Annotated in this window: 102 protein-coding genes, 2 tRNA genes and 1 riboswitch (1 of these 105 only partly in view); of the genes, 58 read left to right on the top strand and 46 right to left on the bottom strand. The window is 68.1% G+C overall.

Features of this window, described 5'->3' with window-relative positions; translation table 11 throughout:
* The 9 genes from ACFX59_RS14040 to ACFX59_RS14000 form a co-directional block, all read left to right on the top strand.
* Positions 1-647: the 3' portion of a MotA/TolQ/ExbB proton channel family protein gene (locus ACFX59_RS14040; RefSeq protein ID WP_309699788.1), read on the top strand. Its footprint begins 61 nt before the window's first position; the window shows 647 of its 708 coding nt (coding positions 62-708); its start codon lies off the left edge, out of view; it ends in the stop codon at positions 645-647.
* A complete protein-coding gene (locus ACFX59_RS14035; RefSeq protein ID WP_307102137.1) occupies positions 644-1,192 on the top strand; it encodes a flagellar motor protein MotB in 549 nt (182 codons plus the stop codon). The genes ACFX59_RS14040 and ACFX59_RS14035 overlap by 4 nt, the downstream gene beginning before the upstream one ends.
* Positions 1,192-1,689, top strand: a complete 498-nt coding sequence (locus ACFX59_RS14030) for a flagella basal body P-ring formation protein FlgA (protein WP_387432909.1) — start codon at positions 1,192-1,194, stop codon at positions 1,687-1,689. The genes ACFX59_RS14035 and ACFX59_RS14030 overlap by 1 nt, the downstream gene beginning before the upstream one ends.
* A 107-nt stretch (positions 1,690-1,796) precedes the next feature.
* Positions 1,797-2,090, top strand: a complete 294-nt coding sequence (gene flgM / locus ACFX59_RS14025) for a flagellar biosynthesis anti-sigma factor FlgM (RefSeq protein WP_307102133.1) — start codon at positions 1,797-1,799, stop codon at positions 2,088-2,090.
* On the top strand, positions 2,087-2,398 hold the full coding sequence (locus ACFX59_RS14020; protein WP_307102131.1) for a flagellar protein FlgN: 312 nt from the start codon (positions 2,087-2,089) through the stop codon (positions 2,396-2,398). Before flgM ends, ACFX59_RS14020 begins: the two co-directional genes overlap by 4 nt.
* A gap of 213 nt (positions 2,399-2,611) precedes the next feature.
* Positions 2,612-3,478, top strand: coding sequence for a lytic transglycosylase domain-containing protein (locus tag ACFX59_RS14015; protein ID WP_354294649.1), 867 nt, complete (start codon positions 2,612-2,614; stop codon positions 3,476-3,478).
* Positions 3,479-3,481: 3 nt separating this feature from the next.
* Positions 3,482-5,548 carry a flagellar biosynthesis protein FlhA gene (gene flhA / locus ACFX59_RS14010; RefSeq protein WP_307102126.1) on the top strand — a complete coding sequence of 689 codons (2,067 nt, stop codon included), beginning with the start codon at positions 3,482-3,484 and terminating at the stop codon, positions 5,546-5,548.
* Positions 5,545-6,354, top strand: coding sequence for an RNA polymerase sigma factor FliA (locus ACFX59_RS14005; RefSeq protein WP_354294647.1), 810 nt, complete (start codon positions 5,545-5,547; stop codon positions 6,352-6,354). The genes flhA and ACFX59_RS14005 overlap by 4 nt, the downstream gene beginning before the upstream one ends.
* Positions 6,355-6,449: 95 nt before the next feature.
* Positions 6,450-7,676 carry an ABC transporter permease gene (locus tag ACFX59_RS14000; protein WP_387432903.1) on the top strand — a complete coding sequence of 409 codons (1,227 nt, stop codon included), beginning with the start codon at positions 6,450-6,452 and terminating at the stop codon, positions 7,674-7,676.
* 137 nt (positions 7,677-7,813) lie between these two features.
* Here ACFX59_RS14000 and ACFX59_RS13995 read toward each other — a convergent pair whose 3' ends face one another.
* Both ACFX59_RS13995 and ACFX59_RS13990 read right to left on the bottom strand, forming a co-directional pair.
* On the bottom strand, positions 7,814-8,668 hold the full coding sequence (locus tag ACFX59_RS13995; protein ID WP_387432901.1) for a flagellin: 855 nt from the start codon (positions 8,666-8,668) through the stop codon (positions 7,814-7,816).
* Between the two features lie 212 nt (positions 8,669-8,880).
* Complete coding sequence (locus ACFX59_RS13990; RefSeq protein ID WP_309699807.1) at positions 8,881-9,741, bottom strand: flagellin; 861 nt, start codon at positions 9,739-9,741, stop codon at positions 8,881-8,883.
* Positions 9,742-10,026: 285 nt separating this feature from the next.
* On the opposite strand from ACFX59_RS13990, the gene ACFX59_RS13985 reads away from it, so the two are divergent.
* From ACFX59_RS13985 to ACFX59_RS13900, 18 genes are all read left to right on the top strand, one after another.
* Positions 10,027-11,310 carry a sigma-54 interaction domain-containing protein gene (locus ACFX59_RS13985; RefSeq protein WP_387432897.1) on the top strand — a complete coding sequence of 428 codons (1,284 nt, stop codon included), beginning with the start codon at positions 10,027-10,029 and terminating at the stop codon, positions 11,308-11,310.
* The gene (fliE, locus tag ACFX59_RS13980; protein ID WP_307102113.1) at positions 11,307-11,681 is read left to right on the top strand and encodes a flagellar hook-basal body complex protein FliE; all 375 of its coding nucleotides are present in this window, start codon (positions 11,307-11,309) and stop codon (positions 11,679-11,681) included. The genes ACFX59_RS13985 and fliE overlap by 4 nt, the downstream gene beginning before the upstream one ends.
* A gap of 1 nt (position 11,682) precedes the next feature.
* The gene (fliF, locus tag ACFX59_RS13975; protein ID WP_387432893.1) at positions 11,683-13,506 is read left to right on the top strand and encodes a flagellar basal-body MS-ring/collar protein FliF; all 1,824 of its coding nucleotides are present in this window, start codon (positions 11,683-11,685) and stop codon (positions 13,504-13,506) included.
* Positions 13,506-14,519, top strand: a complete 1,014-nt coding sequence (gene fliG, locus ACFX59_RS13970) for a flagellar motor switch protein FliG (RefSeq protein WP_309691563.1) — start codon at positions 13,506-13,508, stop codon at positions 14,517-14,519. Before fliF ends, fliG begins: the two co-directional genes overlap by 1 nt.
* A complete protein-coding gene (locus tag ACFX59_RS13965) occupies positions 14,512-15,315 on the top strand; it encodes a FliH/SctL family protein (RefSeq protein ID WP_387432890.1) in 804 nt (267 codons plus the stop codon). Before fliG ends, ACFX59_RS13965 begins: the two co-directional genes overlap by 8 nt.
* A complete protein-coding gene (locus tag ACFX59_RS13960) occupies positions 15,309-16,646 on the top strand; it encodes a FliI/YscN family ATPase (protein ID WP_387432887.1) in 1,338 nt (445 codons plus the stop codon). Before ACFX59_RS13965 ends, ACFX59_RS13960 begins: the two co-directional genes overlap by 7 nt.
* 21 nt (positions 16,647-16,667) lie before the next feature.
* The gene (locus tag ACFX59_RS13955; RefSeq protein ID WP_307102103.1) at positions 16,668-17,105 is read left to right on the top strand and encodes a hypothetical protein; all 438 of its coding nucleotides are present in this window, start codon (positions 16,668-16,670) and stop codon (positions 17,103-17,105) included.
* Position 17,106: 1 nt separating this feature from the next.
* Positions 17,107-18,462 (top strand): flagellar hook-length control protein FliK, encoded by a 1,356-nt coding sequence (locus tag ACFX59_RS13950; protein ID WP_387432884.1) that lies wholly within the window; start codon positions 17,107-17,109, stop codon positions 18,460-18,462.
* 10 nt (positions 18,463-18,472) lie between these two features.
* Positions 18,473-19,156 carry a flagellar basal body-associated FliL family protein gene (gene fliL / locus ACFX59_RS13945; RefSeq protein ID WP_309691556.1) on the top strand — a complete coding sequence of 228 codons (684 nt, stop codon included), beginning with the start codon at positions 18,473-18,475 and terminating at the stop codon, positions 19,154-19,156.
* A gap of 3 nt (positions 19,157-19,159) precedes the next feature.
* Positions 19,160-20,146 carry a flagellar motor switch protein FliM gene (locus ACFX59_RS13940; protein WP_309691554.1) on the top strand — a complete coding sequence of 329 codons (987 nt, stop codon included), beginning with the start codon at positions 19,160-19,162 and terminating at the stop codon, positions 20,144-20,146.
* Complete coding sequence (gene fliN, locus ACFX59_RS13935; protein ID WP_007406148.1) at positions 20,143-20,433, top strand: flagellar motor switch protein FliN; 291 nt, start codon at positions 20,143-20,145, stop codon at positions 20,431-20,433. Before ACFX59_RS13940 ends, fliN begins: the two co-directional genes overlap by 4 nt.
* 8 nt (positions 20,434-20,441) lie before the next feature.
* Positions 20,442-20,798 (top strand): flagellar biosynthetic protein FliO, encoded by a 357-nt coding sequence (locus tag ACFX59_RS13930; protein ID WP_387432881.1) that lies wholly within the window; start codon positions 20,442-20,444, stop codon positions 20,796-20,798.
* Complete coding sequence (gene fliP, locus ACFX59_RS13925) at positions 20,795-21,676, top strand: flagellar type III secretion system pore protein FliP (RefSeq protein ID WP_387432879.1); 882 nt, start codon at positions 20,795-20,797, stop codon at positions 21,674-21,676. The genes ACFX59_RS13930 and fliP overlap by 4 nt, the downstream gene beginning before the upstream one ends.
* Positions 21,677-21,975: 299 nt before the next feature.
* Complete coding sequence (gene fliQ / locus ACFX59_RS13920; protein WP_307102089.1) at positions 21,976-22,245, top strand: flagellar biosynthesis protein FliQ; 270 nt, start codon at positions 21,976-21,978, stop codon at positions 22,243-22,245.
* Between the two features lie 18 nt (positions 22,246-22,263).
* Positions 22,264-23,037 (top strand): flagellar biosynthetic protein FliR, encoded by a 774-nt coding sequence (gene fliR / locus ACFX59_RS13915; RefSeq protein WP_387432877.1) that lies wholly within the window; start codon positions 22,264-22,266, stop codon positions 23,035-23,037.
* Positions 23,037-24,164, top strand: a complete 1,128-nt coding sequence (flhB, locus tag ACFX59_RS13910; RefSeq protein WP_387432875.1) for a flagellar biosynthesis protein FlhB — start codon at positions 23,037-23,039, stop codon at positions 24,162-24,164. The genes fliR and flhB overlap by 1 nt, the downstream gene beginning before the upstream one ends.
* 100 nt (positions 24,165-24,264) lie before the next feature.
* On the top strand, positions 24,265-25,707 hold the full coding sequence (fliD, locus tag ACFX59_RS13905) for a flagellar filament capping protein FliD (RefSeq protein WP_387432873.1): 1,443 nt from the start codon (positions 24,265-24,267) through the stop codon (positions 25,705-25,707).
* Position 25,708: 1 nt separating this feature from the next.
* On the top strand, positions 25,709-26,128 hold the full coding sequence (locus ACFX59_RS13900) for a flagellar protein FliS (RefSeq protein ID WP_307102081.1): 420 nt from the start codon (positions 25,709-25,711) through the stop codon (positions 26,126-26,128).
* 156 nt (positions 26,129-26,284) lie between these two features.
* Here the strand turns inward: ACFX59_RS13900 and ACFX59_RS13895 are convergent, their stop codons facing one another.
* The 5 genes from ACFX59_RS13895 to argH all read right to left on the bottom strand — a co-directional run bounded on the left by ACFX59_RS13895 (position 26,285) and on the right by argH (position 31,015).
* Entirely contained in the window at positions 26,285-27,238 is a 954-nt protein-coding gene (locus ACFX59_RS13895; protein ID WP_387432871.1) for a zinc transporter ZntB, read from the bottom strand.
* Positions 27,235-28,008: a bifunctional precorrin-2 dehydrogenase/sirohydrochlorin ferrochelatase gene (locus ACFX59_RS13890; RefSeq protein ID WP_387432869.1), complete on the bottom strand. Its 774-nt coding sequence runs from the start codon at positions 28,006-28,008 to the stop codon at positions 27,235-27,237. The genes ACFX59_RS13895 and ACFX59_RS13890 overlap by 4 nt, the downstream gene beginning before the upstream one ends.
* Before the next feature lie 144 nt (positions 28,009-28,152).
* A complete protein-coding gene (gene lysA / locus ACFX59_RS13885) occupies positions 28,153-29,415 on the bottom strand; it encodes a diaminopimelate decarboxylase (protein ID WP_387432867.1) in 1,263 nt (420 codons plus the stop codon).
* A complete protein-coding gene (locus tag ACFX59_RS13880; protein WP_307102074.1) occupies positions 29,415-29,651 on the bottom strand; it encodes a hypothetical protein in 237 nt (78 codons plus the stop codon). The genes lysA and ACFX59_RS13880 overlap by 1 nt, the downstream gene beginning before the upstream one ends.
* Positions 29,648-31,015 (bottom strand): argininosuccinate lyase, encoded by a 1,368-nt coding sequence (argH, locus tag ACFX59_RS13875; protein ID WP_387432940.1) that lies wholly within the window; start codon positions 31,013-31,015, stop codon positions 29,648-29,650. Before argH ends, ACFX59_RS13880 begins: the two co-directional genes overlap by 4 nt.
* A 16-nt stretch (positions 31,016-31,031) precedes the next feature.
* Between argH and ACFX59_RS13870 the strand changes: the two genes are divergently transcribed.
* From ACFX59_RS13870 to mdoH, 3 genes are all read left to right on the top strand, one after another.
* A complete protein-coding gene (locus tag ACFX59_RS13870) occupies positions 31,032-31,631 on the top strand; it encodes a TlpA family protein disulfide reductase (RefSeq protein WP_387432866.1) in 600 nt (199 codons plus the stop codon).
* 489 nt (positions 31,632-32,120) lie between these two features.
* Positions 32,121-33,632, top strand: a complete 1,512-nt coding sequence (locus ACFX59_RS13865) for a glucan biosynthesis protein (RefSeq protein ID WP_387432865.1) — start codon at positions 32,121-32,123, stop codon at positions 33,630-33,632.
* A complete protein-coding gene (gene mdoH, locus ACFX59_RS13860; protein ID WP_387432864.1) occupies positions 33,629-35,428 on the top strand; it encodes a glucans biosynthesis glucosyltransferase MdoH in 1,800 nt (599 codons plus the stop codon). Before ACFX59_RS13865 ends, mdoH begins: the two co-directional genes overlap by 4 nt.
* A 97-nt stretch (positions 35,429-35,525) precedes the next feature.
* On the opposite strand, the gene ACFX59_RS13855 is transcribed toward mdoH, so the two are convergent.
* Positions 35,526-36,524 (bottom strand): ligase-associated DNA damage response exonuclease, encoded by a 999-nt coding sequence (locus ACFX59_RS13855; protein WP_387432862.1) that lies wholly within the window; start codon positions 36,522-36,524, stop codon positions 35,526-35,528.
* Here ACFX59_RS13855 and ACFX59_RS13850 point away from each other — a divergent pair.
* The 4 genes from ACFX59_RS13850 (at position 36,523) to ACFX59_RS13835 (ending at position 44,126) form a co-directional block, all read left to right on the top strand.
* On the top strand, positions 36,523-38,955 hold the full coding sequence (locus ACFX59_RS13850; RefSeq protein ID WP_387432861.1) for a ligase-associated DNA damage response DEXH box helicase: 2,433 nt from the start codon (positions 36,523-36,525) through the stop codon (positions 38,953-38,955). The genes ACFX59_RS13855 and ACFX59_RS13850 overlap by 2 nt on opposite strands.
* Positions 38,956-39,184: 229 nt before the next feature.
* Positions 39,185-41,284, top strand: a complete 2,100-nt coding sequence (locus ACFX59_RS13845) for a bifunctional (p)ppGpp synthetase/guanosine-3',5'-bis(diphosphate) 3'-pyrophosphohydrolase (protein WP_309691518.1) — start codon at positions 39,185-39,187, stop codon at positions 41,282-41,284.
* Positions 41,285-41,683: 399 nt separating this feature from the next.
* Entirely contained in the window at positions 41,684-43,099 is a 1,416-nt protein-coding gene (locus ACFX59_RS13840; protein WP_387432859.1) for a M48 family metalloprotease, read from the top strand.
* A gap of 34 nt (positions 43,100-43,133) precedes the next feature.
* A complete protein-coding gene (locus ACFX59_RS13835) occupies positions 43,134-44,126 on the top strand; it encodes a glycosyltransferase family 2 protein (protein WP_387432857.1) in 993 nt (330 codons plus the stop codon).
* A gap of 297 nt (positions 44,127-44,423) precedes the next feature.
* Here the strand turns inward: ACFX59_RS13835 and pnp are convergent, their stop codons facing one another.
* The 4 genes from pnp to ACFX59_RS13815 form a co-directional block, all read right to left on the bottom strand.
* Positions 44,424-46,748, bottom strand: a complete 2,325-nt coding sequence (gene pnp, locus ACFX59_RS13830) for a polyribonucleotide nucleotidyltransferase (protein ID WP_387432856.1) — start codon at positions 46,746-46,748, stop codon at positions 44,424-44,426.
* 250 nt (positions 46,749-46,998) lie between these two features.
* Positions 46,999-47,268: a 30S ribosomal protein S15 gene (rpsO, locus tag ACFX59_RS13825; RefSeq protein WP_261268525.1), complete on the bottom strand. Its 270-nt coding sequence runs from the start codon at positions 47,266-47,268 to the stop codon at positions 46,999-47,001.
* Positions 47,269-47,280: 12 nt separating this feature from the next.
* Positions 47,281-48,282, bottom strand: coding sequence for a tRNA pseudouridine(55) synthase TruB (gene truB, locus ACFX59_RS13820; protein ID WP_387432854.1), 1,002 nt, complete (start codon positions 48,280-48,282; stop codon positions 47,281-47,283).
* 27 nt (positions 48,283-48,309) lie between these two features.
* A complete protein-coding gene (locus ACFX59_RS13815) occupies positions 48,310-48,918 on the bottom strand; it encodes a thymidine kinase (RefSeq protein ID WP_307102050.1) in 609 nt (202 codons plus the stop codon).
* A gap of 70 nt (positions 48,919-48,988) precedes the next feature.
* On the opposite strand from ACFX59_RS13815, the gene ACFX59_RS13810 reads away from it, so the two are divergent.
* Positions 48,989-49,561, top strand: a complete 573-nt coding sequence (locus ACFX59_RS13810) for a YceI family protein (protein ID WP_387432852.1) — start codon at positions 48,989-48,991, stop codon at positions 49,559-49,561.
* A gap of 302 nt (positions 49,562-49,863) precedes the next feature.
* Here the strand turns inward: ACFX59_RS13810 and rbfA are convergent, their stop codons facing one another.
* The 6 genes from rbfA to rimP all read right to left on the bottom strand — a co-directional run bounded on the left by rbfA (position 49,864) and on the right by rimP (position 56,454).
* Positions 49,864-50,265 carry a 30S ribosome-binding factor RbfA gene (rbfA, locus tag ACFX59_RS13805; protein WP_307102046.1) on the bottom strand — a complete coding sequence of 134 codons (402 nt, stop codon included), beginning with the start codon at positions 50,263-50,265 and terminating at the stop codon, positions 49,864-49,866.
* Between the two features lie 101 nt (positions 50,266-50,366).
* Positions 50,367-53,243: a translation initiation factor IF-2 gene (gene infB / locus ACFX59_RS13800; RefSeq protein ID WP_387432850.1), complete on the bottom strand. Its 2,877-nt coding sequence runs from the start codon at positions 53,241-53,243 to the stop codon at positions 50,367-50,369.
* The gene (locus tag ACFX59_RS13795; protein ID WP_387432848.1) at positions 53,240-54,043 is read right to left on the bottom strand and encodes a DUF448 domain-containing protein; all 804 of its coding nucleotides are present in this window, start codon (positions 54,041-54,043) and stop codon (positions 53,240-53,242) included. Before ACFX59_RS13795 ends, infB begins: the two co-directional genes overlap by 4 nt.
* Positions 54,024-54,260, bottom strand: a complete 237-nt coding sequence (locus ACFX59_RS13790; RefSeq protein WP_307102042.1) for a 4-oxalocrotonate tautomerase family protein — start codon at positions 54,258-54,260, stop codon at positions 54,024-54,026. Before ACFX59_RS13790 ends, ACFX59_RS13795 begins: the two co-directional genes overlap by 20 nt.
* On the bottom strand, positions 54,260-55,876 hold the full coding sequence (nusA, locus tag ACFX59_RS13785) for a transcription termination factor NusA (RefSeq protein WP_307102040.1): 1,617 nt from the start codon (positions 55,874-55,876) through the stop codon (positions 54,260-54,262). The genes ACFX59_RS13790 and nusA overlap by 1 nt, the downstream gene beginning before the upstream one ends.
* Positions 55,876-56,454 carry a ribosome maturation protein RimP gene (gene rimP / locus ACFX59_RS13780; protein WP_387432846.1) on the bottom strand — a complete coding sequence of 193 codons (579 nt, stop codon included), beginning with the start codon at positions 56,452-56,454 and terminating at the stop codon, positions 55,876-55,878. The genes nusA and rimP overlap by 1 nt, the downstream gene beginning before the upstream one ends.
* Positions 56,455-56,626: 172 nt before the next feature.
* Between rimP and ACFX59_RS13775 the strand changes: the two genes are divergently transcribed.
* Both ACFX59_RS13775 and ACFX59_RS13770 read left to right on the top strand, forming a co-directional pair.
* Complete coding sequence (locus ACFX59_RS13775; RefSeq protein WP_387432845.1) at positions 56,627-57,832, top strand: PQQ-dependent sugar dehydrogenase; 1,206 nt, start codon at positions 56,627-56,629, stop codon at positions 57,830-57,832.
* Positions 57,833-57,989: 157 nt separating this feature from the next.
* The gene (locus ACFX59_RS13770) at positions 57,990-59,243 is read left to right on the top strand and encodes an ROK family transcriptional regulator (protein ID WP_309691497.1); all 1,254 of its coding nucleotides are present in this window, start codon (positions 57,990-57,992) and stop codon (positions 59,241-59,243) included.
* Between the two features lie 101 nt (positions 59,244-59,344).
* Here ACFX59_RS13770 and ACFX59_RS13765 read toward each other — a convergent pair whose 3' ends face one another.
* Both ACFX59_RS13765 and ACFX59_RS13760 read right to left on the bottom strand, forming a co-directional pair.
* On the bottom strand, positions 59,345-60,748 hold the full coding sequence (locus ACFX59_RS13765) for a sugar porter family MFS transporter (RefSeq protein WP_387432938.1): 1,404 nt from the start codon (positions 60,746-60,748) through the stop codon (positions 59,345-59,347).
* A 203-nt stretch (positions 60,749-60,951) separates the two neighbouring features.
* Positions 60,952-62,019, bottom strand: coding sequence for a LacI family DNA-binding transcriptional regulator (locus ACFX59_RS13760; protein WP_307102032.1), 1,068 nt, complete (start codon positions 62,017-62,019; stop codon positions 60,952-60,954).
* A gap of 114 nt (positions 62,020-62,133) precedes the next feature.
* A riboswitch (SAM-I-IV-variant riboswitch) is annotated at positions 62,134-62,244 on the top strand.
* Between the two features lie 46 nt (positions 62,245-62,290).
* Between ACFX59_RS13760 and ACFX59_RS13755 the strand changes: the two genes are divergently transcribed.
* The gene (locus tag ACFX59_RS13755) at positions 62,291-63,361 is read left to right on the top strand and encodes a threonine aldolase family protein (RefSeq protein WP_387432843.1); all 1,071 of its coding nucleotides are present in this window, start codon (positions 62,291-62,293) and stop codon (positions 63,359-63,361) included.
* Between the two features lie 12 nt (positions 63,362-63,373).
* On the opposite strand, the gene ACFX59_RS13750 is transcribed toward ACFX59_RS13755, so the two are convergent.
* The 8 genes from ACFX59_RS13750 to ACFX59_RS13715 all read right to left on the bottom strand — a co-directional run bounded on the left by ACFX59_RS13750 (position 63,374) and on the right by ACFX59_RS13715 (position 74,327).
* Positions 63,374-63,730: a hypothetical protein gene (locus ACFX59_RS13750; protein WP_309691492.1), complete on the bottom strand. Its 357-nt coding sequence runs from the start codon at positions 63,728-63,730 to the stop codon at positions 63,374-63,376.
* A 67-nt stretch (positions 63,731-63,797) separates the two neighbouring features.
* Positions 63,798-64,325, bottom strand: coding sequence for an OmpA family protein (locus ACFX59_RS13745; RefSeq protein WP_387432842.1), 528 nt, complete (start codon positions 64,323-64,325; stop codon positions 63,798-63,800).
* A gap of 91 nt (positions 64,326-64,416) precedes the next feature.
* On the bottom strand, positions 64,417-65,496 hold the full coding sequence (locus tag ACFX59_RS13740; protein WP_309691490.1) for an AI-2E family transporter: 1,080 nt from the start codon (positions 65,494-65,496) through the stop codon (positions 64,417-64,419).
* Between the two features lie 289 nt (positions 65,497-65,785).
* Complete coding sequence (gltB, locus tag ACFX59_RS13735; RefSeq protein ID WP_373424722.1) at positions 65,786-70,300, bottom strand: glutamate synthase large subunit; 4,515 nt, start codon at positions 70,298-70,300, stop codon at positions 65,786-65,788.
* A complete protein-coding gene (locus ACFX59_RS13730) occupies positions 70,300-70,890 on the bottom strand; it encodes a DUF2059 domain-containing protein (protein WP_387432840.1) in 591 nt (196 codons plus the stop codon). The genes gltB and ACFX59_RS13730 overlap by 1 nt, the downstream gene beginning before the upstream one ends.
* Entirely contained in the window at positions 70,887-72,338 is a 1,452-nt protein-coding gene (locus ACFX59_RS13725; protein WP_387432838.1) for an NAD(P)-dependent oxidoreductase, read from the bottom strand. The genes ACFX59_RS13730 and ACFX59_RS13725 overlap by 4 nt, the downstream gene beginning before the upstream one ends.
* A gap of 153 nt (positions 72,339-72,491) precedes the next feature.
* Positions 72,492-73,301 carry an undecaprenyl-diphosphate phosphatase gene (locus ACFX59_RS13720; RefSeq protein WP_387432837.1) on the bottom strand — a complete coding sequence of 270 codons (810 nt, stop codon included), beginning with the start codon at positions 73,299-73,301 and terminating at the stop codon, positions 72,492-72,494.
* Positions 73,302-73,394: 93 nt separating this feature from the next.
* Complete coding sequence (locus ACFX59_RS13715; protein ID WP_387432836.1) at positions 73,395-74,327, bottom strand: complex I NDUFA9 subunit family protein; 933 nt, start codon at positions 74,325-74,327, stop codon at positions 73,395-73,397.
* 106 nt (positions 74,328-74,433) lie between these two features.
* On the opposite strand from ACFX59_RS13715, the gene ACFX59_RS13710 reads away from it, so the two are divergent.
* Positions 74,434-74,520 (top strand) — tRNA-Leu (locus ACFX59_RS13710).
* A gap of 786 nt (positions 74,521-75,306) precedes the next feature.
* Here the strand turns inward: ACFX59_RS13710 and ACFX59_RS13705 are convergent.
* Positions 75,307-75,380, bottom strand: a tRNA-Gln gene (locus tag ACFX59_RS13705).
* Positions 75,381-75,540: 160 nt separating this feature from the next.
* Between ACFX59_RS13705 and ACFX59_RS13700 the strand changes: the two genes are divergently transcribed.
* The 3 genes from ACFX59_RS13700 to ACFX59_RS13690 all read left to right on the top strand — a co-directional run bounded on the left by ACFX59_RS13700 (position 75,541) and on the right by ACFX59_RS13690 (position 77,712).
* Positions 75,541-76,584 carry a Ppx/GppA phosphatase family protein gene (locus ACFX59_RS13700; protein WP_307101956.1) on the top strand — a complete coding sequence of 348 codons (1,044 nt, stop codon included), beginning with the start codon at positions 75,541-75,543 and terminating at the stop codon, positions 76,582-76,584.
* On the top strand, positions 76,581-77,276 hold the full coding sequence (locus ACFX59_RS13695; protein WP_307101954.1) for an RlmE family RNA methyltransferase: 696 nt from the start codon (positions 76,581-76,583) through the stop codon (positions 77,274-77,276). The genes ACFX59_RS13700 and ACFX59_RS13695 overlap by 4 nt, the downstream gene beginning before the upstream one ends.
* A gap of 88 nt (positions 77,277-77,364) precedes the next feature.
* Positions 77,365-77,712: a hypothetical protein gene (locus ACFX59_RS13690; protein ID WP_387432835.1), complete on the top strand. Its 348-nt coding sequence runs from the start codon at positions 77,365-77,367 to the stop codon at positions 77,710-77,712.
* 165 nt (positions 77,713-77,877) lie between these two features.
* On the opposite strand, the gene ACFX59_RS13685 is transcribed toward ACFX59_RS13690, so the two are convergent.
* Complete coding sequence (locus tag ACFX59_RS13685) at positions 77,878-78,240, bottom strand: response regulator (RefSeq protein WP_307101952.1); 363 nt, start codon at positions 78,238-78,240, stop codon at positions 77,878-77,880.
* 36 nt (positions 78,241-78,276) lie between these two features.
* Between ACFX59_RS13685 and ACFX59_RS13680 the strand changes: the two genes are divergently transcribed.
* The 4 genes from ACFX59_RS13680 (at position 78,277) to ACFX59_RS13665 (ending at position 81,034) form a co-directional block, all read left to right on the top strand.
* A complete protein-coding gene (locus ACFX59_RS13680) occupies positions 78,277-78,564 on the top strand; it encodes a DUF3572 family protein (protein ID WP_387432833.1) in 288 nt (95 codons plus the stop codon).
* Complete coding sequence (locus ACFX59_RS13675; protein ID WP_387432831.1) at positions 78,561-79,187, top strand: HAD family hydrolase; 627 nt, start codon at positions 78,561-78,563, stop codon at positions 79,185-79,187. Before ACFX59_RS13680 ends, ACFX59_RS13675 begins: the two co-directional genes overlap by 4 nt.
* Before the next feature lie 45 nt (positions 79,188-79,232).
* Positions 79,233-79,697 (top strand): RidA family protein, encoded by a 465-nt coding sequence (locus ACFX59_RS13670; RefSeq protein ID WP_309699911.1) that lies wholly within the window; start codon positions 79,233-79,235, stop codon positions 79,695-79,697.
* 206 nt (positions 79,698-79,903) lie between these two features.
* Positions 79,904-81,034 carry a GNAT family N-acetyltransferase gene (locus ACFX59_RS13665; protein WP_387432829.1) on the top strand — a complete coding sequence of 377 codons (1,131 nt, stop codon included), beginning with the start codon at positions 79,904-79,906 and terminating at the stop codon, positions 81,032-81,034.
* Between the two features lie 3 nt (positions 81,035-81,037).
* On the opposite strand, the gene ACFX59_RS13660 is transcribed toward ACFX59_RS13665, so the two are convergent.
* Together ACFX59_RS13660 and ACFX59_RS13655 are read right to left on the bottom strand one after the other, a co-directional pair.
* A complete protein-coding gene (locus ACFX59_RS13660; RefSeq protein WP_387432828.1) occupies positions 81,038-82,702 on the bottom strand; it encodes a hypothetical protein in 1,665 nt (554 codons plus the stop codon).
* Between the two features lie 350 nt (positions 82,703-83,052).
* Positions 83,053-84,273, bottom strand: coding sequence for an argininosuccinate synthase (locus tag ACFX59_RS13655; protein ID WP_387432826.1), 1,221 nt, complete (start codon positions 84,271-84,273; stop codon positions 83,053-83,055).
* Between the two features lie 160 nt (positions 84,274-84,433).
* Between ACFX59_RS13655 and ACFX59_RS13650 the strand changes: the two genes are divergently transcribed.
* The gene (locus ACFX59_RS13650; RefSeq protein WP_309691470.1) at positions 84,434-84,811 is read left to right on the top strand and encodes an EF-hand domain-containing protein; all 378 of its coding nucleotides are present in this window, start codon (positions 84,434-84,436) and stop codon (positions 84,809-84,811) included.
* Positions 84,812-85,089: 278 nt separating this feature from the next.
* Here the strand turns inward: ACFX59_RS13650 and ACFX59_RS13645 are convergent, their stop codons facing one another.
* The 4 genes from ACFX59_RS13645 to ACFX59_RS13630 all read right to left on the bottom strand — a co-directional run bounded on the left by ACFX59_RS13645 (position 85,090) and on the right by ACFX59_RS13630 (position 89,044).
* Entirely contained in the window at positions 85,090-86,457 is a 1,368-nt protein-coding gene (locus ACFX59_RS13645) for an ammonium transporter (RefSeq protein WP_309691468.1), read from the bottom strand.
* Positions 86,458-86,473: 16 nt separating this feature from the next.
* Entirely contained in the window at positions 86,474-86,812 is a 339-nt protein-coding gene (locus ACFX59_RS13640; RefSeq protein ID WP_042488306.1) for a P-II family nitrogen regulator, read from the bottom strand.
* Positions 86,813-87,096: 284 nt separating this feature from the next.
* Complete coding sequence (gene tldD / locus ACFX59_RS13635; protein ID WP_307101932.1) at positions 87,097-88,527, bottom strand: metalloprotease TldD; 1,431 nt, start codon at positions 88,525-88,527, stop codon at positions 87,097-87,099.
* Positions 88,528-88,810: 283 nt separating this feature from the next.
* The gene (locus ACFX59_RS13630) at positions 88,811-89,044 is read right to left on the bottom strand and encodes a zinc-finger domain-containing protein (protein ID WP_307104697.1); all 234 of its coding nucleotides are present in this window, start codon (positions 89,042-89,044) and stop codon (positions 88,811-88,813) included.
* 88 nt (positions 89,045-89,132) lie between these two features.
* On the opposite strand from ACFX59_RS13630, the gene ACFX59_RS13625 reads away from it, so the two are divergent.
* Entirely contained in the window at positions 89,133-90,065 is a 933-nt protein-coding gene (locus tag ACFX59_RS13625; RefSeq protein WP_307101930.1) for an ABC transporter ATP-binding protein, read from the top strand.
* Between the two features lie 257 nt (positions 90,066-90,322).
* Here the strand turns inward: ACFX59_RS13625 and ACFX59_RS13620 are convergent, their stop codons facing one another.
* On the bottom strand, positions 90,323-91,069 hold the full coding sequence (locus ACFX59_RS13620) for an energy transducer TonB (RefSeq protein ID WP_387432935.1): 747 nt from the start codon (positions 91,067-91,069) through the stop codon (positions 90,323-90,325).
* A 118-nt stretch (positions 91,070-91,187) separates the two neighbouring features.
* On the opposite strand from ACFX59_RS13620, the gene nadB reads away from it, so the two are divergent.
* The 4 genes from nadB (at position 91,188) to ACFX59_RS13600 (ending at position 98,897) form a co-directional block, all read left to right on the top strand.
* On the top strand, positions 91,188-92,765 hold the full coding sequence (gene nadB, locus ACFX59_RS13615) for an L-aspartate oxidase (RefSeq protein ID WP_387432823.1): 1,578 nt from the start codon (positions 91,188-91,190) through the stop codon (positions 92,763-92,765).
* A 146-nt stretch (positions 92,766-92,911) separates the two neighbouring features.
* Positions 92,912-94,051, top strand: coding sequence for a serine hydrolase (locus ACFX59_RS13610; protein WP_387432932.1), 1,140 nt, complete (start codon positions 92,912-92,914; stop codon positions 94,049-94,051).
* Between the two features lie 522 nt (positions 94,052-94,573).
* Complete coding sequence (gene polA, locus ACFX59_RS13605) at positions 94,574-97,345, top strand: DNA polymerase I (protein ID WP_387432822.1); 2,772 nt, start codon at positions 94,574-94,576, stop codon at positions 97,343-97,345.
* Positions 97,346-97,382: 37 nt separating this feature from the next.
* Complete coding sequence (locus ACFX59_RS13600; protein WP_387432820.1) at positions 97,383-98,897, top strand: lipopolysaccharide biosynthesis protein; 1,515 nt, start codon at positions 97,383-97,385, stop codon at positions 98,895-98,897.
* Positions 98,898-99,035: 138 nt separating this feature from the next.
* Here ACFX59_RS13600 and purH read toward each other — a convergent pair whose 3' ends face one another.
* The 4 genes from purH to ACFX59_RS13580 form a co-directional block, all read right to left on the bottom strand.
* A complete protein-coding gene (gene purH, locus ACFX59_RS13595) occupies positions 99,036-100,655 on the bottom strand; it encodes a bifunctional phosphoribosylaminoimidazolecarboxamide formyltransferase/IMP cyclohydrolase (RefSeq protein WP_387432819.1) in 1,620 nt (539 codons plus the stop codon).
* Positions 100,656-100,928: 273 nt separating this feature from the next.
* A complete protein-coding gene (locus ACFX59_RS13590; protein ID WP_387432818.1) occupies positions 100,929-102,671 on the bottom strand; it encodes a heparinase II/III family protein in 1,743 nt (580 codons plus the stop codon).
* 5 nt (positions 102,672-102,676) lie between these two features.
* The gene (rpe, locus tag ACFX59_RS13585; protein WP_387432816.1) at positions 102,677-103,333 is read right to left on the bottom strand and encodes a ribulose-phosphate 3-epimerase; all 657 of its coding nucleotides are present in this window, start codon (positions 103,331-103,333) and stop codon (positions 102,677-102,679) included.
* A gap of 33 nt (positions 103,334-103,366) precedes the next feature.
* Complete coding sequence (locus ACFX59_RS13580) at positions 103,367-104,713, bottom strand: RsmB/NOP family class I SAM-dependent RNA methyltransferase (protein ID WP_387432815.1); 1,347 nt, start codon at positions 104,711-104,713, stop codon at positions 103,367-103,369.
* Positions 104,714-104,782: 69 nt separating this feature from the next.
* On the opposite strand from ACFX59_RS13580, the gene ACFX59_RS13575 reads away from it, so the two are divergent.
* Positions 104,783-104,944 carry a DUF1674 domain-containing protein gene (locus tag ACFX59_RS13575; protein WP_307101913.1) on the top strand — a complete coding sequence of 54 codons (162 nt, stop codon included), beginning with the start codon at positions 104,783-104,785 and terminating at the stop codon, positions 104,942-104,944.
* Between the two features lie 273 nt (positions 104,945-105,217).
* Here ACFX59_RS13575 and argB read toward each other — a convergent pair whose 3' ends face one another.
* Both argB and ACFX59_RS13565 read right to left on the bottom strand, forming a co-directional pair.
* Positions 105,218-106,117 (bottom strand): acetylglutamate kinase, encoded by a 900-nt coding sequence (gene argB, locus ACFX59_RS13570; protein ID WP_309691449.1) that lies wholly within the window; start codon positions 106,115-106,117, stop codon positions 105,218-105,220.
* Between the two features lie 49 nt (positions 106,118-106,166).
* Complete coding sequence (locus ACFX59_RS13565) at positions 106,167-106,820, bottom strand: queuosine precursor transporter (RefSeq protein WP_307101909.1); 654 nt, start codon at positions 106,818-106,820, stop codon at positions 106,167-106,169.
* 240 nt (positions 106,821-107,060) lie between these two features.
* On the opposite strand from ACFX59_RS13565, the gene ACFX59_RS13560 reads away from it, so the two are divergent.
* Positions 107,061-108,458: a M20/M25/M40 family metallo-hydrolase gene (locus ACFX59_RS13560; protein ID WP_387432813.1), complete on the top strand. Its 1,398-nt coding sequence runs from the start codon at positions 107,061-107,063 to the stop codon at positions 108,456-108,458.
* 83 nt (positions 108,459-108,541) lie between these two features.
* On the opposite strand, the gene ACFX59_RS13555 is transcribed toward ACFX59_RS13560, so the two are convergent.
* Complete coding sequence (locus ACFX59_RS13555; protein WP_387432812.1) at positions 108,542-109,570, bottom strand: hypothetical protein; 1,029 nt, start codon at positions 109,568-109,570, stop codon at positions 108,542-108,544.
* 135 nt (positions 109,571-109,705) lie between these two features.
* Here ACFX59_RS13555 and ACFX59_RS13550 point away from each other — a divergent pair, with 135 nt between their 5' ends.
* Positions 109,706-110,176 carry a GNAT family N-acetyltransferase gene (locus tag ACFX59_RS13550; RefSeq protein WP_387432810.1) on the top strand — a complete coding sequence of 157 codons (471 nt, stop codon included), beginning with the start codon at positions 109,706-109,708 and terminating at the stop codon, positions 110,174-110,176.
* A gap of 409 nt (positions 110,177-110,585) precedes the next feature.
* Positions 110,586-110,912 (top strand): hypothetical protein, encoded by a 327-nt coding sequence (locus tag ACFX59_RS13545; RefSeq protein WP_387432809.1) that lies wholly within the window; start codon positions 110,586-110,588, stop codon positions 110,910-110,912.
* A 72-nt stretch (positions 110,913-110,984) separates the two neighbouring features.
* Here the strand turns inward: ACFX59_RS13545 and rpoZ are convergent, their stop codons facing one another.
* Complete coding sequence (gene rpoZ, locus ACFX59_RS13540) at positions 110,985-111,329, bottom strand: DNA-directed RNA polymerase subunit omega (protein WP_042486773.1); 345 nt, start codon at positions 111,327-111,329, stop codon at positions 110,985-110,987.
* 92 nt (positions 111,330-111,421) lie between these two features.
* On the opposite strand from rpoZ, the gene ACFX59_RS13535 reads away from it, so the two are divergent.
* The gene (locus ACFX59_RS13535) at positions 111,422-112,666 is read left to right on the top strand and encodes a phosphatidylserine/phosphatidylglycerophosphate/cardiolipin synthase family protein (protein ID WP_387432808.1); all 1,245 of its coding nucleotides are present in this window, start codon (positions 111,422-111,424) and stop codon (positions 112,664-112,666) included.
* Positions 112,667-112,733: 67 nt separating this feature from the next.
* Here ACFX59_RS13535 and ACFX59_RS13530 read toward each other — a convergent pair whose 3' ends face one another.
* The gene (locus tag ACFX59_RS13530) at positions 112,734-113,348 is read right to left on the bottom strand and encodes a class I SAM-dependent methyltransferase (protein ID WP_387432807.1); all 615 of its coding nucleotides are present in this window, start codon (positions 113,346-113,348) and stop codon (positions 112,734-112,736) included.
* Positions 113,349-113,495: 147 nt separating this feature from the next.
* Between ACFX59_RS13530 and ACFX59_RS13525 the strand changes: the two genes are divergently transcribed.
* Positions 113,496-113,813 carry an antibiotic biosynthesis monooxygenase family protein gene (locus ACFX59_RS13525; protein WP_387432805.1) on the top strand — a complete coding sequence of 106 codons (318 nt, stop codon included), beginning with the start codon at positions 113,496-113,498 and terminating at the stop codon, positions 113,811-113,813.
* Positions 113,814-114,093 lie beyond the last annotated feature (280 nt).

Genomic DNA, 114,093 nt, shown 5'->3' with positions numbered 1-114,093 from the left:
GCGGGACGCTGATCGCGACGCTGTTGCGCACGCCATGGCGTGACGGGCGGCGCGCGCTCCGGGCGCTGGCCGTGCTGGCGCGGAAGCCCTTCGCCGCCGAACCGCTGATCGAACAGATCGCGCATCTGTCGCGCGTCGCGCGGCGGCACGGGGTGCTGACGCTCGATCGTTCGGTCGTCACCGACCCCGATCTGGCCGAGGCGATCGCCGCGATCGTCGATGGCGAGGGGCCGGACGCCGTGACCGCGCGGCTCGACCTGGCGCGGCAGGGGCGGATCGAGCGCCATGTCGCGGTCGCCGACATCTGGACCGGCGCGGCCGAGGTGGCACCCGCCATGGGCATGGTCGGCACGCTGATCGGACTGGCGGCAATGTTCGCGACGATGAACGATCCGCAGCGGATCGGCGGCGCGATGGCGATCGCGCTGCTCGCCACCCTCTATGGCGCGCTGTTCGCCAATCTGGTCGCCCAGCCGATCGCGATGCGGCTGCGCCGCGCCGCGCGGATCGAGGCGTTCGAGCGGACCCGCATCGTCGCCCCGCTCGCCGCCCTGGCCGCGCGCGAGGCCCCGCGCCCCTCGCGCGGATCGACGGCGTCGTCCAAGTCGGGCCCGTCCTCGCCGCCCAGCCTGATGAGCGTGGCATGAGCGATCCGGTGTTTCCCGATCCCGTGCCGTCGCGGCCGATCTGGCTGATCACGCTGGCCGACCTTGCCCTGTTGCTGGTCGGCTTCCTCGTTCTCGTCCAGGCGACGGGGGCGGAGCGGCGGCCCGCGCTGCTCAACGGACTGCGCGCGCAGTTCGGCGCCAACACCGATCCCGCGTCGCAGGCGCTCCGCCTGCCCCCCGCCCCGCCGCCCGCCATGCCGGTCGCGACCGCCTCATTGAGCTTCGCCCCCGGTTCGGCCGAGCCGGTCGATCCCGACCCGCTGCTGGGCCCCTGGGCGCGCGAGGCGCTGGCCGATCCGCGTATCCGCCTGTCGATCACCGGAGCCACCGACGGCAGCGCCGCCGATGTCGATCCCGTCACCCATAGCGCGGTCGTGCTGGCCGCCGATCGCGCCCGCGCGGCCGCCGCGCTGATCGGCCCCGCCGCCGCCGACCGCCTGATCCTTTCCACCGCCGCCAAGCCGGGCCCGCGCATCGCGATGGTCACGCTCGTCTTTGCCGGCGATCCGCCACGGAGACCCTGATGATCCTGTCGCTGCTTCTGGCCGGTGCCGCCGGCTTTCAGGATATTGCCGCGCTCGACGCCGCCGTCACCGCCTTTACCGGCCGCCCCGTCGGGGTGGAGGGGGGCGCCCGGTCGCCGGTCGATGCCAGGCTGAAGCTCAGCCAATGCCCCACCGTCGCACTGTCGTGGCGCACCGAGATGCACGACGCGGTGGTCGTCACCTGTTCCAGCCCGCAATGGCGCATCTTCGTGCCGGTGCTGGCCGTGCCGAAGCCCGCCGCCGAGCCGCGCCCGATTCCCGTCGCCGCCGCCCGGGTGGAGCCGGTCATCCGGCGCGGCGACCCGGTGGTGATCGAGGCGGGATCGGACGGCTTTTCGATCACCCGCGAAGGCGTGGCGATGGCCGATGCCGCGCCGGGCGCACATTTCCTGGTCCGCATCGATTCGTCCCGCCAGCCGGTCCAGGCGGTCGCGCTGGCCAGCGGTCGCGCCACCCTGCCCGGCTGGGCCGAATAGCGGAATGCCCATCGGCCGGAAAATCGGGGCGAGAGCGTAAATTCCCCCTAAAGATTCCCCGGATTCGGCCGTTACCCTCCATGTCAGCGGAACCAGAAGGTGCGGACATGGTGGATGTAACAAGGCTGAGTGCCGGGGAAGCGAGGATCGGGCGGATCGCCGCCGTGACGCGTCCCAACGCGCTCGCGGCGAGCACCCAGACCGCTCCGAACCCGGCCAAGGCGGCCAGCGAGACCAGCGGCGTCGGCAATCTGGCGCGCGATCTGGCGGCCCAGCCGCCGGTCGACATGGATCGCGTGGCCCAGATCAAGAAGGCCATCGCCAATGGCGATTTCCCGATCCTGCCGGCGACCATCGCCGACCAGATGATCGCCCTGAAGCTCGACTGGAACGGTAAATGACGCGCCGTGACGCCCTGATCCAGGTCATCGAGGCCCTGCACCGCGAAATCGCGGCGCTGAAGTCGAACGACGTGGTCGCCCTCGAACGCGCCACCTCGGAAAAGCTGGCCGCGATCGAACAGGTCGCCGCGCTGGGCACCGGCCCCGCCGGGCCCGAGCTGCGCGAGCTGGCCGACGAGGCCAATCGCCTGAACGAGACCTGCCGCATCTATGTGAACCTGATGGCGGCCAATGTCCGTCGCAAGCTCCAGACCCTGACCGGGGATGCCGGCATGGGCTATCGCCCCGCGATGCGCGCCTACGCCTGATTGCCGCTTGCCGGGCGGCAAGCCGTTGCCGCTTTGCCGCCACGCCCCCTGCCGACCCTGATGGCCGGTCCTGCCGGTCCCCAGCATGAAAGCCCGCTTTGCCGGGCTTTTTTCGTCTCCCGCGCTGGATTCGCACCGTCCCCCGGCAGAGCCGCGGGGAATTGGCACGCCCTTTGCTGAGTAGAGCCCGAACAAGGGCTTTTACCGAACAGCATGACCGTCCAACCCGTCTCTCAAACCAGGATCCAATCGGCCATCGCGCTGGCGTCCAGCCGCACGGGTGTCGATTTCGGCTATCTGCTGGGGCAGGCCAAGCTCGAGTCCGGGCTGAACGCGAATGCCCGTGCGGGGACCTCCTCGGCCTCGGGTCTGTACCAGTTCGTCGAGCAGAGCTGGCTCGCGGTGGTCAAGAAGCACGGCGCCGAGCATGGCCTGGGCTGGGCGGCGGATTCGATCGGCCAGTCGGGCGGACGCTATCATGTGTCGGGCGAGGCGCGCGCCGCCGTCATGGGGCTGCGCAACGATCCCACCGCCGCCTCGCTGATGGCGGCCGAACATGCCTCGGACAACAAGAGCGCGCTGGAGGCGACGCTGGGTCGCGAGGCGGGCGGCACCGACCTGTATATGGCGCATTTCCTGGGCCTGGGCGGCGCGACCAAGTTCCTGAGCACGATGGCGTCGAGCCCGCAGGCGACCGGCGCCGCGCTGTTCCCCGCCGCCGCGCGCGCCAACCGCTCGGTCTTCTACGCCGCGAACGGCCAGCCGCGCACGCTCTCCGACATCTATAACCGCTTCGCCGACAAGCTGGCGGGCAGCAGCGCCGACAGCGACGCGACCCGCGCCGCCAACCTGCAATTCGCCGCACAGGCGCTCGCGCTGAAGGGCATGGGCGAGGATGCGACCGTCGTCACCGGCAACAACGAAAGCGCCGCCGACGCCATGGCCTGGGCCAACAGCACGATGAACCGGCTGGGCCTGCGCAACGGATCGGCCAGCATCACCGACAGCGACAGCGTGCTGCGCCCCAAGCCCGACCATGCGCGGCTGGCGTACATGATGCTCGCGAGCATGGGGGGTTAAACGATGGGCAAGCTGTTTTCCGGCGGCCGCACCATGGCCCTTCCCGCGGCGATCCTGCTGCTCGTCCTGGTCATGGTCGTGCCGATCCCGCCCGCGCTGCTCGACATCTTCTTCGTCGCCAATATCGCGATCAGCCTGGCCGTCCTGATGGTCGCGCTGAACGCCGAAAAGCCGCTCGACTTCTCGGCCTTTCCGACCGTCCTCCTGTTCGCCACGCTGTTCCGTCTCGGCCTCAACGTCGCCTCGACCCGCATCGTGCTGGTCCATGGCCATGAGGGCGAGAGCGCGGCGGGCCATGTCATCGAGGCGTTCGGCACCTTCCTGATCGGCGGCGACTATGTCGTCGGCCTCTTCGTCTTCGCGATCCTGATGATCATCAACCTGATCGTCGTGACCAAGGGCGCGGGCCGCGTGTCGGAAGTGTCGGCGCGCTTCACCCTGGACGCGCTGCCCGGCAAGCAGATGGCGATCGACGCCGACCTGAACGCCGGTCTCATCACCCCCGACCAGGCCAAGGCGCGCCGCGTCGAGGTGTCGACCGAGGCCGATTTCTACGGCTCGATGGACGGTTCGTCCAAGTTCGTGAAGGGCGACGCGGTCGCCGCGATGCTGATCCTCGCGGCCAATATCATCGGCGGCCTGATCCTGGGCCCGGTCAGCCACGGCATGGGCGTGGCCGATGCGGCCAAGACCTATATCCTGCTGGCCATCGGCGACGCGCTGGTCGCGCAGCTACCCAGCCTGATGCTGTCGATCGCCGCCGCCGCCATCGTGACGCGCGTATCGTCCGACAAGGATCTGGCGGGCCAGATCGGGTCGCAGTTCGGCGCGTCCAAGACCTGGATCCCGGTCGCGGTGATCCTGGGCCTGCTCGGCGCGCTGCCCGGCATGCCGCACCTCGTGCTGCTGCCCGCCGCCGCCATTGCCGGGTTCACCGCGTGGAAGCTGCGCCAGATCGAGAAGCGCCCGGTCCCCGTCCCCCCGCCCCCCGCCGCCGAGCCGGTCGATCCCTCGCGCATCGGCTGGGACGAGGTCATCGACGGGATGCAGGTGCATATCGATATCGGCTATGGCCTGGTGCCGCTGGTCGACGAGCGTCGCGGCGCCCCGCTGATGGCGCGCATCACCGGCGTCCGCCGCCAGCTGTCCAAGGAACTGGGCTTCGTCGTGCCGCAGGCGCGGGTCCGCGACGACATCAATCTCGGGCCGTTCAACTACCGCATCCTCATCAACGGCGTCGTCGCCGCCGAGGATCAGGTGTCGCCCGACGAGATGCTGGCGCTCGACACCGGCCAGGCCTTCGGCACGCTGGACGGCAAGCCGGTCCAGGACCCGACCTTCGGCCTGCCCGCCACCTGGATTCTGAAGGGCGACGCCGATGCCGCCACCGGCATGGGCTATCTGGTCGTCGATCCGGGCACCGTCATGGCGACCCATCTGAACCATATTCTGGGCTCCAACGCCGCCGAGCTGCTCGGCCCCGACGAGGTCCAGTCGCTGCTCGACGGGCTGAAGGAACGCGCGAGCCAGCTCGCCGCCTCGCTCAGCCCCAACCCCCTGCCGCTCACCACCCTGACCCAGGTTCTCAAGGGCCTTCTTTCGGAGAATATCACCTTGAAGGAGTTCCGCCGCATCGCCAGCGCGATCGCCGTGGCGGCCCAGAAGACGCTCGACGCCGAAGAGATTGTCGAGCTGATCCGGCCGCAGCTGGGCGCGCTCATCATCCAGAAACTGTGCGGGATGCGCGAGCCGCTGCGCGTCATGACGCTGGACGGCCAGCTCGAAGGGCTGCTGGGCCAGGCCATGCGCGCCGACACCGCGCGCCGCCATGTGATCGAGCCCGACCTGGGCCGCCGCATCACCGAGGCGCTGACCCATGCCGCCCAGCCGCTGATCGCCGAGGCCAAGCCGTTCGCGCTGGTCGTCCAGCCGGGCGTGCGGCTCGCGATGCGCAAGCTGCTGCGCACCTGCATGCCCGACACGCCGGTCCTGTCCTTCTTCGAGGTGCCCGAGGAGAAGGCGGTCGAGGTCGTCGCCGTGATCGGCGCTCCGCAGGCGCTGGCCGCATGAGCGCGCATCCCCTGAGCGGCGCGTTCGTCAACGCCCAGAGCCTCAACCCGGCGAATTTCGATCCGGCGCTGGCCAACCCCACGGTCGCCGACCGCCCGATCACCTATCGGCCGGTCGTCCGTCGCCCCGGCGGCGACACCGATGCGATCATCCGCCAGCATCTGCCGCTGGTCCGCCGGATCGCGTGGCATGTGCACGGATCCATGTCGAGCCTGATCGAGGTCGAGGATCTGGTCCAGGTCGGGCTGGTCGCGCTGGTCGAGGCCGCCGCCTCGTTCGAGGAGCGCGGGGTCGAGTTCGGTCATTATCTGAAGTCGCGGCTGCGCGGCGCGATGATCGACGAGCTGCGCCGCCAGGCGACGACGACGCGCGGCGCGATGCGCCGCCGCCGCCAGTATAGCGAGGCGGTCACCACCTTGTCCCAGTCCGGCGGCCAGGCCCCGACCGACGAGGCGGTGGCGGAAAAGCTGGGCGTCTCGGTCGAGCGGCTGCGCGCCGACTACAAGACCGCCGAGGCGGTGCGGATGGAGGCGATCGACGATGTCTATGCCGACGACCTGCCCTGGTTCGCCGACGACACCCCCGACGCCTTCGAGCAGCTGGCCGAGAGCGACCTGCGCGACGCGCTGATCGCCGCCATCTCGGCGCTCCCCGAGCGCGAGGCGATGGTGATCCAGCTTTATTATGTCGAGGAACTCAACCTGGAGGAAATCGGCCAGGTGCTGGGCGTCGGCGCCGCGCGCATCTGCCAGATCAAGAGCGCGGCGCATGCCCGCCTGAAAAAGGCGCTCGCCAGCCAGCGATAAGGCGATTCCTCCCCTGCGAGGGGGAGGAATGGGCCCGCGCCATTTCCGATGGCGCCATCTTCCTCTAAGCGCGTCCCCGATGACCGGGGACGCCGATGTTCGCACGCCATGAACGCCGACTGATCGCACGCTATCTGTGGCCGGGCGCGGGTGGGCGGCTGGTCCTGCTGGTTGCCGGGATCGGATGCACCGGCGTCATGATCGGCGTCGCCGCGCTGGTGCTGGTCATCGCGGTCATGAACGGTGCGCAGACCAGGCTGGCCGACAGCGTCGCGCCCGTCGATGGCCATCTCAGCGTCACCGTCCCCGCCCGTGCCGCGATGACCGAGGGCCAGGTCGCCGCCGTCATCGCCCACCTGCCCGGCGTCGCGCGCACCGAGCCGATTCGCGAACTTACCGCCGCGCTGTCGATCGACGGGCGGATCACCCCCATCCAGTTGCAGGGCCGCGACCCGGCGACGCTCGCCCGGCTGGTCCCGACGATGCGGTCGGCGCTGGCCCATAGTCCGGACCCGGCGAACGCGGTCGCGATCGGACAGGATGCCGCGCTGCAACTGGGACTGTTCCCCGGCGATACCATCGCGACCGGCCGGGTCCGGCTCGGCCCCGACCATATGCCGTCGCTCGACCTGTTCGACGCGAGGGTCGCCGCCTTCTATCCCGACGAGGACAAGGGGAGCGACCGGGTGACGGTGTTCGCGCCGCTCGATTCGCTGCCCATCCTGAAGGACGACGACGCCGTCACCCGCCGGATCGCCGTCGTCCTGACCGATCCCGCGCGGGAGGCGGCGGTCGCGGCGGCGATCCGCAGGCGCCTGGGCCCCGGCTATCCGATCACCAGCTGGCGGCAGGCGAATCGCGCGCTGCTCGCCGCGCTCGTCACCGAGAAGATCGGGATGACGATCGCGGTCGGGCTGGTGACCCTGGTCGCGCTGTTCAACATCCTGTCGTCGATGACGCTGCTGGCGCGGGCCAAGCGGCGCGAGATCGCGATCCTGCGGACGATGGGCGTGTCGGTGGCGAGCATCGCGCGGATCTTCACGACGGTCGGCAGCATCATCGCGCTGACCGGCGCGGGCGTCGGCCTGGCGCTGGCCGCCGGATTGCTGACCCAGCGCGCCGCGATCGTCGCGGCGGTCCGCCATCTGTCCCCGGCGCGGCAGGCGGAATGGGACGTCTTCCTGTCGTTGCCGATCGGGATTTCGCGAACCGAGCTGGCCGCGATCGGCCTGAGCGTGGTGGCGGGGGCGGTGCTGGCCAGCCTCTATCCCGCGTGGCGGGCGGGGCGGACCTCGCCCGCGCTGGTGCTGCGCGCCGATTGAGCGCGGACATGAGTAAACCCCGGCGGCACGGCGGCCGCCGGGGTTTGTCCTGCAAACCGGCCTGGCGAGGGACTCGCGGCCGGTCGGCCCCGTCACCCGAGTGGGGGCGCGGTGCCGGGGCGCTCAGGAACCGGGTGTTACTGGCCGAGCAGCTTGAGCACGCCCTGCTGGGACTGGTTGGCCTGGCTCAGCATCGCGGTCGATGCCTGGCTCAGGATCTGGGCCTTGGCGAGCGCGGTGGTTTCGGCCGAGAAATCGGTGTCCTCGATACGGCTGCGCGCATCGGTCAGGTTGGTGACGTTGGAGGTCAGGTTGTTGACCGCCGACTGGAGCCGGTTCTGCGTGGCGCCGAGGCCCGCGCGGATATTGGCGACCTTGCCGATGGCCGAGTCGAACTTCTCGAGCGTTGCCGTATCCTTGACCGAGCTGCTCGTCGGCGGGCTGGCATTCGGGTCGCCCAGGACCATGACGTCGGTCATTTCGGTCGCCGTCGTCAGGTCGCTGAAATTCATGGTGATGGCGTCGCTGGTGTTCGCGCCCGCCTGGATCTGGACCGCGCCCGAATTGCCCGCGGTGCCGTTCAGCAGCTTCTGCCCGTTGAACTGGGTGTTGCGGAGAATCGTCGAAACCTGTGCCGCAAGGGCGTTCTGTTCCGAGGTGATGTTCGCCTTGTCGTTGGTCGAATAGATGCCGTTGGCCTTCTGCACCGCCAGTTCGCGCATCCGCTGGAGCATGTTGCTCACTTCCTGGAGCGCACCTTCGGCGGTCTGCGCCATCGAGATGCCGTCGTTAGAATTGCGGATGGCCTGGTTCATGCCGCGCACCTGCGCCGACATCGAGGCGGCGATGGCGAGGCCGGCGGCGTCGTCCTTCGCGGAATTGATTCGCTTGCCGGTCGACAGGCGCTCCATCGATACGTTCAGCGCTTCCGATGCGGCGCCGTTGGCGCTCGACGCGCGTAACGCCGAAATATTACTGGCGATAACCGTCATGGTCGTTCTCCAAAGCCGGAGCTCTCCGCCGCCCCCAAGGCGAAGGTCGAGCTGCCAAGACGGGTAACGACCGCCTGGGACCGGACTTTAGAGAAAAGAGTCGTTTGGGCGCGTTTTTTCGGGCGGAGCCCCCCGGCACCCTATTATAAGGTACCGGGGGGTCCACCTTCCGCGACCGAGGGGATAACCGCGGTCGGCATTCGCCCAGGGCGTTAGCCGAGGAGCTTCAGCACGCCCTGCTGCGACTGGTTGGCCTGGCTCAGCATCGCGGTGGACGCCTGGCTCAGGATCTGCGCCTTGGCGAGCGCGGTGGTTTCTTCCGAGAAGTCGGTGTCCTGGATGCGGCTGCGCGCTTCGGACAGGTTGGTCATGTTCGACGTCGCGCTGTTGACCGCCGACTGGAGACGGTTCTGGGTGGCACCCAGGCCCGCGCGGATCTTCGACACGTCGGCGATCGCGGCGTCGTAATTATCCAGCGTGTCCGACTTCAGCGAGGTCGAACCCGAAGCCGGGGCGAAATCGACCACCGCGCTCAGCTTCGAACCCGTGTCGGCCGCGCCGCCGGTACCGGCCGCATAGGTTGCGGTCATGTCGCGCAGGTTGATCGAGACCGTATCGCTGCTGGTCGCGCCGGTCTGGATCGAGACCGTGGAGGCCGCATTGAACAGCGCCGTGCCGTTGAACTTGGTGTTCTTCACGACCGAGCTGATCTGATCGGCGAGCGTCGTCTGCTCGTTGGTGATGTTCTTCTTGTCGTCGGCCGAATAGGTGCCGTTCGACGACTGGACCTTCAGCTCGCGCATGCGCTGCAGCATGTTGCTGACCTCGTTCAGTGCGCCTTCGGCCGTCTGCGCCATCGAGATGCCGTCATTGGCGTTGCGGATGCCCTGCGCCATGCCCTTGATCTGCGCGGTCATCGAGTTGCTGATCGCCAGACCGGCGGCGTCGTCCTTTGCCGAGTTGATGCGCTGGCCGGTCGACAGGCGCTCCATCGAGCTGCTGAGGGCCAAGGACGCCGAGGTCGACGCGGCGGTAGCACGCAATGCACTGATATTGCTGGCAATAACGGTCATGTGATGTCTCCAAATCTGCTCGGCGATCCGTCTGTGTCCCCTCTGGATCACCGAGCCGCCGAGTGGAGTAACGGCCGCTTTCCGGCAGGCTTTAGCCGGTGGCATGCAAATTTTTGCCGGTTGCCTTGCCGGTTTTGCCGGAACGGTCGCGCGCGCGCCGGTGCGTCGCGAGCACACATACGGGCGCGCGTCGCGCCCGGAAAAAACTTGCCGTTCGCGTTGCCGCATTAACCACGGTTTTACCAAAGAAGGGGCATTGGAGAGTCACGAAAGGACTCAAGCCCGATGTCGTCGATTTTCCCCTCCGCTGCGCTGGTTAAGCAGAAATACGCGCTGATTTCCGCGCTGCGTGCCCAGGGCCTGGCGATCGCCGAGTCGGGTGCCGTTCCCCAGGCCGGGGACATGTTCCTGTTGGCCGAGGGCGACCCGGTCGAGCATTCGGCACGCTCGGTCGTCGTCATCGACGGCCCGGTCCCCGCCATCGTCCCGGCAAGCGCCGGCCGCCCCGCCACCGTGACCTATTCGGCGGCCGAGGCGGGCGTGGGCAACAGCTTCGTGCGCGCACTGGTCGCCGGGCCGACCGTGCCGACCGCCGCCGATCCGGAGAGCCTGGCGCTGTTCACCCTGGCCGAGCGCGTCGCCCAGTCGGACATCACCGTCCTCATCAACGGCCCGACCGGCACCGGCAAGGAAGTGGTGGCCCGCGCCATCCACGCCCAGTCGGCCCGCGCGGCCAAGCCCTTCGTCGCGATCAACTGCGCCGCCCTGCCCGAGTCGATGCTGGAAGCACTGCTCTTCGGCCACCAGAAGGGCGCGTTCACCGGCGCGGCGCAGGCGGGCGAAGGCTTCTTCCGCGCGGCGGACGGCGGCACGCTGCTCCTCGACGAGATCGCCGAGATGCCGCTCCAGCTCCAGGCCAAGCTGCTCCGCGTGCTGCAGGAGCGCGAGGTGATCCCGCTCGGCGCGTCGATGCCGCAGTCGGTCGATGTCCGCGTCATCGCCTGCGCCAATCGCGACCTCCAGGCCGAAGTGGCGGCGGGCCGGTTCCGCGCCGACCTCTACTACCGCCTGTCGGTCTTCCCGCTGACCACCAAGGCGCTGGGCGAGCGTCGCATGGACATTCCCGCGCTCGCCGCGACGATGATCCTGCGCCACGCCGCGGGCCGCACCGTGATGCCCTGGCCCAGCACCGCCGCGATCGAGAAGCTGGCGATGCACAACTGGCCCGGCAATGTCCGCGAACTGGAGAATGTGATCCAGCGCGCACTGCTCTTCGCGGGCGGTGCGACGATCGAGGCCGAGCATATCGTGTTCGACCGCCCGATGGTCGCAAACGACACCGATGACACGCCGCTGACCGTGACGACCGCGGAAGCCACGCTGGGCAAGGTCGTACAGATGAGCGAATTCGCCGCGATCCGCGAGATGCTGGCGGCCTGTGGCGGCAATCGTTTGGAAACCGCCAAGCGCCTGGGCATTTCCGAGCGCACGCTGCGCTATCGCTTGGCCAAGGCGCGCGAGCAGGGCGAGGAGATCATCCGCCCGTCTAGCCGGGCCATGATGGCATGAGCGTCGGCGGTGTCGGCGGCGCGATGAGCGTCGACCGGGTGATGGCGCTTCGTGCCCAGATCCTGGAACGCAATCAGGCGCTCAAGGCGGCAAGCCAGGCCGGTGCCAACCAGGCGGCACAGGCCGCCCAGACTCAAGCCCCGGCCGCGCCGGCGACCTTCGCCGACACGCTGGAGTCCGCGCTGAAGGGCGTGAACGAGGGCCAGCAACAGGCCGCCCGCCTGTCCGAATCCTATGAACGCGGCGAAACCGTCGACATCGCCAAGGTGATGATGGCCCGCCAGCAGGCGTCGGTCGGGTTCGAGGCGACGCTGCAGGTCCGCAACAAACTCCTGTCCGCCTACAAGGACATCATGAGCATGCCGGTGTAAGATGAGCACTGCCCTCACCCCCGCATCGACCAATCCCGCACCGGCCCTGCCGCCGCTGCCGGAAAAATTCGCCAACCCGCTTCGCCAGATCAAGTCGGTGATGGCGCAGCCCGCCGTCCGCCGCTCCGCGCCGATGGCGCTGCTGATCGGGCTGATCGCGGCCGCCGCGCTCGCCTGGATGGCGCTGTCCAGCCCGACGCAGAAGACGCTGTTCGAGAATCTGTCGGACGCGGACAAGCAGGCGGTGACGACCGCGCTGTCGGCGGCGAACATCAAGAGCAGGATCAACGACGGCACCGGCGCGCTGACCGTCAATGAAGAGGATTATTCCCGGGCGCGGATGCTGCTGGCGGGCCAGGGGCTGCCGAAGCAGGCCCCCGGCGGCTATGCGATCCTCGACCAGTTGCCGATGGGCGTCAGCCGCGCGGTCGAGGGCGAACGGCTTCGCCAGGCGCGCGAGAGCGAACTGGCCCGCTCGATCCAGGAGATCGATGCGGTGGCCGAGGCGCGCGTGCACCTCGCCACGCCGGACGCCTCGCCCTTCATCCGCGACAAGTCCTCGCCCTCGGCCTCGGTGGTGCTCAAGCTCAATGCCGGGCGCTCGCTGTCGGAATCGCAGGTCCAGTCGATCGTCAATCTCGTCGCCTCGTCGGTGCCGGGCATGAAGCCCGAGGATGTGACCGTGGTCGACCAGATGGGCGGCCTCCTGTCCAAGAAGGGCGCCGACGGCGCGACCGGCGACGATCGCCGGATCGATTTCCAGCGCCGCATGGAAGAGAAATACCGTACCCAGCTGATCCAGCTGCTGACCCCGCTCGTCGGCGCGGGCAATTTCACCGCCGAGGTGCAGGCCGACGTCAATCTCGACGAGACCAGCGCCACGAGCGAGCGTTACGACAAGGACGGCGCGCTGCGGGCCGAAACCGGCAACTGGACCGGCAACCAGAAGGACCCGACCACCCCCGGCGGCATCCCCGGCGCGCTGTCCAACACGCCGCCGCCCGCCAGCACGCTGCAACAGCCCCAGCCCGCGAACGGCGCGAGCGGCAACCCGCCCGCCGATGGCAAGCCGGTCGCCGGTGGTCCGGGCCTCAATCCGGAAAAGCAGTCCGACGCCTTCCAGCGCGCCTATGACCTCAACAAGGAGGTTTCGGTGACGCGGGCCACGCCGGGTTCGATCAAGCGGCTGACCGTCGCGGTCCTGCTGCGCGACCCCGCCACCGGCAAGCGCAGCCAGATGGAGATCAGCCAGATCTCCGACCTGGTGAAGTCGGCGGTCGGCTTCGACCAGCAGCGCAACGACAATGTCACCGTCATCAGCCGCAAGTTCGCCAACGCCAGCCTGGACGACAAGCGCGCCTGGTACGACAATAGCTGGCTGCCGATCGTCGCCCGCAACGCCACCGCGCTGGTCATTGCGCTGCTGGTCCTGCTGCTGGGCGTGCGTCCGCTGGTCAAGGCGATGACCCGCAAGAAGGCCGAGGCCGAGGCGGCCAAGGCGCTGCCCATGGGCGCCGCCGACGGCGCGGGCGCGGGCGAGGGTGTCGGCGAAGTGCTGATGGGCGCCGATGGCCAGCCGGTGATCGGCCCCAACGGCGAACCCGTGCGGATCGGTCCCAACGGCCAGCCGGTGTGGGTCGGCGCGGACGGCCAGCCCCTGCCCGGCATGATCGGCACGCAGCCGCCCGCCGTGACGCTCGACGAGATCGAGGACACGAACAATTTCAACGAGCGCATCACCAAGGTGCGCGGCTTCACCCGTGACAACCCGGCGCGCGCCGCGCTGGCCGTCCGCGACATGATCCGTTCGGAGGCGCAGCAATAATGGCCTCTGCCGAAGAAGGGCGCGTCTATTCGGGTGTCGAGCGCGCCGCAGTCCTGATGATGCTGGTGGGCGAGGAAGAAGCCGCCGCGATCCTCCAGAAGCTGGAGCCCGACGAGGTCCGCGAACTGGGCAAGGCGATGTATTCGATCGCCGATGTTAGCGAGCAGGATGTCGGCTTCGTCCTGGACGATTTCGTCGGCTGTGCCCGCGCCCGCGCCTCGATCGCGTTCCAGCCCAAGCCGATCGTCGAGAATCTGATGAACCGCGCGCTCGGACCCGAACGCGCCGGCAGCGTGCTGTCGCGCATCGTGCCCACCGAGGCGCAGTGCGAGATCGAGATGCTCGGCTGGCTCGATCCCGTCGACATCGCCAAGATCGTCGAGAAGGAACATCCCCAGATCGGCGCGGTCCTGATCGCCAATTGCGATCCCGCCGTCGCGGGCAAGGTGCTGGAACTGCTTCCCGAGGCGATGCAGCCCGACATCCTCCACCGCGTCGCGCGGCTGGGCCCGGTGACGCCGCAGGCGATCGACACGCTGAACGAAATCCTCAAGCGCTGGAGCGAGGGCAGCGGCGGCGGCCAGGGCCTGGCGCTGGGCGGCTCGCGCGAGGCGGCCAAGATCCTGTCGAGCGCGCGCAAGGCGACCGAGCAGCGGGTCATGCCCAAGCTGTTCAAGATCGACCGCGACGTCGCCAAGCAGATCGAGGAGGCGTTGTTCATCTTCGAGAACCTGCTCGACATGGACGACAAGAATCTGGGCACGCTCATCCGCAACGTCGACGGCGAAATCCTCACCCGCGCGCTCAAGGGCGCGGAAGAGGCCGCCCGCGAACGCTTCCTGGGCTGCATGTCGGCGCGTGCGGCGGCGGGTATCCGCGACGAGATCGAGTCGCGCGGGCCGATGAAGCTGTCCGAGGTGCTCGAGGCGCAGAAGGCGATGATCACCGTCGCGCGCAATCTCGCCAAGGAAGGCACGATCATGATGGGCGGAGGCGAGGACGACTATGTCTGATTTCGTCGCGGGTTTCTCCGCACGCCAGAATGCCGCCGCGGCCGCGCTGCACCAGGCCTTCGCCCCGCCGGGCGGCTTCGCGCCGTCCAACATGGCGGGACTGGGCATCGACCTGGGTTCGGGGCCGATCTCCTTCCGGCCGCAGGGGCCGGCGGGCACGGGCGCGGGCCAGACCGGCGGTGCGCCCCGGCAGGCCGACGGGCAACCGCGTCACTTCCACCCCGCCAATCGCGACCAGGACCCGACCGAGGGCTGGGACCCGTTCGCGGCGTGCGAGGACGCGGCGGCCCCTGCAATCGATCCGATCACCGCCGCGCACGATGCCGGTCATGCCGAGGGCTATGCCGCCGGGCTGGCCGCCGCCGCCGCGCAGTTCCAGGCGCGGGCCGAGGCCGAGGCGCGCGACGGCCAGATGGTCGATGCGATCGCGCAGGCGCTGTCCTCGCGCGTCGACCGGTCGATGATGGCCGAACAGCTGCGCCAGACCGTCCTCGCCCTGGTCGGCAAGCTGGTGGGCGAGATCGGCGTCGATGCCGACCGGCTGACCGGCCGGATCGAGGCCGCGATCGACCTGCTGGCCGATACGCAGGAGGCCGCGATGCTGCGCGTCCATCCGGACGATGTCGCGCTGCTCGAAGGCCGCCTGCCCCAGACCGTCTTCCCGGTCGGCGACCCCGCCGTGGAGCGCGGCGGCTTCGTCCTCGAAAGCGCGTCCACCATCGTCGAGGACGGCCCCTCGCTGTGGCTCGACCAGCTTTCCGCCGCGATCGACAAGGTGCCCGTTCCCCAATGCTGAACCGTTTCACCGCCGATTATCTCGATACGCTGGCCCAGGCCGACTTCGCGCCGCGTCCCGTGGTGGCGGGGCGGCTGGCCTCCTATGACGGGTTGCTGATGGAGGCGGTCGGCCTCTCGCTGCCGGTCGGTACGGTCTGCGCGATCGGCGAAAAGGGCGGATCGTGTGTCGAGGCCGAGGTGATCGGCTTCCGCAACGGCCGCACGCTGATGATGAATCTCGGCGGCCCCGCCCCCCTGCTCCCGCGCGCGCCGGTGCGCCCGCTCGGCCCTCCGGGCGAAGCGGAAGTGGGCGCGGCGATGCTCGGCCGCGTGGTCGACGGGTCGGGCAAGCCGATCGACGGCCTGGGCCCCATTCGCGGCGCGGGCCGCTGGCCGCTGGCGGGCAAGATGCAGTCGCCGCTCGACCGGGGCCGCGTGCTGGAGCCGATGGATGTCGGCGTGCGCGCGATCAACGGCCTGCTGACCATCGGCCAGGGCCAGCGCGTCGGCATCATGGCGGGCTCGGGCGTCGGCAAGTCGGTGCTGTTGGGCATGATGGTCCGCGCCGCGCGCGCCGACGTCATCGTCATCGGCCTGATCGGCGAGCGCAGCCGCGAGGTCGCCGACTTTCTGGAAACCAAGGTCGCCGGTGAAGCCCGCGCGCGTTCGGTGGTGGTCGCGGTGCCCGCCAACCATTCGCCGGTGCTGCGTATTCGCGGCGCATTGCGGGCGACCGCCATTGCCGAGGCCTTCCGCGCCGAGGGCAAGAAGGTCCTCCTCATCATGGATTCGCTGACCCGCGTCGCGCATGCCGGTCGCGAGATCGGGCTGGCGCTGGGCGAACCCGCCTCGGCGCGCGGCTATCCGCCCTCGGCCATCGCGATGCTGCCCAATCTGATCGAGCGGGCGGGCGCCGACGCGCACGGGCCGGGATCGATCACCGCCATCTACACCGTGCTGGCGGACGGCGACGACGGCAACGACCCGGTGGTCGACTCGGCGCGCTCGATCCTGGACGGGCATATCGTGCTCAACCGCCATCTCGCCGAGCGCGGCGTCTATCCCGCGATCGACATCGGCCCCTCGGTCAGCCGCGTCATGACCGACATCGTCGGCAAGCCCCATGCCCAGGCCGCGCGGACGCTGCGTCGTCATCTGGCGACCTATGAGGAAAACCGCGATCTCGTCCTGATGGGCGCCTATCGCGCCGGCGCCGATCCCGCGATCGACGCCGCCATCGCCTGCCATCCGGCGGTGATGGAATATATCCGGCAGGACGCCGACGAGGTCGTGCCGCTCGACCATGCGGTCGAGGAACTGGTGGGCATTTTCGGCCAGCCGCTCGGCTGAGCCCGGTAAAGGGGGACATAAATGGCATCCCGGCAACAGACGATGCTGAACCGGCTCCACCGGGTCCGCACGCTGCAACTCAACCTGACGATGGCGGAGGAAGCGCGCGCGCAGGAGCGCGTCGCCACCGAACAGCAACTCTCCCAGCGTATCGGCCAGTTGATCGAGGCGGTTTCCCCCGCCCCGACCGCCAGCGCCTCGGCGGGGTCGCTGATGGCCAATGCGCATTTCCGCAACCGGCTGCTCGAATCGGCCGATGCCGCGACCATGCGCATCCAGGTCGCCGAACAGCGCGCCGCCCATGCGGGCGAACAGACCAAGGCCGCCAAGCGCGACCAGACCGCCGTCGAGAAGCTGCTCGACCGCGCGCGCCTCGCCGCGATCCGCGCCGAGATGCGCGCGCTGGAGGACATGCCGTCCAGCGGCGGCAACCGGCGCAATCGGCACGAACCTTGCTGACATGTCTGTCATGATGTCGCCCCTCGCCTCCGTCCCCGCTTCCGGTCCCTCCGCCGTCCGCTCGTCGCTGACGGCGGGCGCGGGCAATGCGATGAGCTCCGCCTTCGCGATGCTGTTCGCGCTGGTGCCCGGCAGGGGCGGGGACGCCACGGCGGAGACGGGCGAGGCCGCGAAACAGGGCAAGGGCAAGACAGGCGGCGATACCGCCGCGAGCGGCAGCGAGACGGACAAGGACGGCAAGCCCTTGCCGAGCGACGCCACCCTCTTGCCGATGGCGGTACCGCCGCTCCCGATCCTTCCGGTCGAGGAGACGACCGTGGCGGCGCCGACCGATGCGGTACGCGCCTCGGCCGCCCCGATCACGACGCTGCTCGCCACCATGCCGGTTTCGCCGGAACAGGCGATGCCCGTGGCCGCCTCCACCGGCGGCGGCGCGGCCCCCGCCGATGCGGTCGCATCGAGCGGCACGACAGGCTTGGCGAAGGCGCCCCGCTTCCCGTCCGAAGCCCTGCCGGTCGCTGCGGACATACCGGCACAGACCACCGCCCCCCTGCCCTCCGGTACGGGGTCCAACCTCCGCTCGACGGGGGAAGCGGCGTTGGCGGCCATGTCGACCGATTCGACCGTGACCCAAGCCACTCGGGAGCAGGGCCCGGCGCTCCGCTCGGACGTGCCGGCGCGCTTTGCCGCCACGGCGCAGGCGGTGCCGCTCGCCGCGCCGCCGACCGCCGAAGCTTCCGCCCAGATTCTGCAGACGGGCCAGACCGCGCCCGCCATCCAGCTGTTCGCCGGTGCCATGCGCGCGGCACAGGACGAACCCGAGGAGCGGTCCGGTCGCCGCAAGGATACGGGGCTGGGCGCCATCGACCCCGCGACGCTGGCCCGCGCCGATTCGCTGACCGCCGCGCCGGTCGCGGCGATGACGGGCGCGGAGCAGGCTCCGCTCGACATGACGCAAGGCCACTGGCCGCAGGGCATGATCGACCGGATCGAGCGGATGCGCGAGGACGCCGCCACCGCCGACACCCGAATCCAGCTGTCCCCCGACGCGCTGGGCGGCATCGCGGTCGCGCTGCGCCATGAGGACGGCGCGACGCATATCCACTTCACCGCCGACCAGGCGCAGACCGCGACGATGCTCGCCGATGCGCAGCCGACGCTCGCCCGGCTTGCCGAGGAAAAGGGGATGCGGCTGGGCCAGACGGCGGTCGATCTGGGCCAGTCGGGCGGCGGCGGCGAGCGCCAGCCGCAGCGCCAGCCCGAACCCGTTCTGCCCACCCGCCCGGCGCTTGCCGGGGGGACGGCCTCCAGCGACGCCGGGGATGCCCCCGCCGACGCCACCACCCGAATCGCCTGAGGATTGAGACATGAGCGACGCCAAGGAAACCGAAGAGAAGGCACCCAAGAAGAAGGGCAAGCTGGGCAAGATCATCGTGATGGTGGTCGGCGTGCTCGTCCTGCTGGGCGGGGGCGTCGGCGCGGGGCTCTATGCCGCCAATTCGGGCCTGATCGGCGGCGGCCATGCCAAGGAAGAGGACCATGGCGAGGCCGAGGCCGAGGCCAACCACCCCGGCCCCAAGCTGGTGCCCAAGTCCGAGCAGAAGCGCGCGGGTGAAGGCGGAGAGGGCGAAGGCGGCGAGGGCGGCGGCCATGGCGGCGGCGAGGGCGGCGAAGGCGGCGAGGCCAAGGAGCATGTCGGCATGGCGACCCCGGTCGGCGACGGCGGCGAACGCTATGCGTCCAACTATTACGAGATGCCCAAGGACTTCACCTCGAACCTGCGCGACTCGGTGCATGTCATCCAGGTCGGGCTGGCAGTGTCGACCCCCTATGACGACACGGTCATCAACAATCTGAAGACCAACGACCTGGCGGTCCGCTCGGCGATCCTGATGGCGCTGGGCGATGCCAATGAGGAACAGGTGTTCAGCAGCGAGGGCAAGCGCCAGCTGCAGCGCAAGCTGGTCGACGCGATCAACGAGATTCTTCGGCAAAAGGAGGGATTCGGAGGTATCGCTAACGTCTACTTTACCAATTTCGTTGTTCAGTGAGGCATGGTTAACGCCCCCGCCCAGGCCGACGAACGCGAGCGTCTTCGTCCCCAAAGCGCCGATCACGGCGTGCTGGGGACGACGAAGCTCAATCCGTTCGGCGACCTGCACACGATGCAGCATCTGTCCGCGCGCCTCGCGCGGTCGCTGCGGGGGCTGTTCGAATCGCTTCTTCGCGAAGAGCTGCGCTGCTGGGCCGAGCCTTTGGTCGTCCAGCGTTTTTCCGACTATCGGGCCGAGCGCGGCGACGGCCTGAGCGCGTGGTTGCCGATGGCGATGGTGTCGGTCGGCGGCCCCGCGATCCAGGACAATGCCCATGCGCTGTGCGTGCTGGAGGGCGGGTTCAGCCTGTCGCTGATCGACCTGCTGTTCGGCGGGAACGGCACCGCGCCCGACACGCTGCCCGGCGAGTTCTCGCCCGCCGCCGACGCGATGATCCGCCGCCTGGGCGGCATGATGGCCGAGCCGCTGCGCCGCGCCTGGGAATCGCTCGCCCGGATCGAGTTCACCGCGGGCCCGCCCGAATCCTCGCCCGCGATGCTGCCGGGCCTGGAGGGCGAGGATGCGATGATCGTCACCCGCTTCGGCATTGCGGGGCATAACCGCCGCCCGACCATGCTCGACATCCTCTATCCGGTCGCCGCCCTGAAGCCGCACGGCTCGGCGCTGACCGGCAAGGTCGTGGACAAGCAGGCCGAGGCCGATCCGACCTGGCGCGGCGACCTGACCCGCGCGGTGATGACGGTGCGTTTCCCGGTCCGCTCGGTGCTGGCCGAACCCGTCGTCTCGCTCAGCCGCCTGATGGAGCTGAAGATCGGCGACGTGATCCCGATCAGCTTCGGCCCCGAAGTGCCGGTGATGGTCGGCGGCGACCTGCTCGGCATGGGCACGGTCGGCACCGCCAATGGTCGCGCCGCCGTCCAGCTCACCTCGCTTGCCCGCTCGGCCGAAGGTCTGGCGCAGAATTTCCACGAAGGACCCGTAGAATGAACGATATGGCCGGGGGATTCCCCGTCGACACGTCGGTCGCCGCCAATTTCCGGCTGCTCCAGGATGTCGATGTCAAGCTGACCGTCGAGATCGGCTCGACCCAGCTGTCGCTCCGCGAGCTGCTGGCGCTGTCCGAATCGAGCGTGATCGAGCTGGACCGCCAGGCCAACGAACTGCTCGACGTGCTGGTCAACGGCACGCTGATCGGGCGTGGCGAGGTGGTGACGGTCGGCGACCGTTTCGGCGTGCGTATGACCGAGCTGGTCAACCCCGACAAGCGCGGCTGACCCCCGCCATGCTCTGGTCCTACATCCTGAAGCTCGCCGTCCTACTGCCGCTGATCTGCGGCCTGATGATCGGGTGCCTGTATCTGTGGCGGCGGCTGGAGAGCCGGATGCCGGGCCGTCCCGCGACGCGGCTGATCCATGTCCGCGAGACGATGATGATCTCGCCCGGCCTGCGGCTGGCGGTCATCGAGTTCGAGGGGCGCAACCTGCTCGTCTCGGTCGGGCGCGGCGGCGTCCAGCTGGTCGACAAGGTGGAGGGCAAGGGCCAGGCCCCGATCACCCCCGCGCCCGTGCCGCCCACGCCCCCGCGCCGCGGCGACTTCGTCTCGCGCTTCGCCCCCAAGCCGACATCGTTCGACCAATGAGCATTTCCGTCACCCGTCGCGGCACCGGCCCCGCGCTGATCCGCGCCCATAGCCAGGACGCGCCGCGCCGCAGCCTGAAGCCGCTGTGGATCCTGCTCGCGCTGCTGCTGGCGCTGGTCATCGCCATGCCCGCCTTCGCCCAGGCGGCACCCGGCGCAGCCCCGGCCGCCGCCCCCGCACCGGGTGTCGGCGACGCGGTCGACCGCGCGCTGGGCCAGCTGGGCGGCGGCGCCGATGGCGGTTCGGGCTCGCTGAGCCTGTCGCTCCAGGTCCTCATCATCATGGGCCTGCTGACGATCCTGCCGGGCATCATCCTGATGATGACCAGTTTCACCCGGATCGTCATCGTGCTCGCCATCCTGCGCCAGGCGCTGGGCCTGCAACAGACCCCGCCCAACCAGGTGCTGATCGGCCTGTCGGTGTTCCTGTCGCTGTTCATCATGGCGCCGACCATCAGCCAGATCAACGCGAACGCGATCCAGCCCTATGCCGAGGGTCGCCTGCCCGGCACCGAGATGATCAAGACCGCCGGCGCGCCGCTCCACGCCTTCATGGCCAAGCAGACGCGGGTGAAGGACGTCACGATGTTCGCCGAAATGGCCAAGTCGGGCCCCTATGCCAGCCCCAACGACATTCCCTATGCCGTGCTGCTGCCCGCCTTCGTCACCTCGGAGTTGAAGACCGCGTTCCAGATCGGCTTTCTCATTTTCCTGCCCTTCATCGTCATCGATCTGGTGGTCGCCACCGTGCTGATGGCGCTGGGCATGATGATGCTGTCGCCCTCGATCATATCCCTGCCGTTCAAGCTGCTGCTGTTCGTGCTGGTCGACGGATGGGCGCTGACCATGGGCAGTCTGGCGAACAGTTTCGCGACTTGAGGGATCAACGGTCAGACGGCCCCCATTCCTCCCCTGTAAGGGGAGGGGGACCATGCGAAGCATGGTGGAGGGGTGTCCCCGGCCGCGGGTTTCGACCTACCTCTCCCGTCGCGACACCCCTCCGTCAGGCCTTCGGCCTGCCACCTCCCCTTGCAGGGGAGGAATTGGAGGAACGCCGATCTGAACGGCGACCGGGAGGGAAGGCCTTCGTTAACCATTTTCGGCCCATAACCCCGTCCAGCCTGAGCGAAGTCGAAGGCCATGGGAAACCCTGACCCACACGGGACAAAGACCGCATCATGGACGCCCAATATTTCCTGACGCTGGCCAACCAGACCATGTGGGTGCTGGCGCTCGCCGCCGCGCCGATCCTGCTGCCCGTGCTCGTCTCCGGTCTGGTGATCGGCATGATCCAGGCCGCGACCTCGATCAACGAGCAGACGCTGTCCTTCGTCCCCAAGCTGATCGTCGTCGCCGTCTCGATCCTGATCTTCGGCAGCCTGATCGTCGGGCTGCTGAGCGATTTCACAGTCAGCATGTTCGAGCGCATCCCGGACTTGGTTAAGTGAAGGTCCGGGTAAAGTAACATGCTGGGCTTCGGCCTCTCGATCGAGCCGCAGGCCTGGGCGATCCTGTTCCTGATGATCCGCATCGGGGCGGCGTTCGTCACCGCGCCCGTGTTCGGCGCGGTGTCGATCCCCCTGCCCGTCCGGATCAGCCTGGCCGGGGCGATCGCCTTCCTCGTCCATTCGGTCCATCCGGTGGTGCCGCCGCCGGTCATCTTCTCGGTCCCTACCATCCTGTCGGTCGCGGCCGAGGCGATCGTGGGGCTGGCGCTCGGCCTGATCCTCCAGGTCGCCTTCACCGCGCCGCTGGTCGCCAGCGAGCTGATCGGCGGGTCGATGGGGATCAACTTCGCCGCGACCATCGATCCGCTCAACGGCCGCTCGACCCAGGCGCTGGGCCAGTTCTTCACCGTCATGCTGACCCTGTTGTTCCTGTCGGTCGACGGGCATCTGGTGCTCGTCGAGACGATCGTGAAAAGCTATGAGGCGCTGCCCCCCGGCCAGGCCTGGATGGCCCCGACGCAGTTCAAGGCGATCGCGCTGTTCGGCGGCTATGCGTTCCTCGCCGGACTGCTGCTGGCGTTGCCGGTCGGGTTCCTGCTGCTCTGCCTGAACCTGGTGGTCGGCATGATGAGCCGCGCCGCGCCTGCGCTCAACCTCTTCTCGGTGGGCCTTCCCGCCGCGCTTGGCGTCGGCGTCATCGCCATCGCCGTCGCCTTCCCCGCCATGGGCGATTACATGCTCGTCATCATCCGCGAGGCGCTGGCCGCCACCGAAACATTGGTGATCGGCTGATGTCGGAGGGCGGCGAGAAAACAGAAGCCCCAACCCAAAAGCGTCGCGACAAAGCGCGCGACGACGGGCAGGTGCTGCGCAGCCGCGACCTGGCGGCCGCCCTGGTGATGATGGCGGGTATCGCCTGGCTGATGTTCGCGGGGCCCACCTTGCTCGGCGCGTGCAAGGCGGTGATGGCGACCAGTTTCCAGTTCACCCATGCCGATGTCGAGGATTTCGAGCCGTTCCGCCCGCTGATGGAGGCGGGGTGGAAGCTGCTGCCCTCGCTCGCCTCGCTGTTCGCGGTGACCATCGTCGCGACCATCGCGTCGCAGGCGGGGCTGGGCTCGCTCCATTTCAACGCCAAGGCGCTGACGCCCAAGCCGTCCAAGCTCAACCCTGCCTCGGGGCTGAAGCGCATCTTCGGGATGCAGGGCTGGACCGAGCTGGGCAAGTCGCTGCTCAAGGTCGTCCTGCTCGGCGCGATCGGCGGCGTCCTGTTGTGGCGCTCGTCGCGCACCACCATGGGGCTGGCCCAGTCCGACCTGAACAGCGCGATCGGCTCGCTCGGCGGCACCTTCACCACCATCCTGCTGGTGATGGGCATGGGGCTGGTCCTGATCGCGGGCTTCGACGTGCCGATCCAGATCTTCCAGCTGATGTCCAAGCTCAAGATGACCAAGCAGGAAGTGAAGGACGAGCATAAGGAAAGCGAGGGCAACCCCGAGGCCAAGGCGCATATCCGCGGCAAGCAGCGCGAGATGTCGCGCCGGGCGGTGCGCGCGGCGGTGCAGGAGGCGCATGTCATCCTGACCAACCCGACCCATTTCGCGGTCGCGCTGCGCTACGAGCGGGGCCAAGACGAGGTGCCGGTCGTCGTCGCCAAGGGTCGCGGCGCCACCGCGCTGGCGATCCGCGAGCTTGCCGCCGAGCTCGATACGCCGGTGCTGGAATATCCGCAGCTCGCCCGCGCGGTCTATTATACCAGCCGCGAGGGGCAGGAAGTGCGCGCCGACCTGTATCAGGCGATCGCGGTCGTCCTGGCCTTCGTCTTCGGGCTCAATGCGGGCGCGGGCGGCACCGCCCAGCCGCCGGTCGAAGTGCCGGAGGGCGCCCGCTTCGACGAAAACGGCGTGGCCCAGCCATGAGGGGCAGGGCCGTGATCGCCGCGCTCCATTCGCCGCATCCGCCTAAAGTTCGGACGCAGGCGGTCGTTAAGGATGTCGGGCGCGTGCCGAAGGATTGCCGATGACTGATGTTTCCGTGACCGCGTCGTCGACCAGTACGACCGCCAGCACCACCAAGACGGCCGCCCAGGCGCTGTTCAACTCGCTGCAGACGGGATCGGGCATCGACCTGTCGTCGGTCGTCCCCGCGCTGATCGAGGCCCAGTTCGCCGCGAAGACGGCCGCGCTGAAGACCCAGTCGGACACGCTGACATCGAAGATTTCGGACGTGTCCTCGATCAAGAGCAGCATCACCGATTTCGCCTCCGCCCTCGCCTCGCTGGCAAAGGGGGGGACGCTCGCGACGCAGGCGGTCAGTTCGGACCCCAACAGCCTGTCCGTCACCACCTCGGCGGGCGCCAAGCTGGCGGGCATGTCCAAGTCGATCACCATCAACGCGCTCGCGACCGCGCAGGTCTCCTCGACCAAATCCTCCTATTCCTCGACCGCCTCGCTGGGCACGGGGAGCCTGTCGATCAAGGTCGGGTCGAAGGATGCGATTTCGGTCACCATCAGCAGCGCCGATTCGACCCCGGCGGCGCTCGCGGCCAAGATCAATGCCGCCAATACCGGCGTCAAAGCCGCCGTCATCACCGATTCGTCGGGCAACGCCTATCTGTCCTTCTCGGGCGCGACCGGCAAGGACAACAGCTTCACCATCACCGCGAGCGAAGGCGACACGGCCGGCCTGTCGCGGCTGAACGTGGGCAACAATGCGAGCGGCACCTCCACCTCGTCGACCGCGGCCAATGCCAGCATCACGATGGACGGCGTCACCGTGGAACGCGCATCGAATACCGTCAGCGATCTGGTCCAGGGCGTGACCATGACCCTGTCGGCGGTGACCAGCAAGGCGGTGTCGCTGACCGGTTCGTCGCCGACCACCGCGCTCAGCAATGTCGTGTCCAACTTCGTGTCGACCTTCAACGACAATATGAAGGCGATCACCAAGGCGACCGATCCGATCACCGGCTCGCTGCGCGCCGACCCCGCCGCGCGTTCGCTGGCCCAGACCCTGCGGACCATCACCACGACCAAGCTGGTGCCCGGCGATTCGGCGGCGGGCGCCCCGCTGACCCTGGCCGATCTGGGCGTGAAGACCGAGAAGGACGGCACGCTGACCGTCGACCAGACCCGCCTGTCGCAGGCGCTCAGCAAATATCCCGACGTGGTCGAGAAGATGTTCCGGGCGAGCGACGACAATGTCATCGGCCTGTCGGCCCAGATGAACACGATCCAGATGTCGTCGACCAGCAGCATCTATGGCCTGACCGCCTCCTATAACAATCTGACCCAGCAGAAATCGGATACGGCCCTGGCGCAGACCAAGCTGGCGGACTCCCGCCAGACGGCCAGCGACGCGCTGACCGCGCGCTTCGCGCAGATGAACAGCCGGGTCACCGCCTATAAATCGGTGCAGAGTTTCATGGACCAGCAGGTGAAGATGTGGACGAAGGGCAATTGAGATGACGTACGCCTCCGCCCTTCTGACCGATCCTGCCGCCGTCTATCGCCAGATCGATGTGGTCGGCCGCACCGCCATGGCCGATGGCCCCGCGCTGGTCACGCTTCTCTACGAGGAACTGGTCGCCGCGCTCCGCTCCGCCGCCTGGGCGACCGAGCATGGCCAGCTGGCGCGCAAGAGCGAGCGGGTGACGCGCGCCACCGCGATCCTGTTCGCGCTGGAAGCGGGACTCGATTTCGAGAATGGCGGCGAGATGTCGATCACCTTCGCCAAGCTCTATGGCGGCGCGCGCAAGCAGATCGTCGACGCCTCGCTGGGCCAGAACGCCCAGGTGTTCCGCAACGTCGCGGCCAGCATCGCCGACATTGCCGAGGCATGGGAGACGGTGCGCAAGATGAACAACCCCAAGAAGGACAGCTGAGGCCCTTTCCCCCGCTTCTCCCCGGATCCCTTCCCTCCGTTCAGCCTGCGCGACGTCGAAGGCCATGGGATGACAGGGGATTCCTGGCAAAACGCGGGACATGCGCTTCGACTTCGCTCAGGCTGAACGGCCGTTGGGACCGTAAAGCGGTATGACCTAACGCCGGAACCAGTGCTTCTGCACGAAGTAGATCACGATCCCCGCCGAGATCAGCGCGCAGGCGCCCAGGATCGCGTCAAACGCCCAGGGCTCCTCGGCATAGGGCAGGTTCTTGACGTTCATCCCGTACAGCCCGGTGATGAAGGTCAGCGGCAGGAACACCATCGCCACGATCGAGATGACCAGCGCGCGATTGTCGATCTGTTCGGCGCGCAGGTCGGTCAGCGTCTCGTGGATCAGCGCCGAGCGTTCGCGGATCGACTCCAGTTCCTCGGCCATGCGCGCCGCGCGGTCGGCGGCGGCGGACAGGTGCAGCCGGTCGTCATCGGCCAGCCAGTCGCCGGGCAGCGCCGCCAGCTTCTCCAGCGCCGCCCGCTGCGGGTTGAGGAAGCGGCGATAGCCGATCGCGGCGACGCGCACCCGGCTGACCGTGCGGCGCAGCTGGAAGACGCGGCGTTCGTCCAGCTGCTCCTCGCAATCGTCCAGATCGTCGCCCAGGCCCGCGACATCGGGGTCGAGATCGTTGGTGATCGCGGTGGCGAAGGCGGTGATCAGGTCGCCGGGATCGTCGATCGCGCCCTTCTCGACCTCCTGCCGCACCAGATCGACCGCCAGCAGCGGACGGCGCGTCACCGAATAGACCCGGCCCTTCACCGCCCAGATCCGCACCGAGGCGAGCATGTCGGAGCCGTCGAGCGGTTCGCTGCTCCGCCCGCGAAGATTGACGAACGCCCCCTCGCCCACCGCCTCGCACCGGGGGCGCGTCTCGGTCGCGGTCAGCGCGTCGACGACATAATCGCCGATATGCGCCGAATCGCTCAGCCAGCGCTGCGCGACCGCGTCGTTGGTCTCCAGATGCACCCAGACCAGCCGGGCCTGAGTCGCGACCGCCTCGCGGATCGGGATCGTCGTAGCCTGCCCTTGGTCGACGCGATAGGCAAAGCCGGTCATGCCGGGGTCGCCATCGCCAGATCGACCACCTGCCCCTCGCCCGGATCGGCGGGGGCGGCGTCGCTGGCGATCCGCACCGCATCGGCGCGCGCGCGGTCGAGGATCGCGCCCGGCACGTCGGCGCGGTGATAGACCCGGTCGGCCGCAGCGAGCGCGCGCGCCTGGCGCAGCGTCAGGTCGTCGGGATCGGTCGAGGTCAGCACGAACGCCTCGAACCGCGCCGCGGGCCGGTCGGCCCCCGCCAGCCAGGTGGCGACATCGCCCTCCGCCTTGAGCGGGTCGAGCGGCCCGCCCGGCGACAGCGCCGCCCCGATCGCCCGCCGCCGCTCCGCCCCGTCGGGAAAGCGCGCCCGCAGACCCGCCCGCGCGGCGTAGAGTCCCTGGGCCAGCGCCCCCAGCCCGGCGGGCAGCAACGCCTCCAGCCGCTGGCGCAGCGCCGCCGCCAGTCCAGCCGACACGCCGCCGGTTCCGACCGCAACGATGACCGGCCCCCGCTCGACGATGGCGGGCAGGGTGAAGTCGCACGCCGCCGGGCGATCGACCGCATTGACCAGCACGCCGCGCGCCTTCAGCCGCGCGATCGCGCCTTGCGCTTCGTCCTCATCCTCGATCGCGACGATCGCGAGCGCAGCCTGCGCCTCTTCACCGACGACCAGCGCGCCCGCCCGGTCGAGCAAGCGACGCTTGGCCTCGGCGGGTTCCCCCTCGCCCAGCAGGATCACCGGACGGCCGCCCAGCCGGACGAACAGCGGCAGGCTGGCGAGGCTCACCTCACCATTCCTCCCCTGTAAGGGGAGGGGGACCAGCGAAGCTGGTGGAGGGGTGTCCCGCTATCGAGAGGGGTGACACCCCTCCGTCAGGCCTGACGGCCTGCCACCTCCCCTTCCAGGGGAGGAAGGCGGCAGGTCGCGACGTCACTTCTTCAGCCACTCCGGCACGCGCTCGGCGGCGATGATCGTCTCGGCGGCGATGCGGTCGGCGACGACGGCGAAGCGGTCGCCCTCGACCATCACCTCGGGCACCAGCGGGCGGCTGTTATAGGTCGACGCCATGGTCGCGCCATAAGCGCCCGCGGTGCGGAACACGGCGAGGTCGCCCGACTTCACCACATCGATCTCGCGGTTCATCGCGAAGGTGTCGCCTGTCTCGCAGACCGGCCCCGCGATATTCGCCATCATCGTCTCGCCGGTCGGCCGGACCGCGACGAAATCATGCCAGGCATCATAGAGCGCCGGGCGCGCCAGGTCGTTCATCGCCGCATCGACGATGACATAAGGGTTGGCGACGCCGGGCTTCACCCAGACGACCTCGGTCGCCAGCACGCCCGCATTGCCCGCGATCACCCGGCCGGGTTCGAACATCAGCTCGACATCCCAGTCCTTGGTCACGCGCGCCACCATCTCGCCATAAGCGGCGGGGGCGGGCATCACGTCGCCGGGCTTGTACGGCACGCCCAGACCGCCACCCAGATCGACGCGGCTGATGCGGTGCCCCGCACCGCGCAGCTCGGCGACCAGCTCGCCGACGCGCTTATAGGCGGCCTCCAGCGGCGCGAGATCGCCCAGCTGGCTGCCGATGTGGCAGGCGACGCCCTTCAGGTCGATGCCGGGCAGCCCCGCGAGCCGGTCGAACATGCCCAGCGCCTGGTCGATCGGCACGCCGAACTTGTTCTCCTTGCGCCCCGTCGAGATCTTCGCGTGGGTGCCCGCATCCACGTCCGGGTTCACGCGCAGCGTGGCGGGGGCGACCAGCCCGCGCTCATGCGCCAGCTCGGCCAGGACCGCGCCTTCTTCCTCCAGCTCCAGGTTGAACTGGCCGATCCCCGCCTCCAGCGCGGCGACCAGCTCTCGCTTCGTCTTGCCGACGCCCGAGAAGACGATGTCCTCCGCCTTCATCCCCGCCGCCAGCGCGCGGCGCATCTCGCCGACCGAGACGACGTCCGCGCCATAGCCTTCATCGGCCAGCACGCGCAGCACGGCGAGATTGGGGTTCGCCTTGATCGCATAGGCCAGGTGGACGCGCGGCAGGCCCTTGAGCCCCTCGCGGAACACCTGCGCATGCCGCCGGAAGGTCGAGGCGGAATAGATATAGACCGGCGTGCCGACTTCGGCGGCGATCCGGGACACGGCCACGTCCTCCACATGGAGTTCGCCGTCTTGGAAATGAAAATGGTCCATCAGCGGGGGGGCAAATCAAATTCGTCCGAACGCCGTTCCTGCGACTGGGTCATCAGTTCGTCGGAGCGTTGCGGGCGTTGTTGGGGGGTCGGCGTCAGCAATTGCTGCGCCGTGGGGCGGACGGTGGCGCCGCGCGGCGCGACGGGCAGTTGCTCGCCCTTGGGCGGTTGCAGCCGGTTGGCCGCGCCGCAAGCACTCAGGCCCAGCGCGACCAGCAGGACGAGCGCCCGCCTCATGCGGGAAGGCCCCGCGCGGTCGCGATGGCGGCGCGGACATTGGCGGGCGCGGTGCCGCCGAAGCTGACCCGGCTGGCGACCGAGGCGTCGACCGACAGCACGTCATAGATGCGCTCATCGATGCGCGCGTCGATGCCGGTCAGCTCGTCGATTCCCAACTGGTGCAGCATCACGCCCTTCTCCTCGGCCAGCTTCACCGCGCGACCGGTGATGTGATGCGCCTCGCGGAAGGGGATGCCGCCGACGCGCACCAGCCAGTCGGCCAGGTCGGTCGCGGTCGAGAAGCCCGCCTCCGCAACGCCGCGCATCCGTTCCGTGCGGAAGGTCGCGCTCTGGATCATGCCGGTCATCGCCGCGATCGACAGCGCCAGCAGGTCGTGCGCCTCGAACACCGGCGGCTTGTCGTCCTGCATGTCCTTGGAATAGGCGAGCGGCAGGCCCTTCATCGTGACCATCAGGCTGGTCATGCAGCCCATGATCCGCCCGGCATGGCCGCGCACCAGCTCGGCCGCGTCGGGGTTGCGCTTCTGCGGCATGATCGAGCTGCCCGTCGACCACTGGTCGGACAGCGCGACGAAGCCGAAGGGCTGCGACGCCCAGAGCACGAATTCTTCCGCAAGCCGCGACAGGTGCAGCGAGCAGTTGGTCGCCGCCTGGAGATAGTCGATCGCGAAGTCGCGGTCGCTGACCGCATCGAGCGAGTTGCGCGTCGGCGCGTCGAAGCCCAGCGCCGCCGCCGTCATGTGCCGGTCGACCGGAAAGCCGGTCCCCGCCAACGCCGCCGAGCCCAGCGGACACTGGTTCATCCGCACACGCGCATCGGCGAAGCGGCTGGCGTCGCGCACGATCATCTCGTGATAGGCCATCAGGTGATGGCCCAAGGTCACCGGCTGCGCCGATTGCAGATGGGTGAAGCCGGGCATCACGCTGTCGGCATGTTCCTCGGCGCGGGTCAGCAACGCCTCGCGCAGCGCGCCCAGCGCCGTCAGCGTCTCGTCGATCGCGTCGCGCACCCACAGGCGGAAGTCGGTCGCCACCTGGTCGTTGCGCGACCGCGCGGTGTGCAGCCGCCCCGCGACCGGGCCGATCAGCGCAGCCAGCTTCGCCTCGGTCTGCATATGGATGTCTTCGAGGGTCAGGTCCTCGGCCACGCCGTTCGCGGCATAATCCTCGGCAACCTTGTCCAGCCCGGCGGAAATCGTCGCGGCGTCCTCTGCCGACACGATGCCCTGTTTGCCCAGCATGGCGACATGCGCTTTCGATCCGGCGATGTCCTGTTTCCACAGTCGCTTGTCGAAGGGGATGGACGCGTTTATCTCGCGCATCACCGCGGCGGGACCTTCTGCGAAGCGCCCGCCCCACATTGCGTTGGAGCCGCCCATGTCGTCGCGTACCGTGATCGCCTGTCTCCTGGGGCTGATGGTCGCCGGGTGCGATAAGCAAAGCCCCGCGCCGGAGCAAGCCGCCAACACCGCCACGGGCGAAGTTTCGAGCGGCGAAGTGACCGGCGGGGAAGTCGCCTCGACGCCCGACGCGCCCAAGCCTGCCGGAGCCGTGAACCGCAGCCACAAGGGAGAGGCCGCCCCGACGCTGGGCTTCACCACGCTCGACGGCAAGCCCACGACGCTGGCCGATTTCCGGGGCAAGCCGGTGCTGATGAACCTGTGGGCGACCTGGTGCGGGCCGTGCGTCGCCGAGATGCCGACGCTGGCCGCCACGGCCGAACGACTGAAGGGCAAGGTCGCGGTGATCGCGGTCGCGCAGGACGAGGCCGCCAAGGTGAAGCCGTTCCTGGCGGGCCGGAAGCTCGACGCGCTGCCCGTCTATCTCGACCCCAAGCTGGGGCTGAGCGTCCATTACCAGGCCAATCTGCCGACCACGATCCTCTATGGCGCAGACGGCAAGGAGATCTGGCGGGTGACGGGCGGGTTCGACTGGGCCGGGGCCGAGGCCCAGAAACTGCTGTCCGAGGCGAAATAACCGTCACAGCGGCGGGAATTTTCGATACACGGCGGGGGAGCGCCGTTCGCGGCACGCGAAAAAAGCCCCGCCCGGCACGAACCGGGCGGGACAGGCTGGGGTAAACGGTCGACGAAGCGGATCGCAAACGGCGCTCGCCCGCTTTCGTCCTGACAAGACAAACAGATATCGCGCCGGTCATTGGCCGCCGAACAACATCGTCGGCGCATCGCAAAGACGCGCGACTTCATCATTGCCTGTTATGCAAGGGAACGCGACGGACGGATCGAACACAGGATCCGCCTGCACTTTTTGGTCATTCAAGAGCCCCCCTCTTGATTTGCCTTAGTCATAATCGATCCCGTCAGCCCGGTCAAATATATTATACTTTCCTTTGCTGCTGTCGGTTCGACAGTAACAGAGCAACCGATCATCGCATGCTGCGTTGCACCACGAGCCATGTCCCGCCAGCGAGGGACGGATGGATTCACCGATGGAGACGCCGAGCCGATGATGCAGGCCAATCGCCGTGAACTGGTCGCGGCCCTCGCCATTCTGGGCGTATCGCCACGCCTCGCCGCCCAGGCGCTTGCCCCCGGCGGCGCGACCGGCGCCCCCCAGCCCTTTTCCTGGGCCGCGCTGCAAAGGCGAGCGGAAGAACTGGCCCGCCAGCCCTATCGCCCCCAGGCCAAGGTCGAGGCGGCGGCGGCGATCGACTATGACGCGGTGGGCACGATCCGGTATCGCGACGACCGCACGCTGGCGGGCGGCATCCGCCTGTTCCCGCTGGGCCGCTATGCCCCCAATCCGGTCGGCATCAACATCGTCGCGAACGGCCAGGCGCGCGCCGTGCCCTTCTCGCCCGCGCTGTTCACCGCCGAAGCGGGCCATGCGCCGCCGCTGGGCATCGCCGGGTTCCGCGCGATGACGGCGGACGGCAAGAGCGACTGGCTGGCCTTTCAGGGTGCCTCCTATTTCCGCACGGCGGGCGGGCAGGACCAATATGGCCTGTCGGCGCGGGGTATCGCGATCGACACCGGCATCGACGGGCGCGAGGAATTTCCCGCCTTCACCGACTTCTGGATCGAGCGGACCGGCGCGCAAGCCTATACCGTCCATGCTCTACTCGACGGGCCCAGCGTCACAGGGGCCTATCGGATCGAGTCGCAAAAGGGCGCGGCGGGCGTCGAACAGCGCGTGTCGGCGGTGCTGTTCTTCCGCCGCGATGTCGAGCGGCTGGGCATCGCGCCCGCGACCAGCATGTTCTGGTATGGCGAGGGCAACCGGGCGGCGGGCAGCGACTGGCGGCCCGAAATCCACGATTCGGACGGCCTGGCGCTGCTGACCGGCGCGGGCGAGCGGCTGTGGCGGCCTTTGGTCAATCCGCCGCGCCCGACGCTCGACAGCTTCGCCGACACCGATCCGCGCGGCTTCGGTCTGCTCCAGCGCGACCGGGACTTCGATCACTATCAGGACGACGGGGCCTTTTATGACCGCCGCGCGAATCTGTGGGTCCAGCCGCAGGGCGATTGGGGCCGAGGCCAGGTGATGCTCTATGCCTTTCCCACCGCGTCGGAGACGGTCGACAATATCGTCGCCTTCTGGAACCCCGCCGATGCGCCCAAGGCGGGGCAGAAGCGGCAGTTCGACTATCGCCTGAGCTGGGGATCGACCGATCCCACCATCGTCCCGGCCGTCGCCCATGCGGTCGACCTGTGGACCGGCGCGGCCGGGCGGCCCGGTGCGGAGCCGACGCCGGGCGCGCGCAAGCTGGTGGTCGACTTTACCGGCCCCGTGCTGGCCGGGCTCGACCGGCAGAGCGGCGTGACGGCCGATATTTCGGTCACGCGCGGCAAGCTGCTGACCCAGGCCGCCTATCCGGTGGTGGGGCAGCCCAATCGCTGGCGCGTCACCGCCGACATCGCGCCCGAAGGTCAGGGCCCGGCCGATGTCCGCCTGTTCCTGAAGCGCGGGACCAGGGCGCTGACCGAGACGGTGCTCGCCCCGGTCTTCCTGCCGTGACCCATCCGCGCGCCATCATGCCGCCGCCCGCACCGCTGACCATGGCGGTGCAGCGTTTCGATGGCCCGCCGCCGCCGCATTCCGCGCCCGAGCCGCGCGCCGGGGTCAATCTGGCGCCCGACGACATATTGACCCGCCGCCTCCTGCTGGTGCTGCTGACCGGGTTGCTGGCGACCGCCGCCTCGGCCTCGGTGAAGGAGGCGCTGCTCAGCGACGGGCTGAACCTGCTCGACGGGCTGTTGCTGCTGCTGTTCTTTCCGCTGTTCGCCTGGATCTCGTTCGGCTTCGTGACGGCGGCGATCGGCTTCGTCCTGCTGATCTCGCGCGCGCATCCGGGCATCACCCCCGCGCCCAAGGGGGCCGCGCCGCCGACCGCGCGGACGGCGGTGCTGGTGCCGGTGCACAATGAGGATGTCGATGCGGTGTTCGACCGGATCGCGCGCATGGCCGTCATGATCGACCGGGCGGGGGCGGCCGACCGTTTCGCCTTCTTCGTCCTGTCCGATTCGGGCGAAGCCGCCGAGGCCGAGGAGCGCGCCGCCTGGGAAAAGCTCGCCCCCTGGCTGGCGGTGCCGCTCTATTATCGCCGCCGGACCGAGAATGTCGGGCGCAAGCCCGGCAACGTCGCCGACTGGATCCGCAACCAGGGGGCGGCCTATGACTTCATGCTGATGCTCGATGCCGACAGCCTGATGGGCGGCGACACGATCGTCGGCATGGCGCAGATCATGGAGCAGCGCCCCTCGATCGCGCTTCTCCAGACCGTGCCGATGATCATCGGCGCGACGACCTTCTTCCAGCGCTGGATGCAGTTCGCCAGCCGGTTCTACGGCCCGATCTCGACCGCCGGGCTGGTCTGGTGGTCGGGGTCCGAATCGACCTTCTGGGGGCATAACGCGCTGATCCGCATCCGCGCCTTTGCCGAGAGTTGCGGCCTGCCCGACCTGCCCGGACGCCCGCCCTTCGGCGGCACGATCATGAGCCACGACATGGTCGAGGCCGCACTGCTGCGGCGGCGCGGCTGGCGGCTGCACATGCTGATGGTCGAGGACAGTTTCGAGGAATATCCCCCCACGCTGATCGACCAGGCGGTGCGCGACCGGCGCTGGGCACAGGGCAATACCCAGCATCTGAAGCTGCTGGGCGCGAGCGGTTTCCACTGGATCAGCCGGTTGCAGCTGTTGATCGGCGCCTCGGCCTATCTGACCTCGCCCGCCTGGCTGATCCTGATCGCCACCTCGATCGCGCAGAGCCTGTCCGACGATGCCGCGACGGTGCGCGCGGTGACGTCGGCGCGGGTGCTGGTCGTGACGCTGATCCTGCTGTTCGGGCCGAAGCTGCTGAGTATCGTCTGGGCGATGGCCGACCGCGAACGCCGGGCCAGCTATGGCGGCGCGCGCGCGATCCTGGCGTCGGTGGCGCTCGACGTGCCGCTGTCGATCCTGACCGCGCCGGGCATCGCGCTGACCCAGACGATCGACCTCATCAACATCATGCGCGGCAAGCCATCGGGCTGGAACCCGCAGAGCCGGGTGCGCGACGGGCTGGCGGCGGCGGATGCGATGCCGCGCTATCGCTGGCATCTGGCGCTGGGCGTGGTGTTCCTGGGGGTGTCGTTCCTGAACCCGGTGCTGGGCGCGTGGCTGTCGCCGGTGACGCTGGGGCTGCTGCTGGCGCCGTGGCTGGCGATGGAGACGGCCAAGGTCCGGCCGGGCGAGCGGTTGGCGAAGAAGGGCGTGTTCGCGGTGCCGGGGTCGGTGGTGGCGGAACCGGCGCGGCCCTTGGCCTTGGTGTGAGGGATTCGCTTGGGCTTCGACTTCGCTCAGCCTGAACGGGGTTAAGGGACAAATCTCCGTTCAGCCTGAGCGAAGTCGAAGGCCACGCCCCGCCCCCTCAATCATCCTCATCCTCGAACCCCACCAGCGCCAGGGCCCGCGCCTTCATCTGACGCGTCTCGCACCAGTGGACCAGAGCCTCCTCGCGCCCATGCGTCACCCACACCTCACGCGGGGCGATCTCGGTCAGCGTCCGGGTCAGTTCGTCCCAATCGGCATGATCGGACAGGATCAGCGGCAGCTCGACATTCTTCTGCCGCGCGCGCTGGCGCACCCGCATCCAGCCGCTGGCCATGGCGGTGATCGGATCGGGCAACCGCCGCGACCAGCGATCGTTGAGCGCGCCGGGCGGGCACATGACCACATGCCCGGCCATCTCCGCCTTGGGCGTGTCGGCCACCATGCGAAGCTCGCCCAGATCGACGCCTAACTCCTGATAGAGCGCACATAGCCGCGCCAGCGCACCATGGAGATAGATGGGCGCCTCATGCCCCCGCTCGCGGAGTTCGGCGATCACCCGTTGCGCCTTGCCCAGCGCATAGGCGCCGACCAGCACGCAGCGGGTCGGATTGGCGTGGAGCCGCGCGATCAGCTTGTCGATCTCGTCGCCCGTCTCGGGATGACGAAAGACGGGCAGCGCGAAGGTCGCCTCGGTGACGAAGACGTCGCATTTCACCGGCTCGAAGGCCGCACAGGTCGGGTCGGCGCGGCGCTTGTAATCGCCCGACACCACCACCCGCTCGCCCCGATAGTCGAGCACGATCTGCGCCGATCCCAGCACATGCCCTGCGGGCACGAAGCCGACCTCCACCTCACCTAGCCGGATCGTCTCGCCATAGGCGACCTCGACGCCGTTCTGTGGGCCATAGCGGGCTTCCATGATCGCCAGCGTCTCGGGCGTCGCCCAGACCGTGCCGTGCCCGCCGCGCGCATGGTCGGCATGGCCGTGCGTCACCAGCGCCTTGGCCTCCGGCTCGGACGGGTCCACCCACACATCGGCGGGTGCCACGTAAATCCCGTGTTTATGGGGCTGTATCCAGTCGCCGAGCTTGACCATGATACCTATATCCTTCGGGATGCTCCCCGGTTCCCTTGCCTCCCCCCTGACCGACTGGTTCGCCGCCAAGGGCTGGCACCCGCGCACCCATCAGCTGGCGATGCTGGAGGAAGCCCGCGCAGGCCGCCACGCGCTGCTGGTCGCCACCACGGGCGCGGGCAAGACGCTGGCGGGGTTCCTGCCGACGCTGACCGAGCTGATCGAACAGCCGAGCGAGGGGCTGCACACCCTCTACGTCTCGCCGCTCAAGGCGCTGGCGGTCGACATTCGCCGCAACCTCGTGACCCCGATCGAGGAGATGGGCCTCGACATCCGGGTCGAGACGCGGACCGGCGACACCTCGTCGGACAAGAAGGCGCGGCAACGGGTGAAGCCGCCGCACATCCTGCTGACGACGCCCGAATCGCTGTCGCTGCTGCTCAGCTATCCCGATGCCGCGACCATGTTCGCGGGCCTCAAGACCATCGTGATGGACGAGGTCCACGCCTTCGCCACTGGCAAGCGGGGCGACCTGCTTTCCTTGTGCATGGCGCGGTTGCAGCGGCTGTCACCTGATCTGCGACGGGTCGCGCTGTCGGCGACCGTGGCGGACCCCGACGGCTATCGCGCCTGGCTCGCACCCGATGGCGATATCGACGCGGTTGGCTTGGTCACCGGCGAGCCCGGCGCGCCGCCGGACATAGCGATCCTGCTGCCCGAGGACCGCATTCCCTGGGCGGGCCATTCGGGCCGCTATGCCGCCGCGCAGGTCATGCGCGTCATCGAGGCGAACCGCACCACCATCGTCTTCTGCAACACGCGCAGCCTGGCCGAGCTGATCTTCCAGGATCTGTGGAAGGCGAACGATAAGAGCCTGCCGATCGGCGTCCACCACGGCTCGCTCTCCCTGGAAGCCCGCCAGAAGGTCGAGGCGGCGATGGCCGACGGGCAACTCCGCGCGCTGGTCGCGACCGCCAGCCTCGACCTGGGCGTCGACTGGGGCGATGTCGATTGCGTGATCCAGATGGGCGCGCCCAAGGGCTCGTCGCGCCTGCTCCAGCGGATCGGCCGCGCCAATCACCGGCTGGACGAATCGAGCCGCGCGATCCTCGTCCCCGGCAACCGCTTCGAATATCTGGAGGCGCGCGCCGCGCTCGACGCGGTGGAGGCGGGCGAGCTGGACCCCGACCTCTTCCGCCCCGGCGCGCTCGACGTGCTGGCGCAGCATGTCATGGCCTGCGCCTGTGCAGCACCGTTCGAGCAAGGCGCGCTGCTGGGCGAAATCCGCTCGGCCATGCCCTATTCGGCGTTGGACGACGAGACGTTCGACCGGGTGCTGCGCTTCATCGCGGATGGCGGCTATGCCTTGCGCGCCTATGATCGGTTCAAGCGGCTGGTCCAGCAGCCGGACGGGACGTGGCGCGTCACCCATCCGCAATTCGTCGCGCAGCACCGCCTGAACGCCGGGATCATCGTGGAAGCGACGATGCTGAAGGTCCGCTTCCGCAACGGCCGCCAGCTCGGCCGGGTGGAGGAAGGCTTCGCCGCGACCCTGGCGCCGGGCGACACCTTCTTCTTCGCCGGGTTGAGCCTGGAGGTGGAATCGATCGACGGCGAGGACCTGATCGTCCGCGCCACCTCCCGCCCTGCGCGCATCCCGACCTATGGCGGCAGCCGGATGCCGCTGTCGACCAGCCTGGCCGACCGGGTGCGCGCATTCCTGGCCGATCGGGGCGAGTGGGATCGCTTCCCGGCGGACGTGCATGCCTGGCTGGAGATGCAGGATCGCCGCTCGGTCCTGCCCCGCCCTGGCCAGTTGCTGGTCGAGACCTTCCCGCGCGAGGGGCGGCATTACATGGTCGCCTATAGCTTCGAGGGGTGGAACGCGCACCAGTCGCTGGGGATGCTGATCACCCGGCGGATGGAGGCACAGGGGCTGAAACCGCTGGGCTTCGTCGCCAGCGACTATGCGCTGGCCTGTTACGGACTGGAGAAGGTGACCGATCCGGCCAGCCTCTTCTCCCCCGACATTCTCGAGAACGAGTTCGTCGACTGGGTCCAGCAATCGCACCTGCTCAAGCGCGCCTTTCGCGAGGTGGCGGTGATCGGCGGGCTGGTCGACCGCCAGCATCCCGGCAAGCGCAAGACCGGGCGGCAGGTGACCTTCTCGACCGACCTGATCTACGACGTGCTGCGCAAGTACGAGCCCGGCCATCTGCTGCTCCAGGCGGCGTGGGACGATGCGCGGGCGCGGATGACCGATGTGGGAAGGCTGGCGAATCTGCTCGACCGGGCGGGCGGCACGATGCTGCATGTCGATCTGGAGCGGGTGAGCCCGCTCGCCGTGCCGGTGCTGGTGCTGATCGGGCGCGAGAAGGTGGCGACGGGGAGTGCGGACGACGACCTGCTGATCGAGGCGGAGGCTCTGGCGGCGGAGGCGATGGCGGGGTGATTCCCGTGGCCCAAAGCTCTCCTCTAGCCGCTCCCCTCCCGCAGGCGGGAGGGGATGGGGGAGGGCACGGGGTCTCACAGAGACCAGCCCCCGTGGCTCTTGCCCCTCCCCAACCCCTCCCCCTGCCGGGAGAGGGGCTCGAAAAAGAAAGGGGCTTGAGAAGACCTCGATCACCCTGATCGCATCAAAAATGTTGCAATGGTCATCCCACCCACGCAAATCTGATCTCGTGCTCCGCCAGTATGAACTCGTCGACCGCGTGCTCGACTATGACCCCCAGGCCGATGAGGCGCTGCTGAACCGCGCTTACGTCTTCTCGATGAAGGCGCATGGCAGCCAGAAACGTGCCTCGGGCGATCCCTATTTCAGCCATCCGATCGAGGTGGCCGGCATCCTGACCGACCTGCATCTGGATGACGAGACGATCGCCACCGCCATCCTGCACGACACGATCGAGGACACGGTCGCCACCTATGACGAGATCGAACGGCTGTTCGGTCCCAATGTCGCGCGGCTGGTCGACGGCGTCACCAAGCTGTCCAAGATCGAGGCGCAGACCGAGAGCGAGCGCGCCGCCGAGAATCTGCGCAAGTTCCTGCTCGCCATGTCGGACGATATCCGCGTCCTTTTGGTGAAGCTGGCCGATCGTCTCCACAATATGCGCACGCTCCATCACATCGCGAAGCCGGAGAAGCGCCGCCGCATCGCGAAGGAGACGATGGACATCTACGCCCCGCTCGCCGAGCGGATCGGCATGTACGAGTTCATGAAGGAGATGCAGATGCTCTCCTTCCAGCAGCTCGAGCCCGAGGCGTATGAGTCGATCACGCTTCGCCTGGCGCAAATGAAGGAAGGCGGCGGCGACCGGATCGCCAAGATCGCCTCCGGGCTGAAGCTGCTGATGTCGCGCGGCGGGGTGGAGGCCGAGGTGACGGGGCGCGAGAAGTCCGCCTTCTCGATCTTCCGCAAGATGAACGAGCGGCACATCAGCTTCGAGCAGCTGTCCGACGTCATGGCGTTCCGCGCGATCGTGCCGACCGAGGAGGATTGCTACCGCGCGCTGGGGCTGATCCATCGCCGCTGGCCGATGGTGCCGGGGCGGTTCAAGGACTATATCTCGACGCCCAAGCGCAACGGATACCGCTCGCTCCATACCAGCGTCATCCATGCCGACAATGCGCGGATCGAGATCCAGATCCGCACCCCCGAAATGCATGCCGAGGCCGATTTCGGCCTGGCGGCGCACTGGACCTATAAACAGGCGACCCGCCACGACGCGCAGGTGAGCTGGATTCGCGACCTGGTCGAAATCCTCGACACCTCGGACAGCCCCGAAGAGCTGATCGAGCATACGAAGATGGCGATGTACCAGGATCGCATCTTCGCCTTCACGCCCAAGGGCGAGCTGATCCAGCTGCCCAAGGGCGCGACGCCGATCGACTTCGCCTATGCCGTGCACACCGATCTGGGCGACCAGGCGGTGGGGGCCAAGCTGAACGGGCGGGTGGTGCCGCTGTCGACCGTCATCTCCAATGGCGACCAGGTGCAGATTCTGCGCTCGGCCGGACAGACGCCGCAGGCGAACTGGCTGAACCTGGCGATCACCGGCAAGGCGCTGGCCGCGATCCGCCGCCATCTGCGCCATGCCGAACGCGCCGAGCAGGTGACGCTGGGCACCAAGCTGTACGAGGATATCGTCCGCCGCCTGCCTGCCCAGATCGGCGCGGACGCGCTGACCCATGCGCTGCAACGGCTGAAGATGCCCGACGAGGCGCATCTGATGATCGCGATCGCCCGGCGGACCGTGTCGGATGCTGCGGTGATGGAGGCGCTGATGCCGGGCTCGGCGGGCGCCGACGTCGCCGCGCTGCCGCCGCAGTCGAGCGCGATTTCGATCAAGGGGCTGACGCCCGGCGTCGCCTATGACCTGGCGCAATGCTGCCACCCGGTGCCGGGCGACCGCATCGTCGGGCTGCGGCGGCCGGATGCGGGGATCGAGGTGCACGCCATCCAGTGCCCGGTCCTCGCCGAGCTGGCCGACCGGACCGACGAGGAAACCGACTGGGTCGACGTATCCTGGGGCGACGACAGCGAGGGCGCGACCGCGCGCATCTCGGTGATGGTCAAGAACGAACCCGGCGCGCTGGGCATCCTGGCGACGATCATCGGCCAGCATAAGGCGAACATCATCAACGTCCGGCTGGATACCCGCGACACGCGCTTCCACACGAACCTGATCGATGTCGAGGTGCATGACCTGCAACACCTGATGCGCCTGATCGCCGCCTTGCGGGCGGCCGATGTGGTGAGTTCGGTCGAGCGGGTTTAAGTTCGCGCGGAGGCGCGGAGACGCGGAGACGCGGAGGTGTCTGGCTCCGCCGATCCGGCACGGGCCCTCTCGTCCGGAAGACGAAGTCGCTTGGTTGGGAATGGATGCCGCTTGGGCCGGGCGAAGCACCTCCGCGTCTCCGCGCCTCCGCGCGAACCAAATCTTCTCTGTTCCCCAGCAAAGGCCGGGGCCCAGTTGCGGTGCACGATCGAGGTGCTGGGCGGATGCCTCCCCCGCATCGTTTCGCGCCTCCTAAGCCGCCAGGAAACTGGACCCCGGCCTTCGCCGGCGAACAATGCGGCATTGGATTTCCTGACACCCAGATGACGCCAGCGTAACAAAAAGCTGGAACCCCCGGCGCGCCTGCGCTTTGGAGACCCCAAACAGGGGAGCCTTAACATGCGTTTCGTCACCGCCGCCGCCATGCTCGCGCTCGTCGCGGCCCCCGTCGTCGCCCAGCAGACCCGGTCGATCTCCGCCTCGGACAAGGCGCAGGGGGCACAGGCCAACCCGGAACTCGTGAAGCAATATGGCGGCCGCTACACCGGCCCGCAGGCCGCGTTCGTCGAGCGGGTCGGCAAGCGCGTCGCGGTCCAGTCCGGCCTGTCCAACGCGCAGGGCGATTTCGTCGTGACGACGCTGAACTCGCCGGTCGAGAACGCCTTCGCCATTCCCGGCGGCTATATCTATGTCACCCGCCAGCTGCTCGCGCTGATGAATTCCGAGGCCGAGCTCGCCTCGGTGCTGGGCCATGAGGTCGGCCATGTCGCCGCGCGCCATTCTCAGAGCCGCAACACCCGCTCGACCATCGGCTCGATCCTGGCGGCGGGCGCGGGGCTGCTGACGGGCAGCAATATCGCCACCCAGCTGGTGGGCACCGGCGCACAGCTCTACACGCTGAAATATGGCCGCGATCAGGAATATCAGGCCGATGGCCTCGGCATCCGCTACATGACCGCCGCCGGATATGATCCCTATGCCTCGGCCGACATGCTCGCCTCGCTGGCCGCGTCGAGCAACCTTGCTGCGCGCACGGCGGGCCGCGACGCCAACGCCATCCCCACCTGGGCCTCGACCCATCCCAACAGTGCCGACCGCGTCCGCCGCGCCGCTTCGCTTGCACAGCAAACCGGCCGCCCCGAAACCACCCCGCCGCAGGACACCGCCTTCCTGCGGATGCTCGACGGCCTGCCCTATGGCGACGATCCCAAGGAAGGCATCGTCGACGGCCAGAGCTTTCGCCATCCCGGCCTGAAGCTGAAATTCACCGCGCCCACCGGCTATGCCATCGCCAATGGCAGCGATGCGGTGACCATCGCCGGTCAGGGCGGCCAGGCCGAGATGCGTCTGGGCCAGGGCAGCGACCTTTCCCAGGCGATCGCGCAGCGCTTCGGCCAGCTCGGCACCGGCACCCCCTCGGGCCAGTTGCAGAACGGGACCGCCAACGGCATCCCCTATGCCTACGTCACGACCCGCGCCGCCGCCAACAACCGCGCGGTCGATGCGACGGTGGTCGCCTATCGCTTCCCCGCCGCGACCTATACCTTCACGCTGGTCACGCCGGCGGGCTCGGGCATCGGGCCGTTCCAGCCGCTGCTCGCCTCGGTCGCGCCGCTCTCGACCGCCGAGGCCAACGCCATTCGCGGCAAGAAGATCAGCATCGTCACCGTCCGCCAGGGCGACACGATCGACAGCCTGTCGGCGCGCATGGCCTTTCCCGATTACAAGCGCGAGCGGTTCGTGACGCTGAACGGGCTCGATTCGGAACAAGCGCTGGTGCCGGGTCGTTTGGTGAAGCTGGTCGTGAATGGGTGACGGACGCGCTCGACGCCGCTAAACCGGCGGCGTCATGAAGCGCCCTGCCCTGTCCGTCGTCGTCCCCTGCTATAACGAAGCCGCCTGTCTGGACGTGCTGCACGCGCGCATCTCGGGCGCGGCGCGCGCGGCCGTGGGCGAGGATTACGAGATCGTCCTGATCAACGACGGCTCGCGCGACGACAGCTGGCCGGTGATGCAGCGCCTAGCCGCCGCCGACCCGCATCTGGTCGCCATCAACCTGTCGCGCAACCACGGCCACCAGCTCGCGCTGACCGCGGGCCTCGACCTGTGTTCGGGCGAGCAGATCCTGATCATCGACGCCGATCTTCAAGACCCGCCCGAACTCCTCACCGACATGCGCGCGACCATGGCGGCGCAGGGGGCGGACGTGGTCTATGCGGTGCGCCGCAAGCGCGCCGGGGAAACGCTGTTCAAGAAGGCGACGGCGGCGATCTTCTACCGGATGCTCGACCGGCTGACCGACACGCCGATCCCGCTCGACACCGGCGATTTCCGCCTGATGAGCCGCCGTGCGCTCGACGCGTTGCAGTCGCTGCCCGAACAGGCGCGCTTCATTCGCGGCATGGTCGCCTGGGTCGGCTTCCGCCAGGTCCCCTTCCCCTATGACCGCGCCGAGCGTCATGCGGGCGAGACCCATTATCCGCTGGGCAAGATGATCGCGCTGGCCTTCGACGCGGTGACGGGCTTCTCGACCGCGCCGTTGCGCTGGGCCAGCCATATCGGCCTAGCGCTGACGGCGGCGTCGCTGTTGCTGCTGGTCTATATCGCGATCGGCTGGCTGACCGGCTCGGCGGTACAGGGCTGGACCTCGACCATGCTCGTCACCGTCATCCTGGGTGCGGTGCAGATGTTCGTGCTGGGCATGATCGGCGAATATCTGGGGCGGCTCTATATCGAATCGAAGCGGCGCCCGCTCTATCTGGTCGCCGATGTGACGGGGCCGGTGCAGGGCCATGCCCGGCTGGGCTATAGCGCGCATGAGGGGGCCAAGGACCCGGCCTGACCGCCCTCGCGCGGGCCAGGTCCGGCGCCCCTGTGGTATTCCCCCGGCGTTCGTCGGGGTGGTGGTAGCGGGCTGACTTTCGCACGGGAATCTTGACTCCGGAACGCACGCGGCGGGGGTCGGGGCGTGGCCTTCGACTTCGCTCAGGCTGAACGGCGTTCGGGAATGGGTCTGGACACGAAAATCCGTTCAGCCTGAGCGAAGTCGAAGGCCAAGGGAATCACCCACCCGCATTCGCCCCAACGAAAAAGGGCCCGGGGTTTCCCCCGAGCCCTTTTCCTGCCTGATGGCAAAGGATCAGTCGCGATCGCCGGTCAGGAAGGCCGGAGCGGCGAATTCGGACGAACCGCCCTGCTCGCCGCCTTCGCGACGGGGACGGTCGCCACGGTCGCGACGCGGACCGCTGCGGCCTTCGCCGCCACGGTCGCCGCCATCGCGACGCGGACCGCGACCGCCTTCACGGTCGCCGCGCGGACCACGGTCACCACGCTCGCCGCGCGGTTCGCGCGCCGGACGATTGTCCTCCAACTCGGCACCGGTTTCCTGGTCGACGACGCGCATCGACAGGCGGACCTTGCCGCGCGGATCGATCTCGAGGACCTTGACCTTGACTTCCTGGCCTTCGCTCAGGACGTCCGAGACCTTCTCGACGCGCTCGTTCTTGATCTCCGAGACGTGGACCAGACCGTCCTTGCCGCCCATGAAGTTCACGAACGCACCGAAGTCGACCAGGTTGACGACCTTGCCGTTGTAGATCTTGCCGACCTCGGCCTCTTCGACGATTCCCTTGATCCAGTTCATCGCGGCTTCGATCTGCGCGGAGTCGGACGAGCTGATCTTGATCACGCCCTCGTCGTCGATGTCGACCTTGGCGCCGGTCGTCGCGACGATCTCGCGGATCACCTTGCCGCCGGTGCCGATCACGTCGCGGATCTTCGACTTGTCGATCGTCATCGTCTCGATGCGCGGGGCATGGGCCGACAGCTCGGTGCGGGTCTCGCCCAGCGCCTTGTTCATCTCGGCCAGGATATGCGCGCGGCCTTCCTTGGCCTGCGCCAGCGCGACCTTCATGATCTCTTCGGTGATACCGGCGATCTTGATGTCCATCTGGAGCGAGGTGATGCCCTCGGAGGTGCCGGCCACCTTGAAGTCCATGTCGCCCAGGTGATCCTCGTCACCCAGGATGTCGGACAGGACGGCGAAGTCCTTGCCTTCCAGGATCAGGCCCATGGCGATGCCCGAGACCGGACGCTTCAGCGGCACGCCCGCATCCATCAGCGACAGCGAGCCGCCGCAGACGGTGGCCATCGACGACGAGCCGTTCGACTCGGTGATGTCGCTGGTCACGCGGATGGTGTAGGGGAATTCTTCCTTCGACGGCAGCACCGGGTGCAGCGCGCGCCATGCCAGCTTGCCATGGCCGATCTCGCGACGACCCGGCGCGCCGAAGCGGCCCACTTCGCCGACCGAATAGGGCGGGAAGTTATAGTGCAGCATGAAGTGCTGGTAGGACAGGCCGTTCAGACCGTCGATCATCTGCTCGGCATCCTTGGTGCCCAGCGTCGTGGTCGCGATCGTCTGGGTCTCGCCGCGCGTGAACAGCGCCGAGCCGTGCGAACGCGGCAGGAAGTGGACCTCGGCCTCGATCGGACGGATCTGCGTGGTCGAGCGCCCGTCGATGCGGCGGCCGTCCTTCAGGATCGCGGTGCGGACGATCTCGGCTTCCAGCTTCTTGACGAGCTTGGCGGCGACCAGCTGCTCCTGCGGGGTGCGCTCGGCCATGGCGGCCTTCGCCTTGGCGCGGGCCTCGCCCAGCGCGGTCTGGCGCTGCTGCTTGTCGGTCAGCTTGTAGGCGGCAGTGATGTCCTTGCCGACCAGCTTCTTCAGCTCGGCCTTCACGGTCTTCTGGTCGTCGCCGACCTTCAGTTCCCACGGGTCCTTGGCGGCCTGCTCGGCGAGATCGATGATCGCGTCGATGATCTGCTGCGACGCCTTGTGCGCGAACATAACCGCGCCCAGCATGACCTCTTCGGAGAGCTCCTTGGCTTCCGACTCGACCATCATCACCGCATTGTGGGTGGCGGCGACGACCAGATCCAGGTCACCGGCCAGCGCCTCGGCGTCGGTCGGGTTCAGCTGATACTCGCCATCGACATAGCCGACGCGCGCCGCGCCGATCGGGCCCATGAAGGGCACGCCCGAGATGGTGAGCGCGGCCGACGCGGCGACCAGCGCCAGGATGTCGGGCTCATTCTCGCCGTCGTACGAGAGCACCTGGCAGATGCAGTTGATCTCGTTGTAGAAACCTTCGGGGAACAGCGGGCGGATCGGACGATCGATCAGGCGGCTGATCAGCGTCTCACGCTCGGTCGCACCGCGTTCGCGCTTGAAGAAACCGCCGGGGATGCGGCCCGCCGACGAGAACTTCTCCTGATAGTGAACGGTCAGCGGGAAGAAATCCTGGCCTTCCTTCACATTCTTCGCAGCCGTCACGGCGCACAGCACCACCGTCTCGCCCAGCGTCGCGATCACCGCGCCGTCGGCCTGACGGGCCACCTTGCCGGTTTCGAGGGTCAGCGTCTTGCCGCCCCACTCGATGGCCACTTTCTTGGTATTGAACATGGAATATCCTTCACTCCGACGGGCCTATCCCGCCGGGGCCTATGGGTTGAGCCAAGATTGGCTCTGGAGGTCGACCGAATTGCCGATCCTCCGATCCTGCCCGACCCTATCGTCGGGTTTGATGACATAGAGGCTTTGGGGATGCGCCCTTGCGGCATCCGGTCGGCCCGGTGCTTCATACACCAGCCGATAAAAAAAGGGCACCCCCTGATGGGAGTGCCCTTTTTGGTCGCTTGGCGCGCCCCGCGTCTTACTTGCGCAGGCCGAGCTTGGCGATCAGCGCCAGATAGCGGTCGCCATCCTTGTGACGCAGATAGTCGAGCAGCGAGCGACGCTTGTTGACCAGCATCAGCAGACCGCGACGCGAATGATTGTCCTTCGCATGGGTCTTGAAGTGCCCGGTCAGGTTCTGGATCCGCTCGGTCAGGATCGCGACCTGGACTTCGGGCGAACCCGTGTCACCCTCGGCGCGGGCATGATCCTTGATGATTTCCTGGCGGCGTTCAGCGGTGATCGACATCGTGATCCTTTCTTAATCGAGGTTGAAACCGCGCACGACCCGGACGTCCCCGTCCAGCGCCTCCACCAGCGCCACCGGGCGGTCGCCCAGCATCGCGAAATATTGGCCATCGTCAGCGGCAATCCCGACCAGCACACGCCCCTGACGGAGCGCCCCTGCCTGGTCGGGGTCGAGCGCGAGAGCCGGGATGTCGTCCAGCCCCGCCCTCAGCGGCAGGAGTATCTCTTCAAGCCCGCGCGCCTGCCCCATTTCGTTCAATTTGTCCAGCGATATCGCCGAGGCCAGGGTGAACGGCCCCGCCTTGATCCGACGGAGCATGGTGACATGGCCGACCGTGCCCAGCGCCAGCGCGATGTCACGGGCGAGGGAGCGGATATAGGTGCCCTTGGAGACATGCGCGGTGAGGGTGATGTCTTCCAATCCTCCCTGAGCTTGCTCGGGGAGGGGGACCGCGCCCGCAGGGCGTGGTGGAGGGGCATCGCCGGTCCGTCCCGCCCCTCCACCATCGCTGGCGCGATGGTCCCCCTCCCCAAGCGAGCTTGGGGAGGATTGAAGCGAATGAATCGTCACACTGCGACTCGCCAGCACCACCTCTTCCCCGGCCCGCGCCAGGTCATAGGCGCGCTCGCCATCCACCTTCAGCGCGGAATAGGCGGGGGGCACCTGCTCGATCGGGCCGGTGAAGCGCGGCAACACCGCCTCCAGCGCCGCGCGAGTCGGGCGGACATCGCTCTCGGCGACCACCTCGCCCTCGGCATCCAGCGTCGAGGTCTGCGCGCCGAAGCGGATGGTGAAGTCGTACACCTTGTCGCTGTCCAGCATCCGCCCGGCGAGCTTCGTCGCCTCGCCCACCGCGATCGGCAGCACGCCGGTCGCCAGCGGGTCGAGCGTGCCGCCATGGCCGACCTTGATCCCCTTGCCATAGCCGCCCTGGCGCAGCACGCGCTTGACCGCGCTCACCCCTTGCGTCGAGCCGAGCCCCAGCGGCTTGTCGAGTATGATCCATCCGTGCATCGGACGGGCGTTAGTCGGGCTTGGCCCCTATCTCAAGGACGGCGCCTCAAGCACCGTGCCGCCCGCCAGCGCCTCGCCGAAATGGCGGCGGCACAAGGCGATGTAGCGGTCATTGCCGCCGATCTCGGTCTGCGCGCCCTCGGCGATCGCCTGGCCCTGGCCATCTACGCGCAGGTTCATCGTCGCCTTGGCGCCGCAGACGCACACCGACTTGATCTCGCTGAGCGTGTCGGCCAGCGCCAGCAACCGCGCCGAGCCGGGGAAGAGTTGGCCCTTGAAATCGGTCCTCAGGCCATAGCAGAGCACGGGAATCCGGTGCCGGTCGGCCAAGCGGGCCAGTTGATCGACCTGTTCGGGCGTCAGGAACTGCGCCTCGTCGACCAGGATACAGGCCAGCGGCGTCCGTCCGTGCCGGTCGAGCGCGCAGGCCTCCAGATCGGTGGTCGCCTGGAACGGCGTCGCGGGCTGCGACAGGCCGATTCGCGAGGCGATGGTGCCATAAGCGAAGCGATCGTCGATCGCGGCGGTGAACAGCATCGTGTTCATCCCCCGCTCGCGATAGTTGAAATCGGCCTGCAGCAGCATGGTCGATTTCCCGGCATTCATGCTGGCATAGTAGAAATAGAGCTTGGCCATGCGCCGCCCTTATCGGAAGGGAGCCGCCATTTCGAGCATGGGACGAACCGACATGTGGGTTGGCACGCGAATGGCGATGGCAGTGGCGGCCATGTTGATGGGTGGCGCCGGATCGGCAACCGCGCCCGGCTCGCTCGCCTATGGCATCGACCCCGCCCATGCGCGCGTGCAGGCAAAGGTCGGCTTTTTCGGCCTGGGCAGCAAGACGGCGCGTTTTCCCCGGCTGGAGGGTCGCGTCGCCCTGTCGGACCGGGATGCGCAAGCGGTGACGCTGGACGTGCGGATCGATGCGCAGGCGCTGGAGGCGGGGGATTCGCTGACCCGGTCCCGCCTGCGCGGGCCCGATTTCTTCGATGTCGAGCGATACCCCCGCGTGATCTTCCATGGCTCGACCATGACCCGGACCGGACCGCATAGCGCGCAGGTCGCAGGGACGATCACCGCGCGCGGCGTCACCCGTCCGGCGACACTGGCGGTCGACTTCTCACGCGACTTCGCCGCGATGACCGGCCGCGAGCCGGTGCATATCGCAGCGTCGACGCGGATCGACCGGCGGGATTTCGGGATGACCGCCTATCCGCTGATCGTCGGGCGACAGGTGACGATTACGATCGATGCCGATCTGGTGCCGGGGCGGGATTAGGCCGTTCCGGCTGATGGAGGTTCACGCAGAGGCGCGGAGGACGCAGAGGGGGATTTCCCCAAACGCTTTCACCCCGGCGAAGGCCGGGGTCCAGTTGCCATGGACGGGCGGCGGCGCAGGACGTTTGCCTCCCCCGCCCCGGCGCAACGCGCCATCTACGACAGGGAGACTGGGCCCCGGCCTTCGCCGGGGTGGGGCGACGTTTGAACGTGGGGCGCTTCTTCTCTGCGCCCTCCGCGCCTCTGCGCGAACCTTTTCCCTTGGCCTTCGACTTCGCTCAGGCTGAACGCAGCGAGGGTCCTTTAGCCCTCGTCCCCCTCCTCCAGATCGCGCGCGACCTTCGGCGAGCGCAGGAGCGAGTCGATATGGCTTCCCTCGTCGAAGCTCTCGTCCGCCAGGAACTTCAGCTTGGCGGCATATTTCATCTTCACCCGGTGCGCGACCTCGCGCTGGAGATAGGCGGTGTTCGTGCGCAGCGCCTTGATCACCACCTCCTCGTCCTTGCCGAGCAGCGGCTTCACGAAGACGGTCGCGTGGCGCAGGTCGGGGGACATGCGCACCTCGGTCACGCTGACCATATGCTTGGCGAGCGTCTCGTCATGCACGTCGCCGCGCGCCAGGATTTCGGAGAGGATGTGGCGCACCTGCTCGCCGACGCGGAGCAGGCGGACCGAGGGTTCGGCGGGGTTCTTGGCTTGGACCATGATAGTTCTTCTTCAAACGGAAATCGCGGCCGCCGGGCAGGCGACCGCGATCATGTCCGGCAAAGGCGGGCGGCAGGAGCGATCCCACCACCCCGCCCGCATCAGAGCGAACGCTCGCGCAGTTCGACCTCGAAGGTTTCGAGATAGTCGCCCGCCTTGATGTCGGTGAAGTTCTGCGTGAACGTCACACCACATTCCAGGCCAGCGCGAACCTCGGCGACATCGTCCTTGAACCGGCGGAGCGAGTTGATCTCGCCCTGGTAGATGATGACGTCGTTGCGCGTGATGCGCGCCTTGAGCGCCTTGCGGATGACACCCTCGGTGACCAGCAGACCGGCAGCCTTGCCGATCTTGCCCGCCGAGAAGACCTCGCGGATTTCGGCGCGGCCGACGACCGTTTCGAACGCCTCGGGGCCCAGCTCACCCGCCATGCCCGCGCGGATTTCGTCGATCAGGTCATAGATGACGTCATAGTACTTAAGCGCCACCTTGTTCCGCTCGGCGATCTCGCGCGCCTTGGCGTTCGCACGGACGTTGAAGCCGATGATCGGCGCACCGCTGGCGGCGGCGAGCGTCACGTCCGACTCGGTGATGCCACCGACGCCCGAGTGCAGGATGCGCGCCTTGATGAGGTCGGACGCGATCTTGTTGATCGACGCCACGATCGCCTCGACGGTGCCCTGCGTATCCGCCTTGACGACCAGCGGATATTCCTTGGCCTGGTTCGCCTTCAGCGCCGAGAACATCGACTCCAGGCTGGCCGGGGCCGAGGTGGTGCGCTTCTGGAGCAGCACGCTCTGGCGATATTCGGCGACCTCGCGGGCGCGGGCCTCGTTCTCGACGACCTGGAGGAGATCGCCCGCCTGCGGCACGCCCGACAGGCCGAGCACCTCGACCGGCATCGCCGGACCCGCTTCCTTCACCTGACGGCCCTTGTCGTCGACCAGCGCACGGACCTTGCCGCTTTCGGCGCCGACGACGAACACGTCGCCGACCTTCAGCGTGCCGCGCGTGACCAGCACGGTCGCGACCGGACCACGCCCCTTGTCGAGCTTGGCCTCGACCACGCTGCCCTCGGCGGCGCGGTCCGGGTTGGCGGCCAGTTCGAGCAGTTCGGCCTGAAGCTGGATCTTCTCGATCAGCGTATCCAGACCGATCTTCTTGAGCGCCGACACCTCGACGTCCTGGGTCTCGCCGCCCATGTCCTCGACCTGCACGTCATGTTCGAGCAGGCGTTCGCGGACGCGCTGGGCATTGGCGTCGTGCTTGTCGATCTTGTTGATCGCCACGATCATCGGCTTGCCCGCCGCCTTGGTGTGGTTGATCGCCTCGATCGTCTGCGGCATCAGCCCGTCATCGGCCGCGACCACCAGCACCACGATATCCGTGACGTCGGCACCGCGCGCGCGCATCTGGGTGAAGGCCTCGTGGCCCGGCGTGTCGAGGAAGGTGATCTTCGACTTGTCCTTCAGCGTGACCTGATAGGCGCCGATATGCTGGGTGATGCCACCGGCCTCACCGCGCACCACGTCGGTGCCGCGAAGCGCGTCGAGCAGCGAGGTCTTGCCATGGTCGACATGGCCCATGATCGTCACGACCGGCGGGCGCGGCTGCAGGCTTTCGGCCGCATCCTCGCTGGTGTCGAGCGCCAGATCGATGTCGCTGTCGGAGACGCGGACGATGTTGTGGCCGAATTCGGTCACCAGCAGCTCGGCCGTATCCTGGTCGATGGTCTGCGTCATCGTGACGGGCATGCCCATCTTGAACAGCGCCTTGACCAGATCCGCGCCCTTTTCGGCCATACGATTGGCCAGTTCCTGGACAGTGATCGCCTCGGGCACCTGCACGTCGCGGACCTGCTTGACCTGCGGCTCGCGCGGGCCGCCAAAGCCACGCTTTTCCTTCTCGCGGGCACGCTTCAGCGCGGCGAGCGAGCGGGCGCGGGCGCCGTCCTCGTTCAGCGCGCGGTTGACGGTCAGCTTGCCGCCGCGACGCTCATCGCCCTTGCGGTCGCGCTGCTGCGGACGGCCCGGAGGCGCGTTGCGCGGCGTCGGCTGGCCCGAGGGCATCGAACGCGGTGCGCCACCCGACGGAGCGGAGGCGGTGGTGTTGGTCGGCGCGCTGGCGGCCGGAGTCGCGGCTGCGGCGGGCGCAGGCGCGGGCTTGGGCGCGGGCTTCGGAATCTCGGGGCGCTGCACCGGCGAGAAGCGGCGCGGCGCAGGCATCGAGGGATCGCGACCCAGGATCGGCGGCGTCGGCACCACCGGGGCGGGCGCAGGCGCAGGCTTCGCCGCCACCGGAGCGGGGGCGGGCGTCGGGGCCGGAGCCGGTGCCGGGGCGGGTGCCTCGACCTTGGGCTCTTCCGCCTTGGGCTGCGGCGCCGGGATCACCGGACGTTCGACCGGGCGGAAGGGACGCGGCTGGACCGAGATGGTCGGCGCGGCCGGAGCCGGGGCGGGTTCCGCCGCAGCGACAGGCGCGGGCGCCGGAGTCGGCTCGGGCGCTGGCGCAGGCTCGGGTGCCGGTTCCGGCGCGGGCGGCGGGGCGGCGGCAGCCTCGGCGGCGGCACGCGCGCGCTCTTCGGCCCGCGCACGCTCGTCCTCGGCGCGCTGCTGACGCTCGGCGTCCTCGCGACGACGAATCTCTTCCTGCATGGCGAGGCGCTGTTCCTCGGCTTCACGCAGCAGGCGCGCCTGGCGCTCCTGTGCCGTCTCGTTCGACGGCACCGGGCGACGCGGTGCGACCGGCGCCGCGGCGACGGGCGCTGCGGGCACGGGTTCGGGGGCCTGCGCGGGGGCGGCCGTTTCCGGCGCTCCCCCCTGCGGGCCCAGGACGCGACGGCGCTTCGTCTCGACGATCACGGTGTTCGAGCGGCCGTGGCTGAAGCTCTGCTTCACCTTGCCGGTCTCGACCGTGCGCTTCAGCCCCAGGGGCTGGCGCATTCCGAGTTTCGGCTTGTCGTTGTCGGTCTCGCTCACTCAAAATCCTCGTGTACGGTCACGGCCGGTCGGTCACCAGTAAGGTCGGACGCCGATGCGCCTTGCGAGGCCGTTTCGCAAGGCGTTGCCACAGGGTCGGGTCCGATAAAATGCAGCCAGCGGTCGAGCGCTTCGCTCACCCGCTTTGCCGCGTTACGATCTGTCAGGCCGATGTGTACCACATTTTCGCGGCCCAACGCCAATGACAATATGGGGCGTGTGGCGGGCAACGCCAACCCCTTCAGATCGGAACCTTCACGGTCCGATCCGACGCGCCACGCCTGCGCCAGCTTGCGACAGCCATCCTCGCCCGCATCCGCGGCGTGATAGAGCGCGTGCAGCTGTCCCGAGCGCGCCGCCGTCGCGATCTTGTCCGATCCGGTCAGCAGCATCCCCGAGCGCGACTCGAGTCCCAGCCGGTCGAGCGCATTGCGCTCCAGCGCGGCGGTGATCAGCGCGGGCAGGTCGTCGGGGATCGCAAACTCGCCCGTCTTGAACGCGCGCGCCAGTGCCCCCTTCAACCGCCCCTTCGCCATCGCGGCTTCCAGCTCGCTACGGGTCACGCCGATCCAGCCGCCCCGCCCCGGCGCTTTCGCACGGACATCGGGCAGCACCCGCCCGTCGGGCGCCAGCGCCAGACGGATCAGGTGCGGGCGCGCATCATGCTCGCCCGACAGGATGCAGCGGCGGACCGGCCCGTCGATCGACTCGCGGGCCGCCTTCGCGGCGTCTCTGGGGCTCCGGCCCTTCTTGGCCGGAGTGTCGTTTACGCCACCGCGCTCATTGTCCCGGTTCCGCATGCGCGTCTCCCGGGGGTTTGGTGGTGGGCGCATCACGGTCGGCGATCAGCTGACCGCCCGCGCCGTAATTTTCGGTGGAGACCTCCTCGATCACGATCTGGACGGCGGCCGGGTTCTTGCCCAGCCGCTCCACCAGCGAACGAGTCACGTCGGCGACGATCTCGGCCTTTTGCTGCTTGGAGGCGGTGCCCGCCAGACGGATCGAGACGAACGGCATCAGGCTTCGTCGCCCTCCGCCTGCGCCGCCTCGACGGCGGGCTCGTCCTCGTCGCCGAACCAGTGCGCGCGCGCGGCCATGATGATCTCATTGCCCTGCTCGTCGCTCAGGCCGTACTCGGCCAGAATGCCGCCCTTGGGCGCGGCACGCGGGGTATCGTCGCCGCGACGACGCGGCTCGGCGCGCTTCTTCTCGACCAGCTCGTCGGTCGCCAGGTCGGCGAGATCGTCGAGCGTCTTGATGCCCGCCTTGCCCAGCGTGACCAGCATCGCCTCGGTCAGATAGGGCATTTCGGCCAGCGCGTCCTCGACGCCCAGGCCACGACGCTCGTCGCGGGCGGCCTGTTCGCGGCGGTCCAGCGCTTCCTGCGCACGGCTTTGCAGCTCCTGCGCGAGATCCTCGTCAAAGCCCTCGATCGCGGCCAGCTCGTCCAGCTCGACATAGGCGACCTCTTCCAGCGCGCCGAAGCCTTCGGCGACCAGCAGCTGGGCCAGCGTCTCGTCCACGTCCAGTTCGTTCTGGAACATCTCGGAGTTGGCCACGAATTCCTTCTGGCGCTTCTCGGACGCGTCGGCCTCGGTCAGGATGTCGATCGCCTTGGCGGTCAGCTGGCTGGCGAGGCGGACATTCTGGCCGCGACGGCCGATGGCGAGGCTGAGCTGATCGTCGGGGACGACGACCTCGATCCGGTCCTCTTCCTCGTCGATCACGACGCGGCTGACATTCGCGGGCTGAAGCGCGTTGACCACGAAGGTCGCGGTGTCGGGCGACCAGGGGATGATGTCGATCTTCTCGCCCTGCATTTCCTGCACGACGGCCTGGACGCGGCTGCCCTTCATGCCGACGCAGGCGCCGACCGGGTCGATGCTCGAGTCGTGCGAAATCACGCCGATCTTGGCGCGGCTGCCCGGATCGCGCGCGGCGGCCTTGATCTCGATGATGCCGTCATAGATTTCGGGCACTTCCTGCGCGAACAGCTTCTTCATGAAGTCGGGGTGTGCGCGGGACAGGAAGATCTGCGGCCCGCGATTCTCGCGGCGCACGTTCAGGATCAGCGAGCGGATGCGGTCGTTCACGCGGACGACTTCGCGCGGGATCTGCTGGTCGCGACGGATCACGCCCTCGGCGCGGCCCAGGTCGACGACGATGTGACCGAACTCGACGCGCTTGACGACGCCGGTGATGATCTCGCCCTGGCGATCCTTGAACTCGTCATACTGACGGTCGCGCTCGGCGTCGCGGACTTTCTGGAAGATGACCTGCTTGGCCGCCTGCGCCGCGATGCGGCCGAATTCGATCGGAGGCAGCGGATCGACGATGAAGTCGCCGACGCTCGCGCCCTTTTGCAGCTTCTCGGCCCCCTTCAGGTCGATCTGCTTGTAATAATCGTCGACCTGCTCGACCACCTCGACGACGCGCCACAGGCGCAGGTCGCCCGAATTCGGGTCGAGCTTGGCGCGGATGTCGTTCTCGGCACCGTAACGGGCGCGGGCGGCGCGCTGGATCGCGTCCTCCATCGCCTCGATGACGATGCCCTTGTCGATCATCTTTTCCGAGGCGACCGCATTCGCGATCGCGATCAGTTCCGCCTTGTTGGCGGAAATGGCGGTAGCCATCAGTGCCGTCCTTCCGTGGTGGCGCCGTCCTGTTCGGGCGCGTCCTGATAATAAACCTCTTCCGCGCCATCCAGGGACAGCGGCACCGTCGCGGCGATCAGCCGGTCGGTCATGACGAGCTTGGCGTCCTCGATCGCGGCGAAGGGCAGTTCGTGGCGAACCCCCTCGGCATCGGTGATCGCCACCGTCTCGCCCTCGACCCCGTTCAGGTCGCCCTTGAACTGTTTGCGGCCGTTCAGCTTCTCGGCGAGCGTGATCCGCGCCTCATGCCCCGCCCAGTCGGCGAAGTCCTTCAGCCGGGTCAGCGGGCGGTCGATACCGGGCGAGGACACCTCCAGCCGGTACGCATGGTCGATCGGGTCGCGGCCCTCGGCCTCCAGCGCGTCCATCACGTCCGAGATGCGGCGCGACAGGTCGGCGCAGTCGTCGATGTTCAGCTGGCGCGTGTCGGGACGCTCGGCCATCACCTGCAGCGTGGGGTCCGACGTGCCGCCATACATCTTCACGCGCACGAGCTCGAAGCCGAGCGCTTTCGCCTCGGGTTCGATGAGTTGCGTCAGAAGGGCGATTTCCGCCATGAAAGCTCCAGATGTGCCGGTGCGCTGCCGCGGAACCCGTCCCGCAGCCTCTTTCACCCGACGATGTAAGAGAATGCCGCATTCTATACACATATCCCCCTGACGAAACAAGCATCCATGCCGAAGCGTTGGCGGCCCATCGGGCCGACAGGGCCAACCGGGAGAGTAGATCATGAAACTGCCGTTGCTCGCCGCCTTGCCGGTGGCGCTTCTCGCCTGTTCGGGCAACGGGCCGGGGCCCGACGAGAGCGGAAACGCCCCGCCGGTCGCGGTGACGCCGGGCGGTACGCCGACCCCGACGCCCTCCCCCTCGGCCACCCCGCCCGCCACCGTGGTCGACGGCCAGCCCTTTGGCCGCACGGTCGTCGCCGATTTCGACGCGCCCTGGGCGATGACCTTCCTGCCCGACCGGCGGATGCTCGTCACCGAGAAGGACGGCCGGATGCTGCTGGTCGCCGCGGACGGGCAGCAGCGCCAGACGATCGCGCGGATCGGCGTCGATTCGGCGGGCCAGGGCGGGTTGATGGACGTGGTCCTCGCCCCTGATTTCGCACAGAGCGGCCGCGTCTATTTCAGCTATTCGGCCGCGACCGAGGGCGGCAAGCATGTGGTACTGGCGCGCGGCACGCTGCGCGAAACGAACGGCACCGCGCAGCTGGCGGGCATCGAGACCCTGTGGAGCGCCAGCCCCGCCGTCACCGGCGACGGCCATTATTCGGGCCGCATCGCCTTTTCGCCCGACGGCCAGTATCTGTTCTACACTGCGGGCGACCGGCAGAAATTCACCCCCGCGCAGGATCCCAAGGCGACGCTGGGCAAGGTCCTGCGCCTGACCCCGGACGGCAAGCCCGCGCCGGGCAATCCGCTGGCCGCCCAGGGCTTCGATCCGGCCGTCTGGTCCTATGGGCATCGCAACCTGCTCGGCCTCGCCTTCGACGCCTCGGGCAACCTTTGGGAGCAGGAAATGGGGCCCAAGGGCGGCGACGAGGTCAATCTGATCCTGCCGGGCCGCAATTACGGCTGGCCCAATGCCTCCAACGGATCGCATTATGACGGGCGCGACATTCCCGACCACCGCGCGGGCGATGGCTATGAGGCGCCCAAGGTCTCGTGGAACCCGGTGATCTCGCCGGGCGGGCTGATGATCTATTCGGGGTCGCTCTTCCCGCAGTGGCGCGGCGACGCGTTCATCGGCGGCCTGTCGAGCAAGGCGCTGGTCCGCGTCGACCTGAACGGCACCAGCGCGGCCAAGGGCGACCAATGGAACATGGGCGCGCGCATCCGCGAGGTCGAGCAGGGCCCCGACGGCGCCATCTATGTGCTGGAGGATGGCGGCGAATCGCAGGGGCGGCTGATCCGCCTGACACCCGCCGCCTGATCGCATGGCCCGCAAGGCGGGGTCGCCCGGACGCTGGCCGGGCGGCCCTGCGGCAATACCATTTGCGATATTCTACGATACCACTTGACCTCGACGGTCCATCCCGCCGATCCAAGCGTATAACAGGGAGCGGATGGGGGTCCGCTTCACAAGGGAGATGGATCATATGCGAGCGGTGCCGCTCCTGTCGCCAGAGCGCGGGCGACCTGCCGATGGGCATGCCCGCGACGCCCGCCTGTCGCGCGGCCTGTCGGGCACCAATCTGGAGCGGGCGGGCGACTATAATCTGCGCACCGTCCTGCAAGTCATCCGCTTCCACCGCGAAACCACGCGAGTCGCGATCGCCAACGAAACCGGGCTGACGCCGCCGACCATCGCCAACATCACCGGCCGCCTGACCGATATGGGGCTGGTCCGCACCGCCGGGCGGCTGCATGGCGGGCGCGGCCAGCCGGCGCTCAAGATCGAGCTGTGCCCCGAGGGCGCGTTCGGGATCGGGCTGACCATCGACCGGGACCATCTGTCGCTCGCGATCCTCGACCTGAGCGGCACGGTGCGCGCCCGCGCCACCCGCGAGATCGCCTTTGCCGGGCCGGACGAGGTGGTCGCCTTCCTGCGGGAGACGCTGGACGCGGCGCTGGCCGAGGGGGCGGTCGACCGGGCGCGCATCCTGGGCGTCGGCGTCGCCATGCCCGACGGGCTCGGCCGCTCGCTGCCCGACCAGCCCGAGGATTATGCCCAGTGGGACGCGGTCGACCTCGACGCGCTGCTGGCTCCGGTGCTGCCCTGGCCGGTGCTGCGCGACAATGACGCCGCCACCGCCGCGCTGGGCGAGGCGCAATATGACGAGACTTTCTCCTGTCCCAGCTTCTTCTATTTGCTGATCACCGCGGGGCTGGGCGGCGGGCTGATCATCGACCGCTCCTATCATCGCGGCGCGCATCGCCGGTCGGGCGAGATCGGGCTGATCCCCGATCCCAGCGCCGGGCGCGCCGGGGCGATCGTGCAGGATACCGTGTCGCTGGCGGGCTTGCGCGTCCGGCTGGCGGCGGCGGGCCGCGCCTTCGGGTCGCCCGAGACGCTGGGCGAGCATGACGATCCGGTCGTCTGCGCGGTGATCGACCAGTGGGTCCACGACTCGGTCGCGGCGCTGACTCAGCCCTTCGTCGCGGTCACCACCCTGTTCGACCCCGACGCCATCCTGATCGGCGGACGCCTGCCCGGCTGGCTGATCGTCCGGCTGGCCGACGGGCTGAAACAGGCGCTGGCCGCGATCGAGCTGCCCGCCCGCCCCGAAATCCGCCCCGCCCGCATGGCGCAGGACGCCCCCGCCATCGGCGCGGCGATGCTGCCCTTCATGGACCGGCTGCTGCCCTCCGATTCGATCCTGATCCAGGCCGGGCGGGGCTGAGGGACACCCCCCCGTCCGTTCAGGCCGAACCGACGGGGGGCGCATAGAAAAAGGCCCGCCCCCCGGAGGGAGCGGGCCTCGCCAAGTCTGGGACCTGCGGATCAGCCCGCCATGTCTTCCAATTCGCGACCCCGGGTTTCGTTCACCATCGCCTTGACGAAGAAGAACGACGCCGCCGCGAAGAAGGCATAGCCGAAATAGGTGATGCTGAGCCCCGGCGACACCGCCAGCGCGGGGAAGCTGACCGAGATCGCGGCATTGGCGATCCACTGGGCAAAGCCCGACACCGCCAGACCCGATCCGCGAATCTGGTTGGGGAACATCTCGCCCAGCATGACCCACATGACCGGGCCCCAGCTGGCGTTGAAGAAGATGACGTACAGGTTCGCCGCGACCAACGCGATCACGCCATTGTTGCCGGGCAGGGTCACGCCGCCGTTCGCGCCGGTGACGGCGGTCGAAAAGGCATAGGCGACGATCGCCAGCGTCACCGCCATGCCCGCCGAGCCGATCAGCAGCAGCGGCTTGCGCCCGATTTTGTCGACGGTCGCGATGGTGAACAGGCAGGCGCCGATCGACAGCACGCCCGACAGGATGTTGGTCTGGAGCGCGTAATCCTCCGAGAAGCCGACCGCTTCCCACAGGGTCGCGCCGTAATAGAAGACGACGTTGATGCCGACGAGCTGCTGGAACACCGCCAGGCCGATGCCCGCCCACAGGATCGGGCGGATCCGGCCGGTCGCCTTGTCGACCAGGTCGGACAGCTTGGGCTTGTGCTGGTCGGCGGCCAGGCTGCCACGAATATCGGCGACCTTGCGGGTCGCCTCGGCCTCGCCGAACAGCTTGGTCAGCACGGCATGCGCCTCGGCATCGCGGCCCTTGGCGACCAGGAAGCGCGGGCTTTCCGGGATGATCGACAGCGCCGCGAAATAGATCGCCGCCGGGATCGCCTGGAGCCAGAACATCCAGCGCCAGGCGGGGAAGCCCAGCCAGAATTCGGCGGTCGAGCCACCGGCATAGCGGGCCAGCGCGAAATTGGCGACAAAGGCGCCGGTCAGGCCGGTGATGATCATCACCTGCTGCACGCTCGACAGGCGGCCGCGAATCGAGGCCGGGGTCACTTCGGAGATATAGACCGGCGAGATCACGCTGGCCGCGCCGACACCCAGGCCGCCGATGATGCGCGCGAGGATGAAGATCGCCGAGCTGCCCGCCGCACCGGCCAGCAGCGCGCTGACCAGGAAGAGCCCCGCGGCCAGCATCATGACGTTGCGGCGGCCGATCGCGTCGGCCAGCCGCCCCGCGCCGAACGCGCCGATCGCCGAGCCGACCAGGATCGCGCCGACATTGACGCCGACGCCCAGACGGCCGAGGTCGAACGCGGCCTCCAGCCCCTTCTGGGTGCCGTTGATGACGCCCGAGTCGTATCCGAACATGAAACCGCCAATCGTCGCGACGACGACGATGGCGGCGATGAATCCATGGTTGACGCTGCCTGCGGTCAACCCTCTCGCATTATCGGTCACTCGGGCCCTCTCCTCGTCGCTGCGTGGCGTCTTCGCCTATCCGCACGAACTCGTCCTGTCACCGGTCCAAGATGCGACCGGCCTTCCGTGGTAACGCTATCTTAAATCATCGCTTCGTCAAGCGGGCGCGCGCGCATCCTGTCCCATGCCGGACGGATTCGCGGCCACCGCCCGCGCCGTCGTCAGATTTCGCGCGGGCGGCGGCGCGGCGCGGCATCCGACTGGCGGCGAATCAGGCTGTAATCCAGCAGGCGATGGTCGACCGCCTCGGCGCTTTTCTGGCGGATCACGGTCGCGATCATCTCCACCGCCGCGCGGGCCATGTCGGCGATCGGCTGGTGGATGGTGGTCAGCTCGGGCCAGATGGTGGTCGACAGCGTGGTGTCGTCGAACCCGCAGACCGTCAGGTCGCTGGGCACGTCCAGCCCACGCCGATGCGCCACCGCGACCGTCGCCGCCGCCATGTCGTCGTTCGACGCGATGATCGCGGTCGGCGGTTCGGCCAGGTCGAGCAGCCGCTCGGCGGCGTCGAGTCCCGAGCGATAGGTATAGAGGCCCGGCGCCACCAGCGCCTCGTCAAAGGGCACGCCCGCCGCCTCCAGCGCGGCGCGGAACCCCTCATACCGGCGCGCGCTGGCCGACAGATTGGGATTGCCGCAGATGAAGCCGATCCGGCGATGGCCCAGCGTCATGACGTGGCGCGTCATCTCCTCGGCGGCGGCACGGTCGTCGATCTGGACCGCCATGGTCGTGCCGGGCATCTCCTCGGCGGGCACGCCGGTCGCGACGACGATGGCGGGCACTCCCGCCTCGCCCAGCAGCGACAGGACCGCATCCGCCTCGCACAGGGGCGGCGGCAGGATCACGCCGTCGATCCCGCCCGCGATCAAATGCCGGGCGACCTCCACCTCATGCTCGCCGATCTCGCATTTCTCGACCACCATCTGGATGTCGAGGCGCGAGGCCTGGTCCAGCGTGCCGAGCAGGAATTCGCTGAGAAAGCCCTGGCTGGGGTTGCTGTACAGCATCCCCACCCGGATCTGCGCCGCGCCCGCCAGGCTGCGCGCGGCGGGGTTGGGCGCATAGTTCAGCTGGGCGATCGCCGCCTCGACCTTTTCGCGGGTGGCGGGGCGGACATTGGCCTCGTTGTTGATGACGCGCGAGACGGTCATCAGCGATACGCCCGCCGCGCGCGCGACATCGCTGATCGTGGGAGCGCTGCTGCCGCGGCGCGAGGTCCTGATGCTCATAACGTTTACGCTTCCACCTTTCGGCGACGATACGCAATGCTTTGCGCTATTTTGGTCGGCTTGGTCCGATCCGGCCGCGCGGCTTGATTTCCCCCCGCCGCGCGGCTAGGGGCGACGCAGCATCAAGAGTCGGGCCGTCGCCCGGCACCAACCTGCCTCCCGGCAAGGTGGTGCCTCTCCCCTTCGGAGAGGGATGTGGCCAGACCGGCAACAACGGGACGATCAGCCACTTTCCTCATCCCGACTCGCCCACAGGCACGAAGGATTTGTGATGGACGCGGCCATTCCCCAGCACCCTGCCCCCCAGCAATTCGCCAGCGACAATTATGCGGGCATCTGTCCCGAGGCCTGGGCGGCGATGGCCGAGGCGAACCAGGGCTATGTCCCCGCTTATGGCGAGGACCCGTTCACCGACCGCGCCGCCGACGCGTTCCGCACGCTGTTCCAGACCAAGTGCGAGGTGTTCTTCGCCTTCAACGGCACGGCGGCCAACTCGCTGGCGCTCGCCGCGCTGTGCCAGAGCTATCACAGCGTCATCTGTTCTGCCTCCGCGCATGTCGAAACCGACGAATGCGGCGCGCCGGAATTCTTCTCGAACGGCTCCAAGCTGCTGGTCGCTCAGACCGAGGACGGCAAGCTGACCCCCGACGCGGTGCGCGCGCTGGCCACCGGCCGGTCGGACATCCATTTCCCCAAGCCGCGCGCGGTGACGATCACCCAGCCGACCGAGACGGGGCAGGTCTATACGCTGGCGGAAATCCATGCGCTGTCGGCAACCTGTCGCGAACTGGGGCTGCGGCTGCACATGGACGGCGCCCGCTTCGCCAATGCCTGCGCCGCGCTCGGCTGTTCGCCCGCCGACATGACGTGGCGCGCCGGGGTCGACGTGCTGTGCTTCGGCGGCACCAAGAACGGCATGGCGGTGGGCGAGGCGATCCTGTTCTTCAACCCCGTGCTGGCCGAGGATTTCGACTATCGCTGCAAACAGGCGGGGCAGCTGGCGTCCAAGATGCGCTACCTCGCCGCGCCGTGGATCGGGATGCTCGACACCGGCGCGTGGCTGTCCAACGCGACCCATGCCAATGGCTGTGCCCGGCGGCTGGCCGACCGGGTGGCGGGCCTGCCCGGTATCGCGCCGATGTTCCCGGTCGAGGCCAATGCGGTGTTCCTGAGCGCACCGCCCGCCGTCCTCGAAGGTTTGCGCGCGCGCGGCTGGCGCTTCTACACCTTCATCGGCGGCGGGGCGCGATTCATGTTCGCCTGGGACGCCGATCCGGCGCGGGTCGACCAGCTGGGCGACGATATCGCGGCGGTCGCGATGGAGGGGCTGGAGGCGGCGTAAGCCGCCCGCCGGTCATCCGTCGGTAAGAGGCGGGGCCGCCAGCAGGCGGTCGAGCCATGCCTGCGCCTGCCGGGGCTCGCCGACCGCCTCGGGCCCGACCGGCCCGCGCGCGGCCAGGAATTCCGCATGAAGGTCGAACGGCGGCAGCCCCAGCTGCTCGCGCGCGTCGTCGATGCTCTCGCCGATCTCGGTCAGTTGCGCGACGACCGGTGCCGCCGCCGCCCGCGCCGCGCGGTCCTTGCGATGATCGAACAACCCCCATTTGCCCGCCGCCGTGGTGCGCAGCGCGGCGATCAGCGCCTCGCGATATTCGCCTTCCATATCCACGCGGTGCGCGTCGAGGCGAGCAAGTCGATCAGCCTTGGCCATGCCGATCCCCCTAAAGGGCGGCGCCCCGGTCCGCAATCCGGGGTGACCGGCGCGGTTCCGTCGACGGTCAGGCGGCGGGGTCCAGCGCGATCTCGACCCGGCGGTTGCGCGCGCGGCCCGCGCTGTCGTCGCTGCCATCGGGCTTGGCATTGGGGGCGATGGGCCGGGTCTCGCCGAGCGCGATCACCTCGATCCGCGTGGCGGCGATGCCCCGCGCCGCCAGATAGTCGCGCACCGCCTCCGCGCGCTTGCGCGACATGCGGCGATTGGAGTCGTCATCGCCCTCGCTGTCCGAATGGCCCCGCAGGACGATCCGCCCCTGCCCCGCCGCCCGGTCGCCGGCCAGCCGGTCGAGCGCGGCGCGGGCCTCGGCGTTCAGCGCCGCGCCGCCCTGGGGAAAGCCGATGGTCGGGCCGACCCGGCCCGCAACGGCGTCCGATCGCGGCTCCGCCGGACGGGCGGGTGAAGCAGGCTCGGGCACGGGCATTTCGATCACCGTCCCCCGGCTGGCCGTTGCGGACGTGCGCTCGCGGCATCCGCCCAGCACCACCGCGAGCCCGATGATCGCCATCCACCCGCCCGATCGCACCCTCATTACCGTCCCTTTGCCCCAGGCGCACCCCTGCCCCCGTGGCGGCGGACCATAGGGACCGGCTTGCCGCGGTGCAAACCACGGCGGCGCGTAGTCACCCCGCCGTTTCGGCCGCCGGGACCGCTCCGCGCTGCTCGCTCAGGATGCGCCATCCCGCCAGGAACAGCGCGGCGACCGCCGGTCCGACGACGATGCCGCTCAACCCCAGCAGCTCGATCCCGCCCAGCGTCGTCAGCAGCACGATCCAGTCGGGCAGTCCCGTGTCGCGCCCGACCAGGATCGGCCGCAGGATATTGTCAGCCAGCCCGATGACCAGCACGCCCGAGGCGACGACCACCGCCCCCTGCCAGACCGCGCCGGTCGCGAGCAGGTAGATGGCAACCGGCCCCCAGATGATCGCGGGGCCGATCGCGGGCAGCAGCGCCGCGATCGCCATCAGCACGCCCCAGAGCAGCGCGGCGGGCACGCCGACGATCCAGAAGGTGATCGCGCCCAATGCCCCCTGCACCAGCCCGACGATGACCGATCCCTTGATGGTCGCACGCACCACCGCGACGAAGGTATCGACCAGCCGCGTCGCCACGCCCCGCTCCAGCGGCAGCGCGCGGACGAAATCGGGGCCCAGCCGGTCGCCGTCGCGGATCAGGAAGAAGGCGACATAGAGCCCCACGCCAAAGGCCAGCGCAAAGGCGAAGGCGTTGCGCCCGATCGACAGCGCGCGGGTCGCGATCTGGCTGACGCTGCTGCTGAGCGTGCGCGAGACGCGCGCCTGAAGCCCCTCGAAACTGCCGACGCCCGAATTGTCCATCGCCTGGCGCAGCCGCTGGGGAAGCGCGTCGCGGACCTGCTGGAAATATTGCGCGAAATCGATCTGGCCGCTGCGCATCTTCAGATAGACGCCCGACGCCTGGTCGACGACCATGCTGCCGATCAACAGGGTCGGCACCACCACGGCAAAGGTGATGATCAACATGGTCAGCCCGGCGGCGAGATTGCGCCGCCCGCCGGTCTTGGTCAGCAGCCATTGGAACAGCGACCGAAACAGGATCGCCGCCAGCCCCGCCCAGAGCAGCGCGATCAGAAAGCCCGAAATCACCGCGATCAGGCCGATGGTGACGATCGCCAGGAAGAGGATGAATCCCCCTCGCTCGATCCTCTGGCGGTCGATGTTCATATGGCCCTCCCCTTCATGCATCGCGGCGTAACCGTCACGATCCCGCAACGGTTCCGCGATCCCTGTCGGCGGGATGACGGTGATGTCAGGACGCAAAAGGCTCTTGCCCTGCCCCGCACCCCGCAGCCCCGTTCAGGCTGAACGGAGTGCGTCGCTATTCCTCCCCTGCAAGGGGAGTTGGCAGCCCGAAGGGCTGACGGAGGGGTGTCGCGCTCTCGATAGGGTAACACCCCTCCACCATGCTGCGCATGGTCCCCCTCCCCTTGCAGGGGAGGAAGAATATGGCCCGTTACTCCGCCGCGACCGCCTCGACGCTGTCATCGAGCGGGTGGGCCAGGCGGGTCAGCATTTCCTTGGGGCAGACCTGCCAGAAATGCCCGGCGACGCGGTCCCAGTCCTCCAGCAGGCCCTTCGACCATTTGCTGTCGGTCGCGGCGGCATGCTGTTCGACCAAGTCGCGCAGCACGCCTTCCCAATGCGCCGACGCCAGGCGCTGCCACACGATATTCTCGGGGTTGGCGCGGCGGGCGAAGCGATCCTCTTCGTCATAGATGAACGCCATGCCGCCGGTCATGCCCGCGCCGAAATTCGCGCCGACCTGACCCAGCACCACCGCGACGCCGCCGGTCATATATTCGCAGCCATTCGCGCCGCAGCCCTCGACCACCACGGTCGCGCCCGAGTTGCGGACCGCGAAACGCTCGCCAGCCTGGCCCGCCGCGAACAGCTTTCCGCTCGTCGCGCCGTAGAGGACGGTGTTGCCGATGATCGTGTTCTTCTGGCTGGCCAGCGGCGAGCTGACCGCCGGGCGCACGATGATGGTGCCGCCCGACAGGCCCTTGCCGACATAGTCATTGGCATCGCCGAACACTTCCAGCGTCACGCCCTTGCACAGGAACGCGCCCAGCGACTGGCCCGCGCTCCCACGCAGCCGCACGGTGACGTGCCCGTCGGCCAGCTTGCTCATGCCGAACTTGCGGGTGATCTCCGAGGACAGGCGGGTGCCGACCGCACGGTGCGTATTGCGCACCGAATAGGTCAGCTGCATCTTCTCGCCGCGCGAGAAGACGGCCGAGGCGTCCTTGATGATCTGCGCATCCAGGCTGTCGGGCACTTCGTTGCGGAAGGTCGACAGGCTGAACCGCCGCTCGGCATCGGTCGCATCGACCTTGGCCAGAACGGGATTGAGGTCGAGATCGTCGAGATGCTCGGCACCCCGGCTGACCTGGCGCAGCAGCTCGGTCCGCCCGATCACCTCGTCCAGCGAGCGCACGCCGAGCCGCGCCAGGATGTCGCGGACTTCCTCGGCGATGAAGGTCATCAGGTTGATGACCTTTTCGGGCGTGCCGGTGAACTTGGCGCGAAGCCGCTCGTCCTGCACGCAGACGCCGACCGGGCAGGTGTTGCTATGGCACTGGCGCACCATGATGCAGCCCATCGCCACGAGGCTCAGCGTACCGATGCCGAACTCTTCCGCGCCCAGGATCGCCGCGATCACGATGTCGCGCCCGGTCTTCAGGCCGCCGTCCGCACGCAGGCGGATACGCCCGCGCAGGCCGTTCAGGGTCAGCGTCTGGTTGACCTCCGACAGGCCCATTTCCCAGGGCGTGCCGGCGTATTTGATCGAGGTCTGGGGCGACGCGCCCGTGCCGCCGACATGGCCCGACACCAGGATGACGTCGGCATGCGCCTTGGCCACGCCCGCCGCGACCGTGCCGATGCCCGCCGAGCTCACCAGCTTCACGCAGACGCGCGCGCGCGGATTGATCTGCTTGCAGTCATAGATGAGCTGCGCGAGATCCTCGATCGAGTAGATGTCGTGATGCGGCGGCGGCGAGATCAGCGTCACGCCGGGCGTCGCATGGCGCAGCTTGGCGATGAACTCGGTCACCTTGAAGCCGGGCAGCTGCCCGCCCTCGCCGGGCTTGGCACCCTGCGCGACCTTGATCTCGATCTCGTCGCAGGCGTTCAGATATTCCGCCGTGACGCCGAAGCGACCGCTCGCGATCTGCTTGATCGTCGAGTTGGCGTTGTCGCCATTGTCATAGGGCTGATAGCGCAGCTTGTCCTCGCCGCCCTCGCCCGACACCGCCTTCGCGCCGATCCGGTTCATCGCGATCGCCAGCGTCTCGTGCGCTTCCGGCGACAGCGCGCCCAGCGACATGCCCGGCGTCACGAAGCGCTTGCGGATCTCGGTGATCGCCTCGACCTGATCGACCGGCACGCCCTCGTTCGGGAAGTTGAACTGGAGCAGGTCGCGCAAATAGACCGGCGGCAGGTCGCCGACTCCGCGCGCGAATTGCAGATAGGTCGAATAGCTGTCGGTCGCGACCGCCGTCTGGAGCAGGTGCATCAGCTGCGCCGAATAGGCATGAGTCTCGCCGCCATCGCGCTGGCGATAGAAGCCGCCGATCGGCAGCGTCGCGACATGCTGGTCCCAGGCCGCTTCGTGACGGACCATCGCCGAGTAATGGAGCGAGTTATAGCCCTCGCCCGAGATCTTGGCGGGCATGCCGGGGAACAGGTCGTTGACCAGCGCACGGGACAGGCCGACCGCCTCGAAATTATAGCCGCCGCGATAGCTGGAGATCACCGCGATCCCCATCTTCGCCATGATCTTGAGCAGCCCATCCTCGATCGCGGTGCGATGGTTGGCCAGGCACTGGTCGATGGTCAGATCACCGAACAGCCCGCGGCCATGACGGTCGACGATCGCGGCTTCGGCCAGATAGGCATTCACCGTGGTCGCGCCGACGCCGATCAGCACCGCATAATAATGGGTGTCGAGGCACTCGGCCGAGCGGACGTTGATCGACGCATAGGAGCGCAGCCCCCGGCGGACGAGATGCGTGTGCACCGCCGCCGCCGCCAGCACGCCCGCGATGGCGACCCGGTCTTCGGAGACATGCTCGTCGGTCAGGAACAGTTCGGACCGGCCTTCGCGCACCGCCTGTTCGGCCTGGTTGCGGATTCGCTGGATCGCGGCGCGCAGACGGTCGGGGCCGCCATCGGCCTCGAAGGTGCAGTCGATCTCGGCGGCCGAGCGGCCGAAATGCGTCTTCAGCCTGTGCCAGTCGGCACCCGTCAGGACCGGGGACGGCAGCACCAGCACCCGCTCGCGCCGATCCTCGGTGTCGAGGATGTTGGCGAGATTGCCGAACCGGGTCTTGAGCGACATCACATAGCGTTCGCGAAGCGAGTCGATCGGCGGGTTCGTCACCTGGCTGAAGTTCTGGCGGAAGAACTGGCTGATCAGGCGCGGCTTGTCGGAGATGACGGCGAGCGGCGTGTCGTCGCCCATCGACCCGATCGCTTCCTTGCCGCCTTCGGCCATGGGGGACAGGATCAGCTCCATATCCTCCATGGTCTGCCCGGCGGCGACCTGACGGCGCAGCATCTCGGCGCGGGGCATGCGCACCAGCGCTTCTTCTTCCGAAGGAGCGGGCAGCTGGTCCATGGTCAGGAACTCGCCGATCATCGCGGCATAGTCCTGTTCGCCCGCAATCTGGTCCTTGATCGCGCGGTCGTCGTACAGCTTGCCCTCGGCCAGATCGACCGCGATCATCTGCCCCGGCCCCAACCGGCCCTTGGCGGTGACGGTCGCCTCGGGCACCACCACCATGCCGCTTTCCGACCCGACGATCAGCAGCCCGTCGGCGGTCAGCGTGTAGCGCAGCGGGCGCAGCGCGTTGCGGTCCATGCCCGCCACCGCCCAGCGGCCATCGGTCATCGCCAGCGCGGCGGGGCCGTCCCACGGCTCCATCACCGAGGCGAGATACTGGTACATCTCGGCATGCGCCTTGGGCGTGTCGAGGTCCTTCTGCCACGCCTCGGGCACCAGCATCAGCTTGGCGGTCGGCGCGTCGCGGCCGGAGCGGCAGATCGCCTCGAACACCGCGTCGAGCGCGGCCGTGTCGGACGCGCCCGCCGGGATCACCGGCTTGATGTCCTCCGAATTGTCGCCGAACGCGATCGAGGCCATCCGGATCTCGTGGCTGAGCATCCAGTTCTTGTTGCCGCGGATCGTGTTGATCTCGCCATTATGCGCCAGGCAGCGGAAGGGCTGCGCCAGCCACCATTGCGGGAAGGTGTTGGTCGAATAACGCTGATGGAAGATCGCCACGCGGCTCTCGAACCGGTGATCCTGCAGGTCGGGATAGAAGACCGACAGGCTCTCGGCGAGGAACAGCCCCTTGTAGATGATCGAGCGGCAGGACAGCGAACAAATATAGAAGCCGCTGATCTGCGCCGCGATCACCCGCTTTTCGATGCGGCGGCGGACCAGGTACAGATTCTTCTCGAACTCGGCGGCATCGACCTCGTCGGGCATCGGCCCGGCGATCATGATCTGCTCGATCTCCGGCCGGGTCGCCTGCGCCTTCAGCCCGATGACCGAGACGTCGACCGGCACCTGGCGCCAGCCATAGATGGTATAGCCCGCCTCGATGATGACGCTCTCGACGATGGTGCGGCAGGTTTCCTGCGCGCCCAGATCGGTGCGCGGCATGAAGATCATGCCGACCGCCAGCCGGTTGGGCAGCACCTTGTGCCCCGACGCGGCGATCGCATCGTCGAAGAAGCGGTGCGGCAGGTCGACATGCAGTCCCGCGCCGTCACCGGTCTTGCCGTCGGCATCGACCGCGCCGCGATGCCACACCGCCTTCAGCGCGTCGATCGCCGACTGGACGACCCGGCGCGAGGGCTGGCCATCGGTGGCCGCGACCATGCCGACGCCGCACGCATCGCCCTCGAATTCGGGGCGGTACATGCCATGCTCGGCGAGATATTGGCGCTGGTCGGTCATCACTTCTTGTCCTGCTGGGTCGCGTCGATGTCCTTGGCCATCGTGGCGATATCGTCCTGCATATGGGTCATCGCCTCGCCCATCAGCTTGCGCTGCCAGGCGGCGATGTCGGGGTCGGCCATGATCGTGAACGAGGCCTTCATATAGGCCTGGCCGGTCGGGGTCGCGAAGAAGCGCTGAAGATCGCCGAGCTGCCCCGCATCGAAACGGCGCGCATAGGCCCGCGCCATCGCGTCGACCATGCCCGGCAACGCCTCGGTCAGCGTGGCGTTCGTTCGCGCCTGCTGCTTGTCGAGGAAGCGATCGAAGATCGCGCGCGCTTTCGGGTTCTTGGTCAACGCCTGCTGAAAGCCGGGCGACTGTTCCAGACCCTGCCGCATATTGGCCTGCATGGGGGTCAGCATCGCCTGGATCATGCTCTGGCGCGTGGCGGGGGGCATCATCTGGTCCAGCAACTGCCGCGCCAGAGCCAGCCGGGCCGCGTCGGGCTCCGCCACGACGGGCGCCCGCGCGGGTGCCGCCGTCTGGGCCATCGCGACCCCCGGCATGGCGGTCGCGGCCAGCGCGAGCAGGGCCAGCCCGCGCATCATGCCGCCACCTTTTCGCGCGTCGCCGTCTTGGCGCGCGCCTTCAGCCACTGGTGCATCGCCTTGGCCACGTCGCGGCCGTCGCGGATCGCCCAGACGACCAGCGACGCCCCGCGCACGATGTCACCGGCGGCGAACACGCCGTCCAGGCTGGTCATCAGCGTGCGGCCATCGACCAGCACCGTGCCCCAGCGGCTGACGCCCAGTTCGGCGGTGCCGAACAGGCTCGGCAGGTCCTCGGCATCGAAGCCCAGCGCCTTGATGACCATGTCCGCCTCGAGCAGATGGTCGGCACCCGGCTCGGCCTCCGGCGCACGGCGGCCGCTGGCGTCGGGCGCACCCAGCCGCATCTTGGCGGCGCGCACGCCGGTCACCGTCTCGCCCCCCTCGAAGCCGAGCGGCGCGGAGAGCCAGACGAACTCGGCGCCTTCCTCTTCCGCATTGGCGACCTCGCGCTGCGAGCCGGGCATGTTGGCCCGGTCGCGGCGATAGAGGCACTTCACCGACTTGGCGCCCTGCCGGATCGCGGTGCGGACGCAGTCCATCGCAGTGTCGCCGCCGCCGATCACGACGACATTCTTGCCCTCGGCATTGAGCGAGCCATTTTCGAACGCCTCGACCGTATCGCCGAAGCTCTTGCGGTTCGACGCGGTCAGATAGTCGAGCGCGGCGATCACGCCGTTCGCGCCCGCGCCGTCCACATCGACATTGCGCGCCTTATAGACGCCGGTCGCGATCAGCACCGCGTCATGGCGGCGGCGCAGATCCTCCAGCGTGGCATCCTCGCCGACCGCAAAGCCCTCATGGAAGACGATGCCGCCCGCCTTCAGCCGCTCGACCCGGCGCATGACGACGGGCTTTTCCAACTTGAAGCCGGGGATGCCATAGGTCAGCAGCCCGCCCGCCCGGTCGTGCCGGTCATAGACATGGACCTCATAACCCGACACGCGCAGATATTCGGCCGCCGTCAGGCCCGCAGGCCCCGCGCCGATCACCGCGACCGACTGGCCGCGCGCGGGTCCGGGGACCAGCGGCTCGACCCAGCCTTCTTCCCAGGCGGTGTCGGTGATGAACTTCTCGACCGATCCGATCGTGACCGCGCCGTGGCCCGAAAACTCGATGACGCAATTGCCCTCGCACAGCCGGTCCTGCGGGCAGATGCGGCCGCAGATCTCGGGCATGGTCGAGGTGGCGTTGGACAGCTCATAGGCCTCGCGCAGACGCCCTTCGGCGGTCAGGCGCAGCCAGTCGGGGATATGATTGTGCAGCGGGCAATGGACCGAGCAATAGGGCACGCCGCATTGCGAGCAGCGCCCGGCCTGATCCTCCGCCGCCGGGGGCGCATAACGCTCGGCGATCTCGCGGAAATCCTCCGCGCGCGCCTCGGCCGCCCGCTTGGCCGGATAAGCCTGCTCGCGGCCTACAAACTTCAGCATAGAATCGTTCGCCATATGCGCCTCCGAAGATGCGGATATTGCGCGAACGACCCCATGTCACGGGCAAATCGACATATAGGACAGCAAGTGCGCCCTATTTAGACCCTTATTTATGCGCGGCTCGCGCTTATTGCGAGCGACCCGCAAGTAAATAGGCCCGATCCGGTATCAATGCAGTGTCAGCATCGCCAACGCGATGCTGCCCGCGACGATTCGATACCAGGCAAAGGGGCCGAAGCCGTGCTTGCCGACGATGCCGACGAACCAGCGGACGACCAGCAAGGCGACCACGAACGACACGACGAAGCCGACACCGATCTCGATCGGCCCGACGCTGCTCCCGCTGCGCATCGCATCCAGATGCCCCGCCGTCTCGACCACGCTGGCGCCCAGCATGGTGGGGATGGCGAGGAAGAAGCTGAACTCCGCCGCCGTGCGCCGCTCGACACCCAGGGTCAGTGCGCCCAGGATCGTCGCGCCCGAGCGGCTGACGCCCGGAATCATCGCCAGACACTGGAGGAAGCCGACGCCCAGCGCCGTCTTGGCCGGGACGGCCGCGATGCCGCGCGTCGTGCCGGGCTTCACCAGCCGCTCGATCACCAGGATCGCGATGCCGCCGACGATCAGCGCGATGGCGACGACCTTGGGCTGGAGCAGCAGCGCCTCGATATGCTTTTTCGCCAGCACGCCGATGACGGCGGCGGGGATGAAGGCGATCAGCAGGTTGCGCACGAAGCGGATCGAACCCGGATCGCGCTTGAACAGCCCCTCCAGCACGGTCCAGAAGGTTCGCCAGTAGAGGACGACGACCGCCAGGATCGCGCCCAGCTGGATGACGATGTTGAACATCTGCCACCGCGCATCGTCATAGCCGAGCAGCGCGCCCGCCAGGATCAGGTGTCCGGTCGAGGACACCGGCAGGAATTCGGTGACCCCCTCGACGATACCGAGGATGATGGCGGCTAGCAGATCGTTCACGAGCGTCCCCAAAAAATTGGCCCCGTCGCCATAGGACGACGGGGCCGACAGGGAAACGCCTAAGCGGCGACCCGTGGGGCGTTATGGGACGGCTCAGGCCGCCAGCGTCTGTGCCCGCCGCCCGAACCGGCCTGCCTTGCGGAAACGGATCAGATATTCGGGCGCGACGGTCGCCAGCGGCGCCGGGGTCACGCCCAGCGCGGCCAGGCCCGGCGCACCGGCGGCAACGACATTGTCCTGCTGGAGCATCAGCCACTGGTCCCAGCTGATCGGCGAACCCGGCAGCCGGGCGAGCAGCGCGCCCGCAAAGTCGGGCAGCTCGACGAAGTTCGGCGTGCGACCCAGCGTCGCGGCGATCCAGCGGACCAGCTCGCCCATCGACAGCACGTCCGGCCCGCCCAGCTCATAGGTGTGGCCGCCATGCGTCTCGCCGTCCAGGATCGCCGCGACGATCGCCTGGCCGACATCGCCCGCGAACACCGGCTGGAACTTCACGCCCGCGCGCAGGATCGGCACGATCGGCGCCGACACCATGCCCGCAAAGCGGTTCACGAACTGGTCCTCGCGCCCGAACACGATCGAGGGGCGCAGGATCGTGGCGTTCGGGAAAGCCTGGCGCACCGCATCCTCGCCCTGCCCCTTCGACCGGGCATAGGCCGCCGCGCCGTTCGAGTCAGCGCCGATGGCCGAGACATGGGCCAGCGCCTCGACCCCCGCCGCGCGCGCGGCCTCGGCGACGGTGCGCGCGCCGTCGACATGGATGCGCTGCATATTGCCGCCCATCACGCCGACTAGGTTGACGACGGCATCCGCGCCTTCGACCGCCCGCGCGACCGTGTCGGGCCGTGCGATATCGGCCGCGACGAACTGAGTCTGGCCCAGCCCGCCCTGCGTGCGCAGGAAATAGGCCTGGCGCGGATCGCGCTGCGCGACCCGCACCCGCGCGCCCGTGCGCATCAACTCGCGTGCGACATAGCGGCCCAGAAAGCCCCCGCCGCCAATCAGCGTCACCAGCTTGTTCGTCATGACCGTCCCTATTTTTTCGAGAAAAATCGTCTTTCGCCCCTTTGCCTCGCAAAAAAGCCGTTGACAAGGATTCGAACCCTACCCTAAAGGCGCGGGCCTACCCCGTGCCCAGATGGCGGAATTGGTAGACGCACCAGCTTCAGGTGCTGGCGATCGCAAGGTCGTGGAGGTTCGAGTCCTCTTCTGGGCACCACTTTCCAACATTGGTGGAAAATGTGAGGCGGCTGTCGAAAGACAGCCGCCGACACGTGTTTGTCCCGATGCTTTGACATATCGCGCGAAATCATCGCGCCGTCTTTTTCGATCCCGGCCGCCATGACGACGCCGCCGCAGCTTTGCTTGCCGATATTCGCCCCTTGGGGACGATTATCTCGGAGGAAGCTCCGTCGAACGACAGCCCCCTGCTGCCACCACGCATCCCAACGATACGCGACGGCACCCACGACCGGATTTGCGAAGAGGCCACCCCGGCAAATGATCGACGACGGGAAGCGCACGGCGACGTCCGGGATTCGCGCGCGACCCGATTCGATGGCGGGATAGAACGATTCGCCACGAAACAGACCGAAACGACCGACATGCTCGCCTAGGGCCGATCGACATTCAGCGATGCCTTTCTGTCCCTCGCCCCTCGTAGAGGGGAGAGGGTTGCGCAGACTTGGCCTTTGCAAAAGCAAAGGCTTAGTCGGAGCTGGGTGAGGGGTGCATGCGCGCAGCGCGCGAGCCTTTGGGCTCGCTCGACCCCTCACCCAAGCTGCGCTAGCCAGCAGGCTGGCAAGCTTCGCTAACCCTCTCCCCTGGCCAGGGGAGAGGGGAAGAAAACGAAATCCTGAATGTCGATCCGACCTAAGTCATCATCCACAGCCGTGCGAATCGACGGCAGGCGACGCCGATCATCAGCATGACATTTCTTGGAAGGGGATATGGGGCGGGCACTTGCCCGGCCTGCGGATCAGATCGCCTGATCCCGGCAAATGTCTGGATGCCCCGTGAGGATTCGAACCTCAATTAACGGAGTCAGAGTCCGTGGTCTTACCTTTAGACGACGGGGCACCGAACAGGGGCGTGCCTCTAGGCGGGCTGGCTGGGCTTGTCAACAGGCTTTGATGCGGCGCGTCTTGTCGCACGGGCACCGACCCGCTACCTTGGGGACCAAGCACCGGCGGACGCTCATGTCCGTGACGGATAGAACAGAATAAAGCGAGATACGGCGATGGGGGATCAACCCACCCGACGGCCGTACCGGCAGGCCAAGCCCCCTGCCCGTCCGGCACCGCCCCGGCCCCAGCGTGGCCGGTGGTCCGATGCGCAGGCTTATGCCGCGCTCGACCTTGGCACCAACAATTGTCGGCTGCTGATCGCGCGGCCGCAGGGCGGCGGCTTTGCCGTGGTCGACGCCTTTTCGCGCATCGTCCGGCTGGGCGAGGGGCTGGCCACCACCGGCCGCCTGTCCGACGCCGCGATCGACCGCACCATCGCGGCGCTGCGCGTCTGCGCCGACAAGCTGCGGCGCCGCAACGTCACCCTGTCGCGCGCGGTCGCGACCGAGGCCTGCCGGCGGGCGGCCAACGGCCCCGCCTTCATCGCGCGCGCGCTGGCGGAGACGGGCATCCATCTGGACATCATCTCGGCCGAGGAAGAGGCGCGGCTCGCCGTGCTGGGCTGTCACGCGCTGATCGAGCCGGGCGAGGACCCCGCTCTGGTCTTCGACATCGGCGGCGGTTCGACCGAACTGGTGCTGGTCGACACGCGCGGCCCCAGCCCCCGCATCCTCGACTGGCATTCGGCCCCCTGGGGCGTCGTGTCGCTCACCGAAAGCGCGGGCGGCGGCGAGGGCGAGGCAGGACGGCTGGCCGCCTATGCGCGGATGCGCCAGATCGTCGCGGACAGCTTTGCCGGTTTCGCCGCACGCCTGCCGCGCGACCTGAAGCGCCCCCGGCTGCTGGGCACCAGCGGCACGGTGACGACGCTGGGCAGCGTCCATCTGGGGCTCAGCCAATATGACCGGGCGGCGGTCGACGGGCTGATCGTGCCGACGGCGGCGATGCGGGAGATCAGCACCAGCCTGTCGCGCAAGAGCCTGGCCGCGCGCGGCAAGGTCGCGTGCATCGGCCCCGAGCGCGCCGACCTGGTGGTCGCGGGCTGTGCCATCCTCGAGACGATATTGGACCTCTGGCCCGCCGAGCGGCTAGGGATCGCCGACCGTGGAATCCGCGAGGGGATTTTGCGGCGTTTGATGGGAATCACCAGACCGTGAGCAGAGGAAATTCGGGGCTGCACCAGCGCGTGCGCACCGCCCGGAACCGCACCGCGCAATCGACCCGCTGGCTGGAGCGCCAGTTGAACGATCCCTATGTCCGCCGCGCCAAGGCGGAGGGGTATCGCAGCCGCGCGGCCTATAAGCTGATCGAGCTGGACGAGCGCTTCGGCTTTCTGCGTGGCAAGAAGCGGATCATCGACCTCGGCATCGCGCCGGGCGGCTGGAGCCAGGTGGTGCGGCGCAAGGTGCCGAACGCCAGCGTGGTCGGCATCGACCTGTTGCCCGTCGATCCGATCGACGGCGTCACCATCTTCGAGATGGACTTCATGGACGATGCGGCACCTGACAGGCTGATGGAGGCGCTGGGCGGCGCGCCCGACCTGGTCATGTCGGACATGGCGGCCAACACGGTCGGCCATCCGCAGACCGACGCGCTGCGCACCATGGCGCTGGTCGAAACGGCGTTCGCCTTTGCCTGCGACGTGCTGTCGCCCGGCGGGGTGTTCGTGTCGAAGGTCTTTGCGGGCGGCGCCGATTCGCAGCTGGTCGCCGAGATGAAGCGCCACTTCGCCACCGTGAAGCACGCCAAGCCGCCGTCGAGCCGCAAGGGATCGGTGGAATGGTTCGTCGTCGCGCAAGGGTTCAAGGGGCGCAAGGCCGCGCCCGTCGGGGACGATTCGGAGGATTGAGCCCGGAGGGTCGGGGGTCGCTTTCGCCTTCGCCCAATAGCGGACGTCGGCAATAGGCGATAAGGCGGTGACGAGGGAGCGAGCCGCCATGTTTCGTGCGCTGATCAACTGGATGGATCGGGACTGGACGAGTCGAAGATACAACCCGGTATTCGCGTTTGCGCAGCGGCTTGTTTGGGGTGTGCCGGTCTTCTTGAGTCTAGCGGTGATCAGCGCACTTGAGGCTTTGGGCTTCTCGCGTGACGGTACGGTTGCCCTCGGCGTTTTTGCGCTTGGTGGGGCGGCAATGTTCGCCATGATGCTCGTATCTCTTTACCGCTGGGCGGTCGGTTACAGCAGTTCCCAGTTCCAAGAGCAGGCAGCGACGGAGCGTCGGGAGCGAGTGGCTGGGCGGCAGGCGTTCTTCCGTCGGTGGTTCAAGCCACATGGCAGCTAACCACCAAAAATAGACATCTCGCTCGCCCCTTTCTCCGTTCAGCCTGAGCGAAGTCGAAGGCCACGGGATGACGCCCGTGGCAGAGGTTCAGGGCATGCACTTCGACTTCGCTCAGTGCGAACGAAGTGTGGGGAGCGGGGCGAACAGAGGTGGGGTCCAGCCCCCTCACAGCAATGCGTTCACCGCCTCCATGAATCGCATCAGGCTGATCGGCTTGGAGACATAGGAATCCGCCCCCGCCGCGCGGATCCGGTCCTCGTCCTCGCGGCCCGCATAGGCGGTGACCGCCATCACCGGGATGCGGCGCAGTTCCTCGTCCGCCTTCAGCTCCAGGATCAGCTCATAGCCGGTCACGTGCGGCATCTGGATGTCCATGATGATCAGGTCGGGTTCGACCTCGCGCGCGCGCGCGACCGCCTCGCGCCCGTCGCGGACCGGCTCCGCGATGAAGCCATGCGCGCGCAGGAGGTCGCAGAAGAGTTTGAGGTTGAGTTCGTTGTCCTCGACAACGAGCACCTTTCTTGTCACGCCCGTTCCACCATTGACCATGAGTGACGATAGGCAATGCCCGGACCGGATACAATCGAACCCGCACGCATCGAGACGGCCGGGGCGCTGGCGTTGCAGGCGCTCGTCTGGACGCTGCAAAGCCAGAGCCGCGCCGAACGGCTGCTGGCGCTGACCGGCCTGTCGGTCGAGGAACTGCGCGGCGGGGCGGGCGAGCGCGGCGTGCTGGCCGCCATCCTGTCCTTTCTGGAGGGGCATGAGGCCGACCTGATCGAATGCGCCGATTCGCTGGGCGTGCGTCCCGAGGCGCTGGTCGCCGCGCGGCGGACGCTGGAGGCCGCATGAAGCCGCTGCTGATCTGCGACTGCGACGAGGTGCTGGTCCATATGGTGCGGCACTTCCGCGACTGGCTGGACGAGGCGCACGACATGGAATTCGCGCTGGACCGGCACGACTTTTTCGGATCGCTGTCCCGACGCGGCGGCGGCCCCGCCCCTACCCATGACGAAGCCTGGGAGCTGCTGCACGGCTTCTTCCCCGGCCAGATGGAGCGGCAGACCCTGGTGCCCCACGCCGCCGAGGCGCTGGCCGCGCTGGCGAAACAGGCCGACATCGTCATCCTGACCAATCTGGTCGAGGAATGCCGCCAGCCCCGGATCGAGCAGCTGGCGCGATTCGGCATCACCCACCGCGTCCAGTGCAATTCCGGCCCCAAGGGCGTGCCGGTGGCGAGGCTCGTCGCCGAGCATGGCCACCCCGTCACCGTCTTCGTCGACGATCTGGCGCAACACCACGCCTCGGTCGCGGAGCATGCGCCGCACGTCCACAGGCTGCACATGGTGTCGGAGCCGGAAATGGCGCCGCATGTCCCGCCCGCGCCCGCCGCGCATGCCCGGATCGATGACTGGCGCCGCGCCGAGACCTGGATCGCCGCGCGATTCGCCGAGGGGCGCGCCGCGCCGGGCTGACGGGATACTTGACCGGCGGGGCCGCACCGCGCCATGTCTCGCGCCATGACCACCCATATCGATCGCGCGCTCGAACAGCTCGGCCTCACCCTGCCGGAGGCCGCCGCCCCCGTCGCCGCCTATGTCCCCGTCGTCGAGGCGGGCGGGCTCCTCCATATCTCGGGCCAGCTGCCCTTCATCGACGGCCAGCTCGTCACCGGGCGGCTGGGCGAGGGCGTCTCGCTGGAGGATGGGCAGAAGGCGGCGCAGGCGTGCGGCCTGATGCTGGTGGCGCAGATCAAGAAATATCTGGGCGGCGACCTTGCCCGCGTGAAGCGGATCGTGAAGCTGGGCGTGTTCGTCAATTCGGCGGGCGACTTCACCGACCAGCCCAAGGTCGCCAATGGCGCGTCGGAGCTGATGGTGTCACTGTTCGGCGAGGCGGGCCGCCATGCGCGCTCGGCCGTCGGCGTGCCGGTACTCCCGCTGGGCGCGGCGGTCGAGGTGGATGCGATCGTGGCGCTGGCCTGATCCTTTCGGGCGGGGTCGCCTGTGGCCCCCGCCCTCCCCCATCCCCTCCCGCCTGCGGGAGGGGAGCGGCCAGAGGTTAGCGAGGAATCCTATAACTCGCCCCATCGCACGCCCCTCCCGCAAGCGGGAGGGGATGGGGGAGGGAAAGCCACAAGCGAATCGCCAGCCCTTGTCCCGCCCCGCCCCAAACCGCATATCCCACCGCGATGACCACCGCCGTCGCGCGTATCCTGTCCGGCGTCGCCGCCCTGTCCTCCGACCAGTGGGACGCCTGTGCGGGCACCACCAATCCCTTTGTCAGCCACGCCTTCCTGAGCGCGCTCGAAACCTCGCACAGCGTCGGCAGCCGATCGGGATGGACCCCCGCCCCCATCGTGATCGACGGCCCGGACGGACAGCCCGCCGCGATCGCGCCCGCCTATCTGAAGGCGCATAGCCAGGGCGAATATGTCTTCGACCATGGCTGGGCCGATGCGTGGGAGCGCGCCGGGGGGCGCTATTATCCCAAGCTTCAGATCGCCGCGCCCTTCTCGCCCGTGCCCGGCCCCCGCCTGCTGCTGCGCGACCCTGCCCTCGCACCCGCGCTGATCGCCGCGATCGAGGCGGTGACCGATCAGAACGAGCTGTCGTCGGCGCACGTCACCTTCGTCGCGCCCGATCAGGTGCCGCATTTCGAGGCCGCGGGCTGGCTGATCCGCGAGGGCGTGCAGTTCCACTGGCGCAATGACGGATACGCCAGCTTCGACGATTTCCTGGACGCGCTGGCCAGCCGCAAGCGCAAGGCGATTCGCAAGGAACGCGCCGCCGCCGTCGAAGGGCTGACCATCCGCCACCTGACCGGCGACCAGATCCGCCCCGAACATTGGGACGCCTTCTGGACCTTCTATCAGGACACGGGCAGCCGCAAATGGGGCCAGCCCTATCTGACCCGCGCCGCCTTCGACCGGATCGGCGAGCAGCTGGGCGACAAGGTGCTGCTGATCCTCGCGATGCGCGACGGGCGGCCGATCGCGGGGGCGCTGAACCTGATCGGCGCGGACACGCTCTATGGGCGCTATTGGGGCGCGACCGAGGACGTGCCCTTCCTCCATTTCGAGCTATGCTATTACCAGGCGATCGACGCCGCCATCGCGCGCGGGCTGTCGACCGTGGAGGCGGGTGCGCAGGGCGAGCACAAGCTGGCGCGCGGCTATGCCCCGGTGCCGACCTACTCGGCGCATTACATCCCCCACCCCGCCTTTCGCCGCGCCGTCGCCGAGTTCGTGACCCGCGAGCGTGAGGCGATGGCGGCGGAGAGCGAATATCTGGGCGAGCTGACCCCGTTCCGCCGGGGCTAGCCCCTATCGGTCGTCCTGATCGGCGGTTGCCTTGCGCCGGGCGGGGACGCGCTTTTCCTCTTCCGGCGAAGGGCGGCTGAGCAACTCATAGGCCGCCGGGTCGATGATCGGACGGCGATCGTCGATCCGGTACAGCACGTCGCGTCCCGACTGCCAGATCGGCGTCAGCCCGCGGGTCAGCCGCTCGTCATAGCGCGGCGGATGGACCAGCCAGACATAGTCGAAGGCATCGCGCGGCAGCAGCTTCAGCGCGGTGTCGATCGGCCGCCACCATTGCCCGCGGCAGCGGCGCGCGGTCACGATCTCGGACGGGTCGTGCGCGAAACGCTTGGCGGGGGCATAGCGCACGGTCAGCAACTGGCCGCCCGCCATCGACCATTGGTCGTTGGCATAGGCCAGCTTGCGCTCCAGTGCGAGGCCCGCGACATGCTCCAGCCGGCTCGACGGCCAGACATCGGCGCAATATTGACGGCCCACAAAGGTCAGCAGCCGCGCGCGCGGCGGGACATGATCGAGCGCGGTCAGCACCCGGTCGTAATCGTTGCTGTATATCACATAGCTGACCGTGGTGGCGCCGATCCGCACGACGAAGAACACCAGCCCGATCACCGCCAGCGTCGACGCGCCGCGCAGCGACAGCCCGCGCCGGGGCCTGAGCGCGATTAGCGCGATCGCCAGGACATAGGGCGCCAGCCGCATATCGGCATAGGCCGAACCGAACACGATGCGCGGCAACAGCAGATAGACGACCGCCAGGAACGCCGCCGTCAGCACCAGATTGCGCGAATATTCCACCCGCTCGTCGCGCACGCCCTTGAGCAGCACGAGGAACAGCACCGTGACCGAGGCCAGGTCGAACGCCATCCAGCGATCGCGCAGGACCATCGTCACCCAGTTGATCTTCCACCGCCAGTTGAACCAGTCGGTGGTCTGCCCGGTGACATGCTCGCCCGAGCGCCACAGCACCATCAGCACCATCGGCAGCGCGAGCGGGATACAGCCGATCCCGGCATGGATGGCGGATTCGATCCACCCCTTCACCCCATGCGCGCCCCTGGCACGGCGCATGTCATGCTGGCGGATCAGCTCGGCCGAAAAGGCCAGCACGCCCAGCACGCCCCAGCCGAAGGTGTGCGCGACCCAGAGCAGGCAGGACAGCGGCACGAAGACGATGCCGCGCAACCGCACCGCGCCCAGCCGCCCCATGCGCAGCCACAGCGCGAACAGGTTCAGCGCCAGCGCCATCGCCAGCGCGAAGTTCACGAACCCGAACTGGAAGGGATAGCTATAGGCCAGCGGCAGCGCGAACAGCGCGGTGGCCGGAATCCGCCCCTGCACCTCGCGCGCGATCCAGAGCAGGCCGGTGACGGTCAGCACGGGAATGGCGATGACGATCAGCTTGACCGCCAGCTCCAGCCCGAAGATCGGCGCCAGCGGCTCGATCAGCAGGTCGATGCCCAGATTGCCGATCATCTGCCATTCGAAATGATACCAGTTGGCCAGCCACGGCTGCGCGGCATAATCGAGCTGGACCCGGTAACGGCCCATATGGCCCGGCAGGTCGACCAGCGGCGGCACCGTCGGCCAGAGCAGCGGCACGGCCGCGAGCAGCGCCATCGCCGCCACGAACCACCGCGTCTGCCACCAGTTGAGCTTTCCCCCATTCATGGCGATCGGCCTAGCGGATCGAAGGGGGCGAGGACAAGCATCCCCCTTGCTGCGGTGCGGCGAGTTGTTGGGGGGCGCGGCGGCGGCGCTCCGTTTGAAAACGCGCCCTGCCCTCCGTTCGCGCTGAGCGAAGTCGAAGCGCACGCCCCGCCGATGCCCAATGGCGTGGCCTTCGACTGCGCTCCGGCGGAACGGCATGAGGGACAGTCGCCCCAGCGCAGGCTGGGGCCTTTCGCGAGACTTGCCCTTCCACCACCAGAGATCCCAGCCTCCGCTGGGATGACGCAGACACAAAAAAGGGCGGACGGGTTGCCCCATCCGCCCTTTACTTACTCCGCTCCGAAACCGGATCAGATTTGGTCGCGGCGACCCAGCAGGCGCAGGCGCAGCGCGTTGAGCTTGATGAAGCCCGCGGCGTCGCGCTGGTCATAGGCGCCCTGATCGTCCTCGAACGTCACGACCTTCTCCGAATACAGGCTGTAGGGCGACTTGCGCCCCGTCACGATCGCCTGGCCCTTGTACAGCTTCAGGCGGACGGTGCCGGTCACCTTCTCCTGGCTGTAGTTGACGGCGGCCTGGAGCATCTCGCGCTCAGGCGAGAACCAGAAGCCGTTATAGACCAGCTCGGCATAGCGCGGCGCCAGTTCGTCCTTCAGATGCGCGGCGCCGCGGTCGAGCGTGATCTGCTCGATACCGCGATGCGCCAGCGCATAGATGGTGCCACCTGGCGTCTCGTACATGCCGCGGCTCTTCATGCCGACGAAGCGGTTCTCGACCAGGTCGAGGCGGCCGATGCCGTGCTTGCGGCCCAGCTCGTTCAGCTTGGTCAGCAGGGTCGCGGGCGAGCAGGCCTCGCCGTTCAGCGCGACGCCGTCGCCGCGCTCAAAATCGATGGTGATCGTCTCGGAGACGTCGGGCGCGTCCTCCGGGTTGACGGTGCGCGAATAGACATAATCGGGGACCTCATCCCACGGGTCCTCCAGCACCTTGCCCTCGGACGAGGTGTGCAGCAGGTTCGCGTCGGTCGAGAAGGGCGCTTCACCGCGCTTGTCCTTCGACACCGGGATCTGGTGCGCCTCGGCGAACTCGATCAGCTTGGTGCGGCTGGTCAGGTCCCATTCGCGCCACGGCGCGATGACCTTGATGTCGGGGTTCAGCGCATAATAGCCCAGCTCGAAACGGACCTGGTCGTTGCCCTTGCCGGTCGCGCCGTGGCTGACCGCGTCGGCGTTCACCATCTTGGCGATCTCGATCTGGCGCTTGGCGATCAGCGGCCGCGCGATCGAGGTGCCGAGCAGGTACAGCCCCTCGTAGAGCGCATTGGCGCGCATCATCGGGAAGACGTAATCCTTGACGAATTCCTCGCGCAGATCGTCGATGAAGATATGCTCGGGTTTCACGCCCGCCATCTCCGCCTTCTTGCGCGCGGGCTCCAGCTCCTCGCCCTGGCCCAGATCGGCGGTGAAGGTCACGACCTCGCAGCCATAATGCTGCTGCAGCCACTTGAGGATGACGCTGGTGTCGAGGCCGCCCGAATAGGCGAGGACGACGCGCTTGATATCTTCGCTCACGGCAAAGTCCTTCGAGGATAGGAGATGGATTTGCCCCGGCCCCTATGCGCTGTGGCGGCCTCACGCAACCTTCGGTTGGGCCCGTTCCCCCGCTTGTTCATTGCGGCGACAGCCAAAGCCGGTCAGGAGCGGCCATGATGTTCCGTTCAGGAGTTCCCGCATGACCCGTTTCCTCGTCACCGGCCTGATCGCCGCGACCCTTGCCGTGCCCGCCATGGCGCAGGACACCCGCGCGTCCGCCGCCGCGAAATTCTCGCGCGAGTTCAAGGCGCGCGACACCAATCACGACGGCGCGCTGACCAAGGCCGAGGTGAAGGCCGCGATCATGAAGATGGGCAACGGCCAGAAGAAGATCGACGACGTCCATGCCGGGCGTCTGGCCGAGCTGTGGTTCGGCAAGGCCGATGCCAACAAGGACGGCAAGGTGACCGAGGCGGAGGCGCAGGCGCTGCTGTCGCGCACCTTCGACGAATATGAGGCGGCCAAGGCGGCACGGGCGCAGCAGGCGGGGCCAGCGGCGGGGCCGAAGGGGCGGTAAGGGTCGCCCCCTTCTCCCCTCTATCTCCCCAGCCCCACCTCCGTTCAGCCTGAGCGAAGTCGAAGGCCACGCCCCACCCTCCGGGTAAGCGAATCCCGTGCACTTCGACTTCGCTCAGTGCGAACGGAGGTTGGTCCGACTTTCTACCCCGGCCTCCGCCCTGTCGGTGCGGTTTCCCCGCCAACGCAAAAAAAGGCCCGGTGCGTTGCCGCACCGGGCTTAGGTCGTCCGCAGGAGGAACGTCGTGGGGTGCGGGGGTCTGTCGCCCCCGCTCCCGATCAGTTGTAGGCGCGCTCGCCGTGCTCGCCGAGGTCGAGGCCTTCCTGCTCGACTTCCTTCGAGACGCGCAGGCCGGTGACAGCCTTGGCGATGTACATGGCGATGACGGTGCCGATGGTGGCCCAGACGATGGTCGTGGCGACCGCGCCGAGCTGGACCAGCAGCTTCGAGCTCATGACGTAATCCGCCGCGCCCGGACCGCCCAGCGAGGGGGCGTAGACCACGGCCGTGCCGATCGCGCCGATCATGCCGCCGATGCCGTGCACGCCGAAGGCGTCGAGCGCATCGTCATAGCCGAGCTTGGGCTTCAGGACCGACACCGCATAGAAGCAGATGACGCTGGCGATGGCGCCCAGCACGATCGCACCGAACGGACCGGAGTTACCAGCGGCCGGGGTCACCGCGACCAGACCCGCGACGATGCCCGAGCAGAAGCCCAGCGCCGAACCCTTATGCCCCGCCAGACGCTCGGCGAGCATCCAGAACAGGCCGCCCGACGCCGTCGCGACGAAGGTGTTGATCATCGCCAGGCCCGCCGAGCCATTGGCCTCCAGCGCGGAGCCCGCGTTGAACCCGAACCAGCCGACCCACAGCAGGCCGGTGCCCACGCCGGTCAGCGTCAGCGAGTGCGGGGGCATCGGGGTCGTCGGATAGCCCATGCGCTTGCCCAGGATCAGCGAGGCGACCAGCGCCGAGACGCCGGCGTTGATGTGCACCACGGTGCCGCCCGCAAAGTCGAGCGCGCCCGCCTTGAAGAACAGGCCCGACGATGCCCACACCATGTGCGCGATCGGGAAATAGACGATGGTCAGCCACACGGCGGTGAACGCCATGACCGCCGAGAACTTCATGCGCTCGACGACCGAGCCCAGCACCAGCGCGGCGGTGATCGCGGCGAAGGTCATCTGGAAGCAGATGAAGACATATTCGGGGATTTCGACGCCCGCGGTGAAGGTCGCCGCCTGGCTGGCGGGCGTGACGCCCTTCAGGAACGCCTTGCCCAGCCCGGAGATGAAGTTGGACGCGCCCCCCGACACGTCCGGCCCGAAGGCCAGGCTATAGCCGTACATCACCCAGATCAGCATCGCGAGGCAGGCGGCCGCGCCGATCTGGGTCATGGTGGACAGCATGTTCTTCGCACGGGTCAGACCGCCATAGAACAGCGCCAGGCCCGGCAGGATCATCATCATGACCAGCACGGTCGAGGTGAGCATCCAGGCGGTGTCGCCCTTGTTCACGGTCGCGGCCGGCGCGGCGGCGGCGGGCGACTGGAGCGCGGCGGCATCCTGGGCCCAGGCGGGCAGCGCGACGAACAGCGTCAGGCCGAGGCCCGCCGCGCCGGTCGCCAATTTGGTGACATGCTTCATCGAAATCCCCCCTTGCTCAGAGTGCCGATTCGTCGGTTTCGCCGGTGCGGATGCGCACGGCCTGGCCGACATCGAGCATGAAGATCTTGCCGTCGCCGATCGCGCCGGTGTTGGCGGCGGCCTGGATCGATTCGACGACGCGGTCGGCGATCTCGGACGCGCAGACGACCTCGATCTTGATCTTGGGCACCATGTTGGTGCTGTATTCGGCCCCGCGATAGATTTCGGTCTGGCCCTTCTGCCGCCCGAAACCCTTCACCTCGGTCACCGTCATGCCCGCCACGCCCAAAGTGGTGAGCGCCTCGCGCACCTCGTCGAGCTTGAACGGCTTGATGATAGCGATGATCAGCTTCACCTGCGCCCCCTTTGCGTTTCCCGCCGACAAGCATTGCAAAGGGTGTGCCAGTTACGTTTTCGTGACTTTTGCGCGCTATGGTGGTGCGGCGCGATCCGTTTCGCCTGCCGGGCGGCATCAATTTTTAGGCATTGGTAAGGATATGCCCAAATTTTGGGCAGCTTTTCCTCCCCTATAAGGGGGACCGGCAAAGCTGGTGGAGGGGTATCCCGCTATCGAGAGCGTGATACCCCTCCACCAGAACTACGCCCTGCCACCTTCCCCTTCCAGGGGAGGAAGGGAAATCACGCCGCCAGCGCGGTTCCGCCGACGGTCAGCCCTTCGACCAGCAGGCTCGGCTGGCCCACGCCCGCGGGCACGCTCTGCCCGCCCTTGCCGCAGACCCCCACGCCCTCGTCCAGCGCGAAGTCGTTGCCGATGCCCTTCACCTTGGTCAGCACGCTCGGCCCGTCGCCGATCAGCGTCGCGCCCTTGATCGGCGCACCTAGGCGGCCATTCTCGATCCGGTACGCCTCGGTGCAGGAGAAGACGAACTTGCCCGACACGATGTCGACCTGCCCGCCGCCGAAGGACTTGGCGAAAATGCCGTTCTTCACCCGCGACAGCAGCTCGGCCGGGTCGTCCTGCCCGCCCTTCATGAAGGTGTTGGTCATGCGCGGCATCGGCGCATGGGCAAAGCTCTCGCGGCGGCCATTGCCGGTCGGCGCGACACCCATCAGCCGCGCGTTGAGCCGGTCCTGCATGTAACCCTTCAGGATGCCGTCCTCGATCAGAACGACCTCGCGCGTCGGCGTGCCCTCGTCATCGATCGACAGCGAACCGCGCCGGTCGGCCAGCGATCCGTCGTCGACCACGGTGACGCCGGGCGCCGCGACCCGCTCGCCGATCCGCCCCGAAAAGGCCGAGGTGCCCTTGCGGTTGAAGTCACCCTCCAACCCGTGCCCGATCGCCTCGTGCAGCAGCACGCCCGGCCAGCCCGGCCCGAGCAGCACGGTCATCTCGCCCGCCGGGGCCGCCACCGAGTCCAGATTGACCAGCGCCTGGGTCAGCGCGACGTCGATGCCGCGCTCCCACGTCTCGCGCGCGACCAACCGGTCGTACAGATAGCGGCCGCCAATCCCGAAGCTGCCCGTCTCGCGCCGCCCATTCTGTTCGACCACGACCGAGATGTTCAGCCGGACGAGCGGCCGGACATCGGTGGCGACGAAGCCGTCGGCGCGGACGATCTCGACCACGCTCCAGCTGCCCGACAGGCCGACCGACACCTGCACGACGCGCGGGTCGCGCGCGCGGGCGGCGGCGTCGATCGTCTGGCAGAGCGACACCTTCTCGGCAAAGGGGATCAGGTCGAGCGGATCGGTCGCGGTATAGAGGTGCCGGTTGGTCCCCTGCGGCGGCGGCGCGGCGGCGCCCTTAGCGGGGTCGATCAGCGCCATGGTCTGCGCGGCGCGCCGGATCGCGGCCTCGGACAGTTCATTGGCGTGGGCAAAGGCGGTCATCTCGCCCGACACCGCGCGCAGGCCGAAGCCCGAATGCGTGTCGTAGCTGGCCGTCTTCAGCCGCCCGTCATCGAATCCGAAGGCTTCCGAACGCTTATATTGGAGGTACAGCTCGCCATCGTCGGCGCGGGACAGGGCGTTGGCGGTGAGGCGCAACGCCGCCTCGGGGTCCAGCGTGTCGCGGTAGAGGAACGAGCGGGGATCGGTGACGGTCATCACGAGGATATAGGATGCCCTGCCGAGGTTTGAAATCTCCCGCCGGCGGGATTCCGACCTTGTTAAGCCCCGGCCGCATGCCGCAGCTCTCTCTTAAGCCCCTCCCGCAAGCGAGTTTCAGGTCGGTCATGCCCCCGGCATGACCTAAACGATGCGGGGCATCGTTTACCTGAAACTGGTTTGGGGAGGGCAAGGAGTCTCACCGAGACCTACGCTCGCGGCTTTTCCCTCCCCCATCCCCTCCCGCTTGCGGGAGGGGCGTGAGTCTCATTCGTGTTGGGGGTTAGCGCCCGGCGCCGTCGCCATGATCCGGCAGCGCCGCCTGGTCCGCGCCATCCGCCGGGCCGCCGATCAGCACGAAACGGCGATCGCAATAGCCGCAATCGACATAGCCGGTCTCGTCGATCTGCAACCACACGCGCGGATGACCGAGCGCAGCGCCGCCGGGAATGTCGGTGGCACCGTCGCAAGCGACGCGGGTCTGGGTGACGCGGGTGGTTTCGGGCGGCGGCAACATAGGCTCGCGCGATAGCAAGGCATGGAGCCCCGTGCAATTCCCGAAAACCGGCTTGGCCTGTCCGCCCCACACGCCTATCTCGGGCCGCATGACCGCCAGCACCGAAGCCGCCATCTCGATCCAGGGCATCGCCAAGACCTATCAGGGCGGCAAGCGCGCGCTCGACGGGGTCAGTTTCGACGTGCCGCGGGGGCAGATCTTCGGGCTGCTGGGGCCGAACGGTGCGGGCAAGTCGACGCTGATCAACATCCTGGCGGGCCTGGTGATGAAGACCGAAGGATCGGCGTCGATCTGGGGTTTCGACATCGACCGGCATCCGCGCAACGCGAAAGCGTCGATCGGCATCGTCAACCAGGAAATCCTGTTCGACCCCTTCTTCACGCCGCTGGAGACGCTGGAGATTCAGGGCGGGCTGTACGGCGTGCCCAAGGGCCAGCGCCGCTCGATGGAATTGCTGCGCGCGGTGCATCTGGAGGACAAGGCCAACGCCTATTCGCGCACCCTGTCGGGCGGCATGAAGCGCCGCCTGATGGTCGCCAAGGCGATGGTGCATTCGCCGCCGGTGCTGGTCCTCGACGAACCGACGGCGGGCGTCGACATCGAACTTCGCCAGCAGCTCTGGGCCTATGTCCGCCAGCTCAACGAACAGGGCGTGACGGTGGTGCTGACCACGCACTATCTCGAAGAGGCCGAGGAGCTGTGCGACCGGATCGCGATCATCAACCATGGTCGCCTGGTCGCCAACGAGCCGACCCGTGAACTGGTCGGCAAGGCGCAGGAAAAGATCGTCGCGGTGACGGTGGACCGCGATGTCGCGGCGGTGCCCGACCATGCCAGTTTCGGCAAGATCGTGCTGAAGGGCAGCCGCACGCTGGAGATCACCTATGCCAAGGACAAGGTGAATGCGGGCCAGGTCCTGGCGGCGGTGCAGGCGGACGGATACGGGATCGTCGACGTCTCGACCAAGGAAGCCGATCTGGAGGACGTGTTCCTGTCGTTGACGCGGAGCGTGGGGGCCTGAGGCCAAGAGATTCCCTTGGCCTTCGACTTCACTCAGGCTGAACAGGGTTCTGGGGAGAAATTTTGGGTTCGCGCGGAGGCGCAGAGGACGCGGAGGTGTACCGCTCCACTCATTCTACAGTCCGCCCCAACAGGCCATGATAGGTAAGGGATGCGCTATCCGCGCACCGAACATCTCCGCGTCCTCCGCGCCTCTGCGCGAACCGAAATATCCCAACGTCCGTTCAGGCTGAGCGAAGTCGAAGCCCACGTCCCGCCTCACCGCTCCGCAGGCAAACGCTCCAGCACCCAATCCTGATTCACCACGATGATCGACCGCACCGGCCGCCCATCGGCATCGCGGGACGGGTCGTAACGGTATCGCTGCTCAATCAGCCGACAGGTCGTCTCGTCCAGCGCGGCATTGCCGCTGCTCTTGGTCACCACGCAACCGCTGACCCGGCCATCGACATTGACGAAATAGCGGACCTGCACCGTGCCGCTGGCGCCTGCATCGGCGGCGGCCTCGGGATAGTCCGAATCCTTGATCCGCCCCTTGATCCGCCGGGGCGGGGTTTCCTCGCCATAACCGTCGCCGTCACCCGACCCGCCACTGCCCGTGCCGTTGCCGATTCCACCCGCCCCGGTGCCGGGACCGGGTTTGTCGGAGGCGCCCTGGCTCGGGTCCGCGCCCGTGCCCGCGACCGGCGCCGCGATGACGGGCGACACCGGGGGCAGCACGACCAGCGGCGGCGGGGCGACGACCGGGGTGGCCTGCGACCGGATATTGGGGGGCGCGGCGGCTCCGCGCGGCCGGTGGCTCTCGATCCTTTTGGGCCGGACCGGCGGCGGGGGCGGCGGCTTGGGCGGCGTGACGTCGAAACTGTCGAGCGCCTCGGACGGCCCGGTCGAGGACGGCGTGAAGCCCAGCCCCAGGACCAATGCATAGCCCAGGCCGCCCACGATCACCCCCGTGGGGATCGCCGCGCGCAGACGGTCGCGCCAATCGGATCGGACCAACGCCATGACGGGCAAGTGGGAAGGCGCGCGCACCAAGGCAAGGCGTTACCCCCTGTCCCAACCCTCTCGTCCGTGCCACAGGGTGCGCCATGACCCCTGCCCCCGCGCCCGAAGGAGACCGCGCATGACCGATTCCGATATCCTGATCGTCGGGTCGGGCGCGGCCGGGCTGACCGCGGCGCTGAACCTGGCCGACCGGTTCAAGGTGACGGTGCTGGCCAAGGGCAAGCTGAACGAGGGCTCGACCGCCTGGGCGCAGGGGGGCATCGCCGCCGTCCTCGAACCCGGCGACACCTTCGACAGCCATATCGAGGATACGATGGTCGCGGGCGCGGGGCTGAACGACCGCGCCACCGTCGAATTCGTGGTCGAGAACGCCCCCGCCGCGATCGAGCGGCTCCAGAAACTGGGCGTCCCCTTCGCGACCGAAGGCAATATGCTCCACCTGACGCGCGAGGGCGGGCATTCGCACCGGCGCATCGTCCATGTCGCCGACGCGACCGGCTGGGCGGTGCTCGACGCGCTGCTGAAGGCGGCGGAGGCGCATCCCAACATCACGCTCGTCCCCGATCAGGTCGCGATCGACCTGGCGACCAGCCGCCACGAGATGCGCTATTCGGGGGCGGGTCATGTCTGGGGCATCTATGCGGTCGACCGGCGGACGGGCCGAGTCGTGGTGCACAAGGCGCGCGCGACGATCCTGGCGACCGGGGGCGCGGGCCGCACCTATCAATTCTCCACCGCGCCCAAGGGGGCGACCGGCGACGGCATCGCGATGGCGTGGCGCGCGGGGGCGCGGGTGTCGAACATGGAATTCATGCAGTTCCACCCGACCTGCCTCTACAACACCCAGGTCAAGAATTTCCTGATCACCGAGGCGGTTCGCGGCGAGGGCGGGCATCTGAAGATCCCCGAGACCGGCCACCGCTTCATGCCCGATTTCGATGCCCGCGCCGAACTCGCTCCGCGCGACATCGTGGCGCGCGCGATCGACCATGAGATCAAGCGGCTGGGCCTGGATTATGTCCATCTCGACATCAGCCACCAGCCGCCCGCCTTCGTCCGCGAGCATTTCCCCAACATCCACGAAAAGCTGTTGAGCCTCGGCATCGACATGACGGTCCAGCCGATCCCGGTCGTCCCCGCGCAGCATTATACCTGTGGCGGCGTCATCGTGGACCGCGACGGGCGCACCGACCTGCCAGGCCTCTATGCGGCGGGCGAGGTGACCCAGTCGGGGCTGCACGGCGCCAACCGGCTCGCCTCCAATTCGCTCCTCGAATGCTTCGTCTATGGCGAGGCGTGCGCGAACCATATCGCGGCGCATTGGGACGAACTGCCCCCCGCCCCCGCCATCCGGCCCTGGGACGAGAGCCGCGTCACCGATTCGGACGAAGAGGTGGTCATCAAGCAGAACTGGACCGAAATCCGCCGCTTCATGTGGAATTATGTCGGCATCGTCCGCACCACCAAACGGCTGGAGCGCGCGCAGCACCGCATCCGCATGCTGACCGACGAGATCAACGACTATTACGGCCATTTCCGCGTCACGCCCGACCTGATCGAGCTGCGCAACCTGCTCCAGACCGCAGAGCTGATCGTCCGCTGCGCGCTGCATCGCAAGGAGAGCCGGGGACTGCATTACACGCTCGATTATCCCGAGACCTTGCCCGAAGCGGTCGACACGATCCTGATTCCGTGAAGCAAGCCCTGATTCCTCCCCTTGTAGGGGAGGAATTTAAAATGTTTCACATCTTATCGTGTGGTTGCGGCCTTTCGTCGCAAGGCCCGGACACGGGGATTTCCCCCACCCGGTCAACACGTAAGGATACCCCTGTGTTGCGGGGTATTGCGGTGACGAAGCGAGTATCGAGCGGCGGGCTGCGTTCATGGCCTGCCGGGTTTCTTCTCTTGGGGCTCGCAGGCTGTGGGGCGGATTCACGCCCCGGCGCGACGTCCCATGCTCCCAGCGTGCCCGATCCCCAGGTTTCGGTGTCGATGCCGCTCCCCCCGCCCCGCCCCAGCCGCGCGCCCGCCGCGCCCGCCGGGCTGGTCAGCACGATCGATCGGCTGTCCGCCGGTTTTTCGGGCAAGAAGGGCATTGCGGTGCGCGCGGTCGATGACGGCTGGACGGTGGAGGTTGGGGGCCGCCAGCGCCTGCCCCAGCAATCGGTGTCCAAGCTGTGGGTCGCGATCACGCTGCTCGACCTGCGCGACAGGGGCCGTGCACGGCTGGACGAGCCGATCGTCGTTCGGCGCGAGGACCTGACCCTGTTCCACCAGCCGATCGCGATGCTGGTCAAGGGCGACGGATATCATACCACGGTCGGCGAACTGCTGACCCGCGCGCTGACCCAGAGCGACAATACCGCCAATGACCGGCTGCTCACCTATGTCGGCGGTCCGCAGGCGGTGCGCGCGATGATCGCCAACAAGCGGCTGGGCGATATCCGCTTCGGCCCCGGCGAGCGGCTGCTCCAGGCGAAGACGGCGGGTCTGACCTGGCAACCCGCCTTCGCGATGGCGGGGGCGTTCCAGGCGGCGCGCAACCGGCTCGACCCCGCGGCGCGGACCGCGGCGCTCGACGCTTATGTCAGCGATCCGCCCGACGGCGCGGCGCCGATCGCCATCGCCGATGCGCTGGCCCGGCTGGCGCGCGGCGAGCTGTTGTCCGAAACCTCGACCCGTATCCTGATCGACACGATGGAGGCCTCGCGCACCGGCCATGCCCGCCTGCGCGCCGCCGTGCCGAGCGGCTGGACGATCGCGCACAAGACCGGCACCGGCCAAGACCTGGGCCGCCGCAATGCGGGCTTCAACGATGTCGGCCTGCTGACCGCCCCCGATGGCCGCCGCTTTGCGATTGCGGTGATGATCGGCGACACGACCGAGGATATTCGCAAGCGCCAACAGCTGATCCAGAATGTCGCGGCGGCGGTAGCCGATGCGGCGGGGCCGCCGAGAGGACCGGTGGCGGTGGCGAATTGAGTGTGGCTTGGGGGTAACGGCTGCTATTGCCCAGTTGCAGACAATCCTCTTAGACGACATCGTGCGCTTATGAGGTGGCGGTTCACGTTGATTGGGCTTTTGATCTTCGGGCCGCTTGCAGCCTGTAGTCCGACGACGAGCTTGCGAAATGACACCAACGCGACCGTCTACGTCGATATACTCAAAAACGGCGTACCTCGGCCGCCATCAACGCAAAAGCTCTCTCCCGGCAACGTCATGACCACGCCTTGGCCGCCCAGAGAGGCCAACGTCCTCTATGTCGGCGACGGTTCCGGCAAACTGCGACGCTTCGCGATCGCTGGGCTATGCAATATGAGCAAGCCGAACTGCGATCTCCTCGTTTCACAATTGCCTTTGCCAACCGCAAACGGCAGCTAACCACCTATTCCCGTCGCTAGATCAGCCCATCAGGCTGAGCGTGGCCCATCCGCCACAGCCATCGAAAACCGGTGCGATCAGGGGCTGTTTACCCTCTCTCTGTTCCGCTAAACCGCGCGGATCATGCCCCATCTCTATCTCGTCGACGGCTCCGGCTATATCTTCCGCGCCTATCACCGCCTGCCGCCGCTGACGAACAAGCATGGCGAGCCGGTCGGGGCGGTGTACGGCTATACCACCATGCTCTGGAAGCTGGTGGACGAGATCAACGCCGCCGACGGGCCGACCCATATGGCGGTGGTCCTAGACAAGTCGTCCAAGACCTTCCGCAACGACATGTACGACCAGTATAAGGCGCACCGCCCCCCGCCCCCGCCCGATCTGGTCCCCCAATTCCCGATGATCCGCGACGCCACCCGCGCCTTCTCGTTGCCGTGCATTGAGGAAGCGGGGCTGGAGGCTGACGACCTGATCGCCTGCTACGCCCGCGCCGCCATGGCCGAGGGGTGGCAGGTCACGATCGTCTCGGGCGACAAGGACCTGATGCAGCTGGTCGAAGATGGCAGCCTCGACATGCTCGACACGATGAACAACCGCCGTTTGGGCGAGGCGTATGTTCAAGAGAAGTTCGGCGTCGGGCCGAAGCAGCTGGGCGATGTGCTCGCGCTGATGGGCGACAGCGTCGATAACGTGCCGGGCGTGCCGGGCGTCGGCCCCAAGACCGCGTCCAAGCTGATCGTCGAGCATGGCGACCTGGAATCCGTCCTCGCCGCCGCGCCCGAGATGAAGAAGGGCAAGCTTCGCGACAACCTCATCGAACATGCCGAGAATGCGCGGCTGTCGAAGCGGCTGGTCACGCTGGAGTGCAATGCGCCGCTGCCGCAGCCGCTGGAGGAGCTGGCGCTGCATGACAGCATCCCGGATGCCCCCTTGCGCGCCTTTCTGGAGCATCACGGCTTCCGCTCCCTGATCGCCAAGATGGGCCAGATCACCGAGGATGCGCCCACCCCCGCCGCTGGCGATACCGCTCCGGCCGCGCCGATGGACGATGACGAGCCCTGCAATCTCGACGGCTATACCACGGTGCAGGACCTCGCCACGCTCGACCAGTGGGTGGCCGAGGCGCAGGCCCAGGGTTTCGTCGCGATCGATACCGAGACCAGCTCGACCGACGCGACCCAGGCCGAACTGGTCGGGGTCAGCCTGTGCCTGGCGCCCAACAAGGCGTGCTACATCCCGTTGGGGCATGGCGGCACCGACCTGCTGGCCGAAGTGCCGGTGCAAATTCCGGTCGCGGCGGCGCTCGAGCGGATCAAGGCGCTGTGCGAGGACCCGTCGGTCCTGAAGATCGGCCAGAACCTCAAATTCGACATGATTGTGCTGGGCGAACGCGGCATCGCCGTCGCGCCGCATGACGATACGATCGTGCTGAGCTTCGACCTCGACGCCGGGCTGCACGGCCACGGCATGGACGAACTGGCCGCGACGCATCTGTCGCACACCTGCCTTGCCTTCAAGGAGGTGGTCGGCACCGGCAAGAAGCAGCTCGGCTTCCACGAGGTCGATCTCAAGACCGCCACGCGCTATGCCGCCGAGGATGCCGACGTCACGCTGCGGCTGTGGAAGCGGTTCAAGGCGCGGCTTCCCATGGAGCAGGCGACGCGCGTGTACGAGATGGTCGACCGCCCGCTCGTACCCGTCATCGCAGGGATGGAGCGGCGCGGGATCAAGGTCGATCGCGAGCGCCTGTCGCAGCTTTCGACCGAATTTGCCGGGCAGATCGCCGCGCTGGAGGGTGAGATCCATGCGATGGCGGGCACCCCCTTCACCATCGGCAGTCCCAAGCAGCTGGGCGAGATCCTGTTCGACCGGCTAGGTCTCAAGGGCGGGCGCAAGGGCAAGTCGGGCGTCTATTCGACCGACGTGACCGAACTCGAACGCCTGGCCCGCGAAGACGGCGAGGCGGCGGAGATCGTCCGCAAAATCCTGGAATGGCGCCAGCTGTCCAAGCTGAAAAGCACCTATACCGACGCGCTCCAGGCGCAGATCAACCCCAGGACCGGCCGTGTCCATACCAGCTACAGCCTGACCGGCGCGCAGACCGGGCGCCTGTCCTCGACCGAACCCAATCTCCAGAACATCCCGATCCGCACCGAGGTCGGGCGGCAGCTGCGCGAGGCGTTCATCGCCGAGGACGGCCATGTCCTGATCGCCGCCGACTATTCGCAGATCGAATTGCGCCTCGCCGCGCATATGGCGGACGTGCCCGCGCTGCGTGATGCGTTCGCGAACGGCGACGACATCCACAGCCTCACCGCCAAGGAGCTGTTCGGCGAGGTCAATCGCGACACGCGCGGGCGGGCCAAGACGATCAACTTCGCCATCCTCTACGGCATTTCGCGCTGGGGCCTGGCGGGTCGCCTCGACGTGTCGGCGGACGAGGCGCAGGCGATGATCGACCGCTATTTCGAGCGTTTCCCCGGCATCAACCGCTATATCGCCGAGACGCTGTCGAGCGTCCGCGAGAAGGGCTTCACGAGCACGCTGTTCGGCCGCAAGACGCATTTCCCGCGCATCGCCTCGCGCAACCAGGGCGAGCGCCAGGGGGCGGAACGCGCCGCGATCAACGCGCCGATCCAGGGGACCAGCGCCGACATCATCAAGCGCGCCATGGTCCGCATGGAACCCGCGCTCGCCGCCGCCGGGCTGGGCCATGTGCGGATGCTGCTCCAGGTGCATGACGAACTGGTGTTCGAGGCGCCCGAGGCGGATGCCGAGGCGGCCGGAGCGGTGATCCGCGAAGTCATGGCGGGCGCGGCCGAACCGGCGGTGTCGCTGTCGGTGCCGCTGGGCGTCGAGATCGGGTTCGGCAAGAGCTGGGGCGCGGCGCATTGACCTGTCCGCGCCCCCTCGCCCGAAATCGTCGCGGCTGATGGCCGAGAGCAAGGACATCGATACGCTCGCCAAGGGCGGGCGGACCAATATCGCGGGCTTCGCGCTGCGGCTGGCGGCGCGCATCCCCTTTCTGTTCATCGCGGGGCGCATGTACGGCCCCGATCTGGTCGGCCGCTTCGCGATCGCGGTGGTCGTGGTCGAGCTGGCGGCGCTGATCGCGACGCTGGGCATGAAGCGCGGGCTGGCGCAGGCGCTGTCCTCGACCGAGCGGCCGCATGTCCATGTCGTGTGGGACGCGATGGCGCTCGCCTTCCTGGCCTCGGTCCTGGCCAGCGCGGTGCTGTGGACCTTTCCCGAGCTGCTCTATCCCAACAGCGCGATCACCGGGCTGGACCGGTGGCTGCCCTGCATCATCGTCGCCATCGCCTGGTCGGACGTCAGCCTCGCCGCGCTCGCCTATCGCCTAAACGTCAAGGCGACGGTCACCGCGCGCGCGGTGGTCGAGCCCTGGACCATCTCGATCGCGGCCTGGGTCTTTTCCTTCTTCACGATCCGCGACGGCCTGGTCCTGTCCTATGTCGCGTCGATGACGGCGGCGCTGATCGCCAGCCTGGTGCCGTTCCTGCGCAGCTATGGCCTGCCGCATGGCTGGAGCCCGCGCCTCGCCCGCGTCTTCGCGCTCGCCCGCGCCAATGCGCCGCTGGCGGGGGCGGACGCGCTGGAATGGGGGACGCGCAATGTCGACCGCTTCATCCTGGGCGTGATGTTCGAGCCGCGCATCGTCGGCATCTATTATATGGCGCAGCAGGTCGCCTCGCTGCCGCAGAAGCTGAAGACCAGCTTCGACCCGATCCTGGGCCCGGTCATCACCCAGAGCCTGGCCAATGGCGACATGGGCGCCATCGCGCGGCAGGTGCGGCAGGTGGCGTTCTGGATCATGGCCGCGCAGGGCTGTCTGGCGCTGATGGGGTCGATCCCCGGCGAGGGCGTGATGGGCGTGGTCGGCCCGCAATTCGTGTCGGGCACCGCCGCGCTGGCCTTCCTGCTGTTCGCCGAGGTGCTGGCCTCGACCGGCGCGGTGTGCGAATCGGCGCTGGTCTATACCGCGCGGCATCGCAACCTGATGATCTCGATCGCGATGCTGGGGGTGCAGATCGGCCTCAGCTTCGCGCTGATCCTAGGGATGCGCGCGCTCGGCTGGCCGCCGACCTGGGCGGCGGCGGGCCCGGCGGTGGCGCTGGCGATGAGCGTGACGATGACCTCGGTCATCAAGGCGCGGGTGCTGTCGGGCATCCTGAACGCGCCCGTCTCACCCTTCCGCTGGCCGCTGCTCTGGGCGGCGGGCGCGGCGGTGGTCGTGGGCGGGGCCTTCACGCTGCTGCCCAAGCGGCTGGAATGGGCCGAGCTGCTGTTCGGCGAGCCCGCCATCGCGGCGACCTATTTGCTGGTGCTGTGGCGCTGGGCCTTCGGTCCGGCGGACCGCGCGCTGTTCGGCAAGGCGCCGAGCGCGGAGGAAGCCACCTTGCCCCATGCGGGCGGGATCACGCGGTAACGCCCCAACGCCCGTTCAGCCTGAGCGTAGTCGAAGGCCATGGGATGACGCTTCGACTACGCTCAGCGTGAACGGTTGGGCTATGGGTCGGGCATAAGAAGGCCCCTTCCGAACGCTTCGGAAGGGGCCTTTTTCGGATCAATGCCGGAAGTGGCGCATGCCGGTGAACACCATCGCCAGCCCGGCTTCGTCCGCCGCCGCGATCACTTCGTCGTCGCGGATCGAGCCGCCCGGCTGGATCACCGCCGTCGCGCCCGCCTCGACCGCCGCGAGCAGGCCGTCGGCGAAGGGGAAGAAGGCGTCCGAGGCGACCGCCGAGCCGATGGTGCGCGGCTCGGCCCAGCCCGCCTTGTCGGCAGCGTCCTTGGCCTTCCATGCGGCGATGCGCGCCGATTCCAGACGGTTCATCTGGCCCGCGCCGACACCGGCGGTCGAACCGCCCTTGGCATAGACGATCGCGTTCGACTTCACATGCTTGGCGACCGTCCAGGCAAAGCGGCAATCGGCCAGTTCCTGCGCCGTCGGCGCGCGCTTGGTGACGACCTTCAGCATGTCGTCGGTCAGGCGGCCATTGTCGCGGCTCTGGACCAGCAGGCCGCCCGCGATCGACTTCATCATCAGGCCGGGGCGCGACGGGTTGGGCAGTTCGCCCGACAGCAGCAGGCGCAGGTTCTTCTTCTTGGCGAAGATCGCGCGCGCCTCGGCGCTCGCGTCGGGCGCCACCACCACCTCGGTGAAGATGCCCGAGATCGCTTCCGCCGTCTCGGCGTCGAGCGGACGGTTGCAGGCGATGATGCCGCCGAACGCCGACACCGTGTCACAGGCGAACGCCGCCTGATACGCCTCGAGCAGCGTCGCGCCGCTCGCCACACCGCAAGGGTTGGCGTGCTTGACGATCACCACGGTCGGCGGACCGTCGATGAATTCGCTGACCAGTTCCAGCGCGGCATCGGCGTCGTTCAGGTTGTTGTAGCTCAGCGCCTTGCCCTGAAGCTGCTCGGCCTGGGCGATGCCCTGACCGCCCTTTTGCGGCAGATAGAGCGCGGCGACCTGATGCGGGTTCTCGCCATAGCGCAGCGTCTCGGGGTGGCGGGTGAAGGCGAGCGGCAGGGTCGCCGGGAAGGCCTCGCCCTGGTCGGCAAAGGCGAACCACTGGGCGATCGCCGAGTCATAGGCGGCGGTGGCGGCAAAGGCCTTGGCGGCCAGGCGCTGGCGGGTCTTCAGCGTCGAGGCGCCGTCATTCGCGGCGAGTTCGGCCAGGAAGTCGGCATAGTCCGCCGGATCGGTCAGGATCGAGACATAGCCATGGTTCTTGGCCGCCGAGCGCACCATCGACGGGCCGCCGATATCGATATTCTCGATGATCTCGGGCCGCTCGGCCCCCTTCGCGACCGTCTGCTGGAAGGGGTAGAGGTTGACCACGACCAGATCGATCGCGCCGATGCCATGCTCGGTCATCGCGGCGGCGTGTGCGGGGTCGTCGCGCACCGCGAGCAGGCCGCCATGGACCATCGGGTGCAGCGTCTTGACCCGACCGTCCATCATCTCGGGGAAGTTCGTCACCTCGGAGATGTCGCGGACCGGCAGGCCCGCCTCGCGGATCGCCTTGGCGGTGCCGCCGGTCGAGACGAGATCGACCCCGCGCTCGGCCAGCGCGCGCGCCAGATCGATGACGCCGGTCTTGTCGGACACCGACAGCAGCGCGCGGCGGACCGGCACGGTGTCGACGGAGGGAGCGGAGGGGAGCGAAACGGCCATCGGGCTGCGGGTCCTACATGCTGGGGAGAGTTTGCGGCCCCGATAGACTCCGATTCGCCGAAGCGCAAAATGTGATTCGGGGTGTGCGCCTTTCCTCCCCTGCAAGGGGAGGGGGACCATGCGCAGCATGGTGGAGGGGTGTCACCGGTTGCGAGAGCGGGTGTCGCTCACCGAGCGGGACACCCCTCCGTCGGGCCTTCGGCCTGCCACCTCCCCTTGCAGGGGAGGAATTTGATGGTTCGACTGGGCCCCGGTCTTCGCCGGGGCGAGCGCTCAGAGCGCCCGCTTGAACGCCCAGCTGACATGCGCGCCGCCCGCCGGGGTTTCGCCCGTCACGACCAGCTGCTGCGTCGCAACCGGGCGGCCGGTGCCGTCGATCCACAGCGACTCCTCGATCGCCAGCGTGCCGCCGCGACAGCGGAACTGCCACAGCGCGCCGTCGTCCAGCCGCAGGATCGCCTGCCCGCTCTCGGCGGTGATGACCGCCTCGACCCCGTCGCCCAGATGGAAGCGCAGCGCGAAATGGGTCGATCCGGCCTGGCGCTTGCGCCCCTGCGGCAACAGCGCATCCTCGCCGCGCAACTCGCGTCCGTCGCCGGTCAGCAGCAACTGGCGGCGGTGGAGAAAGCCATAGCGGCGGACATAGCCGTCATGGCTCGCCTCGATCCGGCTGGCCGCGTCCGATTCCTGGCGGCTGAGCTCGACCTCGGCGACGCCGCGCCCCAGCGTGCCGTCGGCATGGATCGCGGTGGAGTTGGAATCGCCCAGGACCAGTGTCGAATGCGCCGCCGTGGTGCGCAGGCCATGTGCGAGGCTGGCGGGAACCTGTGCCACGGTCGCGCCCGCGCCGCCGCAATTGACGACGATCCGCTGCGCCCCGTCCGAAAACTCGAAGGCCAGCGTCGAGGCGCAGCCCCCCTCGATCGCACGCGCGATGGGCGGGGGCGCGGCGTCCATGACCAGCACGGTCTGCGCCGCCGCCAGCCGCTGATAACCCCAGTCGCCCGCCTGGCGCAGCGGCCGGGTGCGCACGCCCGACGCCTCGATGACGGCGGCGATCTTCTCGGGCGTTTCGGGGCCCGATCCCTGCCAGCTCGACAGCGCGCGGTCGCCATGCACCACGCCGAGCAGCGCCGAGATCATCTTCTGCAACCGCGCCTGGAACGCCTCCGGAAAGGCCAGCCCGCGCGCGTCATAGACCTCGCGCATCATGGTCAGCAGCATGACCGCGTCGAGTTGCACCGCCGGGCTGCGCGCGATGACGCCGCCATCGGCGAACAGGCCGGTGTCGAGCGCGCGGTTCAGCCCCGCCTCGCCGAACGCCTGGCGCGGATCGCCCCCCGCCAGCAGCAATCCCGCCGCGACGACGCCGCACCAAGCGGCGATCCGCGCGACCCCGGCGGGCGCCTTGTCCGCACCGCGATCCAGATGCCGCGCGCCGCGCGCCAGCGTGTTGAGCACGCGCGAGCGATAGACGAGATCGGTCGACGACAGGATCAGCGGCGCATGCGCGGTCCAGAACAGGATGCGGCGGCCCCACAGATCGGGCCGCCACGCCACCGGATCGACCTTGTCCCCGAACGCGTCGAGCCAGCGACCCATCAGATATTCGGCGATCGGCGCCCCCTGCGCCCGCGTCGCGACGCTGGACAGGTCGCGCAGCCAGGCAAAGCCGTGCAGATGGTCGGCAAAGCCGCTCGACCAGTCGGGATGCGCGAAATCGATCGATTCGACCCCGCGCTCCTCGCCGCGCCAGTCGAGCACCCCGCCAAGAAGGGCATGGCCGCGCTCGATATCGCCCAGGATCGGGTCCTCGGGCACCGCCATCAGCTTGAGCGGATGCCGCCCCTTCAACCGCAGCGAATGCAGCGGCGTGCGCCAGGTCAGCCGGTGGAGATGCTCGCTCAGCCGGTCGGCCAGCGACAGCCCGCCGGTGCCGACACGGACCAGCCGCTTGCCTTCCTCGATGCTGTCGGCAGCCTGCGGGGTGGACCCGCCCTCGATCCCGCTCCGCATCGCGCTCAACCGCGCAGGGCGGCGATATTGGCGGCGTAGTGGTCGGGACCGCCCCGGAAGGCCGCCGTTCCCGCGACCAGCGCGTCGGCCCCCGCCTCGATACAGCGCTTCGCCCAGGCCGGGTCGACGCCGCCATCCACCTCCAGATCGATGGCTCGGCCCGAATGCTCGATCATCTTGCGGATCGCCGCGATCTTCTTGAGCTGGCTCTCGATGAAGCTCTGCCCGCCGAAACCGGGGTTCACGCTCATGACGAGGACCAGGTCGACCATGTCGATCAGATAATCCAGCATCTTGGCGGGCGTGGCGGGGTTCAGCACGACCCCGGCGCGCTTGCCCAGCCCCTTGATATGCTGGATCGTGCGGTGGATGTGCGGCCCCGCCTCCGGGTGGACGGTGATGGTGTCCGCCCCCGCCTCGGCAAAGGCGTCCAGATAGGCGTCGATCGGCGAGATCATCAGATGCACGTCGAACGGCTTGTCCGTATGCGGGCGCAGCGCCTTCACCACCGCCGGACCGATGGTGATGTTGGGCACGAAATGCCCGTCCATCACATCGATATGGATCCAGTCGGCGCCCGCGGCGTCGATGGCCCGGACTTCTTCGCCCAATTTGGCGAAATCGGCGGACAGGATGGAGGGTGCGATACGGACGGGGAGCATGGCATTTGTCCTTAACGTCCTATCGCGCCCAAGTCAGCCTTTGCGTTGCAGCCGCGCGATGAAGAACCCGTCGAGCCGCCCTTCCCTTGCGAGCATCGTCGGCAGGGTGCGGATCGTGCCCTGGTCGGTGATCCCCGGCCATTCGCCCGCGATCGGCGACAGCGCGTAATCGGGCCGCTCGGCCAGGAACGCCGCGACCTGCCGCTCCCCCTCTTCGGGCTCCAGCGAGCAGGTGGCATAGACCAGCGTCCCGCCGGGCTTCAGCCAGTCGGCGGCGCGGGCCAGGATCACCCGCTGCAACTCCGCCATCTCGGCGATGATCGCGGGGCGGACGCGGTAGAGGACGTCGGGGTGACGGCGGAAGATGCCGCTGGCGCTGCACGGCGCATCGACCAGGATCGCATCGACCTGCCCCTTCGGGCTCCATTCGCGCAGGTCGGCGGTGACGACCTCGGCGGACTGGCCGGTGCGCTCGAGATTCTCGGCCAGGCGGGCGAGTCGCGATTCGGACTGGTCGATCGCGGTTACGGTCCAGCCCGCGCTCGCAAGCTGCAACGTCTTGCCCCCCGGCGCGGCGCACAGGTCGAGCACATGGCCCGGCCCCTGCCCCAGCAGACGGGCGGGAATCGAGGCGGCCAGGTCCTGCACCCACCAAGCGCCCTCGTCGAAGCCCTGCAACTCCATCACCGAATTGCCCGAGGGGAGCCGGACATGGCCGGGCAGCAGGCTGACCCCGCCCAGCTTTTCCGCCCATTCGTCGGTCGCGGACGGATCGGCCAGCGTCAGGTCGAGCGGCGGCGGCGCTGCGATGGCGTGGGCGGCGGCCTCCACCATCTCCTCCCCCCAATTCTCTTCCCAGCGCATCTCGGTCGCGGGCGGCAGCGCGGGGATTTCGGGGAGCAGCACGCCGCTCTTGGTGATGGTGCTGAAGACGCCGTGGACCAGCTTGCGCGGGCCGCCATCGACCAGCGGCAGCACGGTCGCGATCGCGGCGTGCGGCGGCGTGCCCAGCGCCAGCACCTGGACCAGCGCGATGCGCAGCGCGAAACGCGCCTTGGCATCGTCGGGCAGCCGCTGTTTCGTCGCCGAGTCGATCAACGCGTCGAGATCGGGCAGGCGGCGCAGCGTCTCCGCCGCGATGGCATGCGCCAGCCCCCGATCCGGTCCGCCTGCCAGCGCACGGGTGGCCGAGGCGAGCGCGGCCTCCAGCGGTTCGCCCCGGCGCAGCACCGCGTCGAGCAGGCGGATGGCGGCGCGGCGGGTGGCGGTGCCCAGCGGCTCGGAGGGGCGCTGCGGTCCCCCGCGCCGGTCGCCACCCTTGGGCGGCCCGCGACGATCGGGACGGCCGGGGCGCGAAGGCGATTGGGGGGGGCGTGTCACTTGGCAAAACTCCTGTCAGCCCCGACATGGGCTGCGATATCTCCGCCCCCTTAGTCGAAAGGACCGCCCATGGGCCAGCGCCCCGACCATGTGAAGCCGCCCGCCTATCTGTCGCAAAATACTCCGGTACCGCAGCCCGAGGCGAAGCCCGAGCCGCAGGACGACCCGTTGGGGAAGAATCCGGTGCGATACGGGGATTGGGAGTTGAAGGGCGTGGCGGTCGATTTTTGACCTGAAGCCCGTCATCTTCTTAGGCCCCTCCTCCCGGCAGGGGGGAGGGGTTTGGGGTGGGGGTTTGGCCACGGGCGACAGTCTCGGTGAGACACCTTGCCCTCTCCCATCCCAGTTTCAGGTAAACGATGCCCCGCATCGTTTAGGTCATGCCGGGGGCATGACCGACCTGAAACTCGCCTGCGGGAGGGGAGCGGCCAGAGGCTAGGTTAGACCGCTCAACCCCCGTTCAGCCTGAGCGCAGTCGAAGGCCACGCCCCGACCTCACCCCGATCACCGGCGCACTAACGTCCCCGCCCCCTGCTTAGTGAAGATCTCCAGCAGCATCCCATGCGGCACGCGCCCGTCCAGGATCACCGCCGCGTCCACCCCGGCCTCGACCGCCGAGACGCAGGTCTCCAGCTTGGGGATCATCCCCCCCGAGATCGTTCCGTCGGCGCGCAGCTCCGCGATCCGCGCGGGGTTCAGGTCGGTCATCAGCTCGCCCTGCTTGTCGAGCACACCCGCGACATCGGTCAGCAGGAAGAAGCGCGACGCGCCCAGCCGCGCGGCGATCGCGCCCGCCATGGTGTCGGCGTTGATGTTATAGGTATGGCCGTCCATCCCGATCGCGACCGGCGCGATGACGGGGATGATACCGTCGGCGCACAGGCTTTCAATCAGGCGCGGGTCGACCGCGACCGGCTCCCCGACAAAGCCCAGATCAACATGCCGCTCGATACCCTTCAGCGGATCGGCCTCGCGCCCCTGCACCTTCTCGGCGATGACGAGCCCGGCGTCCTTGCCCGAGATGCCGACCGCACGGCCCCCGGCGGCGGAGATCCAGCTGACGATTTCCTTGTTGATCGATCCCGCCAGCACCATTTCGGCGATCTGTGCGGTTTCCTTGTCGGTCACGCGCAGACCGTTGACGAACTGCGACTCGACGCCCAGCCGCTTGAGCATCGCGCCGATCTGCGGGCCGCCGCCATGGACGACCACCGGGTTGATCCCGACCGCCTTCAGCAGGACCATGTCCTCGGCGAAATCCCGCTGCCGCTCGGGGTCACCCATGGCGTGGCCGCCATATTTCACCACGAAGGTCTTGCCCGCATAACGCTGGAGATAGGGCAGCGCCTCGGTCAGCGTCTCGGCCTTGGCGAGCAGGGCGGCGTCGGGATCGTGGTTGGTCATGAGCGGCCCTTTATCGCGGGTCGGGAACGGGGAAAACCGGCAATATGGATCAGGCGCGATCGAGCCGCCGCCCCAGCCCCACGAACAGATAGATCAGCGGCGGCACCAGCACCGCCGACAGCGTGACCTTGGCGATCATCTGCCCCACGATCAGCTGGCCGATGGGGAAGGCGCCGTAAAAGGCGATGGTGACGAACAGCAAAGTGTCCACCACCTGGCTGAGCATGCTGGCCACCGCCGCGCGCAGCCAGAGCAGCTTGCTGCCCTCCTTGCCCTTCAGCGCGGCGAAGATGGTGACGTTCAGCGTCTGCGACACGCCATAGGCGACGATGCCGCCCAGCCAGATCCGCCAGGTCGATCCCAGCACCAGCTGGATCGCGTCGCGATTGGCCGGGATCATCTCCGGCGAGGGCGGCAGCATCCAGACGATCCACGACAAAGCGAGCGACACCAGCAGCGGCACGAAACCCACCCGCACCAGCCGCCCGGCGACCTGCGGCCCGTGCAGCTCGGCCACCGCGCTCGACGTCACGACCAGCAGCAGGAAGGCGAAGATCCCCGCCTCGACCGCCAGCGGCCCCAGCGCGACCTGCTTGTTGCCCAGCACGCCCGCGATACACACCATGCCGCCGTAGAAGATCGACAGCGCGAACAGCGAGGGAGAGATCAGGCGCGAGCGGGAAACGGCGTCGGGATGGTCCATCGGCGACTGCTAGCGCGAAATCGCGCCGGGGCAAAGGATTAGGCGAACCCCTTTCCCCCCGTGCAAGGGGAGGTGGCAGGCCGTTAGGCCTGACGGAGGGGTGTGGCCCTCTCGATAGCGGGACACCCCTCCGACGCGCTACGCGCGCCACCTCCCCTTGCAGGGGAGGAACATTCCGTCGCTTGCGCCGCCTTCCGCAACACGCTCTATTCCCCACCGACACAAAAACAGGGGGATCATATGCGGTTGGCGAAATGGCTTGGCGGGGTTGCCGCGACGCTGGCGATGATGCCCGGGCTCGCGGCGGCGCAGACCCGTCCCGACCAGAAGGCGTTCTTCGACCTGTACAAGCAGCTGGTCGAGACCAACACCAGCCTGTCGGTGGGCAGCTGTACCCAGGCCTCCGCCCAGATCGCCGACCGGCTGAAGGCCGCGGGCTACAAGGACGCCGACATCACCCTGTTCTCGGTCCCCGAGCATCCCAAGGACGGCGGCATCGTCGCGGTGCTGCCCGGCACCGACAAGCGGCTGAAGCCGATGCTGCTGCTCGGCCATCTCGACGTGGTCGAGGCCAAGCGCGAGGACTGGACCCGCGATCCGTTCAAGCTGATCGAAGAGGACGGCTTCCTCTATGGTCGCGGCACCGTCGACGACAAGGCGATGAGCGCGATCTGGGCCGATACGCTGATCCGCCTGAAGAAGACCCCGCCCAAGCGCACGATCAAGATGGCGCTGACCTGTGGCGAGGAAACGACCTTCGCGTTCAACGGCGCGGAGTGGCTGGCCAAGAACAAGCCCGATCTGATCGCGGCCGAGTTCGTGCTGAACGAGGGCGGCGGCGGGCGGCTCGATTCGGACGGCAAGCGCGAGTTGCTGGCGGTGCAGGTCGGCGAGAAGGCGGCGCAGAACTATACCTTCCTCGCCACCAATCCGGGCGGTCACAGCTCGCAGCCGACGCCCGAAAACGCGATCTACGAACTCGCCGACGCGGTGAAGACGGTGCAGGGTTACGAGTTTCCGATCCAGCTGACCGACACCACCCGCGCCTTCCTGACCGCGACCGCGCAGAAGGTCGGCGGGCCGCTCGGCGATGCGATCACCCGGCTGCTCGCCGATCCGAACGACAAGGCCGCCGACGCCGTCGTCAGCCAGGACAAGGCGCTGCATTCGACGCTGCGCACCACCTGCGTCGCGACGCTCCTTCAGGCGGGCCATGCCGAAAACGCGCTGCCCCAGCGGGCGACCGCCAATATCAACTGCCGCATCTTCCCCGGCGAGACGGTCGAGGGCACGCTGGCCAAGCTGAAGGAACTGGCCGGGCCGAAGATCACCGTCACCGCCAACCAGCCCGTCCGGCCGACCGCCATCCCGCCCAGGCTGGACCCGAAGATCATTGGCCCGATGAAGACGCTGGCCGCCAAGCACTTCCCCGGCGTGCCGCTGGTCCCGATGATGTCGACGGGGGCGACCGACGGCATCTTCTTCCAGACGATCGGCATCCCGGTCTACGGCGCGCCGGGCATCTTCATCGAGAAGGACATGTCGGGCATTCACGGCCTGAACGAGCGGATCCGGGTCACGTCGCTCTATGACGGCCGGGACTATCTCTACGATCTGGTCCGGGCCTATGCCTATTGAACGCGACATCGCCGCCCGTCTCCGGCGGGCGGCGAGGCCTCAGCGGCTATAGATACGTTTTAGCGGCACCGGCCCGCTCCCCATCAGGCGGGCTGGTGCACCGGCGGCAGGCGCAGGCGCATCGGCTGGGACAGCCAGCCGACGACCATCCGCCGCATCGGCTGCCAGAAGGCGGACAGGGTCAGCAGCGCCGAGCCGATGACGAAGGCGGTGAACGCCGCGCCCAGTTCGACCGCCCCGGCGCTGCGGAACAGCGAATAGAGCGCGTAGAGCACATAGACGAGGCTGGAGACGAGCAGCGCCCGTCGGTCGACCGCCAGCGCGATCCCGGCGAACAGCAGGTAGAGCGCCAGCACGATCACCGCGACGCCCGCGCCGATCTCTCCGTCGAACACGCCCAGCATCTGGAAGATCGGATGCGCGATCATCGGCGCGGCGGCCAGGTGCAACCAGAAGGCGACGTCCGCGCGGCGCGTCTCGCGCCTGGGGTCCGACATGTCCCAGCGCATCGCCAGCGCGAACACGCCGATCCCGCAGACCAGCAGGATCGGCCACATGCCCTGCTTGATGCCGGGAAACGCCGCCATCAACAGCCCGATCACGACCGCGACCAGCGCCGCCGCCCCCGCCGCCACGGTGATCGGCACCATGAACCGGCGCCAGTGCAGCCATGCCGCCCCGGCCGAGACCAGTCCGACCCCGGACATCGCCAACGCGCCAGCCGTGCCGTTGATGTTCGACCAGAGGGTCTCGATGAACCCGATCAGCCCCCCCGCCACACCGCCGACAAAGGCGAGCAGCAACAGGATGCTGGGCAGCGCCATCCGCCGCTTGCCCGTGAAATAGAAGGCCAGCATCCACGCCGCCGCCGCGACGAAGGCACCGCCCAGCCCATGGCTGAGGCTGAAACCGATCTGCCCCAGCGCGGCAAGCAGCAGCGCGATCGCGATCGACACGAAGATGTCGTTGAACCCGGTGAGCAGCCGGAAATGCTCCTCGTCGACGGCCGGTGCGGCATGGACCGTCGCGACGTGCCGCCGCAGCGCCGCCGCCGCATCGGACGAAATCGCCCCCGCCGCCACCGCACCGTCGATGTCGCTTTCGCTGTACATGGACCTTCTCCCCATTGAGAAGCGGAGAGGATCGCTCATGTGTATTATTGTGTCAATACACGCTCGACAATCCCGCAAGCGGGCACCAGACGGGTGGGCGTGATGATCCTTGCCCTTCAAGGAGCCGTTCCTCGAATGCGTATCGAACCCGCCGACCCCACCGATCCGGCGTCGTCCCGGCTGCTCGACCGGCTTTCCGATGCACTGGAGGCGATAACCGGGGACAGCGGCCGAGCATCCTTCGCCCCCCTGGACGTACAGGGTAACGGCGCGTCGTTCGTGCTGGCGTATGACGACGAGGGAAGGCCGCTCGGCTGTGGCGCGTATCGGCCGCTGGCGGAGGGCGTGGCGGAGCTCAAGCGGATGTTCGCCCTGCCCGGAACCAAGGGTGTCGGCGCGGCTATCCTCGCCTGTCTCGAAACCCGCGCGCGGGCGGACGGATATGGCCAGCTTTGGCTGGAGACGCGACGGGTCAATGAAAGGGCCGTGCGATTCTACGAAAAGAACGGCTATCGGCGCATCCCCAATTTCGGGAAATATGCCGGGCGGCCCGAGGCTGTGTGCTTTGCGAAGATCCTGCCGGAGCCGGTCTCGCCGGGCGGGTAATGGCCCGCCTTACCGGTTCGTCCGAACGGACCCGCCCCCCCAAGGGCAGATCGACATTCAGTATTGCGTCTTCTTCCCCTCTCCCCTGGACAGGGGAGAGGGTTAGCGAAGCTTGCCAGCCTGCTGGCTAGCGCAGCTTGGGTGAGGGGTTGAGCGAGCCTTCGGCTCGCGCGCTACGCGCATGCACCCCTCACCCAGCTCCGACTAGGCCTTCGCTTTCGCAAAGACCAAGTCTGCGCAACCCTCTCCCCTCTGCGAGGGGCGAGGCGAGGGACGGAAAGGCATCGGTGAATAGCGATCGGCCCTCGCTCTATCTGCCAACCCGCTGAACGCCGCTGCCACGCCCGGTTCAGGATGGGAAGGGCAACGTCCCGTCCATCCGGGAGCGAATGGATGTGAGGGTGTTGCGATGAAGATGCTCAGAACGGGATTGCTGTTCGCACTGGCCGGTGGGGCCATGCTGGCCGCCGGGGCCGCCAATGCGCAAGACTGGCGCTATGATGATTATATGGCGCATCGTGCGGGACGCGGGGCCGAGGTGCATGCGTATCAGGCCGGGCGGGACCAGCGGGCGGCCGATGAGGCGGCCTATTATGGCGATTATCGCGCGGCGGACGCCTATGCCCATGCCGCCGCCGTACGCCGGTCGGAGGCGTGGCGCGATGCACGCTTTGCCCGGCATGAGCGGCATGCCGCGCGTTGGGATTACTGGCATGGCGGCGGCTGGGGCTATTGATCCTGCCACGCAAACGAAAGGGGCCGGCGCGAAGCTTCGCACCGGCCCCTTTTCGCATGATCGCGGGCGCGATCAGCCGTCGTAATCGGCACCCAGATTCTGGTTGCGCGGCGGCGCGGCGGCGGTCAGGCGCAGCGCCTCGGCCGAAGCCTGCAGGCTGCCGACGTCATCCGCCTCGTCCTCGTCGTCGATCTGGACGCGCTGCAGGCTGTTGACCACGGCCTCTTCCAGATGGGTCGGGCGAACCGTTTCCTCGGCGATCTCGCGCAGCGCGACGACCGGGTTTTTGTCGCGATCGCGGTCGACGGTCAGATCCGCCCCACCCGAAATCTGACGGGCCCGCTGCGCCGCGAACAGCACCAGATCGAAACGGTTGGGAATCTTGTCGACGCAATCTTCGACGGTGACGCGCGCCATGCGTGTGTCCTTCGCAAATAATGCTGGGATGAAAGCGGGCCACCTAGCAGCAACGGGCGCACAAGTCAAAAGCCGCCGCGCGTGCAACGCATATGTCGCTTGGCTCGTTACGCTTTCGTCAGGATCACCGGGCCTTTCAGGAGTTCGCCATTTCGTCACCCGCCCCGCCCGAACAGCCCGTCTTTCCGGTCGATGGCCACCGGCTGACCCTGCTCGACACCGGCCCGCGACGGCTGGCGGCGTTGCTGGCGCTGATCGAGGGTGCACGGACCAGCCTGCGCATCCTCTATTATATCTATGCCGACGACGCGACCGGGCGCCGGGTGCGCGATGCGATGATCGCGGCGGCACAACGCGGGGTAGCGGTGTCGGTGGTGGTCGACGGATTCGGCGCGGGCGCGGACGAGGCGTTCTTTCGGCCGCTGGTCGCGACCGGCGCGCGGCTGTCCCGCTTCGAGCCGCGCTTCGGACGCCGCTACCTGCTGCGCAACCACCAGAAGCTGGCGCTGGCGGATGCCGAGGGCCCCTCGCCCTCCATCATCATCGGCGGCTTCAATATCGAGGACGATTATTTCGGCACCCCCGCCGAGCAGAGCTGGCGCGACCTGGGGCTGTTGGTCGAGGGACCGGCGGCGGCGCGGATGGCGGGCTATTTCGATGCGCTGTTCGCCTGGACGCAGGATGCCAAGGGGCGGCTGCGCGACCTGAACCGCGCGCTGGCCGATTGGAGCGAATCGACGGGGGCGCTGCGCTGGCTGATCGGCGGGCCGACGCGGCGGCTGTCGCCCTGGGCGCGGACGGTGCGCGACGATATGCGGCGGGGGCGGCGGATCGACGTGATCGCGGCCTATTTCACCCCCAGCCCGACCATATTGCGGCGGCTGGACCGGGCCGGGCGTCGCGATGCCGAGGTGCGGATCGTGACGGCGGGCCAGTCGGACAATGAGGCGACGATCGCGGCGGCGCGCTTCACCTATGCGGGGCTGCTGCGCAAGGGCGTGCGCATCTATGAATATCAACTCACCAAGCTGCACACCAAATTATATGCGATCGACGATGCGGTGCATATCGGCTCCGCCAATTTCGACATGCGCAGCCTGTTCGTGAATCTGGAGTTGATGCTCCGGATCGAGGACCGCGCCTTTGCCGACCATGTCCGCGCCTATGTCGATGCCGAAATCGCCCGGTCGGAGGCGATCACGCCCGAATGGTACAAGCGGAACACCGGCTGGTTCCAGCGGCTGCGCCAGTTCGCGGCCTATCTGCTGATCGCGGTGATCGATCCGTCGGTATCGCGCGGGCTGAACTTCGGGATCGAGTCGCCCGACGGGGATTAGGACGTCATCCCGACAAGGGCGGGAATATGGACGACCGTCGCCCCGTCTCATCAAAGGCCCCGGCCGATCAGTCCTTCCAGGCCCAGTAAAGCTGCGCCGGGGGCACGTTCCACCATTCCATGTCGTGGTCGATATTGTCCCAATGCGGGGTCAGGAAGTCCTTCACCTTGGGGCTGAACTGATAGACCAGGAAGGCGCCGCCGAGGCGCAGCACGTCGTGCGTGCCCTGGGCGATGGCGGGGCCGACGCCGGGTGGCAGGGTCGAGAAGGGCAGGCCCGACAGGACATAATCGGCATGGTCGAAGCCATGGTCACGCACGATCTTCTGCACGTCCGCCGCCGAGCCGTTCACCGCCGTGAAGCGCGGATCGATGATGGTGTGGCGCAGATAGTCGCAGAAATCGGCATTGGTATCGATCGCGATCAGCTTCGCATCGGGCGCCATCCGGTCCAGCACCGGGCGGCAGAAGGTGCCGACGCCGGGGCCATATTCGACAAACAGCTTGGTATTGGCCCAGTCGACGGGGGCCAGCATCTTGCGGATCAGCTTGCCCGACGAGGGGATGATCGAGCCCACCATCACCGGATGCTTCAGAAACTGCTGAAAAAACATCTGGCCGGGCGACGGATAACCCGTGGCTTCGGTGCGGGACTTGCGCGCGGCGGTGGTCGAGCTGGGCATCGAGTTCCTGTCGTTCGTGATCCCCGCGAGGAGGAGACGCGAGGGAAACCCCCTCGTCGCACAGGTGCCGAACGACTTTCAAGCTATTGGGTTGCGCCGGGGCGGTGCATTCCACCGCAAAGCGATGGGGCGAAAGGAGCAGCGGCGATGGATCGGACGGGGCAGATAGCGGTGATCTTCGTGTCGCAGCGGACCGAGACCGACGCGGCGGGCTATGCGGCCGCAGCGGAGGCGATGGATGCCCTCGCGGCGGAGCAGCCGGGTTATTGCGGCGTCGACAGCGTGCGCGGAGCGGACGGGCTGGGGATCACCATCAGCTGGTGGGCGGACGAAGCGAGCGCGCTGGCGTGGCGGGCGCATCCGGAACATGCGGCGATCCGGGAATATGGGCGGGCGGAGTGGTATTCGCGATACGAGGTCGCGGTGTCCGAGGTGGGGCGGAGCTATGGTTGGGAGCGAACATGAGAGTTTGCCCGCGCCCGGCCCCAAGCACGCCCCTCCCGCAAGCGGGTTTCAGGTCGGTCATGCCCCCGGCATGACCTAAACAATGCGGGGCATCGTTTCCCTGAAACTGGGATGGGGGAGGGCAAGGAGTCTCACCGAAACCATGGCCCGTGGCCTAGGGCCGATCGACATTCAGCGACACCTTTCCGTCCCTCGCCCCTCGTAGAGGGGAGAGGGTTGCGCAGACTTGGCCTTTGCGAGAGCAAAGGCTTAGTCGGAGCTGGGTGAGGGGTGGGCGCTC

It is taken from the genome of Sphingomonas sp. NCPPB 2930 (assembly GCF_042867205.1).
Classification (GTDB): domain Bacteria; phylum Pseudomonadota; class Alphaproteobacteria; order Sphingomonadales; family Sphingomonadaceae; genus Sphingomonas.
This window is presented reverse-complemented; position numbering and strand designations above follow the sequence as displayed.

Coding starts and splice junctions, on each gene's coding strand:
- rpsO (WP_261268525.1), bottom strand. CDS start 47,268: ATGTCGATCACCGCTGAACGCCGCCAGGAAATCATCAAGGATCATGCC.
- ACFX59_RS13855 (WP_387432862.1), bottom strand. CDS start 36,524: ATGGTCAAGCTCGGCGACTGGATACAGCCCCATAAACACGGGATTTAC.
- ACFX59_RS13815 (WP_307102050.1), bottom strand. CDS start 48,918: ATGGCCAAGCTCTATTTCTACTATGCCAGCATGAATGCCGGGAAATCG.
- ACFX59_RS13960 (WP_387432887.1), top strand. CDS start 15,309: ATGCTGAACCGTTTCACCGCCGATTATCTCGATACGCTGGCCCAGGCC.
- ACFX59_RS13575 (WP_307101913.1), top strand. CDS start 104,783: ATGGGCCAGCGCCCCGACCATGTGAAGCCGCCCGCCTATCTGTCGCAA.
- ACFX59_RS14005 (WP_354294647.1), top strand. CDS start 5,545: ATGAGCGCGCATCCCCTGAGCGGCGCGTTCGTCAACGCCCAGAGCCTC.
- rimP (WP_387432846.1), bottom strand. CDS start 56,454: ATGGCGGAAATCGCCCTTCTGACGCAACTCATCGAACCCGAGGCGAAA.
- fliN (WP_007406148.1), top strand. CDS start 20,143: ATGAACGATATGGCCGGGGGATTCCCCGTCGACACGTCGGTCGCCGCC.
- ACFX59_RS13790 (WP_307102042.1), bottom strand. CDS start 54,260: ATGCCGTTCGTCTCGATCCGTCTGGCGGGCACCGCCTCCAAGCAGCAA.
- ACFX59_RS13760 (WP_307102032.1), bottom strand. CDS start 62,019: ATGAGCATCAGGACCTCGCGCCGCGGCAGCAGCGCTCCCACGATCAGC.
- ACFX59_RS13700 (WP_307101956.1), top strand. CDS start 75,541: ATGGGGGATCAACCCACCCGACGGCCGTACCGGCAGGCCAAGCCCCCT.
- ACFX59_RS13600 (WP_387432820.1), top strand. CDS start 97,383: ATGGCCGAGAGCAAGGACATCGATACGCTCGCCAAGGGCGGGCGGACC.
- ACFX59_RS13630 (WP_307104697.1), bottom strand. CDS start 89,044: ATGTTGCCGCCGCCCGAAACCACCCGCGTCACCCAGACCCGCGTCGCT.
- flhB (WP_387432875.1), top strand. CDS start 23,037: ATGTCGGAGGGCGGCGAGAAAACAGAAGCCCCAACCCAAAAGCGTCGC.
- ACFX59_RS14035 (WP_307102137.1), top strand. CDS start 644: ATGAGCGATCCGGTGTTTCCCGATCCCGTGCCGTCGCGGCCGATCTGG.
- ACFX59_RS13950 (WP_387432884.1), top strand. CDS start 17,107: ATGTCTGTCATGATGTCGCCCCTCGCCTCCGTCCCCGCTTCCGGTCCC.
- ACFX59_RS13985 (WP_387432897.1), top strand. CDS start 10,027: ATGTCGTCGATTTTCCCCTCCGCTGCGCTGGTTAAGCAGAAATACGCG.
- ACFX59_RS13715 (WP_387432836.1), bottom strand. CDS start 74,327: ATGACGAACAAGCTGGTGACGCTGATTGGCGGCGGGGGCTTTCTGGGC.
- ACFX59_RS13990 (WP_309699807.1), bottom strand. CDS start 9,741: ATGACCGTTATTGCCAGCAATATCAGTGCATTGCGTGCTACCGCCGCG.
- ACFX59_RS13560 (WP_387432813.1), top strand. CDS start 107,061: ATGCGGTTGGCGAAATGGCTTGGCGGGGTTGCCGCGACGCTGGCGATG.
- ACFX59_RS13840 (WP_387432859.1), top strand. CDS start 41,684: ATGCGTTTCGTCACCGCCGCCGCCATGCTCGCGCTCGTCGCGGCCCCC.
- fliD (WP_387432873.1), top strand. CDS start 24,265: ATGACTGATGTTTCCGTGACCGCGTCGTCGACCAGTACGACCGCCAGC.
- ACFX59_RS13930 (WP_387432881.1), top strand. CDS start 20,442: ATGCTCTGGTCCTACATCCTGAAGCTCGCCGTCCTACTGCCGCTGATC.
- fliF (WP_387432893.1), top strand. CDS start 11,683: ATGAGCACTGCCCTCACCCCCGCATCGACCAATCCCGCACCGGCCCTG.
- ACFX59_RS13965 (WP_387432890.1), top strand. CDS start 14,512: ATGTCTGATTTCGTCGCGGGTTTCTCCGCACGCCAGAATGCCGCCGCG.
- ACFX59_RS13995 (WP_387432901.1), bottom strand. CDS start 8,668: ATGACGGTTATCGCCAGTAATATTTCGGCGTTACGCGCGTCGAGCGCC.
- ACFX59_RS13880 (WP_307102074.1), bottom strand. CDS start 29,651: ATGAGGCGGGCGCTCGTCCTGCTGGTCGCGCTGGGCCTGAGTGCTTGC.
- fliE (WP_307102113.1), top strand. CDS start 11,307: ATGAGCGTCGGCGGTGTCGGCGGCGCGATGAGCGTCGACCGGGTGATG.
- tldD (WP_307101932.1), bottom strand. CDS start 88,527: ATGACCGTCACCGATCCCCGCTCGTTCCTCTACCGCGACACGCTGGAC.
- ACFX59_RS14020 (WP_307102131.1), top strand. CDS start 2,087: ATGACGCGCCGTGACGCCCTGATCCAGGTCATCGAGGCCCTGCACCGC.
- ACFX59_RS13870 (WP_387432866.1), top strand. CDS start 31,032: ATGTCGTCGCGTACCGTGATCGCCTGTCTCCTGGGGCTGATGGTCGCC.
- ACFX59_RS13865 (WP_387432865.1), top strand. CDS start 32,121: ATGATGCAGGCCAATCGCCGTGAACTGGTCGCGGCCCTCGCCATTCTG.
- ACFX59_RS13590 (WP_387432818.1), bottom strand. CDS start 102,671: ATGCGGAGCGGGATCGAGGGCGGGTCCACCCCGCAGGCTGCCGACAGC.
- argB (WP_309691449.1), bottom strand. CDS start 106,117: ATGACCAACCACGATCCCGACGCCGCCCTGCTCGCCAAGGCCGAGACG.
- ACFX59_RS13680 (WP_387432833.1), top strand. CDS start 78,277: ATGCCCGGACCGGATACAATCGAACCCGCACGCATCGAGACGGCCGGG.
- fliG (WP_309691563.1), top strand. CDS start 13,506: ATGGCCTCTGCCGAAGAAGGGCGCGTCTATTCGGGTGTCGAGCGCGCC.
- rpoZ (WP_042486773.1), bottom strand. CDS start 111,329: ATGGCGCGCGTCACCGTCGAAGATTGCGTCGACAAGATTCCCAACCGT.
- lysA (WP_387432867.1), bottom strand. CDS start 29,415: ATGGACCATTTTCATTTCCAAGACGGCGAACTCCATGTGGAGGACGTG.
- ACFX59_RS13650 (WP_309691470.1), top strand. CDS start 84,434: ATGACCCGTTTCCTCGTCACCGGCCTGATCGCCGCGACCCTTGCCGTG.
- ACFX59_RS14015 (WP_354294649.1), top strand. CDS start 2,612: ATGACCGTCCAACCCGTCTCTCAAACCAGGATCCAATCGGCCATCGCG.
- ACFX59_RS13565 (WP_307101909.1), bottom strand. CDS start 106,820: ATGGACCATCCCGACGCCGTTTCCCGCTCGCGCCTGATCTCTCCCTCG.
- ACFX59_RS14000 (WP_387432903.1), top strand. CDS start 6,450: ATGTTCGCACGCCATGAACGCCGACTGATCGCACGCTATCTGTGGCCG.
- ACFX59_RS13675 (WP_387432831.1), top strand. CDS start 78,561: ATGAAGCCGCTGCTGATCTGCGACTGCGACGAGGTGCTGGTCCATATG.
- ACFX59_RS13670 (WP_309699911.1), top strand. CDS start 79,233: ATGACCACCCATATCGATCGCGCGCTCGAACAGCTCGGCCTCACCCTG.
- ACFX59_RS13660 (WP_387432828.1), bottom strand. CDS start 82,702: ATGAATGGGGGAAAGCTCAACTGGTGGCAGACGCGGTGGTTCGTGGCG.
- ACFX59_RS13810 (WP_387432852.1), top strand. CDS start 48,989: ATGGCGATGGCAGTGGCGGCCATGTTGATGGGTGGCGCCGGATCGGCA.
- ACFX59_RS13770 (WP_309691497.1), top strand. CDS start 57,990: ATGGATCATATGCGAGCGGTGCCGCTCCTGTCGCCAGAGCGCGGGCGA.
- nusA (WP_307102040.1), bottom strand. CDS start 55,876: ATGGCTACCGCCATTTCCGCCAACAAGGCGGAACTGATCGCGATCGCG.
- fliQ (WP_307102089.1), top strand. CDS start 21,976: ATGGACGCCCAATATTTCCTGACGCTGGCCAACCAGACCATGTGGGTG.
- ACFX59_RS13620 (WP_387432935.1), bottom strand. CDS start 91,069: ATGGCGTTGGTCCGATCCGATTGGCGCGACCGTCTGCGCGCGGCGATC.
- ACFX59_RS13625 (WP_307101930.1), top strand. CDS start 89,133: ATGACCGCCAGCACCGAAGCCGCCATCTCGATCCAGGGCATCGCCAAG.
- ACFX59_RS13755 (WP_387432843.1), top strand. CDS start 62,291: ATGGACGCGGCCATTCCCCAGCACCCTGCCCCCCAGCAATTCGCCAGC.
- rpe (WP_387432816.1), bottom strand. CDS start 103,333: ATGCTCCCCGTCCGTATCGCACCCTCCATCCTGTCCGCCGATTTCGCC.
- ACFX59_RS13550 (WP_387432810.1), top strand. CDS start 109,706: ATGCGTATCGAACCCGCCGACCCCACCGATCCGGCGTCGTCCCGGCTG.
- ACFX59_RS13775 (WP_387432845.1), top strand. CDS start 56,627: ATGAAACTGCCGTTGCTCGCCGCCTTGCCGGTGGCGCTTCTCGCCTGT.
- ACFX59_RS13545 (WP_387432809.1), top strand. CDS start 110,586: ATGAAGATGCTCAGAACGGGATTGCTGTTCGCACTGGCCGGTGGGGCC.
- pnp (WP_387432856.1), bottom strand. CDS start 46,748: ATGTTCAATACCAAGAAAGTGGCCATCGAGTGGGGCGGCAAGACGCTG.
- nadB (WP_387432823.1), top strand. CDS start 91,188: ATGACCGATTCCGATATCCTGATCGTCGGGTCGGGCGCGGCCGGGCTG.
- ACFX59_RS13835 (WP_387432857.1), top strand. CDS start 43,134: ATGAAGCGCCCTGCCCTGTCCGTCGTCGTCCCCTGCTATAACGAAGCC.
- fliP (WP_387432879.1), top strand. CDS start 20,795: ATGAGCATTTCCGTCACCCGTCGCGGCACCGGCCCCGCGCTGATCCGC.
- argH (WP_387432940.1), bottom strand. CDS start 31,015: ATGTGGGGCGGGCGCTTCGCAGAAGGTCCCGCCGCGGTGATGCGCGAG.
- ACFX59_RS13730 (WP_387432840.1), bottom strand. CDS start 70,890: ATGATGCGCGGGCTGGCCCTGCTCGCGCTGGCCGCGACCGCCATGCCG.
- ACFX59_RS13645 (WP_309691468.1), bottom strand. CDS start 86,457: ATGAAGCATGTCACCAAATTGGCGACCGGCGCGGCGGGCCTCGGCCTG.
- ACFX59_RS13955 (WP_307102103.1), top strand. CDS start 16,668: ATGGCATCCCGGCAACAGACGATGCTGAACCGGCTCCACCGGGTCCGC.
- ACFX59_RS14030 (WP_387432909.1), top strand. CDS start 1,192: ATGATCCTGTCGCTGCTTCTGGCCGGTGCCGCCGGCTTTCAGGATATT.
- ACFX59_RS13530 (WP_387432807.1), bottom strand. CDS start 113,348: ATGCCCAGCTCGACCACCGCCGCGCGCAAGTCCCGCACCGAAGCCACG.
- rbfA (WP_307102046.1), bottom strand. CDS start 50,265: ATGGTCCAAGCCAAGAACCCCGCCGAACCCTCGGTCCGCCTGCTCCGC.
- ACFX59_RS13665 (WP_387432829.1), top strand. CDS start 79,904: ATGACCACCGCCGTCGCGCGTATCCTGTCCGGCGTCGCCGCCCTGTCC.
- ACFX59_RS13555 (WP_387432812.1), bottom strand. CDS start 109,570: ATGTACAGCGAAAGCGACATCGACGGTGCGGTGGCGGCGGGGGCGATT.
- fliL (WP_309691556.1), top strand. CDS start 18,473: ATGAGCGACGCCAAGGAAACCGAAGAGAAGGCACCCAAGAAGAAGGGC.
- ACFX59_RS13850 (WP_387432861.1), top strand. CDS start 36,523: ATGATACCTATATCCTTCGGGATGCTCCCCGGTTCCCTTGCCTCCCCC.
- polA (WP_387432822.1), top strand. CDS start 94,574: ATGCCCCATCTCTATCTCGTCGACGGCTCCGGCTATATCTTCCGCGCC.
- purH (WP_387432819.1), bottom strand. CDS start 100,655: ATGGCCGTTTCGCTCCCCTCCGCTCCCTCCGTCGACACCGTGCCGGTC.
- ACFX59_RS13725 (WP_387432838.1), bottom strand. CDS start 72,338: ATGGCGAACGATTCTATGCTGAAGTTTGTAGGCCGCGAGCAGGCTTAT.
- ACFX59_RS13745 (WP_387432842.1), bottom strand. CDS start 64,325: ATGAGGGTGCGATCGGGCGGGTGGATGGCGATCATCGGGCTCGCGGTG.
- ACFX59_RS13690 (WP_387432835.1), top strand. CDS start 77,365: ATGTTTCGTGCGCTGATCAACTGGATGGATCGGGACTGGACGAGTCGA.
- ACFX59_RS13740 (WP_309691490.1), bottom strand. CDS start 65,496: ATGAACATCGACCGCCAGAGGATCGAGCGAGGGGGATTCATCCTCTTC.
- ACFX59_RS13525 (WP_387432805.1), top strand. CDS start 113,496: ATGGATCGGACGGGGCAGATAGCGGTGATCTTCGTGTCGCAGCGGACC.
- ACFX59_RS13535 (WP_387432808.1), top strand. CDS start 111,422: ATGTCGCTTGGCTCGTTACGCTTTCGTCAGGATCACCGGGCCTTTCAG.
- ACFX59_RS13895 (WP_387432871.1), bottom strand. CDS start 27,238: ATGACCGGCTTTGCCTATCGCGTCGACCAAGGGCAGGCTACGACGATC.
- truB (WP_387432854.1), bottom strand. CDS start 48,282: ATGCACGGATGGATCATACTCGACAAGCCGCTGGGGCTCGGCTCGACG.
- flgM (WP_307102133.1), top strand. CDS start 1,797: ATGGTGGATGTAACAAGGCTGAGTGCCGGGGAAGCGAGGATCGGGCGG.
- fliR (WP_387432877.1), top strand. CDS start 22,264: ATGCTGGGCTTCGGCCTCTCGATCGAGCCGCAGGCCTGGGCGATCCTG.
- ACFX59_RS13750 (WP_309691492.1), bottom strand. CDS start 63,730: ATGGCCAAGGCTGATCGACTTGCTCGCCTCGACGCGCACCGCGTGGAT.
- ACFX59_RS13795 (WP_387432848.1), bottom strand. CDS start 54,043: ATGCGGAACCGGGACAATGAGCGCGGTGGCGTAAACGACACTCCGGCC.
- gltB (WP_373424722.1), bottom strand. CDS start 70,300: ATGACCGACCAGCGCCAATATCTCGCCGAGCATGGCATGTACCGCCCC.
- ACFX59_RS13940 (WP_309691554.1), top strand. CDS start 19,160: ATGGTTAACGCCCCCGCCCAGGCCGACGAACGCGAGCGTCTTCGTCCC.
- ACFX59_RS13900 (WP_307102081.1), top strand. CDS start 25,709: ATGACGTACGCCTCCGCCCTTCTGACCGATCCTGCCGCCGTCTATCGC.
- flhA (WP_307102126.1), top strand. CDS start 3,482: ATGGGCAAGCTGTTTTCCGGCGGCCGCACCATGGCCCTTCCCGCGGCG.